The sequence below is a fragment of the Ramlibacter sp. 2FC genome (assembly GCF_005503345.1).
Taxonomy (GTDB): domain Bacteria; phylum Pseudomonadota; class Gammaproteobacteria; order Burkholderiales; family Burkholderiaceae_C; genus SCMQ01.
Window position 1 is genome coordinate 1 of record NZ_SCMM01000001.1, and the last position, 111,967, is coordinate 111,967.

At 63.3% G+C, this 111,967-nt stretch carries 106 protein-coding genes and 10 pseudogenes (1 of these 116 cut by a window edge); 64 read left to right on the forward strand and 52 right to left on the reverse strand.

Annotated features, from left to right (window positions below; translation table 11 throughout):
• Window positions 1-137: 137 nt before the first annotated feature.
• From FFS10_RS00005 to FFS10_RS00030, 6 genes are all read right to left on the reverse strand, one after another.
• Complete coding sequence (locus FFS10_RS00005; protein WP_137890225.1) at window positions 138-1,616, reverse strand: NAD-dependent succinate-semialdehyde dehydrogenase; 1,479 nt, start codon at window positions 1,614-1,616, stop codon at window positions 138-140.
• Window positions 1,617-1,956: 340 nt separating this feature from the next.
• Complete coding sequence (locus tag FFS10_RS00010; protein ID WP_137890227.1) at window positions 1,957-3,162, reverse strand: maltoporin; 1,206 nt, start codon at window positions 3,160-3,162, stop codon at window positions 1,957-1,959.
• Between the two features lie 319 nt (window positions 3,163-3,481).
• Window positions 3,482-4,453, reverse strand: a complete 972-nt coding sequence (locus FFS10_RS00015) for a sugar ABC transporter substrate-binding protein (RefSeq protein ID WP_137890229.1) — start codon at window positions 4,451-4,453, stop codon at window positions 3,482-3,484.
• Window positions 4,454-4,853: 400 nt separating this feature from the next.
• Complete coding sequence (locus tag FFS10_RS00020; RefSeq protein ID WP_171015955.1) at window positions 4,854-5,360, reverse strand: cyclophilin-like fold protein; 507 nt, start codon at window positions 5,358-5,360, stop codon at window positions 4,854-4,856.
• Window positions 5,361-5,490: 130 nt separating this feature from the next.
• Window positions 5,491-6,651: an MBL fold metallo-hydrolase gene (locus tag FFS10_RS00025; protein WP_249931094.1), complete on the reverse strand. Its 1,161-nt coding sequence runs from the start codon at window positions 6,649-6,651 to the stop codon at window positions 5,491-5,493.
• A gap of 36 nt (window positions 6,652-6,687) precedes the next feature.
• A complete protein-coding gene (locus FFS10_RS00030; RefSeq protein ID WP_249931095.1) occupies window positions 6,688-7,719 on the reverse strand; it encodes a zinc-dependent alcohol dehydrogenase family protein in 1,032 nt (343 codons plus the stop codon).
• Between the two features lie 411 nt (window positions 7,720-8,130).
• Here FFS10_RS00030 and FFS10_RS00035 point away from each other — a divergent pair, with 411 nt between their 5' ends.
• From FFS10_RS00035 to FFS10_RS00050, 4 genes are all read left to right on the forward strand, one after another.
• The gene (locus tag FFS10_RS00035) at window positions 8,131-9,039 is read left to right on the forward strand and encodes an AraC family transcriptional regulator (RefSeq protein WP_249931096.1); all 909 of its coding nucleotides are present in this window, start codon (window positions 8,131-8,133) and stop codon (window positions 9,037-9,039) included.
• Between the two features lie 128 nt (window positions 9,040-9,167).
• Window positions 9,168-9,626 (forward strand): (2Fe-2S)-binding protein, encoded by a 459-nt coding sequence (locus FFS10_RS00040; protein WP_137890606.1) that lies wholly within the window; start codon window positions 9,168-9,170, stop codon window positions 9,624-9,626.
• Between the two features lie 11 nt (window positions 9,627-9,637).
• Window positions 9,638-11,857: a xanthine dehydrogenase family protein molybdopterin-binding subunit gene (locus FFS10_RS00045; protein WP_137890238.1), complete on the forward strand. Its 2,220-nt coding sequence runs from the start codon at window positions 9,638-9,640 to the stop codon at window positions 11,855-11,857.
• Window positions 11,857-12,876, forward strand: a complete 1,020-nt coding sequence (locus FFS10_RS00050; protein ID WP_137890241.1) for an XdhC family protein — start codon at window positions 11,857-11,859, stop codon at window positions 12,874-12,876. The genes FFS10_RS00045 and FFS10_RS00050 overlap by 1 nt, the downstream gene beginning before the upstream one ends.
• Before the next feature lie 413 nt (window positions 12,877-13,289).
• Here FFS10_RS00050 and FFS10_RS23255 read toward each other — a convergent pair.
• Window positions 13,290-13,654, reverse strand: a pseudogene (locus FFS10_RS23255) (transposase).
• Here FFS10_RS23255 and FFS10_RS22880 point away from each other — a divergent pair.
• From FFS10_RS22880 to FFS10_RS23790, 5 genes and pseudogenes are all read left to right on the forward strand, one after another.
• A complete protein-coding gene (locus FFS10_RS22880; RefSeq protein ID WP_171015957.1) occupies window positions 13,606-14,082 on the forward strand; it encodes an SDR family oxidoreductase in 477 nt (158 codons plus the stop codon). The pseudogene FFS10_RS23255 and the gene FFS10_RS22880 sit on opposite strands and share 49 nt — an antisense overlap.
• A gap of 147 nt (window positions 14,083-14,229) precedes the next feature.
• A complete protein-coding gene (locus FFS10_RS00065) occupies window positions 14,230-15,717 on the forward strand; it encodes an aldehyde dehydrogenase (RefSeq protein WP_137890248.1) in 1,488 nt (495 codons plus the stop codon).
• A 30-nt stretch (window positions 15,718-15,747) separates the two neighbouring features.
• Complete coding sequence (locus FFS10_RS00070; RefSeq protein WP_137890251.1) at window positions 15,748-16,725, forward strand: Bug family tripartite tricarboxylate transporter substrate binding protein; 978 nt, start codon at window positions 15,748-15,750, stop codon at window positions 16,723-16,725.
• A 131-nt stretch (window positions 16,726-16,856) separates the two neighbouring features.
• On the forward strand, window positions 16,857-17,408 hold the full coding sequence (locus tag FFS10_RS23260) for an SDR family NAD(P)-dependent oxidoreductase (protein WP_283957565.1): 552 nt from the start codon (window positions 16,857-16,859) through the stop codon (window positions 17,406-17,408).
• A pseudogene (locus FFS10_RS23790) lies at window positions 17,290-17,610 on the forward strand (SDR family oxidoreductase); the annotation flags it as partial. The gene FFS10_RS23260 and the pseudogene FFS10_RS23790, both read left to right, overlap by 119 nt.
• A gap of 121 nt (window positions 17,611-17,731) precedes the next feature.
• Here FFS10_RS23790 and FFS10_RS23270 read toward each other — a convergent pair.
• From FFS10_RS23270 to FFS10_RS00100, 4 genes and pseudogenes are all read right to left on the reverse strand, one after another.
• A pseudogene (locus tag FFS10_RS23270) lies at window positions 17,732-17,905 on the reverse strand (transposase); the annotation flags it as partial.
• Window positions 17,906-17,974: 69 nt separating this feature from the next.
• On the reverse strand, window positions 17,975-18,490 hold the full coding sequence (locus FFS10_RS00090) for a peroxiredoxin (protein WP_137890253.1): 516 nt from the start codon (window positions 18,488-18,490) through the stop codon (window positions 17,975-17,977).
• Window positions 18,491-18,528: 38 nt separating this feature from the next.
• Window positions 18,529-19,302, reverse strand: coding sequence for an SDR family NAD(P)-dependent oxidoreductase (locus FFS10_RS00095; protein WP_137890255.1), 774 nt, complete (start codon window positions 19,300-19,302; stop codon window positions 18,529-18,531).
• Window positions 19,303-19,354: 52 nt separating this feature from the next.
• Window positions 19,355-20,113: an SDR family NAD(P)-dependent oxidoreductase gene (locus FFS10_RS00100; RefSeq protein WP_171015958.1), complete on the reverse strand. Its 759-nt coding sequence runs from the start codon at window positions 20,111-20,113 to the stop codon at window positions 19,355-19,357.
• A gap of 256 nt (window positions 20,114-20,369) precedes the next feature.
• Here FFS10_RS00100 and FFS10_RS00105 point away from each other — a divergent pair, with 256 nt between their 5' ends.
• The 5 genes from FFS10_RS00105 to FFS10_RS00125 all read left to right on the forward strand — a co-directional run bounded on the left by FFS10_RS00105 (window position 20,370) and on the right by FFS10_RS00125 (window position 24,841).
• On the forward strand, window positions 20,370-21,347 hold the full coding sequence (locus tag FFS10_RS00105) for a Bug family tripartite tricarboxylate transporter substrate binding protein (protein WP_137890259.1): 978 nt from the start codon (window positions 20,370-20,372) through the stop codon (window positions 21,345-21,347).
• Between the two features lie 165 nt (window positions 21,348-21,512).
• Window positions 21,513-21,719 (forward strand): aldehyde dehydrogenase family protein, encoded by a 207-nt coding sequence (locus tag FFS10_RS00110; RefSeq protein WP_502702535.1) that lies wholly within the window; start codon window positions 21,513-21,515, stop codon window positions 21,717-21,719.
• Between the two features lie 96 nt (window positions 21,720-21,815).
• Window positions 21,816-22,829 carry a tripartite tricarboxylate transporter substrate binding protein gene (locus FFS10_RS00115; protein ID WP_212744054.1) on the forward strand — a complete coding sequence of 338 codons (1,014 nt, stop codon included), beginning with the start codon at window positions 21,816-21,818 and terminating at the stop codon, window positions 22,827-22,829.
• Window positions 22,830-22,925: 96 nt separating this feature from the next.
• On the forward strand, window positions 22,926-23,690 hold the full coding sequence (locus tag FFS10_RS00120; protein ID WP_137890261.1) for an SDR family NAD(P)-dependent oxidoreductase: 765 nt from the start codon (window positions 22,926-22,928) through the stop codon (window positions 23,688-23,690).
• 218 nt (window positions 23,691-23,908) lie between these two features.
• Window positions 23,909-24,841 carry a LysR substrate-binding domain-containing protein gene (locus FFS10_RS00125; RefSeq protein ID WP_137890263.1) on the forward strand — a complete coding sequence of 311 codons (933 nt, stop codon included), beginning with the start codon at window positions 23,909-23,911 and terminating at the stop codon, window positions 24,839-24,841.
• 3 nt (window positions 24,842-24,844) lie between these two features.
• Here FFS10_RS00125 and FFS10_RS00130 read toward each other — a convergent pair whose 3' ends face one another.
• From FFS10_RS00130 to FFS10_RS00140, 3 genes are read right to left on the reverse strand one after another with little or no spacing between them, the layout of a single operon-like run.
• Complete coding sequence (locus FFS10_RS00130) at window positions 24,845-26,005, reverse strand: iron-containing alcohol dehydrogenase family protein (RefSeq protein ID WP_137890265.1); 1,161 nt, start codon at window positions 26,003-26,005, stop codon at window positions 24,845-24,847.
• Window positions 26,005-26,985, reverse strand: coding sequence for a Bug family tripartite tricarboxylate transporter substrate binding protein (locus FFS10_RS00135; protein ID WP_171015959.1), 981 nt, complete (start codon window positions 26,983-26,985; stop codon window positions 26,005-26,007). The genes FFS10_RS00130 and FFS10_RS00135 overlap by 1 nt, the downstream gene beginning before the upstream one ends.
• Window positions 26,986-27,026: 41 nt before the next feature.
• Window positions 27,027-28,250 (reverse strand): acyl-CoA dehydrogenase family protein, encoded by a 1,224-nt coding sequence (locus tag FFS10_RS00140; protein WP_212744055.1) that lies wholly within the window; start codon window positions 28,248-28,250, stop codon window positions 27,027-27,029.
• A 146-nt stretch (window positions 28,251-28,396) separates the two neighbouring features.
• Between FFS10_RS00140 and FFS10_RS00145 the strand changes: the two genes are divergently transcribed.
• The 3 genes from FFS10_RS00145 (at window position 28,397) to FFS10_RS00155 (ending at window position 31,245) form a co-directional block, all read left to right on the forward strand.
• Window positions 28,397-29,383, forward strand: a complete 987-nt coding sequence (locus FFS10_RS00145) for an NAD(P)-dependent oxidoreductase (protein WP_249931097.1) — start codon at window positions 28,397-28,399, stop codon at window positions 29,381-29,383.
• 1 nt (window position 29,384) lies between these two features.
• Window positions 29,385-30,275, forward strand: a complete 891-nt coding sequence (locus FFS10_RS00150; protein ID WP_137890271.1) for an NAD(P)-dependent oxidoreductase — start codon at window positions 29,385-29,387, stop codon at window positions 30,273-30,275.
• Between the two features lie 268 nt (window positions 30,276-30,543).
• Window positions 30,544-31,245 (forward strand): SDR family oxidoreductase, encoded by a 702-nt coding sequence (locus tag FFS10_RS00155; RefSeq protein ID WP_137890273.1) that lies wholly within the window; start codon window positions 30,544-30,546, stop codon window positions 31,243-31,245.
• Between the two features lie 112 nt (window positions 31,246-31,357).
• Here the strand turns inward: FFS10_RS00155 and FFS10_RS00160 are convergent, their stop codons facing one another.
• From FFS10_RS00160 to FFS10_RS23275, 5 genes and pseudogenes are all read right to left on the reverse strand, one after another.
• A complete protein-coding gene (locus FFS10_RS00160; protein WP_137890275.1) occupies window positions 31,358-32,752 on the reverse strand; it encodes an MmgE/PrpD family protein in 1,395 nt (464 codons plus the stop codon).
• 222 nt (window positions 32,753-32,974) lie between these two features.
• The gene (locus tag FFS10_RS00165) at window positions 32,975-34,465 is read right to left on the reverse strand and encodes an aldehyde dehydrogenase family protein (RefSeq protein ID WP_137890277.1); all 1,491 of its coding nucleotides are present in this window, start codon (window positions 34,463-34,465) and stop codon (window positions 32,975-32,977) included.
• 81 nt (window positions 34,466-34,546) lie between these two features.
• Complete coding sequence (locus FFS10_RS00170; protein ID WP_137890279.1) at window positions 34,547-35,617, reverse strand: zinc-dependent alcohol dehydrogenase family protein; 1,071 nt, start codon at window positions 35,615-35,617, stop codon at window positions 34,547-34,549.
• Window positions 35,618-35,641: 24 nt separating this feature from the next.
• Window positions 35,642-36,610 carry a Bug family tripartite tricarboxylate transporter substrate binding protein gene (locus FFS10_RS00175; RefSeq protein WP_137890281.1) on the reverse strand — a complete coding sequence of 323 codons (969 nt, stop codon included), beginning with the start codon at window positions 36,608-36,610 and terminating at the stop codon, window positions 35,642-35,644.
• Window positions 36,611-37,032: 422 nt separating this feature from the next.
• Window positions 37,033-37,829 (reverse strand): annotated as a pseudogene (locus FFS10_RS23275) (oxidoreductase).
• Between the two features lie 224 nt (window positions 37,830-38,053).
• On the opposite strand from FFS10_RS23275, the gene FFS10_RS00185 reads away from it, so the two are divergent.
• The 11 genes and pseudogenes from FFS10_RS00185 (at window position 38,054) to FFS10_RS00235 (ending at window position 50,581) form a co-directional block, all read left to right on the forward strand.
• Window positions 38,054-39,337, forward strand: coding sequence for a CaiB/BaiF CoA transferase family protein (locus FFS10_RS00185; protein ID WP_137890283.1), 1,284 nt, complete (start codon window positions 38,054-38,056; stop codon window positions 39,335-39,337).
• A gap of 24 nt (window positions 39,338-39,361) precedes the next feature.
• Window positions 39,362-40,204 (forward strand): sugar phosphate isomerase/epimerase family protein, encoded by an 843-nt coding sequence (locus tag FFS10_RS00190; protein ID WP_137890285.1) that lies wholly within the window; start codon window positions 39,362-39,364, stop codon window positions 40,202-40,204.
• A 10-nt stretch (window positions 40,205-40,214) separates the two neighbouring features.
• Window positions 40,215-41,648 (forward strand): aldehyde dehydrogenase family protein, encoded by a 1,434-nt coding sequence (locus FFS10_RS00195; protein ID WP_137890287.1) that lies wholly within the window; start codon window positions 40,215-40,217, stop codon window positions 41,646-41,648.
• Window positions 41,649-41,898: 250 nt separating this feature from the next.
• A complete protein-coding gene (locus FFS10_RS00200) occupies window positions 41,899-42,660 on the forward strand; it encodes an SDR family NAD(P)-dependent oxidoreductase (RefSeq protein WP_349654565.1) in 762 nt (253 codons plus the stop codon).
• A gap of 8 nt (window positions 42,661-42,668) precedes the next feature.
• Window positions 42,669-42,911 (forward strand): annotated as a pseudogene (locus FFS10_RS23795) (MmgE/PrpD family protein); the annotation flags it as partial.
• 46 nt (window positions 42,912-42,957) lie between these two features.
• Window positions 42,958-44,070 carry an MmgE/PrpD family protein gene (locus FFS10_RS00210; RefSeq protein WP_137890290.1) on the forward strand — a complete coding sequence of 371 codons (1,113 nt, stop codon included), beginning with the start codon at window positions 42,958-42,960 and terminating at the stop codon, window positions 44,068-44,070.
• Window positions 44,071-44,279: 209 nt separating this feature from the next.
• The gene (locus FFS10_RS00215; RefSeq protein ID WP_137890611.1) at window positions 44,280-45,023 is read left to right on the forward strand and encodes an SDR family oxidoreductase; all 744 of its coding nucleotides are present in this window, start codon (window positions 44,280-44,282) and stop codon (window positions 45,021-45,023) included.
• 80 nt (window positions 45,024-45,103) lie between these two features.
• On the forward strand, window positions 45,104-45,952 hold the full coding sequence (locus FFS10_RS00220; RefSeq protein ID WP_137890291.1) for an SMP-30/gluconolactonase/LRE family protein: 849 nt from the start codon (window positions 45,104-45,106) through the stop codon (window positions 45,950-45,952).
• 229 nt (window positions 45,953-46,181) lie between these two features.
• A complete protein-coding gene (locus FFS10_RS00225) occupies window positions 46,182-48,005 on the forward strand; it encodes an NAD(P)-dependent oxidoreductase (RefSeq protein ID WP_137890292.1) in 1,824 nt (607 codons plus the stop codon).
• 30 nt (window positions 48,006-48,035) lie between these two features.
• Window positions 48,036-49,010, forward strand: coding sequence for a Bug family tripartite tricarboxylate transporter substrate binding protein (locus tag FFS10_RS00230; protein ID WP_137890293.1), 975 nt, complete (start codon window positions 48,036-48,038; stop codon window positions 49,008-49,010).
• 62 nt (window positions 49,011-49,072) lie between these two features.
• Window positions 49,073-50,581 (forward strand): aldehyde dehydrogenase family protein, encoded by a 1,509-nt coding sequence (locus FFS10_RS00235; protein WP_137890294.1) that lies wholly within the window; start codon window positions 49,073-49,075, stop codon window positions 50,579-50,581.
• Window positions 50,582-51,119: 538 nt separating this feature from the next.
• Here FFS10_RS00235 and FFS10_RS00245 read toward each other — a convergent pair.
• A pseudogene (locus tag FFS10_RS00245) lies at window positions 51,120-51,932 on the reverse strand (reverse transcriptase domain-containing protein); the annotation flags it as partial.
• Between the two features lie 221 nt (window positions 51,933-52,153).
• Window positions 52,154-53,062 (reverse strand): SDR family NAD(P)-dependent oxidoreductase, encoded by a 909-nt coding sequence (locus FFS10_RS00250; RefSeq protein WP_249931098.1) that lies wholly within the window; start codon window positions 53,060-53,062, stop codon window positions 52,154-52,156.
• Between the two features lie 117 nt (window positions 53,063-53,179).
• Here FFS10_RS00250 and FFS10_RS00255 point away from each other — a divergent pair, with 117 nt between their 5' ends.
• Window positions 53,180-53,953, forward strand: coding sequence for an SDR family oxidoreductase (locus FFS10_RS00255; RefSeq protein ID WP_137890295.1), 774 nt, complete (start codon window positions 53,180-53,182; stop codon window positions 53,951-53,953).
• A gap of 8 nt (window positions 53,954-53,961) precedes the next feature.
• Here the strand turns inward: FFS10_RS00255 and FFS10_RS00260 are convergent, their stop codons facing one another.
• The 3 genes from FFS10_RS00260 to FFS10_RS00270 all read right to left on the reverse strand — a co-directional run bounded on the left by FFS10_RS00260 (window position 53,962) and on the right by FFS10_RS00270 (window position 56,153).
• Window positions 53,962-54,711: an IclR family transcriptional regulator gene (locus FFS10_RS00260; protein WP_137890296.1), complete on the reverse strand. Its 750-nt coding sequence runs from the start codon at window positions 54,709-54,711 to the stop codon at window positions 53,962-53,964.
• A gap of 112 nt (window positions 54,712-54,823) precedes the next feature.
• Window positions 54,824-55,384, reverse strand: coding sequence for a DUF2889 domain-containing protein (locus tag FFS10_RS00265; protein WP_137890297.1), 561 nt, complete (start codon window positions 55,382-55,384; stop codon window positions 54,824-54,826).
• A gap of 7 nt (window positions 55,385-55,391) precedes the next feature.
• A complete protein-coding gene (locus tag FFS10_RS00270; RefSeq protein ID WP_137890299.1) occupies window positions 55,392-56,153 on the reverse strand; it encodes an IclR family transcriptional regulator in 762 nt (253 codons plus the stop codon).
• A 153-nt stretch (window positions 56,154-56,306) separates the two neighbouring features.
• On the opposite strand from FFS10_RS00270, the pseudogene FFS10_RS00275 reads away from it, so the two are divergent.
• Window positions 56,307-56,657: pseudogene (locus FFS10_RS00275) on the forward strand (transposase); the annotation flags it as partial.
• On the opposite strand, the gene FFS10_RS00280 reads toward FFS10_RS00275, so the two are convergent.
• From FFS10_RS00280 to FFS10_RS00290, 3 genes and pseudogenes are all read right to left on the reverse strand, one after another.
• Entirely contained in the window at window positions 56,657-57,022 is a 366-nt protein-coding gene (locus tag FFS10_RS00280; RefSeq protein ID WP_137890302.1) for a hypothetical protein, read from the reverse strand. The pseudogene FFS10_RS00275 and the gene FFS10_RS00280 overlap by 1 nt on opposite strands.
• 566 nt (window positions 57,023-57,588) lie before the next feature.
• A complete protein-coding gene (gene istB, locus FFS10_RS00285) occupies window positions 57,589-58,323 on the reverse strand; it encodes an IS21-like element helper ATPase IstB (protein WP_137890304.1) in 735 nt (244 codons plus the stop codon).
• A 38-nt stretch (window positions 58,324-58,361) separates the two neighbouring features.
• A pseudogene (locus FFS10_RS00290) lies at window positions 58,362-59,144 on the reverse strand (Mu transposase domain-containing protein); the annotation flags it as partial.
• A gap of 65 nt (window positions 59,145-59,209) precedes the next feature.
• Between FFS10_RS00290 and FFS10_RS00295 the strand changes: the two are divergent.
• The 4 genes and pseudogenes from FFS10_RS00295 to FFS10_RS00310 all read left to right on the forward strand — a co-directional run.
• Window positions 59,210-59,464: pseudogene (locus FFS10_RS00295) on the forward strand (DUF5372 family protein); the annotation flags it as partial.
• Window positions 59,465-59,644: 180 nt separating this feature from the next.
• The gene (locus FFS10_RS00300; protein WP_137890308.1) at window positions 59,645-60,097 is read left to right on the forward strand and encodes a helix-turn-helix domain-containing protein; all 453 of its coding nucleotides are present in this window, start codon (window positions 59,645-59,647) and stop codon (window positions 60,095-60,097) included.
• Window positions 60,098-60,108: 11 nt separating this feature from the next.
• Window positions 60,109-60,384 (forward strand): hypothetical protein, encoded by a 276-nt coding sequence (locus FFS10_RS00305; protein ID WP_137890311.1) that lies wholly within the window; start codon window positions 60,109-60,111, stop codon window positions 60,382-60,384.
• Window positions 60,374-62,461, forward strand: a complete 2,088-nt coding sequence (locus FFS10_RS00310; RefSeq protein ID WP_137890313.1) for a recombinase family protein — start codon at window positions 60,374-60,376, stop codon at window positions 62,459-62,461. Before FFS10_RS00305 ends, FFS10_RS00310 begins: the two co-directional genes overlap by 11 nt.
• Here the strand turns inward: FFS10_RS00310 and istA are convergent.
• Window positions 62,456-63,223, reverse strand: coding sequence for an IS21 family transposase (gene istA / locus FFS10_RS00315; RefSeq protein ID WP_349654566.1), 768 nt, complete (start codon window positions 63,221-63,223; stop codon window positions 62,456-62,458). The genes FFS10_RS00310 and istA overlap by 6 nt on opposite strands.
• 356 nt (window positions 63,224-63,579) lie before the next feature.
• Here istA and FFS10_RS00320 point away from each other — a divergent pair, with 356 nt between their 5' ends.
• A complete protein-coding gene (locus tag FFS10_RS00320; RefSeq protein WP_137890315.1) occupies window positions 63,580-63,852 on the forward strand; it encodes a helix-turn-helix domain-containing protein in 273 nt (90 codons plus the stop codon).
• A 218-nt stretch (window positions 63,853-64,070) separates the two neighbouring features.
• Here FFS10_RS00320 and FFS10_RS00325 read toward each other — a convergent pair whose 3' ends face one another.
• Together FFS10_RS00325 and FFS10_RS00330 are read right to left on the reverse strand one after the other, a co-directional pair.
• Window positions 64,071-66,062, reverse strand: coding sequence for a 3'-5' exonuclease (locus FFS10_RS00325; protein WP_137890317.1), 1,992 nt, complete (start codon window positions 66,060-66,062; stop codon window positions 64,071-64,073).
• A 12-nt stretch (window positions 66,063-66,074) separates the two neighbouring features.
• Window positions 66,075-66,518: a hypothetical protein gene (locus tag FFS10_RS00330; RefSeq protein ID WP_137890318.1), complete on the reverse strand. Its 444-nt coding sequence runs from the start codon at window positions 66,516-66,518 to the stop codon at window positions 66,075-66,077.
• Between the two features lie 33 nt (window positions 66,519-66,551).
• Here FFS10_RS00330 and FFS10_RS00335 point away from each other — a divergent pair, with 33 nt between their 5' ends.
• Window positions 66,552-66,851 (forward strand): PDDEXK family nuclease, encoded by a 300-nt coding sequence (locus FFS10_RS00335; protein WP_137890320.1) that lies wholly within the window; start codon window positions 66,552-66,554, stop codon window positions 66,849-66,851.
• Here the strand turns inward: FFS10_RS00335 and FFS10_RS00340 are convergent.
• Genes FFS10_RS00340 through FFS10_RS00350 form a run of 3 tightly spaced genes read right to left on the reverse strand, consistent with a single transcriptional unit; the run spans window position 66,749 to window position 68,246 of the window.
• Window positions 66,749-67,306: a hypothetical protein gene (locus FFS10_RS00340; RefSeq protein ID WP_137890322.1), complete on the reverse strand. Its 558-nt coding sequence runs from the start codon at window positions 67,304-67,306 to the stop codon at window positions 66,749-66,751. The genes FFS10_RS00335 and FFS10_RS00340 overlap by 103 nt on opposite strands.
• Window positions 67,303-67,860, reverse strand: coding sequence for a hypothetical protein (locus tag FFS10_RS00345; protein WP_137890324.1), 558 nt, complete (start codon window positions 67,858-67,860; stop codon window positions 67,303-67,305). Before FFS10_RS00345 ends, FFS10_RS00340 begins: the two co-directional genes overlap by 4 nt.
• A complete protein-coding gene (locus tag FFS10_RS00350) occupies window positions 67,857-68,246 on the reverse strand; it encodes a hypothetical protein (RefSeq protein ID WP_137890326.1) in 390 nt (129 codons plus the stop codon). The genes FFS10_RS00345 and FFS10_RS00350 overlap by 4 nt, the downstream gene beginning before the upstream one ends.
• A gap of 2,537 nt (window positions 68,247-70,783) precedes the next feature.
• Between FFS10_RS00350 and FFS10_RS00355 the strand changes: the two genes are divergently transcribed.
• Window positions 70,784-71,743: a site-specific integrase gene (locus FFS10_RS00355; RefSeq protein WP_137890328.1), complete on the forward strand. Its 960-nt coding sequence runs from the start codon at window positions 70,784-70,786 to the stop codon at window positions 71,741-71,743.
• A 65-nt stretch (window positions 71,744-71,808) separates the two neighbouring features.
• Complete coding sequence (locus FFS10_RS00360; protein ID WP_137890330.1) at window positions 71,809-72,846, forward strand: IS5 family transposase; 1,038 nt, start codon at window positions 71,809-71,811, stop codon at window positions 72,844-72,846.
• A gap of 842 nt (window positions 72,847-73,688) precedes the next feature.
• Here the strand turns inward: FFS10_RS00360 and FFS10_RS00365 are convergent.
• Window positions 73,689-74,444 carry an antitoxin Xre/MbcA/ParS toxin-binding domain-containing protein gene (locus FFS10_RS00365; RefSeq protein WP_137890332.1) on the reverse strand — a complete coding sequence of 252 codons (756 nt, stop codon included), beginning with the start codon at window positions 74,442-74,444 and terminating at the stop codon, window positions 73,689-73,691.
• 531 nt (window positions 74,445-74,975) lie between these two features.
• On the opposite strand from FFS10_RS00365, the gene FFS10_RS00370 reads away from it, so the two are divergent.
• Window positions 74,976-75,167: a hypothetical protein gene (locus FFS10_RS00370; protein ID WP_137890334.1), complete on the forward strand. Its 192-nt coding sequence runs from the start codon at window positions 74,976-74,978 to the stop codon at window positions 75,165-75,167.
• Between the two features lie 366 nt (window positions 75,168-75,533).
• On the opposite strand, the gene FFS10_RS00375 is transcribed toward FFS10_RS00370, so the two are convergent.
• The 3 genes from FFS10_RS00375 to FFS10_RS00385 are packed head-to-tail and all read right to left on the reverse strand — an operon-like array spanning window position 75,534 to window position 78,661.
• Window positions 75,534-76,643: a DUF29 family protein gene (locus FFS10_RS00375; RefSeq protein WP_137890336.1), complete on the reverse strand. Its 1,110-nt coding sequence runs from the start codon at window positions 76,641-76,643 to the stop codon at window positions 75,534-75,536.
• On the reverse strand, window positions 76,640-77,800 hold the full coding sequence (locus FFS10_RS00380) for an ankyrin repeat domain-containing protein (protein WP_137890338.1): 1,161 nt from the start codon (window positions 77,798-77,800) through the stop codon (window positions 76,640-76,642). Before FFS10_RS00380 ends, FFS10_RS00375 begins: the two co-directional genes overlap by 4 nt.
• Window positions 77,801-77,836: 36 nt before the next feature.
• Window positions 77,837-78,661, reverse strand: coding sequence for an ankyrin repeat domain-containing protein (locus FFS10_RS00385; protein ID WP_137890339.1), 825 nt, complete (start codon window positions 78,659-78,661; stop codon window positions 77,837-77,839).
• Window positions 78,662-79,000: 339 nt separating this feature from the next.
• On the opposite strand from FFS10_RS00385, the gene FFS10_RS00390 reads away from it, so the two are divergent.
• The 7 genes from FFS10_RS00390 (at window position 79,001) to FFS10_RS00420 (ending at window position 83,610) form a co-directional block, all read left to right on the forward strand.
• A complete protein-coding gene (locus FFS10_RS00390; RefSeq protein WP_137890341.1) occupies window positions 79,001-79,366 on the forward strand; it encodes a toxin-antitoxin system TumE family protein in 366 nt (121 codons plus the stop codon).
• On the forward strand, window positions 79,363-79,713 hold the full coding sequence (locus FFS10_RS00395; RefSeq protein ID WP_137890342.1) for an HVO_A0114 family putative DNA-binding protein: 351 nt from the start codon (window positions 79,363-79,365) through the stop codon (window positions 79,711-79,713). The genes FFS10_RS00390 and FFS10_RS00395 overlap by 4 nt, the downstream gene beginning before the upstream one ends.
• Before the next feature lie 1,157 nt (window positions 79,714-80,870).
• Complete coding sequence (locus FFS10_RS00400) at window positions 80,871-81,923, forward strand: AAA family ATPase (RefSeq protein ID WP_171015963.1); 1,053 nt, start codon at window positions 80,871-80,873, stop codon at window positions 81,921-81,923.
• 425 nt (window positions 81,924-82,348) lie between these two features.
• Window positions 82,349-82,540, forward strand: coding sequence for a hypothetical protein (locus FFS10_RS00405; RefSeq protein WP_137890346.1), 192 nt, complete (start codon window positions 82,349-82,351; stop codon window positions 82,538-82,540).
• 6 nt (window positions 82,541-82,546) lie between these two features.
• Window positions 82,547-82,909, forward strand: a complete 363-nt coding sequence (locus FFS10_RS00410) for an ankyrin repeat domain-containing protein (protein WP_137890348.1) — start codon at window positions 82,547-82,549, stop codon at window positions 82,907-82,909.
• A 105-nt stretch (window positions 82,910-83,014) separates the two neighbouring features.
• Window positions 83,015-83,296, forward strand: a complete 282-nt coding sequence (locus tag FFS10_RS00415) for a YlcI/YnfO family protein (protein ID WP_137890349.1) — start codon at window positions 83,015-83,017, stop codon at window positions 83,294-83,296.
• Window positions 83,293-83,610: a type II toxin-antitoxin system RelE/ParE family toxin gene (locus tag FFS10_RS00420; RefSeq protein WP_137890352.1), complete on the forward strand. Its 318-nt coding sequence runs from the start codon at window positions 83,293-83,295 to the stop codon at window positions 83,608-83,610. The genes FFS10_RS00415 and FFS10_RS00420 overlap by 4 nt, the downstream gene beginning before the upstream one ends.
• 283 nt (window positions 83,611-83,893) lie before the next feature.
• On the opposite strand, the gene FFS10_RS00425 is transcribed toward FFS10_RS00420, so the two are convergent.
• The 3 genes from FFS10_RS00425 to FFS10_RS00435 all read right to left on the reverse strand — a co-directional run bounded on the left by FFS10_RS00425 (window position 83,894) and on the right by FFS10_RS00435 (window position 86,380).
• Window positions 83,894-85,243, reverse strand: a complete 1,350-nt coding sequence (locus tag FFS10_RS00425; protein ID WP_137890354.1) for a type II toxin-antitoxin system HipA family toxin — start codon at window positions 85,241-85,243, stop codon at window positions 83,894-83,896.
• The gene (locus FFS10_RS00430; RefSeq protein ID WP_137890615.1) at window positions 85,244-85,510 is read right to left on the reverse strand and encodes a helix-turn-helix domain-containing protein; all 267 of its coding nucleotides are present in this window, start codon (window positions 85,508-85,510) and stop codon (window positions 85,244-85,246) included. It abuts the gene before it with no gap.
• A 588-nt stretch (window positions 85,511-86,098) separates the two neighbouring features.
• Window positions 86,099-86,380: an HU family DNA-binding protein gene (locus FFS10_RS00435; protein WP_137890356.1), complete on the reverse strand. Its 282-nt coding sequence runs from the start codon at window positions 86,378-86,380 to the stop codon at window positions 86,099-86,101.
• Window positions 86,381-86,552: 172 nt separating this feature from the next.
• Here FFS10_RS00435 and FFS10_RS00440 point away from each other — a divergent pair, with 172 nt between their 5' ends.
• Entirely contained in the window at window positions 86,553-86,990 is a 438-nt protein-coding gene (locus tag FFS10_RS00440; RefSeq protein ID WP_137890358.1) for a helix-turn-helix domain-containing protein, read from the forward strand.
• A gap of 327 nt (window positions 86,991-87,317) precedes the next feature.
• Here FFS10_RS00440 and FFS10_RS00445 read toward each other — a convergent pair whose 3' ends face one another.
• Entirely contained in the window at window positions 87,318-88,220 is a 903-nt protein-coding gene (locus FFS10_RS00445) for a LysR family transcriptional regulator (protein ID WP_137890360.1), read from the reverse strand.
• A gap of 136 nt (window positions 88,221-88,356) precedes the next feature.
• Here FFS10_RS00445 and FFS10_RS00450 point away from each other — a divergent pair, with 136 nt between their 5' ends.
• The 3 genes from FFS10_RS00450 (at window position 88,357) to FFS10_RS00460 (ending at window position 92,157) form a co-directional block, all read left to right on the forward strand.
• Window positions 88,357-89,373, forward strand: a complete 1,017-nt coding sequence (locus FFS10_RS00450) for a tripartite tricarboxylate transporter substrate binding protein (RefSeq protein WP_137890362.1) — start codon at window positions 88,357-88,359, stop codon at window positions 89,371-89,373.
• A gap of 91 nt (window positions 89,374-89,464) precedes the next feature.
• Complete coding sequence (locus FFS10_RS00455; protein WP_137890364.1) at window positions 89,465-90,370, forward strand: isocitrate lyase/PEP mutase family protein; 906 nt, start codon at window positions 89,465-89,467, stop codon at window positions 90,368-90,370.
• Between the two features lie 71 nt (window positions 90,371-90,441).
• Window positions 90,442-92,157, forward strand: a complete 1,716-nt coding sequence (locus FFS10_RS00460; RefSeq protein WP_137890365.1) for an AMP-binding protein — start codon at window positions 90,442-90,444, stop codon at window positions 92,155-92,157.
• 345 nt (window positions 92,158-92,502) lie between these two features.
• Here the strand turns inward: FFS10_RS00460 and FFS10_RS00465 are convergent, their stop codons facing one another.
• The 3 genes and pseudogenes from FFS10_RS00465 to FFS10_RS00475 form a co-directional block, all read right to left on the reverse strand.
• On the reverse strand, window positions 92,503-92,808 hold the full coding sequence (locus FFS10_RS00465; protein WP_137890367.1) for a HigA family addiction module antitoxin: 306 nt from the start codon (window positions 92,806-92,808) through the stop codon (window positions 92,503-92,505).
• A gap of 12 nt (window positions 92,809-92,820) precedes the next feature.
• Window positions 92,821-93,102, reverse strand: a complete 282-nt coding sequence (locus FFS10_RS00470; RefSeq protein WP_283957562.1) for a type II toxin-antitoxin system RelE/ParE family toxin — start codon at window positions 93,100-93,102, stop codon at window positions 92,821-92,823.
• A 218-nt stretch (window positions 93,103-93,320) separates the two neighbouring features.
• Window positions 93,321-93,572 (reverse strand): annotated as a pseudogene (locus tag FFS10_RS00475) (nucleotidyl transferase AbiEii/AbiGii toxin family protein); the annotation flags it as partial.
• 3 nt (window positions 93,573-93,575) lie between these two features.
• Between FFS10_RS00475 and FFS10_RS00480 the strand changes: the two are divergent.
• The 7 genes from FFS10_RS00480 (at window position 93,576) to leuD (ending at window position 100,437) form a co-directional block, all read left to right on the forward strand.
• Entirely contained in the window at window positions 93,576-94,205 is a 630-nt protein-coding gene (locus tag FFS10_RS00480) for a transposase (RefSeq protein ID WP_249931100.1), read from the forward strand.
• A 14-nt stretch (window positions 94,206-94,219) separates the two neighbouring features.
• Complete coding sequence (locus FFS10_RS00485; protein WP_249931101.1) at window positions 94,220-94,729, forward strand: Crp/Fnr family transcriptional regulator; 510 nt, start codon at window positions 94,220-94,222, stop codon at window positions 94,727-94,729.
• 174 nt (window positions 94,730-94,903) lie between these two features.
• The gene (locus FFS10_RS00490) at window positions 94,904-95,653 is read left to right on the forward strand and encodes an IclR family transcriptional regulator (protein WP_137890371.1); all 750 of its coding nucleotides are present in this window, start codon (window positions 94,904-94,906) and stop codon (window positions 95,651-95,653) included.
• 345 nt (window positions 95,654-95,998) lie between these two features.
• Window positions 95,999-97,207 (forward strand): cytochrome P450, encoded by a 1,209-nt coding sequence (locus FFS10_RS00495; RefSeq protein WP_171015964.1) that lies wholly within the window; start codon window positions 95,999-96,001, stop codon window positions 97,205-97,207.
• Between the two features lie 10 nt (window positions 97,208-97,217).
• Complete coding sequence (locus tag FFS10_RS00500; RefSeq protein ID WP_137890375.1) at window positions 97,218-98,189, forward strand: PDR/VanB family oxidoreductase; 972 nt, start codon at window positions 97,218-97,220, stop codon at window positions 98,187-98,189.
• A gap of 173 nt (window positions 98,190-98,362) precedes the next feature.
• Window positions 98,363-99,802 (forward strand): 3-isopropylmalate dehydratase large subunit, encoded by a 1,440-nt coding sequence (gene leuC / locus FFS10_RS00505; RefSeq protein ID WP_137890377.1) that lies wholly within the window; start codon window positions 98,363-98,365, stop codon window positions 99,800-99,802.
• Window positions 99,802-100,437: a 3-isopropylmalate dehydratase small subunit gene (gene leuD, locus FFS10_RS00510; protein ID WP_137890379.1), complete on the forward strand. Its 636-nt coding sequence runs from the start codon at window positions 99,802-99,804 to the stop codon at window positions 100,435-100,437. Before leuC ends, leuD begins: the two co-directional genes overlap by 1 nt.
• Window positions 100,438-100,564: 127 nt before the next feature.
• On the opposite strand, the gene FFS10_RS22895 is transcribed toward leuD, so the two are convergent.
• The 4 genes from FFS10_RS22895 to pcaC form a co-directional block, all read right to left on the reverse strand.
• A complete protein-coding gene (locus FFS10_RS22895; protein ID WP_171015965.1) occupies window positions 100,565-100,732 on the reverse strand; it encodes a hypothetical protein in 168 nt (55 codons plus the stop codon).
• Window positions 100,733-100,835: 103 nt separating this feature from the next.
• Entirely contained in the window at window positions 100,836-101,834 is a 999-nt protein-coding gene (locus tag FFS10_RS00515; RefSeq protein ID WP_171015966.1) for a tripartite tricarboxylate transporter substrate-binding protein, read from the reverse strand.
• Window positions 101,831-102,754, reverse strand: a complete 924-nt coding sequence (locus FFS10_RS00520) for an NAD(P)-dependent oxidoreductase (protein ID WP_137890383.1) — start codon at window positions 102,752-102,754, stop codon at window positions 101,831-101,833. The genes FFS10_RS00515 and FFS10_RS00520 overlap by 4 nt, the downstream gene beginning before the upstream one ends.
• A gap of 2 nt (window positions 102,755-102,756) precedes the next feature.
• On the reverse strand, window positions 102,757-103,134 hold the full coding sequence (gene pcaC / locus FFS10_RS00525; RefSeq protein WP_137890385.1) for a 4-carboxymuconolactone decarboxylase: 378 nt from the start codon (window positions 103,132-103,134) through the stop codon (window positions 102,757-102,759).
• 163 nt (window positions 103,135-103,297) lie between these two features.
• Here pcaC and FFS10_RS00530 point away from each other — a divergent pair, with 163 nt between their 5' ends.
• From FFS10_RS00530 to FFS10_RS00550, 5 genes are read left to right on the forward strand one after another with little or no spacing between them, the layout of a single operon-like run.
• Entirely contained in the window at window positions 103,298-104,464 is a 1,167-nt protein-coding gene (locus FFS10_RS00530; RefSeq protein ID WP_137890387.1) for a serine hydrolase domain-containing protein, read from the forward strand.
• Window positions 104,461-105,228 carry an SDR family NAD(P)-dependent oxidoreductase gene (locus FFS10_RS00535; protein WP_137890389.1) on the forward strand — a complete coding sequence of 256 codons (768 nt, stop codon included), beginning with the start codon at window positions 104,461-104,463 and terminating at the stop codon, window positions 105,226-105,228. Before FFS10_RS00530 ends, FFS10_RS00535 begins: the two co-directional genes overlap by 4 nt.
• Window positions 105,229-105,256: 28 nt before the next feature.
• Entirely contained in the window at window positions 105,257-105,976 is a 720-nt protein-coding gene (locus tag FFS10_RS00540) for a GntR family transcriptional regulator (protein WP_137890391.1), read from the forward strand.
• A 34-nt stretch (window positions 105,977-106,010) separates the two neighbouring features.
• Window positions 106,011-106,784 (forward strand): SDR family NAD(P)-dependent oxidoreductase, encoded by a 774-nt coding sequence (locus FFS10_RS00545; RefSeq protein WP_171015967.1) that lies wholly within the window; start codon window positions 106,011-106,013, stop codon window positions 106,782-106,784.
• Window positions 106,784-107,572 carry an N-acyl homoserine lactonase family protein gene (locus FFS10_RS00550; RefSeq protein ID WP_137890395.1) on the forward strand — a complete coding sequence of 263 codons (789 nt, stop codon included), beginning with the start codon at window positions 106,784-106,786 and terminating at the stop codon, window positions 107,570-107,572. Before FFS10_RS00545 ends, FFS10_RS00550 begins: the two co-directional genes overlap by 1 nt.
• A 305-nt stretch (window positions 107,573-107,877) precedes the next feature.
• On the opposite strand, the gene FFS10_RS00555 is transcribed toward FFS10_RS00550, so the two are convergent.
• Together FFS10_RS00555 and FFS10_RS00560 are read right to left on the reverse strand one after the other, a co-directional pair.
• On the reverse strand, window positions 107,878-108,798 hold the full coding sequence (locus tag FFS10_RS00555; protein ID WP_137890397.1) for a hydroxymethylglutaryl-CoA lyase: 921 nt from the start codon (window positions 108,796-108,798) through the stop codon (window positions 107,878-107,880).
• Entirely contained in the window at window positions 108,795-110,021 is a 1,227-nt protein-coding gene (locus FFS10_RS00560) for a CaiB/BaiF CoA transferase family protein (protein WP_137890399.1), read from the reverse strand. The genes FFS10_RS00555 and FFS10_RS00560 overlap by 4 nt, the downstream gene beginning before the upstream one ends.
• Before the next feature lie 124 nt (window positions 110,022-110,145).
• On the opposite strand from FFS10_RS00560, the gene FFS10_RS00565 reads away from it, so the two are divergent.
• Window positions 110,146-110,469 (forward strand): 2Fe-2S iron-sulfur cluster-binding protein, encoded by a 324-nt coding sequence (locus FFS10_RS00565; protein ID WP_137890401.1) that lies wholly within the window; start codon window positions 110,146-110,148, stop codon window positions 110,467-110,469.
• 26 nt (window positions 110,470-110,495) lie between these two features.
• Complete coding sequence (locus tag FFS10_RS00570) at window positions 110,496-111,137, forward strand: VOC family protein (RefSeq protein WP_249931103.1); 642 nt, start codon at window positions 110,496-110,498, stop codon at window positions 111,135-111,137.
• Between the two features lie 33 nt (window positions 111,138-111,170).
• Here the strand turns inward: FFS10_RS00570 and FFS10_RS00575 are convergent, their stop codons facing one another.
• Both FFS10_RS00575 and FFS10_RS00580 read right to left on the reverse strand, forming a co-directional pair.
• Complete coding sequence (locus FFS10_RS00575; RefSeq protein ID WP_137890403.1) at window positions 111,171-111,365, reverse strand: DUF1330 domain-containing protein; 195 nt, start codon at window positions 111,363-111,365, stop codon at window positions 111,171-111,173.
• A gap of 53 nt (window positions 111,366-111,418) precedes the next feature.
• Window positions 111,419-111,967, reverse strand: the 3' portion of a protein-coding gene (locus tag FFS10_RS00580) for a 2-keto-4-pentenoate hydratase (RefSeq protein WP_249931104.1). Its footprint extends 129 nt past the window's final position; the window shows 549 of its 678 coding nt (coding positions 130-678); its start codon lies beyond the right edge, outside the window; it ends in the stop codon at window positions 111,419-111,421.

Genomic DNA, 111,967 nt, shown 5'->3' on the forward strand with positions numbered 1-111,967 from the left:
CCCACCGCCTCGCTCGCGGCGGGTGAGCGGGAGCGGGTGTGCCGGGTCGCGAATGTCATCATGGTCTCCTGAAAAAAAGTGTTGTTAGGCGCGGTGAAAAATCCGCCATCTGGGGGGTGGCCGCCTCAGTGCGCGGCCTAGACGCGCCAGGTCCGCTGTAGCACTGTCTTGGTCACCGTGTAGGCGTCGAGGCTGTTCGGTCCGCCCTCGCGCCCGATGCCGCTTTCCTTGACGCCACCGAAAGGTACGTCCGCATCGCCCGCGCCGAAATGGTTGATCGAAAGCACACCGCACTCCAGGCACCTGCCGATCCGTTCGGCTTCTTCGAGCGAGTTCGTGAATGCGTAGCCGGCCAGGCCGACCGACAGCGAGTTGGCCAGCGCGATGCCCTCTTCCAGGTCGGCCACTGGCACGCAGGCGCCCACGGGTCCGAACGGCTCCATCGTCATGGCATCCGCATTCAGCGGCACGTCGGCCAGCACGGTGGGTGCGAAGAAGTAGCCACGCTCACCAATCCGGTGGCCTCCGGCTGCCACGCGAGCTCCGCGGCGCTTGGCGTCATCCACCAGCGACTGCATGGCGGCCAGTCGCCGGGCGCTCGCGACCGGCCCCATCTGGACATCGGGCGCGAAGCCGTCGCCCACGCGTATGTTCTTTGCCGCGTCGGCGAACGCGGCGACGAACTCCTGGTAGACATCGCGATGGACGATGAACCGCGAGGGTGAGGCGCAGATCTGGCCGTTCACGCGCGTCTTGCCGCTTGCTGCCAGCCGGCCGACCGCGGATGCGTCCACGTCGGCGCAAACCAGCACGGGTGCGTGGCCACCAAGTTCCATCAGTACGGGCTTCATGGCCGCGGCCGCCAGTTGCGTCAGGTGCTTGCCGACGTTCACGGAGCCTGTGAGCGTCACCAAGCGCGTCACCGGCGAAGCGATGAGCGTGGACGAAATGTGGCCGGGGTTGCCGAACACCAGGTTGAGCACACCGTCGGGCAATCCGGCATCGGCAAAGCACTGGACCAGAGCGCATGCGGCGCCAGGAGTTTCCTCGGCCGCCTTCAGGATGATGGAGCAGCCGGCAGAGAGCGCGCCACTGAGCTTGCGGGACGGGGAGCTGAGCGGCACGTTCCAGGGGGTGAACGCGGCCACCGGTCCGATGGGCTGGCGCAGGATGAACTTCTGCATCTGCGGCTCCCCTGGCACGATCATCCCGTAGTTGCGCAGGGATTCCGCGGTATCCCAGTCGAAGAAGCTCGCTGACCGCTCCACCTCGGCGCGCGCGTCGGCGAGGGTCTTGCCGTTTTCCAACGTGATGATCTGGGCAACGGTTTCGGCGCGCTCTCGCAGCAGACCCACCGCCTTGCGGATGATGGCCACGCGCTCCTCAGGCGCCGTGTCACGCCAAGTCAGAAATCCGCGTGCCGCCGCATTCACTGCACGCTCGAGGTCGTCGGCGCTGGCCTGAGGGACAGTGGCGAGAACCTCCTCGTTGCTTGGGTTCCTCACTTCCTGGCGGGATTGGTGGTCGTAGATCCACGCACCGTCGATGAAGAGGCCGATGCGCGGGTACACGGATTGGCCGTGGGTTTCAACTGCATGCGGTTTGGATTGAGTCATCTCTGAAGTCCTGTCTATTGGGGCTGGAAAGACGCCAGCGCAACTGCTGCGAATGCTTCGCATCGTGACGGCGAAGGGATTTAGGGAATTATTCGCCTCGCCCTGGGGGCGATCCAGTCGACTTTTCTGGCTTCGACGGTAAGCAGGCCTGAATGCATCATGAAGTCGCACAGGGAGCGCAGGACGGGGTGCAGAGTCGCCAATCTTCCTTTGAGGCCATGCTGCTTGGGCGCGCAAAGAATCGGGGCACGAGGCCCCGATAAGATCGGTTTGGAGTAGCGTGCCAGAAAACCGATTGCCGCCTATGAAGGAGGCCCTCTATGGCGGATGTGGTTCGTGGTCAGAACCAGATTTCGGCCTGGAAGCCCGCCACAGTCCTGCTCTTGCGGGTCAGGCCAGCTTCAGCTGCCCGATAGGTATCGTTGAAGTTGAAGCGGGTCACGTAGAAACGCAGCTCCGGTCGGTCGTAGTAGTTCGGTCCCACAGTCAGCGTCGGTGCGATCGTCATCTTCGTCAGCCGTTGCGTCGGTGCCCCGTCCGGCTTGTTCGAGGCGACGCCGATCTCGCCCTGCAGCTTGAAGTTCTTGGTGAAGGCGTACGCCACCCGGCCGCCTACGGAGGTGAAGGACTGGCTCGTGAGGGCGGTCAGGTCTTCCTTGCCGACCATCAGCATCACCTGGCTGGTCAGCGGGCCGGTCTTCCACAGCAGGCTTTCCACCAGTCGCCACCGCTTCATGGATGAAGCGTCCGTCGGATTGCCATTGCCCATGTTCAGGCCGGTGGACCCCTGGGAATATTGCGCCCAGAGCGTGTTGTCGCCGCCGAGCACGCCGGTCTGGTCGTGCTGGAGACTGATGCCGGAACCCGTCGATCCGGCGACGCCCGTGCCCTTGGTGTAGGCTGCCGTGACCCTCAGCTCGCCGCCGGGGTTGGTCTTCAGCTTGGTCAGGTCGGCATTCACCCGGGTGAGCGGATTGATGTTCGGGGCGCTCGTGTTGCTGTTGTCGCCATCGCGGAAAACCGCCAAGCCAAGCCCGCCCGAGCCCACCTTGATTCCCTCCACGCCCGCGCCGGTGCCGGTCATGTTGACGACGAAGAAATCACCGAAGTGAACCGCTGCGCGGTTGTAGTAGCGCCGGCCCATCCAGAAGCTCTGTTCAGGCGCAAAATCGAAGCCCTTGGCCGAAAGGTACATCTGAGCAAGTCCGAGGCTCGTGCTGCCGATGTCCGAGCCGGGCCGATAGAAGCTCGGCATCAGCACGGCTTGGTATTCGACATCGCCGGCCTTGCCGCCTTGGCTGAAGGTGAACTCGCCGTAGGTGTCGCACTCGTTGCCCAGACGGAAGTGGCCACCCCCGCTCATTATGTGGCCGTCGAAGCAGCGTTTGTCGTCGCCCGCGGTGTTCTGTTTCTCGCCGGGCCCGATGCGTACGTAGCCGCCGAAGTCCAGGGCGTGGGCGCCAGCCGATCCTAGACTCAGGGCGGCTGCGGCAAACATCGGTACTGCGTACTTATTGAAATTGAGCTTCCGGTTGGTTTTCATCATTGACTCCTCAGTTTTTTTGGGCAAAGCTTACCGGCGGCACTCGTCGTGCCCATCGAACCGGCGATGGTTGGAATGACAAACGACAGCTGGAGACGACCATCCGCATTGCCCTGGCTCAGGGCAATCGGATCGACGCGAGGCTGTTGGCTATCCCCGGGGAGGGAGCCGGATCGCGGCTCCGGCGCAGCCTTCTAGCGGCAGCGCGTCGCGGATCCGGGCGTGGGTGCCGGCGGCCTCTGGTCCTGCAGGGGGCGCGATTGCGCTGTTCTGCATCACCAGAAAGGTCCGCTGAGTGCCGCTTCAGGCGGTCCTGTGAAAATCACCAGTTGGCCGAGCACTGATGCAGGTTGGCCTTCGTGATGGCAGGGATGTCGTAGGTGATGAACCGCGCCTTGGGCGTGTTCTTGTTCGTGATCGCGTCGTGCAGAGCCTTGGCCGCGAGCCGCCCGATGGTTTCGGGGTTGGTGCAGACGGAGCCATCGAGCTCCCCAGTCTTGATGGCCTCGTTGCCCAGTCGCGAGCCACCGCCCGTGGCGATCAGCTTCGCCTTGGACCCTGCCGAGCGGATTGCCCGAGAGCATCCGATGGCCATGTCGTCGGCTTGGCTGAAGAGCAGATCGAGATCTGGATGGGCCGTAAGGATGTTCTGGCAAACCGCCTGACCCTTCTCGGGCGTCCAGTCAGTGGGCTGCGCAGCGACGATCTCGTACTTGATCTTGGCCTTGTCAAGTGCTGCGCGGAACCCCTGGGTGCGCTGGCGCACGACGGCGAATCCCGGTGCGCCTTCGACGATGCCTATCTTGGCGGTGCGGCCCTTAGGCAGCAGTGTTGCGGCCAACTCGCCGGCCCTCTGGCCAGCAAGGACATCGTCTGTCGTGACCAGCGCGGAAAGCTTCGGGTAAACCTGGCGCAGCGGAACCTTGTCCGGATCGCCGACCTGAACAGCGGATGCGACGAACGGAATGCCGTGATCCGCGGCGCGGTCTACCCAGGTGCGCGCAACCACGGAGTCGGTCACGATGGCGGTGATGCCATCCACCTTCTGCGCGATCAGGTCGTCGATGGCGTTGCCCTGCTTCTCGACGCTGTGCCGCGGATCGAGCACGACGGCCTTCATGCCGAGCTCTTTGGCGGCGGCCTGGAAGCCCTTGGCCAGCGCCGCGTCGTAGGGGAACTGCATGCTGTTGGCCACATAGGCGATGGTGATGTCCTTCGCCGTGGCAGTGCCGAAAGTGAATGCTGCCACGCCGGCAGCCCCGGCAGCGCCAAGTGCCTTCAGAACCGATTTCATGTTTGTCTCCTGTAAAAGGTGTATTTGAGGCTGCTGGCATCGCTCTTTTCGCCCGCAGCCGCTTTTCTCTATTGAGCGGAATCATCCCCTCTCAGTGAATGTATTCGACCCTTTGGGCTTCATTCATGAAGAGGGCTCATAGGCCCTATGAGTCCCCCGCGGCAGAATAGTTGTCGTCCCTATAGAGCTTGAATCTTTTCAGTTCAAGTCTCATAGATGGTGGTGGGAGGCTGTGGAGCTTGTGGGCGAAGGGCGGCGCGGTGTGCAACGCGTAGCGTTGTCCACGGCAAGCCGGCCGGTGCGCGAAGCGCATCGTTCACAAATCCAAGACCAACTTCAATCAGACCGTTGAGCATGCGGTGCTCTCCAACGCGCCCTCGCAGGTCCGACGAATGGCGTATCAGTGCACGATCTCGATGGTGACAGGCCGGCCCTCGAGACGGTTGAGTTGCTCAAGCGTCGCCTTGTAGACACCGAGATGGATCGTCAGATCCGAGTACCCGATGCCGGCGGTGTTGTAGTAGAAGCCGATGTTGCCCCATGGCACGAAGTAAATGAGGTCACCGTCTTCGGGGTCGGAGCCGGGGGATCCGTTGAGCTTGAGCTTGCGCGGCAGGTAGCCGATCTTCTCCCGTCCGTTGTATTCCTCCAGCTTCAGGGTGAGCGGGAGCATCGAGAGGAGGTCACGCACCGCCGGATTGTCCTGGTCGATCGTGACCTCGACCGAGGTCGATCCGGCGGAAAACCGCACCACGGTACCGACGACCTGGCCCGCGCGGCCACGGGTGGGCTTTGCGGGCGTGGCAGCCGGCGAAGACGAAGGCTTGGCAGGCATGGCAGTTGGCTGGGATGAAGGAGCAGACGCGGCTGAGCCGGTGGCGCTCAAGGCCGCCGCGAGGAGGATCATAACGGTTTGGGCTTGAAGTCTGAGCATTTTTCTCTTTCGGGGGAAAGCATCGCTTCACGCGCGCGGTGGCCTTGGTCAGCCTCGCAGCAGGGCTGGCGGGAGGCATGCCTTCAAGCTGTGCTTCATGTTTTCACTCAGCCTCGGCTGATTGGCCCTCCGGGGCGGAGGCCGCAGCGGCGGCCTGCTGTGTCTCCTGCCACCAGGGCGGGAATCCCGGCTCATGCCCGTCGAGGGGCAGGGCCTCACCGATCCTCGGCGTCAGCAGCCGATAGGGCCGGCCGCGGCTGGCGGCGCGGATGCGTTCGAAGGGATCGTTCCAGGCATGGCGGGCCAGGCTGAAGCGACCCACATGCGCCGGCATCAGGGCCCGGGCATCCAGGTCCCGCGCGGCCTGCGCAGCCTCTTCCGGGGTCATGTGGATGTGGGGCCAGCGCGGGTCGTACTGCCCCATGTCGAGCGCTGCCAGATCGAAGCTGCCAAAGCGTTGGCCGATCTCCTTGAAGTGGGGGCCATAGCCGGTGTCGCCGCTGAACAGCAGGCGCCGTTGGCCGGACTCCAGCACGAAGCCGGTCCACAGGGTCTTGTTCCGGGTGAGTCCGCGGCCCGAGTAGTGGCGCGCGGGCACGAGATGGACCGCGAGGCCATCGCCCAACTCCAGCTTCTCGTACCAGTCGGCCTCGCGAACCTTGCCCGGCTCGAAACCCCAGCGATCGAAATGTGCACCGACCCCCAGCGCCACCAGCACCTGCCTGACCTTGCCTTGCAGCTTGGTCACCGTCGGGTAGTCCAGGTGGTCCCAATGGTCGTGCGTGATCAGCAGGAGGTCGATCTCGGGCAGGTCATCGACCGTATAGACATTGGTGCCGTCGAACGCCTGCACCGCGAACGACTGAGGCGCTGCAAAGGGGCTCAATACGGGGTCGATGAGAATGCGCCGACCGGCGATCTGGACGAAGAACGAGGAGTGTCCGAGCCAGACCAGCGTATCTTGCGCCTTGTCCAGTGCCTTGAGCTCGATCTTCACGGCCGGGACCGGCTGCGCGGGACGCAGGTGGTCCAGAGGGTGCATCAGGTTGCTGACGATGACGGACAGCGGACTGTGCCCCTCTGTCAGCACGGGCGTGGGGATGAGGTTTCGGAACTCACCGTCTGCGTAATGCGACGATCGCCGGACCCGCTGCAGCCCCTCGCCTTCGGGATGGCCACCGAACTCGGGCAGCTGGAGATAGGCGCAACCGCCCAGCAGCACGAGTGCAGCCAGCAGGGCCAAGCCGATCACGACGGTGTGCAAACGCTTCTTCACTGGGAACGCCCGTCAACAGCGGCTTCAGAACGTGACCATGACCTTGATCGCCTTGCGCTCGTCCATCGCGCGGTAACCGTCGGCGATGTCGTCGAGGCCGATGACCCGGTCGAAGACGAGGCCCGGCTGGATGCGGCCTTCCAGCACATCGGGCAGCAGCTCGTCGATGTAGGCCCGCACGGGCGCGGGCCCGCCGCCGACGAGGAGGTTCTTGAAGAAGGTCTGCTCGGGCGAAATGCTGCTGTAGTGGGGCACGCCCACGCGCCCGATGGCGCCGCCCGGGCGCGCGATGTCCAGCGCCGTCTGCATGGCATCGCCGGTGCCCACGCATTCGAGCACCGAATGCGCGCCGTAGCCGCCGCTCAGGGCCCGGATGCGCTCGACGCCCTCCTGGCCGCGTTCACGCACGATCTCGGTGGCGCCGAATTCCTGCGCCAGCGCGATACGGTCCGGATGGCGGCCCATCAGGATGATGCGCTCGGCGCCCAGGCGCTTGGCGGCCAGCACCCCGCACAGCCCCACCGCGCCGTCGCCGATCACGGCCACCGTCTTGCCAGGCCCGGCCTTGGCCACCTGCGCGGCGTGGTGGCCCGTGCCCATCACGTCCGACAGCGTCAGCAGCGAGGCCATCAGGGCCTCGTCCGCGCCGCCGGGCAGCACGTACAGCGTGCCATCGGCATGCGGGATGCGCAGCGCCTCGGCTTGGGCGCCGTTGAGGCCGGCCCAGCCGAAGAAGCCGCCGTGGCTGCAGGCCGTGTGCATGCCCTCGTGGCAGAGGTCGCAGGTGCCGTCCGAATAGGCGAAGGGCATGATCACCACATCACCGACCTTCACCTTCGCGACGGCGCGGCCCACCGCCTCGACCACGCCGATGGCTTCGTGGCCCATGCTCTGCCCGGTCTCGCTCGGTTCCATCGAGCGGTAAGGCCACAGGTCGCTGCCGCAGATGCAGGCGCGCGTGACGCGCACGATGGCATCGGTGGGCTCGACAAGGGTGGCGTCCGCCAGGTTCGCCACCCGAACGTGGCGGGCCCCATACATTACGGTTGCGCGCATGAAAAGATCTCCTTTCTGAAGTGGTGTGAATTGCCCTAGGCCTGTCCCAGCGGGCCTGCCTGCCGCTGAGGCCCGTGTCGGACGGGCCGCGAAGCGCCGATCAAAGCTGTTGCCCGGTATTGGTTCTTGATCGCGACCTTCTGGACCGCCAGCTTGTCGCTCTAGTAGAAATTGTCAGTACCGTTGGACATATCGGCTCCTGCTCGAATAGGTGCTATTTTTCGCGTATTGATCGATCGCGCGATAGACTGATCCGACGGTTTTCTTGCCTGATCGTCTGGATCCATGGATTTGCGAACGACATCCAGGCCTGCCGGAGCTATCCTGTCGACAGTGGAATTCAAGGAGATCTCTATGCCTACCCCAGAGGAGAGCGAGCGACACCCGGGCGGACAGGTCAGTGCACTGCACATGAGACTGGTCGATGTCATCGGGCGGTGGACTGTGGGTAAAGAGGACTGGCCGACACCGATCGAAAACCTTCTTCTCTTCCGGCGCGAATCACCCACTCAGCCTTGCTCCTGCAAGGTGGAGCCTAGCCTCGTGCTGGTCGTTCAAGGCGCGAAACAGCTGTTGGTCGGCGATAGCGCGTATGCCTACGACCCCGAGCGCTTCCTGATCAACTCGCTCGATATCCCCGCCAGCTCGCAGGCGCTCGAAGCGAGCCCAGAGAAACCTTGCCTCGGGCTGGGGCTCAAGCTCGACCTGCGGGTGGTCGCCGATCTGATCGCGCAAAGCGGGCTGCCGCCGCCGCGCCAGCGTGCCTGCGAGGGCAGCTCGGCGCTCGGCACCGTCACCTCGGCCTTGCTGGAGCCATTCACTCGCCTGCTGGCGCTGCTCGACGAGCCTGCCGCCATTCCCGTACTGGCACCTCTCATCGAGCGCGAGATCCATTACCGCCTGCTCATGAGCGACCAGGCGGCGCGCCTGTGGCAGATTGCCTCGGTGGGCAGCCAGAGCCAGCGGATCGCCAGGGCCATCGAGTGGCTGAGGGCGAATTACGCACAGCCGTTGCGCATCGACGAGCTCGCGGCCCACGTGCAGATGAGCCCGTCGAACCTGCATCACCACTTTCGCCAGCTCACCGCGATGAGCCCCTTGCAGTACCAGAAATGGCTGCGCTTGCACGAAGCGAGGCACTTGATGCTGAACGAGCGCCTGGACGCCGCGAGCGCGGCGTTTCAGGTCGGCTACGAGAGCCCCTCGCAGTTCAGCCGCGAATACAGCCGCCTCTTCGGCGCGCCGCCCAAGCGCGACATCGAAGGCTTGCGGCGGCGGACCGATGACGCAAACGCCCCGCTGGTCTGGGCCTCGGCCTGAACCGCCGCGCAAGGGCATCGGCCCTGCGACCCTGGAGAATTGGGCAAGAAAACAGCAGGATCGAGCTAGTGGGATGACGGCGCGGCCAGGAGAATGCACAAAGCGTTCTTTTGTCCAGGGAGACCCGAATGATCACGTTTAACATCAACGGCAAGACCGCCCGCGTCGATGCCGATCCCGACACCCCGTTGCTCTGGGTGCTGCGCGACAGCCTCCAGATGACCGGCACCAAGTTCGGTTGCGGCATGGCCCTTTGCGGCGCCTGCACCGTGCATATGGACGGCCAACCTGTCCGTTCCTGTACGACGCCGGCATCCACGGCGGTTGGCAAGAAGATCGTCACCATCGAAGGCGTGGACAGCTCGCGCGTCGCCAAGGCCGTGCAGGAAGCTTGGCAGCGCCTGGACGTTGTGCAATGCGGCTACTGCCAGTCCGGCCAGATCATGAGCGCCGTGGCGCTGCTGACCCAGAACCGCAAGCCCACCGATGCGGATATCGATGCGGCCATGGCCGGCAACATCTGCCGCTGCGCGACCTATGTCCGCATCCGCGCCGCCATCCATGAAGCGGCCAAGGCTCTGGCTTGAGGAGGCGTACCATGACGACAACGAATACGCCCCGGATCGAGAACGAAAGCCGTCGCCGCTTCCTGCAGGGTGCGGCGGGCCTGACCCTGGCGGTCTATCTGCCTGGTACCGGTGCGGCGACGGCAACCGGCCCGGGTCTGCCGCCCGTGGCGACGGGCTCGGCCGCGCAAGCCTTCGAACCGAATGCCTTTGTGCGCATCGGCACTGACAACGTGGTGACGGTGATCTCCAAGCACATCGAGATGGGCCAGGGAACTTTCACCGGTCTTGCGACCCTCGTCGCCGAAGAGTTGGACGCTGCCTGGTCGCAGGTGCGGGTGGAAGGCGCGCCCGCAGACGCCACGCGCTATGCCAACACCCAATGGGGGCCGGTGCAGGGCACGGGCGGCAGCAATGCCATGGCCAATTCCTGGGATCAGATGCGCCGGGCCGGCGCCACGGCGCGCGCCATGCTGGTGGCCGCCGCGGCACGGCAGTGGCAAGTCCAGCCCGGCGAGATCACGGTCAGCGAAGGCGTCATCCGCCATGCGGCCTCCGGCCGCTCGGGCCGTTTCGGCCGGTTCGTGCGGGCTGCCGCCGAGCAGGCCGTGCCGACCGAATTCAAGCTGAAGGACCCCAAGGATTTCAAGCTGATCGGCAAACGCGCGCCGCGCAAGGACAGCGCAGAAAAAACCACCGGCCGTGCGCGCTTCACGCAGGATGTGCACCTGCCGGGCATGCTCACGGCCGTGGTCGCGCATCCGCCGCGCTTCGGCGCCAAGGTGAAGTCCTTCGACGCATCGAAGGCCAAGGCCATCAAGGGCGTGGTGGACGTGGTGCAGATTCCGACCGGCATTGCCGTGCTGGCCAAGGACACCTGGACGGCCAAGAAGGGCCGGGATGCGCTCGCCATCGAGTGGGACGAGTCGCAGGCATTCAAGCTGGGCAGCGAGCAGATCTTCGAGCGCTTTCACGAACTGGCCAAGCAGCCGGGCGTGGTGGCGCACCAGAGCGGCAACGCCGATGCCGCTTTCGCCCGGCCGGCCAAGGTGCTGCGCGCCGCCTACGATTTTCCGTACCTCGCGCACGCCGCCATGGAGCCTATGAACTGCGTCGTGCGGCTGGGCAAGGATGAATGCGAGATCTGGAATGGCGAGCAGTTGCAGACGCCCGACCAGATGGCCGTGGCTGCCTTGCTCGGTCTCAAGGTCGAGCAGGTCAAGATCAACATGCTCTACGCCGGCGGCAGCTTCGGCCGCCGCGGAAGCAAGAATGCCGATTACCAGCTGGAGGCCGTGCACATCGCCAGAGCCATCGGCGGACGCGCACCGGTCAAGCTCGTCTGGCTGCGCGAGGACGACATGAAGGCCGGCTACTACCGGCCGGCTTTCCACCATGTGCTCGAAGCCGCGCTCGATGCCCAGGGGCGCCCGGTGGGCTGGCGACACCGCCTGGTCGGGCAGTCCATCCTGACCGACTCGCCGTTCTCGATGATCGTCAAGAACGGCATCGACCCGGTGTCGGTCGAAGGGGCGGCGAACCTGCCTTACGACATCCCTTCGATGCTCGTGGACCTGCACACGCCCACCGACATCCCGGTGCCGGTGCATTGGTGGCGTTCCGTGGGGTCGACGCACACCGCATACTCCACCGAGACCTTCATCGACGAACTGGCGACAGCAGCTGGCCAGGATCCGGTGGCTTTCCGCCTGGAGCTGCTGCGCAAGCACCCGCGCCATGCCCATGTGCTGAGACTCGCGGCCGAGAAGGCAGGGTGGGGACGGGCCCTGAGCCCGGGCGAGGCAGGCGACCGTCGGGCACGCGGCGTGGCCTTGCACGAATCCTTCGGCTCCTTCGTGGCGCAGGTCGCGGAAGTCACGATCAAGCCGGATGGCGGTCTGCGTGTCAATCGCGTGGTGTGCGCGGTGGACTGCGGCACCGTGATCAACCCGGACAACGTGCGCGCACAGGTCGAGGGGTCGGTCGGTTTCGCGCTGTCGGCGGCCCTGCATGGCGCCATCACCCTCAAGGACGGCATGGTCGAGCAGTCCAATTTCCACGACTATGCGCCGATCCGCATCAACGAGATGCCTAGGGTCGAAGTGCATATCGTGCCATCCGCCGAGCCACCGACCGGTATCGGCGAGCCTGGCGTGCCGCCCCTGGCGCCCGCCGTGGCGAATGCCATCGCCGCCGCAACCGGCAAGCGGATACGCGGCCTGCCGATCCGCGCCGAGGCACTGCGCGCCTGATGGAAAGCGTCGATCTGCAGGTGCTGGCGGCGGCACGCCGCTGGGCGGCCGAGAGGCGGCGCTTCGCCCTGGTGACCGTGGCGCGCACCTGGGGTTCGGCGCCACGCCCGCCCGGCTCCTGGCTCGCAGTGCGCGACGACGGGCTGGTCGAAGGGTCGGTCTCCGGCGGCTGCATCGAGGATGATCTCATCGCCCGCATGCGCGAAGGCCGCCTGGGCGAGGCGGCCCCGTTCAAGCTGGTGTACGGCGTCACCAAGGACGAGGCGACGCGCTTCGGCCTGCCCTGCGGCGGCACGCTGGAACTGGTGGTCGAGCCGGCGCCGGAAATGGCCTTGCTGGAGGACTTGGCGCAGCGGCTGGCGCAGCGCCGGCTGGCCCTGCGACAGGTCGATCTCGCCTGCGGAAGCGTCACCCTGTCCGATGCCCGCCGCGGCGACGCGCTGCATTGGGACGGCGAACGCCTCGCCACCGTGCATGGCCCCCAGTGGCGCCTGTTCATCGTCGGCGCCGGGCAGATTTCCCGCTATCTGGCACCGATGGCGCAGGCGCTGGGCTACGACATCACGGTCTGCGATCCGCGCGAGGAATATGGCCCGGGCTGGGATGTGCCGGGCACGCGGCTGGTGACCGCCATGCCCGACGATGCGCTCGCTGCCATGGAGCCGGACGAGCGCTGCGCCGTCGTGGCGCTCACCCACGACCCCAAGCTCGACGACATGGTGCTGCTGGAAGCGCTCAGGTCGCCGGCCTTCTACGTGGGCGCGGTCGGCTCGCGTCTGAACAACGCCAGACGGCGCGAGCGGCTCGCGCAGTATTTCGACTTCACCTCCGAAGATCTGGCGCGTCTGCACGGGCCCGTCGGTTTGCCCATCGGCAGTCACACCCCGCCTGAGATTGCTGTGGCCATCGTGGCCGAAATGACTGCGGTAAGAAACGGTGTGGACTTCGCGCGCTGGAAAGAGGCGGTGGCTTCACACTTCGGTGCATGTGACACCCTGACCGGCGAGGCGGTGATGTGAGCGCCATCGCCGGATGGCTGATGGCCGCAGGGCGCGGACATTGCTTCGGCGGTGACAAGCTTATGCACCGTTTGCCTGATGGAGTTACTGTCGCGGTCGCCAGCGCTGGGCGCCTACCGGCAGCCACAGACCGCGCAGTTGCGCTGGTGCGTCCGCAACACGTGGCGCTGCATGAGGCGCTGTCTGAGCTTGGTATCTAGCTTGTCGAAGTTGCCAATGCCGATGCTGGCATCGGCAACACGCTGGCGATCGGCATTCGTGCGACGCCCCAGGCCGCTTGGGTCGTGGCTTTGGGTGGCGGCGTACCGGGCATCCGGCCAGAAGGCAAGCGAGTGGGAGCGGCGAGTGGCGTGACGGTGCGGCAGCTGGCCAGCTGGTGCGCCCATGCTGCGCGCTGGCAGTCTCGACACAGACTACGCCAGTGCCTTGACGCTTACCGGCTCGCTCTTGGCGGTGCGCCGTGACATCACCGGTGGACGGCACATGCCGCTGTAGGGCTGGAGCGGCAGGGGCTCCACTCCCGGTGACCAGATCACCACGGCCGAGGTGATGCCGACCACGTAGGGCAAGCCCAGACCGGTCAGCCCCTGACGAAACGCATAGTCGAACCGTAGCCGGCGTCGGTCAGCACGCAGTGCCTGGGTGCACCTTCCGAGAGCAGGCCCCGTAGCTGTTGCAGGGCAATTTGAGGCTTGGCCGCAAACTCGATGCCCTCGGAAATCCCCTGCCTTGAGCCTGCGCAAGGCTGTTCGCCAACTCGCGATAGAACCGCGCACACTGGCCTTCGCTGCAAGCCAGCCGCTCTCCTGTGAGGTTAGATTGGCTTACGCTCAAAGAAGAAAATGCGACTGGACACTTTCGGCTTCGCACACGCACACTGCCCATACCTACTCAGGCATTCGCCGATTCGAAGGAGACAATGTGTGCGGAAACATCGCGGAATCGGCTGGTCCGATGGGAGCGGAATTCGGTCCCATCGGTATCCGCGTCAATGCCATTGCTCCTGGGACGATCCGGACGCCTTTCAGCGCCTGCATGTTCGACGCCCCCGAGAACGCCAAGCGCATTCGGGGAGCCCACGCGATTGGGGCAGCCCGAGGAGAACGAGGCGGTGGCCGCCTTCCTGCTTACGGACGTGCCAGCTTCATGACAGGCGCTGTGATGCCCGTCGACGGCAGCCAGTTGGCCTGCATCCCGTGCGTTTGAGTCTCGTGCAGCCGCAAGGGGGACTCGATGAAAACATTCCGCCGCGTGAAGATGCATTCGCAGTAGCAGCCGGAGGATGGCGGCGCTCGCAGGCAGCTCGCAGTCCAATTTCACATCAATCAAATCGCCATATCGGGAGACACTCAAATGAAGACTTACCAGCACTGGATCAACGGAGCGCACTCAGCACCTGCGAGCGGCGAATGGCTCGACACCGAAGATCCGTATCGCGGCGAGGCCTGGGCCAGGATCCCGCGGGGCAACAAGGAGGACGCGGACCTCGCCGTGGCCGCCGCGCACCATGCCATGCATCACGGGCCTTGGAGCAAGATGACCGCTTCTGAGCGTGGCAGGATCCTGCGCAAGATCGGCGATCTGCTCGCCGACCCCAAGAACGCTCAGCGACTGGCCGAGGTCGAGTCGCGCGACAACGGCAAGATCCTCGCGGAGATGCACGGCCAGCTCAAGTACCTTCCTGAGCATTGGTACTACTTCGCGGGCTTGGCTGACAAGGTCGAAGGCGCTGTCCTGCCGGTGGACAAGCCCGACATGCTTGCCATGACGTATCGGGAGCCCATTGGCGTGGTTGCTGCGCTGACTGCCTGGAATTCGCCCTTGATGTTCTTCACGATCAAGTGCGCTCCGGCCCTGGCTGCAGGCTGCTCGGTCGTGCTGAAGCCCTCGGAGTTCGCCTCCGTCAGTTCGCTGGAGTTTGCGGAACTGACCAAGGAGGCAGGTCTTCCGGACGGTGTGATCAACGTCGTGACGGGACTGGGAACGGAAGTCGGCTCGCCGCTGGTCGAGCATCCTGATGTCGCCAAGATCACCTTCACCGGCTCGGACAAGACGGGCGCCAAGGTCTACGAGGCGGCGGCGCGCACGATGAAGCGCGTGGCGATGGAGCTCGGCGGCAAGTCGCCCAACATCGTCTTCGAAGATGCCGACCTCGACCAGGCCTGCGTCGGAGCCGTTGCCGGGATCTTCGGTGCCGCCGGGCAGATGTGCACCGCAGGATCGCGCCTGCTCGTCCAGAACTCGATCAAGGAGAAGTTCACCGAGAGGCTTCTGGGCATGGCCCGCGATCTCAAGCTGGGCGATCCGATGAAGCCCGATACGCAGATCGGCCCGATCGCCACACCGCCGCAGTACGAGAAGGTCCTGCACTACATCGGCGTCGCCAAGGCCGAGGGTGCGCGCTGCATCCTCGGCGGCGAGCCAGCGACCGGTCCCGGCTTGGACGGGAGCCAGTTCGTGCAGCCGACGGTGTTCACCGACGTCACGAACAGGATGCAGATCGCGCAGGAGGAAGTGTTCGGCCCCGTCCTTTCCATCATCGGCTTCGATGACGAAGAGGAAGCCGTGCAGATTGGCAACGACGTGATCTACGGCCTCGCGGCCGGCGTGTGGACCCGAGACATCGGAAGGGCGATCCGGATGTCGAAAGCGCTCAAGGCGGGCATGGTCTGGGTCAACACCTACCGGGCCTACAGCTTCCTGGTGCCTATCGGGGGCATGAAGCAATCCGGCCTGGGGCGCGAGAGCGGCATCGAGGCGATCAACGAGTATCTCGAAACCAAGAGTGTGATGATCTCGACGGAGTCCGGCGCGCCGTCCAACCCGTTCCTGCAGCGCTGAATCAGTATTTCGACAATTGAGGAGACAAACATGATTTCCCGAAGGAAGATTCTCGAGGCAGTGCCCGCGCTCGCGGCAACTGCCTTTGCGGGCGGTGCCGTCGCGCAATCCGCCTATCCGACTCGGCTGGTGAAGATCGTCGTCGGCAACGCTGCCGGCGGCACGGACGACGCCATCAGCCGCTTCGTCGCCGACAGGCTCGCCAAGGAGTTCGGGCAGCCCGTGATCGTGGAGAACCGCGGGGGCGGCTCGACCACGATTGCAGGCACGTACGTCGCCTCCGCGCCTGCCGACGGGTATACGCTCATGTGCCTGATCAACACCGGCATCAACCAGACCGTGCTGCGAGACAAGCTGCCCTACAAGCTCAGCAGCTTCACGCCGGTGGCGGGTGTCGGCGGATTCCCGGTCGCTCTCGCTGTCTCGGCGACGGCCAAGCCGAAGATCACGAACATGCAAGAGCTGGTTGCGGCCGCACGGTCCGGCGACGGCATCACCTTCGGGTCCGGCGGTGTCGGGACCATGGGACACCTGACCTGCACGCGGCTGCTCAATGCCATCAAGGGCAAGGGTGTTCACGTGAGCTACAGGAACAATCCCGAGGGCTTGCAGGCATTGATCGGCGGCCACACACAGATGTTCTTTGCCTCGGCCTCCGAGGTGTCCGGCCTCAGGGGTGAGGACAAGCTGCGCGTGCTGGCGGTCGCCACGCCGCAAAGGGCGGTGAACCTGCCCGACGTGCCGACCATGAAGGAGCTGGGTTTCCCGGACTTCGACGTCGCGCTCTGGCACGGGTTCGTCGCCCCCGCGGGAACGCCACCCGACATCGTGGCCAAGCTGGCAGACGGCATCACGCGCGCGGTTCGGGACCCCGAGTTCCTGAACCGCTACGCGCCCCTTGCGTACCAGGAGAACATCAAGACGGGTGAAGCCCTGTCGGCCTTCATCAACGCGGAGGCGGCGCGTTGGAAGGAAGTGATTGTCGCCAACAACATCCGGCTCGAGTGACACACGGGCCGCGGAGAGACGGATGAGCGAACCATCCGCTGACGGGGTGCCGGCCGTCGGCCGGCTGCGAGGCCGGCGCGTGGGCGAGACAAACCGGTGCCGACTCGGGCATCGGCAGGGCCACAGCCCTGCTGTTCGCGAAGGAGGGCGCCTCGCTCGCGCTTCTGGACCTCGACCAGCAGGGCGTGGCCGAGACCGCGCGGCTGGTGGACGGCTATGGCTTGCAGGCCGACGTGTCGAGCGAAGGGTCCACTTCGGTGGCGGTCGAAGCGGCTGCCAAGGCGCTCAGCGGCATCGACGGCCTGGTCAATGCAGCCGGGATCATGCGCAGCAGTCCCATGGTCGAGACCTCGGCATCGGCTTGGCGCCGGGCCGTGGAAGTCAACCTGACCGGACCGCACATCGTGGCCCGATGCTGCCTGCCTTGGTTGCTCAAGGAACCGCACGCCACGATCGTCAACGTTGCTTCGGCTGCCGGGCTGCTGCTCAACGCACCGGGATTGACCGCGTATAGCGCCTCCAAGGGAGGCCTTCGTCAACCTGACGCGTGCGATGGCCGCGGAACTGGCACCCGCCGTTCGCGTGAACAGCGTCTGCCCTGGCATGGTGGACACGCCGATGGCGGATGGCTTCCGGGTCAATGTCGGAAATTACGCGCTCAAGCGGCTGGCCAAGCCCGATGAGATCGCGAGCGTGATCCTGTTCCTGACAAGCGCCGACGCGTCCTACGTGACCGGTGCGGCGCTGGCGGCGCACCCGGGCGTGGACAAGGCCTCCTTCACCGGATCGACCGAAACCGGACACAAAATCGTTCAGGTCTCGGCGGGCAACCTCAAGCGCCTGCAGCTCGAGCGGGGGGGCACATCGCCCGGCATCGTCTTCGCCGGCGCGGACATGGACATCGCCGTGCCCGGCGCTGCGATGGGCGTCTTCTCCAACAATGGCCCCGTGATTCCCCTTCGCATTTCGGCGCCAACCGTATCAATCCGCATGAAAGATACGATTACCTCAGCATGGTCTCCACCGGCATCGGCGGGCGCCCTGTCTTCGCACGCGGGCAGTGCGGTTCGACGATCCGCACCAGCGCGGCCCAAGGCACCACGCGTTCCATCTCCTCGAGGAACTCGCGCTTGCGTGTCTTCTTCGTCGACAGGGTCAGGCCAAGTCCAAGTTGCTTCATGGCTTCAGGTCACGCAAGGCGCGGGCCTGTTTTGCAGATGTTCCCTAACGGCACAGCCCGCCCCGGCATTCAGGCCAGTATCTCCATAGCCTGCTTGAGCATCGTTTCGGCGTCGCTGACCCCGAACTTGCCCGACGCCTCGACATTCAAGCTCTTGACGACTCCATCGACAACCAGCATCGAGTAGCGACTGCTGCGCAGGCCCATACCGCGCTCGGTCAAGTCCAGCGTCAGTCCGACCGCCCTGGTGAAGTCGGCGCTACCGTCTGCCATCATTCGCACCTTGCCAGCGGTATTCAGGTCGCGGCCCCAAGCGCCCATGACGAAAGCGTCGTTGACGGAGACGCACCAGATCTCGTCGATACCGACAGCCTTTAGCGCCTCGGACTTTTCGACGTAGCCGGGAACGTGATTGACCGAGCAGGTCGGCGTATATGCCCCGGGTAGCGCGAAGAGTGCGATCTTCTTGCCGGCAGTCATCTCGGCCAGGTCAAAAGTGCTCGGCCCAAGCGAGCAGCCGTTGCCCTCGACCTCGATGAACTCCTGCAGCTTCGCTGCAGGCAACTTGTTGCCGACTTGGATCATGTTCGCCTCCAGGGTTGAGAAATGAATTGGCCCAGCGATTAGCGCAGCAAGCCATCCTTGACGCCGCCATCGCTGACGATGACCTGTCCCGTGATGAAGGACGAGTCGTCCGAAGCGAGGAACAGCACTGCGTTGGCGATGTCCCTCGCTTCTCCCACACGATGCAGGGCCGTCTGCTGCCTGTAGAGATCCAGGTAGGCCGCGTACTCTTGCGGCGTTCTGCGCGCCAGGCCCATCTCGGTCTGGATCACCCCGGGGGCGACGACGTTGACGTTGATGCCGTGCTCGCCCAGTGCCAGGGCCATGACCCGCGACAGGTTGTTGACCCCGGCCTTGCTGGCCGCGTAGTTGGCCATCGTGGGATTGCGCGCACCCAGCCCGGATAGCGAAGAGACGTTGATGATCTTCCCGTACTTGCGCGGGACCATGTGCTTCGCCACGGCCTGGCCGCACAGGAAAGTTCCCTTCAAGTCGACGGCGATGACGGCGTCCCAGTCCTCTTCCGTCATTTCCAGGAAGGGGGCAAAGCGGGTGATGCCGGCGTTGCAGACGAGGATGTCGATCTTGTCGAACGCGCCGATGGCGGCGTCCACCATGCGATCGACATCGGCCTTTCTCGATATGTCTGCGGTGACCGCCTTTGCCCGCCTGCCCAATCCTTCGATCTCCGCGACCAGGGATTCGAGGTTCGGCATGTGCAGGGCATTCGCGACGATGTCGGCACCTTCTCGAGCCAAGGTCAGCGCGATCTCCCTGCCGATGCCGCGCGCCGCGCCGGTGACCAAGGCCACCTTGTTGTCCAACTTGCCCATCCAACGCTCCAATTTTTGTCAACACCTGACGGCCGCTGAGGTCCGCACCCCTTCAGGGCATGAATCGGCCGCCCGTGACGTCCAGGATCGCCCCGGTGATGAATGACGCTTCATCAGAGGCCAAGAATGCGATTGCGTTGGCGACTTCCGACGGCTCGCCGTATCGCCTCATCGGGATCGTGGCAGTGAACGCGGCGATTGCCTCTGGCGACGACGCGCCAGACATGGCCGTGTGCACGGGCCCAGGCGCAACGCAGTTGGCCGTGATGCCGTGCGGCGCGGCCTCCAGTGCCAGGGTTCTCGTGAATCCGATCAATCCCGCCTTGCTCGCGGCGTAATGAGCGCTGACGACCGGCGAAGTGGTTCGACCGCCGGCGGAAGCCACATTGATGATGCGTCCCCATCCACGTCGCCGCATGCCAGGCAATACAGCTCTGGACAGCTGGAACGGCGCCGTGAGGTTGACCGCGAGCACGTGGTTCCACTGTGCTGTCTCGATCTCCTCGATCGGAAACTTGCCGCCTGCGCGCTTCGGATGAACGCCCGCGTTGTTGACCAATACATCGATGCGGCCCAGACGCTCTTCGACCGTCCGCACGAGCGTGATGATCTGCTGCTCATCCACCAGGTCGACGACATAGGGGTATGTCGCGCTGTCCGTGCTGCCCGCGATCTCGGCAGCGACACGCTTGACGTCGTCCGATCGATCCACCATGACGCAAGCAAATCCTGCCTGCGCCAAACGACGTGCCGTAGCAGCGCCGATCCCGACGGCAGCACCAGTCACGACCGCAACTTTAAGATTAATCAAGTCAGGGATCTCCTTCCAATGGAGCAGCTTACCCCTGCCACAGGAACAGCGTCCAGTTGGATATTCTTTCGCGAGGGTAAGGCGGGCTAACACCGCGCAAGGTTAGCGGCGCTGACGCAAGCGCAAGAATTCGCGACTGGACTTTCCGCTGCTGCTCCTCGCACACTCTCCTTGGCCTCGCATAGAGGAGCTGCCGAGCGGCGCATAAGGCAATGCGCCTCGGCCGCGAGAGCGACACCGAGGCAGGAGACGACGTATGACTTCCAGGCGACAGGTTCTGTTTGCTGTTCCTTCCCTTGCGACGATCGGCTTTGCGGGTGGCGTTGCCGCGCAGGCGGACTATCCGCAGCGCGTGGTGAAGATCGTGGTGGGCAACGCACCCGGCGGCAATGACGACACGATCACCCGATTCATTGCGGACAGGCTGACGAAGGAGTTCGGGCAGCCCGTGATCGTCGAGAACCGTGTTGGCGGATCGACCTCGATCGCAGGCGTGGCTGTTGCCACAGCGCCGCCGGACGGCTACACGCTCATGTGCCTGATCGGCACCGGCATCGTTCAGACGGTGCTGCGGGAAAAGCTGCCGTACAAGCTCAGCAGCTTCGTGCCGATCGTGGGCATTGGCGGATTCCCCTTGGGCCTTGCGGTTTCGGCGACTGCCACGCCGAAGATCACCAACCTCCAAGAGTTGACGGCGGTGGCTCGTTCAGCGGACGGCATCACCTATGCCTCGGGCGGTGTCGGCACCATGGCGCACCTTAACACCGTGCGATTCCTCAAGGCGATTCAGGGCAAGGGCGTGCATGTCTCCTACAGAAACAATCCCGAGGGCCTGAATGCGTTGGTAGGGGGCTTCACCCAGATGATGTTCGGATCGGCCCAGGAAGTGGCTGCTCTGAGGGGCGAAGACAAGCTTCGCGTTCTTGCGGTGACCTCGGAGCAACGGTTGCCGAATCTTCCCGATGTGCCGACCATGCGGGAGTTGGGCTTCCCGGCCATCAATCCGACGCTTTGGTACGGGTACGTTGCTCCGGCTGGCACGCCCCCCGCAATCGTGTCGAAGCTCGCAGATGCCATTACGCGCGCCGTCCGTGACCCAAGCTTCCAGAACCGGTACAAGCCCTTATCGTTCGTGGAGGACATCAAGACGGGCGAGGCCCTGACCTCCTTCATCAACGCAGAGGCGGCACGATGGAAGGAAGTGATCATCGAGAACAAGATCCGAGTCGAGTGACACTCGCTCTGTGAGCGGCCATCCCTGATGCATTCGTTGCCAAGCCTGTGCTGACCATCCGCCGGTCACAGCTGCGTGGTGAGCGCCGCTGCGGCTTCGCGGGGCGGCCGGTTCACTTGGCCAGAGACTTGACGATCTCCAGCATGCGGTCCAGCGGGCCGTGCGATCCGGATGTCGAAAGCGCTCAAGGCGGGCATGGTCTGGGTCAACACCTACCGGGCCTACAGCTTCCTGGTGCCTATCGGGGGCATGAAGCAATCCGGTCTGGGGCGCGAGAGCGGCATCGAGGCCATCAATGAATACCTCGAGACGAAGAGCGTGATGATTTCGACCGCAGCGAGCGCGCCGGTCGACGCCTTCCTGCAACGCTGACAACCTGCCTGGACAGAGTGACGCATTCTGTTTTGTCTCCGATGAGGTTCGCGTCGGAGATGGAGGCGCTCGCAATGAGCTTGGTAAGTAAGTCGTTTGGACTTCGATGAAGATCCGTTCATAAAAGGAGATGACATGATTTCGAGAAGAGATATTCTGCGTGCCGCACCGGCTCTGGTGGCGGCGGGCGCCACGGGGACCGCTTTCGCACAGACGTCCTATCCGACACGCCCGATACGCATCATCGTCTGCAACCCTCCGGGCGGGACTGATGATGTCATAAGCCGTATCTTGGCCAAGAAAATGATGGCTGAATTTGGCCAGCCTGTGGTTGTGGAAAACCGTGGCGGCGCTTCAACCACGATTGGTGCAGCCGCAGCCGCTGCATCGGCGCCCGACGGTTATACGATTCTCTGTCTTATCAGCGCAGGCATTAACCAAACCGCACTTCGGGAAAAGCTTCCGTATAGCCTCAACAGTTTGGTGCCCATCGCCGGTGTAGGCGGCTTCCCTCTGGCCCTGGCTGTTTCGACGGAGTCGAAAATTGCGACCATTGATGAGCTGAAAGCCGTTGCAAGGTCGCCTGGTGGCATCAAATACACTACCGCAGGCGTTGGAACCATGGCTCACCTTACTTCAGTCAGGTTCCTCAAGGCAATCCAAGGCACTGGGCTGAACGTGGCATACAAGAACAATCCCGAAGGACTGAACGCGCTCATGGCAGGGTTCACCCAGATGATGTTCGCTTCGGAATCCGAGGTGGCGGCCCTTCGAGCGGGCGGCAAGCTGCGCGCACTGGCGGTTACATCGCCTCAGCGCGGCACCAGCCTTCCTGACGTGCCTACGATGCGGGAATTGGGTTTTCCATCCATCGATCCAACGCTTTGGCACGGTTTCGTGGCTCCGGCGGGCACGCCCGCCGACATCGTTGCGAAGCTGGCGGGGGCGATCACCAAGGGCGTCAAGGACCCGGAGTTCCAAAACCTCCTCAAGCCTATGGGGTTCCAGGAAGACCTCAAGACAGGAGAGGCGCTCAAACAATTCATCGCAGGAGAGGCGGCTCGCTCGCGCGAAGTCATCGTGGAAAACAAGATCCAGGTGAGCGACTAAGGCCGGGGAACGGCCTGATCGCATGGTTGCCGGAGCCCGGGTTTCGGGCTGCCCGGCAACTGTTGAACAAAACGTGATTTATCTGGGTTGTTGGAAATGACTGAAAAAGCTTTAGGAGCGACCGACGGCGCGCTCTCGACATCGGGCGAGCGGCTCCAGGGGCGTCGGATCGTGATCACGGGGGCTGCGTCTGGCATTGGACGCACGACGGCGCAGCTCTTTGCGCGCGAGGGCGCATCGCTTGCGCTGCTGGACCGTGATGAATGCGGGCTTGCCGAGACCGCTCGCGAGACGGGCGGTCACGCTTTTCCGGTGGATGTGACTAACGAAGAGGCGGTGTCTGCCATCATCGACAAAGCCGGTGCCGCGTTGGGCGGCATTGATGGTGTTGTCAATGCAGCGGGTATCATGTGTTCGAGTCGGGTGCCTGAGACGCCCGCTGCGACATGGCGGCGTGTTCTGGAGGTCAATCTGACCGGCCCGTACCTCGTGATTGCCAGCTGTTTGCGGTGGATGGAAAAGGAGTCCGAGGCTACGATTGTCAACATCGCTTCGGCGGCGGGCTTGCTGCCTAACGCACCGGGCTTGACCGCGTATGCGGCATCCAAGGGCGGTGTGGTCAACCTGACGCGTGCATTGGCCGCCGAGTTGGCGCCCAAAATTCGAGTCAACAGCGTTTGCCCCGGCATGGTGGACACCCCGATGGCGGACGGCTTCCGAGGTAACGTAGGAAACTATGCGCTCAAGAGGCTGGCCGACCCAGTCGAAATTGCCCGCGCCATTCTCTTCCTGACAAGCGCTGAGTCATCCTACGTCACCGGCGCGGCTCTGGCCGCGGATGGGGGGCGGTCGTTCCATTGAGCGTCCGCCCGCTCACCGTCTGTTCTCCAGGTGCCACCTCAAGGGGGCAAATGGTGCGCATTTCGTCCTCGTTGGCAATCTGTCGACGGCCCCGGCCCCGGCCCCGGCGCTGGGCAGCGGTCGGTTCGTCGAGCTGACGAGCCGGTGCAAATCGCGAGCGGACGGCCGCCGACGTCTGCAGCTCGCCTGCGTCAACGTAAGAGTACACTAGGCGCCCGATGGAACTTCGACATCTGCGCTACTTTATCGCTGCCGCCGAAGAGGAACACTTCGGGCGCGCTTCCGACCGGCTTCATGTCACGCGTCCTGCGGTATCTCAGATCATCGCGGACCTTGAAGGGGAGCTCGGGACGCCTTTGTTCGAGCGTCTGGCACACCGCGTCAAGTTGACCGCTGCCGGGCGGGCTCTCCTGCCAAACGTCCAGGCCGTGATGAAAGACCTCGACGAGGCGCTCGTGATGGCCAAGCGCGTGGGCCAGGGCAAGAGCGGAACGCTCAATATCGGTTATGGATCGCTGACCCTGATGCATTCGCTCTTTCGCGCAGCGATCAAGCAGTTTCACGAGACATACCCCGATGTCACCCTGTCGTTGTCCGAAATGTCGACAACCGACCAGCCCAAGGCCCTTGCCGAAAGGAAGATTCACGCTGGGTTCATGCACTTTGGTCCCGGACGAGCGCTGCTTGGAAGGAGGCGAGGTACGGGAGTCGCCGCGCAGGACGAAACGGTGCTCGACTGGATCCGCATTCAAACGGGTGGCCTGGGCGTGGCAGTGCCGAATGATCACCGGCTGGCACGGAAGAAGTCGGTGACGCTTGCAGATTTGGCTGCAGAACGGTTCGTCGTCGTTCCGCGATCCAGCAGCAGCCCCGGGTACGGGCCGCTGTACGCGCTGTGCCAAAAAGCCGGGTTCGAGCCGCAAATCGTTCAGGAGTGCGGAACGATTTCAACGCAGCTTAACCTTATCTCTGTGGGGATGGGCATCGGATTGGCCGTGACCGGCCGCAACTTCACCTATCCCACCAGCCTTTCCGTCGTCCCGCTCGAGGATGTCAACTACCCGACCACCTTCGTCTTCGGATGGGTCAAGGGCGAGAAAGACCCCGCCCTCGACCGGATGATTGAAATCATCAAAGTGCTGGCAAAGTAAGCCCTACCAGGAGGGCTCAAGGATCCCAAGCAGCGCGCCGACGTCAGGCACCGGCCGCGGACTGCGACTGATGAACCAATCCAACATGGCGGCTTCGGCAATTTCGATTAGACCCTCTTGAGGCAAGCCGATTTCGCGCAAGGACTTGGGCGTATCCAGCGTCTTCAGGAAGGCCGCCAGCACATCGCTGGGCTCAGACGGGGCGTCTGGCGCGCCTAGCGCCTCGAGCAGCGTCGAACGGCGGCTTCCGGTCACGGGTGCGTTGTAGCGCATCGTGTGCGGCAGCACGATGGCGTTCACGACGCCATTGGCCACGTGAGTTCGATGACCGATGGCGTGTGCCAGCACGGACGCAAGCCCGGCACCGCCTTGTTCCGTGCCGCGGCCGCACAGGATCGCCGCGACCACGAGGCGCTCGCGTTCGCGCGTCGCACCGTCCGCGAGAGTGGGAAGATTCTGACGGATCAGGCGAAGGGCCTGCAGCAGGAATGCCTCCGAAATCGGGTCGCACTTCGGGGATTCCAGCGCTTCCACCGCATTGGCCAGGGCATTGAGTCCCGCATCGCGTGCCAGTCGGGTCGGCGCCGTGCCCACGAATGCCGGATGCACGAAGATGGCCTTGGCCCGGGTCCTGGGATCGAACATCGCGAGACGCTGGCCGCTGTCATCGTGGACGGCGGTTCCCGCCTTCACGAAGGCCGTGCTCGGTGTCGTCGGCACCACGAATTGAGGCAGCTTCGGCACGTTCAGACGTGGGCTTTCGAATTTTCCATCGGGGAGGCGACGGGTACAGAGTTCGGAAAGAGGTTTTCCTTCTCCGACGAGAACCGCCGCCGCGCGCGCTGTCACCGCAGCAGAACCGCCACCAACGGCGATCACGGCATCGGCTTGCACATCCTTGAGGAATTGGGCGGTCTCTTCAACGCCCGAAACGGGGCTGTGCTCCCGAGCAGTTGGCGTGACGCCGGCCAACAGCGGTCCGAGGGCCTCGCGCAACAAGCCGAGCTCTTCGCTGCGGCTGATCGTTCTTCCGCAGACAACCACTGCGCGGCGGCAGCCGTTGCGCTCCAGTTCGCGTTTCAGTGACACGAGACTGTCGATCCCGTGGAAGACCCGCAGCTCCGCGGAAATGTGCTGATAGGAGAGAGAATCGGTCTTGGTCATCAGTCGGCCTTGATATTCGCTGCGCGGATCACCTTGCTCCACCTTTCCTGTTCGGCACGCTGGAACTGGGCCAGCCTTGCCGGCGTGCCGCCACCTGGGCCGGCACCAAGCTCCGCGAGCCGCTTGACAACAGCGGGATTCTTGAGCGCTGAATCGACTTCCGCCGAAAGACGATTCACGATCTCCGTCGGAGTTCCGGCAGGGGCATACAGCGCCTGCCATGCCCCGACATCGAAGTCGCTCATGTTCAGGGACTCAGCGACGGTAGGAACGTCGGGATAGTCAGACAAGCGCTGGCGCGACGTGACGGCAAGCATGCGAATCCTGCCGCTCTTGACGTGAGGCGTCGCGTTCAGGAGGGTGGTGAACATGATTTGCACCTGGCCGCTCACCAGATCAGCCATGGCGGCCGATTCACCCTTGTAGGGAATGTGCGTCATGAACGTGCCCGTGCGGGACTTGAAATACTCGGGGACCACATGCCCGCTGTTGCCTGCGCCTGCCGATGCAAAATTGACCTTGCCAGGATTGGCCTTCAGGTACCTCACAAGCTCCCGCATGTCCTTCACGGGAAGGGCGCTGGGGTTCACCACGACGACTATCGGCGTCAACGTCACCAAGGAGACCGGTGCGAAATCCTTGTTGGGATCGTAGGGAATTTTTTCGTGGAGGCTCGGATTGATCGCCATCGTGCCGATGCTGCCCATGAGGATCGTGTGACCGTCAGCCGGTGCGCGCATGACTTCGGAGATTCCGACCACCCCGTGTGCCCCTGGCTTGTTTTCTATCACGACCGCAGTCCTGAGTGACTCGCTGATCACTTGGCCAACAAGACGTGCAGCGATGTCGGTCGCACCTCCGGCGGAAAAGGGGACAATCATCCGGATCGGCCTTCCAGCCGGCCACGGCGATTGCGCGGCTAGATGGCCCGTTGCCGCAGCCAGCCCTGCTCCGAGCATCGCCCGGCGTGTGATCTGCATTCTTGTTTTCCTTTGATTCATAGTGGAACGAATGATGCTGTCTAAGCCGCGTCGGCCGCAACCTGGTCCTTGCGCACATCGCGCAGCCCCGTCTTGCCGTGGTGACGATCGGCGAGCTTGTAGCCGAGTGCGTCCTCCGCGATGATGATCTTCTGGATGTTCGCTGAGCCTTCGCCGTTGTAGAGCATGTCTGCATAGACGCGCATCCAGGAAATGCGGTACTCGCGGGCGAAGCCGTAGCCGCCGAAGATCTGCTGGGTCTTGTCCGCGCACATCTTGGCCGTCTGCGAGGCGTGGTATTTCGCGATGGAGGCAATCCGGTTGGACGGCTGGCCGTTGTCCATGCAGTAGGCGGTGCGGTAGACTAGGCCGCGGCTCGCCTCGATCGCGGTGGCCATCTCGGCGATGAAGTCCTGGATCATCTGGAACTTGCCGATCGGCTGGCCTTTCACCGTGCGCTCGTTGGCGTAGCGCACTGCCTCCTCGAAGCAGGCCTGCGCCAGGCCGACGCACTTGGCTGCGATGTTCAGGCGGCCCGGCTGCAGCGCGCGCATGATGATCTTGAAGCCCTCGCCTTCCTCGCCGAGGCGGTTTTCCACCGGCACGACGAAGTCGTCGAGATGCACGATGTTGGTGCGGAACGCCTTGGACATGCCCAGCAGGTCGACGGGCTTGGCGGTGAAGCCGGGGTACTTCTTCGGCTCGACGATGAAGGCGGTGACGCCCTTGGCCCCCGCGTCCCGGTCGGTCCTCGCGAAGAGGATGCCGACATCCGTCTCGTTGGCGATCGAAGCCCACATCTTCTCGCCGCTGATGCGGTAGACGTCGCCGTCGCGCTTGGCGAAGGTCTTCATCGCCCAGGCGGCGTCGGAGCCGCTGCCCGATTCGGACAGCGACATCATCCCGATCGTCTTGCCGGCGATCATGTCGGGCACGTACTTCTCGACCTGTTCCGGCGTGCCGCCGAGGTAGATGCAGGTCGGGCAGGTGCCGCCCTGCTGGTTGTTGCACGAGGTGAAGCGGACCTCCTGGCGCGCCATTTCCTCGATGATCACGGCGGCCGCCATGTAGCCCATGTCGCTGCCCCCCACCGACTCGGGGAACACGGCGCCGTACAGCCCGGCTTCGCCGGCCTTGCGGACCAGCTCGCGCGGGAATTCCTGGCGCTTCTCGTACTCCTCCATGACCGGCACCACTTCGTTTTTCATGAAGCGGCTGACCATGTCGCGGACGGCTTCGATTTCGGGGGACAGCGTGAAATTCATGGAGTTCTTCGTCATGGCGTACGCAGCCGCGATAAAGGTGGCTGTTAACGGACCTACTTTAAGAGTCGGATCTTCTAAGTGTCCAGACGCTTTTTCTTCGTGCTCGGGTAATCTGGGCTAACCAACGATGGTCAGAATTTCTTACCTTGAACATCAGAAAAAGCGGCTCGACGCAAGCTCGCGGCGCCCTCAAAATAATTACCCGGAGGACAGAAATGCGAGTTGGATATATCGGTTTGGGTGCGATGGGTGGCGCGCTTGCTCGGCACCTCGTCGGCAAGCACGACGTCACGGTGTTTGATCTCAACAGCGCAGCCGTAAAGGCGTTTGAAGAACTTGGCGCGAAAGCCGCTCCTTCCTGCGCGGAGTTGGCTCGCAACTCCGACATCGTGCTGCTGTGCCTGCCGCGCAGTTCCGATGTTGGGAAGGTGATCTTCGGCCCGAATGGCCTTGCCGAGGGCCTTTCCGCCGGGGCTATCGTGGTCGATCAGACCAGCGGCGTGCCGGGAGAAACGCGGGATTTCGCACAGCGACTGGAGCAGCAAGGCGTGGCCATGCTGGACGCGCCCGTGTCGGGCGCCATGGCCACGGCGATTGCCGGGACCATCTCGATCATCGCATCGGGATCTCGCGCTGTGTTCGAGAAAGTGTGCCCGGTCTTGAAGGACATCAGTCCCAACGTATTCCACTGCGGCGAGCGTGTGGGCAACGGCCAGACCATGAAGTCCGTCAACAACATGATGAACGCAAGCGTCCGCCTCGCCACCCTGGAGGTTGTTGCCATGGGGCGCAAGCTTGGCCTGCCTCTCGAGGCGATGACCGAGGCCATCAATCACACGACGGCGCGTAGCTACACGTCCCAGGGCATGCTGCCGAACATTGCAGCCGGCCGGCAATCGACCAAGTTCGGGCTGGCGCTGCAGGTCAAGGACCTGAATCAGGCAATGACCATGGGCACTGATACGGGTGTGCCAACGCCAATCGCCGGTATTGCGCGTGGCTTGTTGCAGATCGGCCTGAACACGCTCGGAGAGGGATCCCAGCTGGAGGACATGATCCGCGTCATCGAATCGTTGGCTGGCACGCGCTACGTTGCGCAGGTCGGCAGCCTGGAAAGCAAGGGGGGGCATTGACATGAACGTCGGATATCTGGGGTCTGGCCCGCTCACGAAGGCGGTCGTCCGCCGGCTGTCGAAGGCCCATCAGGTCTACGTCCTTGGCAGTGAAGGGTATGGGGCGGATGCCATTCCGGCAGCAAGCTTCGCGCATCTGTCCAGCATGTCGGACGTGGTCATCATCGGTGCGGGGGCGCCGAATGACGTCCGGCAAGCCGTGATCTCGGCGGGTGCGTTGGCCGAAGGCCTGTCTGCAGGAAAGATCGTGATCGACCAAACCTGCGGTGACCCGGAGCAAACGCGCGCTCTCGCTGCAGAGTTGCAGGGCCACGGCGTCACGCTGGTGGATGCACCCATCCACTGCGAACTGGTGGAAATGTTGCCCGACACCTCGGCAATCATGTGTGGTGGCCCCACCGAGGCGGTCGAGGCCGTGCGCCCCGTTCTGGAGGCCATTTGCCCTAAGGTCATCCATTTCGGTGAGTCGGGCACTGGCCATGCCGCCCGCTTGGTGATCGCAGCCATCGCCGCCTGCAATCGAATGATCACCTACGAGTGTGCCGCGGTGGGCTGGAAAAACGGGCTTTCCATTGCGGACATGGCCACCGTGCTCAACAGGAGTTCCGGGCAAAACAGTGCTTCCGAGCGAGTCCTGCCCCTCCTCAGCAAGGGTGGTCGGAGCTCGGACCTTGCGCTCGCCGACGTCTTGCGAGAACTGAGAATGGCGTCGAAGCTTGGGGCGCGAGTCGGTGCGCCGATGCTGATCGCGAATCTCGTCACGGACATCTGCGACTCGTTGGCGACGCAGCTGGGCCCAATCGCCACTTTGGACGACACCGTGCGTGTCGTCGAGTCCGCGGCAGGCATCCGGTTCGCTGACGGAGATGTCTGCCCCAACGCCACGGCATAACATCGGAGCTTACCGGCTGAAGGTACTGCCGACCGGCGCCGGCATGTGGTTGTGCGCCCGCAGCGTGCAGGCGGGCAGCTTCTACTGGCCGTGCGAGCGCAGCGGCAGCATCTCCGAATTGCCGACCGTCGTGTGCAATGGCTTCTCGAACGCTGGTACTATTGGCTTGGTGTTCCTTGTCATCACGTCTCGTGCCAGCGATCACGAGGACACCTTGTGAGCATCGCGGCAGGCGGGGCCTCTTTCACGGAACACAAGGATTGATGACATGGATAGAAAGCTCGCGCTCGTCTTCGGTGGCTCCCGCGGCATCGGGGCTGCCAGCGTCGCAGCCCTGACACGCGACGGCTTTGACGTGGCCTTCACATATGTCTCGGAGGCGCCTTCCGGCTCGTCTGCCGCGTACCGCGTCAATGTCGAAGACGCAGAAGCTGTGGCGAAGTTCTTCGTGAACGTCAAGCGAGATTTCGGCCAGGCACCGCACGTAGTCGTCGCGAATGCCGGCATCAACGTCCCGCCGAATCCGCTCGCCAGCTTTCCGCCGGAGGATTTCCGGCGCCTTGTCGAGGTCAACCTGGTCGGCGCCTTCAACGTGCTGGCAGAGGCCGCGCGTCAGGTGCAGGATGGCGGCTCGATCATCGCAGTGAGTACTTCGCTCGTACGGCATGCCGCACCCAACTTCGGCCCTTATGTGGCCACCAAGGCTGGGGTGGAGAGCCTGGTGCGCGCCTTGGCCCGCGAACTTGCGGGACGCAACGTCCGAGTGAACGCCATTGCGCCCGGACCCATAGACACCGATCTGTTCCGCAGTGGTAAGTCATCGGCTGCGATTCAGCGTTCGGCCGAGATGAGCCCCTTCAATCGGGTTGGCACCCCAGAGGAAATCGCTGAAGTCGTGGCATTCCTCGCCTCTGAAAAAGCTTCGTGGATTCATGGCCAGATCGTGCAGCCTAACGGCGGTCTAGTCTGACGCAACGTGGTTGATCGGCATGCGCACGATCAGACGCAACAACCAGGCCACCAGCGCTCGCCAGACAGGAATTCTCGTCGCCTGATTGGTCACTCCTTCGCTTGGCCTCGCTTCAGGACAGCGCCCGCAACACCTCCGTCGCGTCTTTCACCTGCTCGAGCGTTCGCACCATCTGATGGACGGCGCTGAGCTGCTCGGCAGATCGCCGAGCGGGCGCAAAGGACGCGCAATTGCTGAACTTGCGAACGATGTCGTCCCAATCCATCGGCGCCTCGACGCTGCCTGGAACGTCGGTGCCGACTCGCTCAAACCTGCGGCCGTCGCGCATCACGATCTCGACCCGGCCAGGCGGGAGCTCGAGCTTCCAGTCCAGCGTGGCATCATCGACAGGCAGGACCTTGCGGGCGACCGCCAGAACCTCCGGATCCTTCAAGGCCGCTTGCGTAAAGTCATCGAGGCTCATGTCGCGGCGGACAGCGGCGACGGCGACGAGAAAGGGAAGGCTGAACTTGGCGTCGACCAGGGTCGTGGGCGAGCGGCGCGCCTCCAGCGGCTCGCTCATGAGTCGATGGTAGTCGCCGACGAACACCCTGATTTCGTCGATGTCGGCTGCATCGAGACCGCGCTCGTTCATGAGGCTGATCGTGGCGTGGATGTGGCTGTGCGCGGTTCCCACTGCCGGCCATCGCTTGTACAGCGTCAAGCCGCCTGTGTAGTCCGTGCCGAGGCCGTCCAGAATGCTTTTGCGGTCGTACTTGTTGCCGAAGTACATGTCGAAGACGCCGAACTTGCCCTCGAAGATCGTCGGCACACCCGTGATTCCTTTTTGCGCGAGCAGGGCCGCCGTCACCGCACCCCGCGCCGGGAATCCCGCATACATGGCTCGCAGGTCGCTTCCGACGGCGTTGAGCACAGCGGCCGTGCCGCAGGACTGCATGCTTGCGATGCCCAGGGCGTGTGTGACCTGCTCACGCGACAGGCCCAAAAGCAGGCCCGATGCGGCCGTCGCGCAGTACACCCCCATGACCGTGGAGAAGTTCCAGTCCTTGCGCCAATCCACGAAACGCCGGAACCGGTTGAACAGGTCTTGCCCTGCGGCCACGGCGGCGATCATGTCCTTGCCGGAAACAGCACCGTTCTCTGCGGCAACTCTCTCGGCCACTGCGAAGACGGCGGGGATCAGCGAACTGGCGGAATGCTGCCCCCAGGGCGTCTGGTCGTCGTAATCGAGGCAATGGGCCATCGCGCCGTTAACGAAGGCCGCCATGACAGCCGGCACTCGCCCGCCGAATCCCAGCACCGAACTTTCCGGGCGGCCACCGCTTTCCTTCGCGAATTCGACGATGCCGCGCACGGCCGGCTCCATGCCGCCGGCCGCCAGGATCACTCCAAGCGTATCAAGAATGCTCTTCTTCGCACCCTCCACGGCGTCCTGCGGGAGCTTGTCGTAGCGCGTGTTGACGATGAAGTCGGCGATATGGTGGCACAGGTCGGTGGAGGTAGGCATTTCCGGAATAAAGGGATGTTGGGGCAGTGTGATCGTGCGAGCGCGCCGTGTCGCGTCGTGTTTTCTAAACGCAGGGTAACTTCATCTCACCCTCTCTAGCCGTTGACCGAGCGGATGCCCTTCCACACCCCGCGGAGATCAGCTCACGGACCACCTGCTCCAGCTCCGTAGCCACCGGCGAGGCGCCTGCGGAGACCTTCTGGACCGGAAGCGAACTCCAGCTTAGCCGACGTTGATGTACACCGCCTTCTGGTACAGATAGCCGTCGATCTGCGCCTGGCCGCCCTTCCAGCCGTAGCCGCTTTCCTTGTAGCCGCCGAATCCCACCGCGGGATCGACGAGGCCGTAGCAATTCACCCAGACGGTGCCGGCCTCGATGCCGTGCGCCAGCTTCAGCGCGGTGTCGATATTGGTCGTCCACACGCCGCTGGCCAGCCCGTATTCAGTGGCGTTCGCCAAGGCCAACGCATCTTCCACGGTGTCGAAGGGAATCACCGAGGCCACGGGCCCGAAGATCTCCTCGCGCGCGATGGTCATCGTGTTGGACACGTTGCTGAAGATGGTCGGCTCGAGGTAGTAGCCGCCGGCCAGATCGCCACCCAGGCGCCTGCCGCCCGCAACGAGCTCGCCACCCTCCTGCCTGCCGATGTCCAGGTAACTCAGCACACGATCAAGTTGTCGACGCGAAATGAGCGGCCCGAGGTTCGTGTCGGGAGCGAGCGGGTCTCCCACCTTCAACGTCCTGCTGTAGGCACCCAGGCGCTCCACGAACTCTGCCTGTATTTTGCGCTCGACAAAGATGCGTGTCCCGGCAAAGCAGATTTGACCGCTGTTGCTGAACACGCCCATGGCAACGCCCGGAACGGCCTTGTCCAGGTCAGCGTCCGCGAAGACGATGTCGGGCGACTTGCCCCCGAGCTCGAGCTGCAGGCGCTTCATGTTGCCCGCTGACGCCTTGATGATCTCGCGGCCGGTTCCCGTGGAGCCGGTGAAAGCGACTCGATTTACGTCCGGATGCGCCGCGAGCGCGGCCCCGGCTTCGGAGCCAAACCCGGTGACCACGTTCACGACCCCAGGCGGAAGACCTGCCTCCACGAGCAATTCGGCCGTGCGCAAGATTGCCAGAGACGCTTCCTCGGAAGGCTTGATCACGGCGGTGCACCCGGTGGCGAGCACCGGACCGAGAATGTGCATCTGGCTGAACAGGGGGCCATTCCAGGGGATGATCCCGCCGACCACGCCCACGGGGGCCTTCAGGGTCATCGATGTCACTTTCCCCGGCAGCGAATTGCTGACGGTCTCGCCCCCGATGTTGCGAGCCTGCGCCGCGTAGTACAGGATCGTCTGCAAGGCTGTGTTCTTGGCCGGACGCAAGCGAGTCATCAAAGGCGCGCCCATGTCCAGCGACTCAAGAAGCGTCAGCTCTTCGAAGTTCTTCTCGAAGAGCTCGGCAAACTGCATGATCAGCTGTTGGCGCTGCGCCGGCGTGAAGCTGCTCCAATGGCCCTGGAAGGCCCGACGCGACGACGCCACTGCTGCATCGACATCGGCCTTCTGGCCGCGCGCCAGCGTGGCCAGCAGCTGGCCTGTCGATGGGTTGAATGTCTCGATGCGCTCCCCGGTCGCCGACGGAACCCATTTCCCGTCGATGAAGAGCTGCTTGTTCGGGTCCGCCAGGAAGTTCGCAGCGGTAGTGGCCCAGGGCGAATTCAACTTGTGTCTCCTCAACTGCGCGACGGATTCCGCCGCTTGCCGCCAGCCTGATCGGCCGCACCTTGTTGCAGGTGCTACCGGTCAGAACTCGAATACGGCCTTTCCCGCCGTCTGCTTGTCGAATTTCTGATATGCGATCTCGGCGTCGTCGAGCGACCAGCGGTCGCTGAACTGCTTGTCGATATCGACGCCATGGTCCGCAACGAACCGCACGCACCTCGCCATTCCAACATTAGAAAAAGTCCAATGGCCAAAGACCGTCCTTTGCTTGGCCATCAGGTCCGACCAGGCGTCGAGGGTCACGTTGCCGCCGACACCGACAAAGGCGATCCGGCCCCAATTCGAGGTGCAGCGGACCGCCGCCTGGCGGGCCACGGCGATCCCCGCGCAATCGAGGGCAACCGATGCGCCCTTTCCCCCTGTCCAGGCCATGATGAACTCGACCGGGTCGGCGGTGCTCGAGTTCACCGCGTCCGCCGCGCCGAACTCGCGAGCTTGCTGGACCCGCTCCTGGGAAATGTCGACCGCGAAGCACCGCACGCCCATCGCGGCGGCGAGCTGCACGGCCGACAGGCCGACCGGTCCGAGCCCGAAGACGGCCAGCGTGTCCCGCGCGCTCAGTTCGAGCCGCTCGAGTGCCGCGAACGCCGTGCCCGTGCCGCAGGAGATCGCGGCGCCGGCCGTGAAGCTGACATCCAGCGGCAGGTGAATGAGGGCACGGGCAGGAACCATCATGTAACGCGCATGGCTCCCATGCGCGCTCTGGCCATAAACGGTCGAGCCGCGCTCGCACATCTGGACCCAGCCGGTGCGGCAGGAATCACAGTAGCGGCAGCCGTCATAGTGGTACACCATGACGCGATCGCCCTTGCGGAACGATTGTGGGTCCACCGCTTTTCCGACCTCCGCGACGACCCCGCAGGGCTCATGCCCCGCGACGACCGGATCCCCGATCTTCAGCCCGCGTTCGGCGAGATAGGCCGCGCTCTTGCCGATGAGGGCGGCGCCGCGCTCTGCGCGGTAGTGATGCAGGTCGCTGCCGCAGAAGCCCGAGGCCTTCATCTCGATCACCACGCCGTCGTCGTCGGGCGCGGGATCGGCGAATTCCATCAACTCGAGCTGGCGCTGCCCCGTGAAGACGACACCCCGCATGCTGTATTCCCTCGAGCGCCCGGATCAATCGAGCGTGATGTTCATTTCCTTGATAAGGGTCCCGAACTTCATCGAGTCCGCACTCATCATCTTCTGGAACTCTTCGGGCGTCTGGGCCAGACCCTCGAAACCGACAGCGGCCAGCCGGGCGCGGATCTCCGGCTCCCGGATGACGCGCGTGACGTCCGCATTGAGACGATCGACGATGGCCTTTGGCGTACCCCGCGGGACATAGAGGCCCACCCAGGTCTGCAGCTCGTAGTTCGCCGGCCCCTGCGATTCGGCCATCGTGGGAATTTCCGGCAAGATGGACGTGCGCTGCGGACCCGTGACGGCGAGATACTTGAGCTTCCCGGCCTTGAGCAGGGGCTGGGTGGTGGACGCCGTTCCCACTGCCCACTGGATGTCGCCGCTGGCGATTGCCATGTAGATCTGCGTCGTCTCCTTGTAGGGCACGTGGTGCATCTTCGTGCCCGTCGCCTTCTCCATCATGGCGCCGCCGAGGTGGATGTTGCCACCCATGCCGGACGATCCGTAAGTCACCGCCCCGGGCTTCGCCTTCGCTTCGGCGATGAGGTCGCCGACGGTTTTCCACTTCGAGTCCGCGGCCACCGTGACGTAGTAGTGGGTGCGGTACATGGGCGCCACGGGATCGAAGTCCTTGACGGGATCGATGGGCATCTTCTTGAACAGATGCGGATGCGCCGACATCTGGCTCGCATCGACCTGCAGCAGGGTGTATCCGTCCGCCGGAGCGCGCTTGGCGGCGTCCATCGCGATCCAGCCGTTGCCACCCGGCTTGTTCTCGACAACGACCTGCTGACCCCAAATACGCGTCAATCGTTCTCCAACGAGTCGCATCACGGTGTCCGGCCCCGTGCCGGTCGGGAAAGGCAAAATGAACTTGACCGGCCTGTCTGGAAAGGTTTGCCCGTGAACCCCCGTTGCGACCGCAGCGATGAGCGCTGCCGACAGAATTAGTGCTTTGTTCATTCGGGTCTCCTTGGATTGGTTAGACGTAGCACTGTTGTGCAACTAGGCAAATTCTTGTGTAACGTAGGTGTGGAGTCCAGTTGAATTTTCTAGGGCAGACGGTAAGTTGTCCTGACCTTGCTTGGGACTTTGGACTGTCATCAGAAAAACCCAAAGTCTCCACCCCCATGGCGATTGCGGCAGGTTGACAGCCATGCTCAGGCGACATGCACTGCTTGACGACCAGCGGACGCGCATCAAGGTTTTCTGTCGGGACCCCCAGCCCTCTGTTCTGACTGCTGCCCTGGGGGACGGTTAGTGGAAGTTACGGCGCAGCCTACCGAGAGCGTCTGAACGATTGGCTGCGTCAGCTCGATGCTTTGCAGCGCGAGCGCGAACGTCAGCAGCATCACTTCCAGGTTCGTTCGCGAGGCGCCGCGCGGTCAGCGCTGACCGAACTGCGTGTTCCCGAACATTGCCGGCAGGTCACACGGCTGGGAGTGCCAGTACTGCGGCGGGACCTCCACCTGCGCCCCCAGCTTCGCGGCGGCATGCCAAGGTCAGCGCGGGTTGAACAGGAACGCGCGCGCCATGGTGACGAGGTCGGCACGGCTGCTGGCGGTGATCTCGTCCGCCTGCTCCGGCTCGGTGATCAGGCCCACGGCCAGGGTCCGCAGCCCGGTCGCGTGGCGGACCTGTTCGACCAGGCCGACCTTGTGGTCTGGGCGCAGCGGGATCTGCTACGCCCAACGTGCGGCGCCCACGAAGGACTGCCGCAATCGAAGGATGCCGGCGCGGTCGAGTGCTGCGGGTGCAGGATCGGCCGCAGATGCGGGATGGCCGAAGGCTCGACCGGCCGCCAGCCGCCTCCTTCGGGCGGGACCAACTTCCCGCCCTCCCAGGGCACGCAGCTGGAGGCCTTGCGGCCGGCGTGGGAGAGCTGGATGGCGAACAGCATCGACGAATGCCTGCCCCCGCTGTCCAGGACCTGCTGCAGCGCCCGCGCGTTCTCGTCGGACTACAGCCCAAGGTCGGCCGGCCTGATGCGGCCCTGTGGTTCCACCGCCGTCGCCTCGAGGATCATGAGGCCGGCGTCGGACAAAACCTGGTGGCCGAGGTGGATCCGGTGCCAGCCGCCGGCGTTGCTGTGCTCGGTCGAGTATTGGCACATCGGCGCGATCACGACGCGGTTCTTCAGCGGCAGACCGCCCAGGTCGAAGGGTGAGAACAGTTGGCTCACTTGGCGTCGCCACGCATTCGCGGACAGTTTGCGAGCGCGAGTCCGCGAGTGTCTAGTCGCTTTTCCCAACGACAGAGTAAGCGTAGCCCTAACCCTGCTCGGAGGCATCAGCCTCAGATTTTCCATGGTCAGCATAGCTTACCGTGCACCCCAAAAAATGCGACTCGACGTCTTGCACGCCCTTCGGGAGAATCGTCCATATCCTCCCTTTACGAAGTTGAGAAATGCAAAGCAGAAGCCAAAGGCAGATGCCCCTGTCGGGCGTAAAAGTCGTTGAACTCTCGCACCTGATTGCCGGCCCCTACTGCTGCCAGATGCTCGCGGACGAGGGCGCCACGGTAATCAAGATTGAGCCGCCCGGCGGAGAATTGACCCGTCATCGACTGCCAGCCCGGCACACCGACTCGGGCGAGGTCACGGCCTACTACGCCTCGTTGAACCGCGACAAACAAAGCGTCGTGCTCGACCTCAAGAATCCCGAGGGCGCAGCCACCATGACCAAGCTCCTCGAGACGGCCGATGTGTTCGTGACGAACATGCGCGCCTCCGCATTGGAGCGGCTGGGGCTTAACCCCAAGGACCTGCACAAACGTTATCCCCGCCTGGTGATCGCCAGCATCTCCGGTTTTGGGATGGAGAACGCCGGCGAATCGGCCGGACGGGCCGGCTTGGCCATCGTCGCTGAGGCGATGTCGGGTGCGACGGGCCTCACGCGCGATCACTCGGGCAACCCCGTGTGGTGCGGCTTCGCGCTCGGCGACATCACGGCTGCGGTCTCCGCGCATGCAGCCATCCTTTTGGCCCTGCGCAACCAGGAGCGGCATGGCATCGGCAAGCTGATCGATCTCGGCTTGGTCGAATGCATGCTGCCCATGGTATCGGTGGCCATGGGTCGAGCACAGGTCGAAGATGAGGCGGTGTCCGAATTTTCAGGGTCGAACAACTTCCACGGGATTCCCTACGGCGCTTTCCCGGCTTCGGACGGAGCGGTCAACATCGGCGTCAACCGGGATGACTTCTGGCGCCGGTTCTGCGTGGCAATGGGTCAACCCGAACTCGGCACGGATCCGCGCTATGCCACGTACGTGGAGCGGGCGAAACGGCAGCAAGAAGTGCATGCCATGACCGAGGCCTTCACGCGCGCGCACACGCGAGAAGAGATCACCCGGAAGCTGGTGGAGGTGGATGTTCCCGTGGCCGCCATTCTCGGAATGAAGGAAGTGATCAAGGACAGCTACCTCCGAGAGCGTGGTGCTCTGTGGGAGGTTGACGACGGCATCGGGGGAAGATTCACCCTTCCGGCCAATACGGCCTGGTTCGAGAAGCCGGAGCACACGCCGCGCATCCCGAGGCTGGGCGAACATCGCGACAGCGTGCTTTCCGAGCACCTGGGCTTCACGCCGAGCGACATCGCCCGCTTGGAACGGTCGGGAGCCTTCGGTCCCACTCATCCGCAAGCGGCCGCGGAAGACAAGGCGCAGAATGGCGCAGCTGCCACCCTCGACTAATCCCCATTGCTGCCGCGCGGTCACATGACATCCAACTTATCCGAATCTCACTTCGCAGCGAATACCTATTCGTATACCCTTCAGTACCCGGTACGGGACTGCGTAGAGCGTCTTGCACAACGCGGATTCCGCGAGTTCGAGCTGATGATGTACCCGGGACATCTGTGGCCGGCGCATACGGACAAGCGCGCACGGCGCGAGCTCAAAGACTACCTGGTCGGCAATGGGTTGAGCGTGACAACGCTCAACATGCCGAACATCGACCTGAACATCGCGGCGGCCACGACCGAGATGCGCGAAATGACCATGGGCATCCTGCGCCAGGTCGTCGAGCTCGCCGGGGACATCGGGGCCGAGGGCGTGGTGATCGGGCCCGGGAAGGCGAACCCCTTGTTCCCCATGCCTAAGGCGCCGCTCGTGGAATACTTCCACCAGGCCCTCAGCCAGCTGGTTCCGCTGGCCGACGACGTCGGCACGGCCATCTTTGTCGAGAACATGCCCTTCGCCTTCCTGCCTGGTATCGTGGAGCTGCTGGTGGCCATCGAGCAGTACGGGGACGAGCGGATCGGGGTTGTTTACGACGTGGCCAACGGACACTTTGTCAAGGAAGACGTCTGCGCGTCTCTGAAGCTGTGCGCGCCGCGTCTTCGCGTCGTCCACGTTTCGGACACGAACCAGACGCTGTACCGCCATGACGCGGTCGGGCTGGGCACGGTTGACTTCGCGCCCATCCCGGCCACCCTACGGGAAATCGGGTTCAAGCGCAGGCCCATCCTGGAGATCATTGCGAATGACCCAGATGAGGCCCTGGAGCTCAGTGCGCGCAGGCTCGAAGAGCTCGGGTGGGCCATCGTTTCACAAGTTTAAGGAGATAGGCATGAAGAATTACGGGAAGTGCTACATCGACGGCCAATGGGTAGAGCCCATCACGTCCAGGCCGTTCGAGCTGATCAATCCTGCGACAGAGAAGGTGTTCGCCACTGTCGCCCTCGCGGGCACTGAGGATGTGGACCGCGCGGCGAAGGCGGCGCGAAGGGCGTTCAATTCCTTCAGCCGAACGACGAAGGAAGAGCGGATCGACTTGCTGCAAGCGATCGTGGCGGCCTTTTCGGCGCGTGAAGCCGATGTCGCCGACGCCATCACAGCCGAGCTGGGCGCGCCGAGGAGCAATCGCGGCATGACCGGGGCGGCGATGGACTCGTTCAAGCAGGCCATCGCAACCCTGAAGGACTACGAATTCGAGACCCGCGAGGGTGTCAACATCATTCGTCGCGAACCGATCGGCGTTTGCGGCCTGATCACCGCCTGGAACTGGCCTGCCCAGCTGATTGCGACCAAGCTGTCCATGGCGATCGCCGCGGGCTGCACCTCGATCGTCAAGCCCAGCGAGTTCACGCCGATCACCGCGATCGTGATGGCCGAGATCCTGCACGAGGCGGGCGTTCCGGCTGGCGTTTTCAACCTGGTTGTCGGGGATGGTCCGACCGTCGGCAATGCGATCTGCAAGCACCCCGACATCGACCTCGTTACCTTTACGGGCTCGACGCGTGCTGGCATCCTGGTGGCGGAGGCTGCCGCGCCCTCTGTCAAGCGTGTTGCCCAGGAGCTGGGTGGGAAGTCCGCCAACATCGTTCTGCCCGATGCCGACCTGGAAGCCGCTGCACGATGGAATGTCGTGCGGGCGTTCACGAACACCGGTCAGTCATGCCACGCCCCGACGCGTATTCTGGTGCACAAGGAGCAGCGGGACGAGCTGCTTCGCCTCCTGCAGCAGGAAGTGGCGAAGGTCCGAGTGGGTGACCCGCAGGATCCCTCGACCACGATGGGCCCCGTGGTGAACAAGGCTCAATTCGAAAGGGTTCAGAAGTACGTCCAGATCGGCATCGACGAAGGCGCCAAACTGGTCTGCGGGGGTGTGGGGCGTCCGAACGGGCTCGAGCAAGGCTACTACGTCAAGCCAACGGTCTTTTCGGACGTGAGTCCGGCCATGACGATCGCGCAGGAGGAAATCTTCGGCCCCGTCCTCGCTGTCATGACGTATGCCACCGAAGCCGAGGCGATCGAGATCGCGAACGGGACGGTCTACGGCCTGGGCGGGTACGTGTTCACGCGTGACCCGCAGCGGGGCTACGCCGTCGCCGCCCAGCTCCGGGCCGGGCGCGTGTTCCTGAACGGCGCGCCCAGCAACACCGCGGCCCCGATGGGCGGCTACAAGCAGTCGGGCAACGGCCGCGAAATGGGTGTTTTCGGCCTCGAGGAGTACCTCGAGGTCAAGGCGATGATGGGCTTCAGCGAATCGGCGGCTACCTGATCGAACGGGTGTAAGCCACTCGCACCGTCCTGCCCGGCAGCGCATGACAACGCCGGGCGGACCCTTTCGATCCAGACCTCGGATGACCTGTATGCCGGGGAGACCGTATATGGCGCGGACAGCCAAAGCTGGAATTCTCGAGTGCCTTGCACGAAATCTGCGGCAGTCACCCAGCAGCGCTCCGGCGCACTCATATTTCAGATAAACCGCCAGGAACGCAAGACGCGTGGATCTCCAACTACGAGGAACCGTGGTCCTCATCACGGGCGGTAGCAAGGGAATTGGCTTCGAATGCGCGCGCGCCTTCGCGCGCGAGGGAGCACGCGTCGCGATCGCCGCACGAAATCCGGTGACTCTGGCAGCGGCCGTTGACTCGCTCCAGTCCGAAGGCATCCAGGCTCACGCCGAGTGCGTGGATTTGCGCGACGCCACCTCGCTGAATGCGGCCGTGGGACGCATCGAGGCCGCAGTGGGGCCGATCGGCGTCTTGATCAACTCGGCGGGAGCCGCGCGGCATCACACCCCCGACAGCACCGACTCTGAGCGCTGGCTCGCGGCGATGCAGGACAAATACCTGCCGTATGTCCACGCCATGGACGCCGTCGTGCCGCGCATGGCGGCCCGCGGCACAGGCGCGGTGGTGAACATCGTCGGGACGGGCGGAAAAGTGGCAAGCGTGACGCACATGGCTGGCGGAGCCGCGAATGCCGCGCTCATGCTGGTCTCCGCAGCGTTTGCCAAGGCCTGGGGCCCCAAGGGCGTCCGCGTGAACGTCATCAATCCCGGCGCCACCGAAACGCAGCGGCTTTCAGCGCAGCTGGAAGTCAAGGCGGCTGCATCCGGTAAGTCTGTCGGGGAAATCCGCGCCGAGGCCGCGTCGAGCATCCCGCTGGGACGCTACGGGGCTCCGCGGGATGTCGCAGCCACGGCGGTGTTCCTGGCTTCCGCGCCGGCCTCTTATATCAATGGCGCAAGCGTCGCCGTCGACGGCGGCACGACATCGTTACCCTGAGGCGGGAAATGGAAAGCATCAGTCGCCGGCTGTCGAACTGGGTCGCAGGCCTCTCGTACGAGCAACTGCCTGACGAGGTCCTGGACCGGGCCCGAGGCGTGCTTCTCCAGGGTCTTTCGTCCGCACTCATGGGACACGACCAGCCGGAGACCCGACTGGCCATCCGGCTGGTGGAGGAGGAGGAGTCCGGGGGGCGTTGCACAGCCCTGGTGGACGGCCGGCGATTTACGCGAGCGGGTGCAGCTTTCGTGAACGCCGAAATGATGCTCAGCGGGGGGCAAGTGGGACACCTTTCGCATGGTCACGCATCCGGGGTGTGCAGTCTTGCCGGCGGCGCTGGCGGCCGCCGAAACGACGAGCTGCTCGGGCCGAACGTTCCTGACGGGCGTCGTGGCGGGCTACGAAGTTATGCTTCGCATGGCGTCGGACTTCGTTCCGACGGTGATGGCGCGCGGCTTCCACGCCGGTCCGGTCTTCGGCATCTTCGGCGCCGCCGTGGCGGCGGCCAAGATCATGGGGCTGTCGGCAGACGAGGTCCACGGCGCGATCGCACAGTGTGTGAATCTTGCCTCGGGGAACCTGGAATGCGCCCGCGGCGGCGGGCGCGCCATGCGCGAGGGCGCGGCGGTGCGCAATGCGCTGCTGGCCGTTGCCCTGGCGCGGCAGGGACTTCCCTCGGCCGAGTCGGTTCTGGAAGGACCTGCAGGCTTCTACCACTCGTACGCTGGATCGAGGGAAGGGCGGCTCACCTACAGCTTTACCGGCGAGCTGCTCGCCGACCTCGGCCGAATCACCGATGGCCTGGGCGCTCAGTGGCGGCTGCTTGAGACATTGTTTCGCGTCTACTCCACCCCCGGTTACAACGTCGCGCACGTAGATGTCACCGCGGCGCTCTGTGAGCGCGACGACATCCGACCGGAAGACGTCGCCCGAATCGAATGCGTGGTGAACTGGCTGGAGACCCAGTACCCTAGCCCAGCGTTCCCATCACGCCGCACGGACCTGGCTCCGGGCCGCGAGCGGCCTCATTACTATGCTGCGCATGCCGTTCTCACCCGCGGCTTTCCTGTCACCAAGGATGTCGTGCGCCGGATCGGCGAGCCAGACCCCGCGGGCCTGTCCGAAATGATGGCAAGAGTGCGCGTGGTGCCGTCCCATACTCAGCCGCTGTTCGCGCCTCGCGTGACGATCTTCACCAAGGATGGCATAGCCCATTGCCTCGAGGGAACGGGCCAGGAATTCATGCTGGACTACGACACGCTGGCATCGAGGCTCGCACCGCTGGGCGACGTGGCTCCGATCGGCAAAGCGCAGTACGACCGCCTCGCACGTGAGTGCCGCCTCATCGATGGCGCGGCAGACATTTCCGGACTGATCGCGCTCACCTGCCCGCTTCGCTCCGCCCGGTAACGCGCAACGTCCTCTCAAGCGGCTCAAAGCGCGGATCACTCGATAGATTTTCCGTGCCGGCGCGCCCCAAAATGGTTTCGGTGAGTGAAACCTATGACATCTGGTGGAACCTGCGTATAATTTCCGATGGGGATACGAGAGACTATCCAGATGTATTTGGCGTCGTCGACGTCGGGACAAGGCAACAGAGATCGAAGGAAAGGTCAACAATGGCTCAGCTATCAGGAAAGAAGGTTCTTATCACGGGTGCTTTGGGCACAATCGGGCGCGCGATGGTGTCACGATTTGCCGAAGAAGGCGCCGCAGTCATCGCACTCGACCGCCCGGGCATCCCGGGCGCTCAGGCCACGCTGGACCAGCTAGCCAAGGATGTGCGGTATTTCGGCTGCGATCTGAACAAATTGGCGGCTACCGAAGCATCGGTGTCCGACTTGGCGGACGAAGTGGGCGGGATCGACATCCTTGTCAACAACGCGGCCCTCGTCATCATGAAGCCTTTCGAGCAGTTTTCGATCGAGGAATATGAGGATCAGGTCCGGATCAATTCGTCTGCAGCCTTCGTGTTGGCACGCGCCTGCAGCCGGGCTATGAAGGAACGCAAGTACGGAAAGATTGTCAATGTGACTTCGCTGACGCTCACCGGCCGTTGGGATGGTTACGTGCCCTACATCGCCTCGAAGGGCGCTATGTTCGGTCTGATCAAGGGCCTGGCGCGCGAACTTGGTGCTCACGGCGTCAACGTGAACGGCATTTCTCCCGGTGCGGTGATTTCGGAGGCGGAGTTCCGCGACCGCGCTGATACCCGCGAGCAATATCACAACTGGATCCTCGAGAACCAAAGCCTCAAACGGCGGATCGAGGCAGTCGATATTGCCAACCTCGCCGTCTTCTTGTCCTCCCCGCAGTCCGACCTGATTACGGGCCAGAACATCCAGATAGATGGCGGCTGGTAAGACCGACTCACGGCCGCTCGGACAGCCGGCCGGAACGCGCCGCCATGATGCCTTGGCCTGAAAACGATCTGGAGGAGCACATGACGAAACACCATCCTTCGCTTTTCGCCGAGGATTTCATCTTCCTCGAGGCGCCGCGTTGGCACGCGAATCGGCTTTGGGTTTCGGATGTCTTCGACCACACCGTCTACGCTCTTGACCCGGACGGCAGTCGGCAGAAGATCTGCGAAGTCCCGCATCGGCCGTCGGGCCTTGGCTTTTTGCCGGATGGCACCCTGATCGTCGTATCCTCCAAGGACCGCAAGCTGATGAGGATCGTTGGCAATTCCATTGCGGAATACGCCGATCTCTCCGGGATGGCTTCGGGCGACGTCAACGACTTTGCCGTCGACCGGCACGGCCGGATCTATGTCGGCAACTTCGGCTATGACTACGACGCTGGCGAGCCAAGGGCGCTGACGGACCTTCATCGGGTCGATCGCGACGGGTCGATCAGCGTTGCGGCGACGGGTTTGGACTTCCCGAACGGATCGGTGATCATCAATGAGGGAAAGACCCTGGTCGTGGCGGAGACCTGGCTTGGGCGGCTGACAGCCTTTGATATCGACGAAGAAGGAAAACTCGGCAATCGTCGCATCTTTGCCGATCTGGGAACGCGTGAGCCCGACGGGATCTGCGCCGACGCCGCTGGTGCGATTTGGGTCGGCTGTTTCAATACGGGCGAGTTCCTTCGTGTTCTGGACGGCGGGACCATCACGGACATCATTGCGTTCGACGGTCGAGCCGTTTCCTGCACGTTGGGGGGAGCGGACGGGCGTCAGCTGTTTTGCACTGTCTATCGCGGCACGCTCGACGAGCTGATCGCACGCAAGAGGAACGGCGCTGTGTTCAATGTCCAGGTTGACGTGCCGGGCCCGGCTTCTTCATGAGCCTGAAGGCGTTCGGCGCCAGGTTGCGGCCTTGCTCCTCCGCACTTGAGCCTCAACCTGCGAAATTGCTGTGCGATTTAGACCTGCCATGGAAGTGACGCGGTGACTGGAGCGGCAGTTTCCGAGACCCGGCATACCAAGTGGAGAAAAGCAAGAGCATAGGAATGCATTCCCAGCTTGAGTCCTTGAGGCCAGGCTTTTTGAGCGAAGTATTGGAGGCGATTCGGAAATGAAGATCGGATACATTGGACTGGGCGCTCTGGGTAGTGAGCTCGCGCGGCGTTTTCTGCGAGAGCACGAACTCTGCGTCTGGGACATCAACGCGGTAGCCGTTGAGGAGTTCAGGAAGCTCGGCGCGAGGGTTGCGCCGACGGCGAAGGAATTGGCTAGGCAGAGCGAGGTGGTCTTGCTGTGCCTGCCGCGCAGTTCCGATGTACGCCAAGCCATCTTTGGACCCGGTGGATTGGCTGAAGGGCTTTCAGCGGGCCAGCTCGTGGTCGACCAGACCAGTGGCGTGCCGAGTGAGACTCGGGCGATGGCCGTGCAGCTTGCCGAGCGCGGCGTGGCGATGCTGGACGCAGCTGTGTCCGCCAGCCCCCATGTTGTTGCACAAGGCAGTGCCATCCTCATGGTCGCGGGTCCGGACGACGTGTATGAGAGAGCGCTTCCCGTCCTGCAGGCCATTACGCAGACGGTCTACCGTTGCGGCACGCGGGTGGGCGATGGCCAAGCCATGAAGATGGTCAATAACGCTATGAACGCAGGTTGCCGGCTGGGCACACTGGAGCTCGTCGCAATGGGCAGGAAGGCAGGGCTATCACTGGAGTGCATGACCGACGTGCTCAATAAGGGAGGAGCACGCAACCAGACGACGGAAAAGATGCTGCCGGCGATTGCTCAAGGCAAGTCGTCAACCAACTTCGCGCTGTCGCTGATGCTCAAGGATGTGGATCAGGCAGTCATGCTGGGGATGGATGTGGGTGCGCCCATGCCCGTTACCAGCATCGTGCGCGGCCTGCTGCAGATCGGCACCAACACACTGGGCGACAAGGCTCGTCTGGAGGACATGATCGGGCTGATCGAATCGATGGCAGCGACGCGCCTGGCGTCGCCTGTCGAGACGGTCGATGCCTCGAGCGTGCAGCCGGTCTCGCGAGACCTCGACAGTTTACGGGTAGGTTACGTCGGACTGGGCGCCATGGGCGGTGCGCTGGCGCGGCGGCTGATGCAATCCCGCAAGCTGCACGTCTACGATGCCAGTCCTGACGTCGCCAAGCAGTTCGAGGCCGAGGGCGCGGTGGTCGCTCCGAGCCTGCCGGCGCTGGCCCGGGCCTGTGACGTGATCATGATGTGCCTGCCGACGTCGGCGCATGTTCGCGAAGCGCTGTTCGGGCAGGATGGTCTGTCGGCAGGCTTGTCCGAGGGCAGTATCGTCGTGGACCAGACCAGTGGTGCGCCCGACGAGACACGGCGCCTCGCCGTTGAATTGCAGGCGATGGGTGTCGCCATGGTCGATGCACCGGTCACCGGTGTTCCGCAGAGCGCCGCTTCGGGAACGATTGCGATCATGCCCGGGGGCGATCCACACGCCTATGCCCAGGTGAAAGGCATCCTCCGGTCCATCAGCCCGAACGTTGTTTATTGCGGCCAGGTTGGCAACGGACACGTGGTCAAACTTGTCAACAATGCTGTCGCCGCAGCCTGCCGGGCTGTGACCTACGAGTGCGTCGCGGCCGGATTCAAGTACGGCCTGGAGTTGAAGGTCATGTCCGAGGTGCTCAACAAGGGCTCAGGCTGGAGTGCTGCGCTGCAAAAAATCTCGTCGGTGCTCGTGTCGGGGGCGGCTCTGTCAAATTTCCAGATTCAGTTGATGGTCAAGGACTTGAAGCTGGCGGCTGGGCTGGGCATTGCTTCTGGGGCGCCGATGATGATTTCGAACGCGGCGCGCAGCCTCTTCGAGGCGGGTGCCAACGAGCTCGGAGGGGGCACAAGCATAGAAGAAATGACACGGCTTTACGAGGCCATGTCGGGTATCAAGTTCAAGTCGGCTTAGCTTTCATCAGCAAATCAGGAGACTGCCTCTATGAAAAAATCGATATTACGCCACTTGGGCGCCGCCATGCTGGCGCTGGTCGGTGCCCATTCCACCTTCGCGGCGGATCCGTTTCCGACGCGGCCGGTGCGCATCATCGTGAACACGGCGCCCGGAGGTTTGACGGACGTCGTCACGCGTCTGGTCGCCCAGCACATGGGCGACTACCTGAAGCAATCGGTCGTTGTCGAGAACCGCGCCGGTGGCGACGGGTTGATCGGCATCCGCGCTGTCAAGACGGCACCCGCAGATGGCTATACCCTGCTGGCCGCGGCAGGTACGATTGCGCAGCAGATGGCGGTGCGCCAGGATCCTGGGTACGACCTCCTGAAGGACTTCACCGGCATTGGGATCATGGGCCGGTCCCCGTTTCTCATGGTGGTCGCGCCCACGCAGCCTGACAAGACGATGGCGGACTTCGTTGCGCGCGCAAAGGCCAATCCCGGCAAGCTGTCTTATGCGTCGGCCGGGGTGGGCACGGTGCCGCATTTCGCGGCAGAGCGCTTATTGCGGCAGGTCGACGTGAAGGTCATGCACGTACCGTACAAGGGAAATGCCGCCGCGATGCCTGACGTGATGAGCGGGCGCGTAGACATGATCCTGGAGGCTTATGGCAGCAGCAGTGCCAAGATCAAGGCGGGGCAGTTGAGGGTACTGGGCGTGACATCGGCTGCACGGGTTGCGGCGCTGCCCGATGTCCCGACGATCGCGGAGCAGGGCGTATCCAACTACAGCTACTACACCTGGCTGTGTCTCGTCGCGCCAGCGGGAACGCCGAGCGACGTTGTGCAGCGCCTATCGGCTGCTCTGCGCAGCGCCGTCTCCAGCAAGGAGATGAAGGAGCGCTTCCGCAATGACGGTATGGAAGCGATGGACTTGACTGGAGAACAGTTCAACCAGTTCCTGGCGCGTGAAGTGGCGCACAACCACAAGCTCGTGACTGAGCTTGGTGTGGAAAAGCAGTAGACCTGGGTCGTCGTGATGCAGGCACTCACAAATCAGTTCATCAACCAATCTAGGATCAACACATGTCAATTTCTCAAAGCGCACCCGGCAGCGAGGCTGCGATGACACCTGGCCATCGCCAGGCACTGGAATGGTTGCGGCGCGGCCCAAAGCGCCTGCTGATTGGCGGCGAGTGGGTTGATGCCGTTTCGGGCAAGACATTCAAGACCATCGACCCCGCGACCGAGCAAACGCTGACGGAGGTTGCCGAGGCCGATCGTGCCGACATCGACGCCGCTGTAGCGGCTGCCCGACGCGCCTTCGAGGCACCGTCATGGGCAGGCATTTCGCCTCATGCGCGCACGCGCTACCTGCTGAAGATTGCCGATGCCATCGAGCAGCATGCTGAAGAATTGGCCGTGCTCGAGTCACTGGACATGGGTGCGCCCGTGGCCTCCACCATTGGGCGGGTCGCCTCGGCAGCGGAGCTCTTTCGCTATTACGCTGGCTGGGCGACGAAGATCCAGGGCACCACCAATCCCTCCGACGCCTCCCGCTTCATCTACATGTTGCGCGAGCCGATGGGTGTGTGCGCACTCATCAATGCCTGGAATGTCCCGATCGTGATGGCCGCCACCAAGCTTGCCCCGGCACTGGCGTGTGGCAATACGGCTGTTCTGAAGCCGGCCGAGCAGTCTCCACTGACAACGTTGCGACTGGGGGAATTGATACAGGAGGCAGGACTGCCTCCGGGGGTCGTGAATATTGTTCCGGGATTCGGCGCCACGGCGGGCGCAGCCATGGCGGAGCATCCGGACGTGGACAAGATCGCGTTCACAGGTTCTACCGGGGTGGGCCGGCAGATCATGCAGGCGGCCGCCGGCAACATGAAGAAGGTGACGCTGGAGCTTGGCGGCAAGTCACCTAACATCATTTTCCCCGACGCAGACCTGGATAAGGCGATCGAGACCGCCGTGGTGGCGTTCTGCAGGAACTCCGGGCAGATCTGCTCCGCAGGTACGCGGCTCTTCGTCCACGAAAGCCTGCACGACGAGGTCACTGCGCGGGTGGCAAAGATCGCGTCTGGTTACAAAATGGGATCGCCGCTGGTGCAGGACACTCAGCTTGGCCCCTTGATTTCCGAAAGGCAGATGGAGCGGGTGCTGTCCTATGTCGAGGCGGGCCGACGCGATGGGGCAGAACTGGTGCTGGGAGGCACGCGCTTTGGCGACGTGGGCTATTTTGTCCAGCCTACCGTCTTCTGCCGTGTGTCGAACGGCATGAGGATTGCCCAGGAGGAGATTTTCGGACCGGTGCTGTCGATCATCCCGTTCAAGGACGAGGATGACGCTATCTTGAAGGGCAACGACACGGAGTACGGCCTGGCCGCGGCCGTCTGGACGCGGGATGTCAGTCGGGCGCACAGGGTGGCGCGCGCCCTGAAATCGGGCCGCGTCTGGATCAACACCTATGCGGAAACCGATCCCGTAATGTCGATCGGAGGCTACAAACAGTCCGGTTTTGGCCGTGAAATGGGGCCGGAGACGATCGAGGCATACACCCAGACGAAATCTGTTCTTATGCGGTTGTGAGAGTGGTCCGACGGGTCCCGTTGCCTCTGGGCCTGCTGCCCTGGACTCAGGGCAATGGACAACCTCGCCGACCTTTGGGGCAGAGCGCTTCGGCGCCACGGTCAGCGCGATCGCCCGAAGATTGGCCGTCTGGCTGACGAATGGCTGTTTCGGGCCCGCATTCTTCATCTTCGCCAGACGCGCGCTTCGATGCTGCCCACCCAAGGCAGGAGCATCATGCGTGGATCGCGCGCCGGGATCTGTGCGGAGGGACGCCTGGTAACAGGCGTCCCTACCGCGATGTGCGCCCAGCATGGGCGCGAACCTGCGGGTGCAAGTCCCGCCACGAGCTGGTCACAGTGAGTGAAGTGAAGCGCAACTGCATGAGGGTGACCGAGTGTGGGGAGGAAGCGTGGAGCGTAAATCGTGAGCCGATGGACAAAAACTGCATAGAAGGCGACGCCGAGCAGGGCGAGCGGGCATCGATCCGCAAAGCTCTTGTGACCAAAGCGAAGCGGCGTAGATGCGGCGGCTGTGCGATGAAGGTTCCGACCGGGCACCAGCGGCGGCCATACAGCGCCACCCGTTTGGCAACATCATCATCCGCACCAAGCGCTTTGAGTTCCCGGTAGATCGTCCGTGGCCGCTTCCAATGTTTGAGCTGAATCGCTCGTAGACGGTGGCGCAACCATTTGTCCAGCCTGCGCCAGACTTGTGGTGTTTGCGCCAGTCCGAAGTACGCCTTCCAACCCAGCAGGTAAGGCCTGAGCTGTTCCACCACTTGCTCCATGCTGCGCCCGCCCGAGCGCCCCGTGAGTTGCCGGACCCGGGCTTTGAAGTTCGCCAGTGCCTTGTCGGCCACCTTGCATTTCACCTCGCGGCCCTGGGCTACCCACAGCGCGTACCCCAGGAACTTGCGCCCGAAGGCGCTACCCACAGCACTCTTGGCTTCATTGATCTGAAGCTTCAGCTTGCCGTACAGCGTCCTGAGCCACGCCATCACCCGCTCGCCTGCCTTCATGCTGCTGACGTAGACATTGCAGTCATCGGCATACCTCGCGAAGCTGTAGCCCCGCGCCTCCAACGCTTTGTCCACTTCGTCCAACAGCACGTTAGCCATCAACGGGCTCAGCGGACCGCCTTGCGGCGTGCCCTGTTGGCGTTCCACCTTCACCCCGTCCATGATCCCGGCGTTCAGATACGCTCGGATGAGCCGTAGGACGGCCTCGTCCGGAATGCGCCGCCTGAGCCGGTCGACAAGAATGTCGTGATTGACCCGGTCAAAGAATTTGGCCAGGTCCACGTCTACAACCACGCGCTTGCCCGCCTGGACGTACGCACGCGCGGCTTTCACCGCGTCGTGCGCACTCCTGGCGCAACAGCGCCATGTTGCTCAACAGTGTGCTGACCGTTGCCTACTTCGACCGGATGGGGATACCCCGGCTCTCATGACCTCAAACTCTCGAACCGCCGGGTGCGGGCCCGCATGCCCGGTGGTGTGGCAGGGGCGCCTCCTATTGCTGGGGGGCCCCTATGCCGATTGAGCCATGGCTATGAAGGCAACCCCGGAGCGGGGGGGCTTCATAGCGGAGCTCAGATGCGATTCAAGACGCGGCCGCCGTCCACCAGGATGCACTCGCCGGTGATGAAGCTCGACTCCTCGGAGGCGAGGAACAGCGCCAGGTTCGCAACGTCCCAGCCCGTACCCTGGCGTCCCAGGGGCACCTTGGCGCTGCGCTCGGCGTTGAGATCTTCACGCGACTTGTTGAACTGGCGCGAGCGGGTCTCGACCGCCATGGGGGTGCCGATCAGGCCGGGCATGATGCAGTTGACGCGGATGTTGAACTTCGCGTTCTGCAGGGCAAGCTGCTCGGTCATCGCGTTCACGCCGGCCTTCGTCGCCTTGTAGGCGACGTACGGATACAGGCCGACCGCGGCGGCGGAGCCGACGTTGATGATCGAGCCCGAGCGCTGCTCGCGCATGATGGCGAGCGCGTGCTTGCAGGTGAAGGCGGTGCCGCGCAGGTTGGTGCGGTAGATGTTGTCGAACCGCTCCTCGGTGATCTCCATCAGGTCGGCGTCGCCACCGCCGAGACTCACGCCCACGTTGTTGTGCAGGACATCCAGCGATCCCCAGCGACGCTTGGCTTCCGTGATCGCGGCGATGATGTCCGCTTCGCGCTGGATGTCCGCCTTGAAGGCAATCGCCTCGCCGCCTTCCTTGCGGATCATCTCGGCCGTCTCTTCGGCCGAGTCGATGGAGCGGTTGACGGCCAGCACGCGGGCGCCCTCGCGCGCGAATCGAATGGCGGCGGCCCGGCCGTTGCCCAATCCTTCGCCGGGGCTTTGCCCTGCGCCAATGACGACCGCGACTTTGCCGTCCAGTCTCTTCGAAGCGGTCCAGCCAGGACCGCGATCAGTTGAATTATCCATGTTCGTGTCTCGCTCATGTAAAAGGGATGAAATGCGCTCGCTTCCGTCAGAACAACGCAGCGCGAGCACGCTTACGGGCCTTATCCGTCGGTTGTCGGTGGCACAGAAGCAATGGTATCATTGGTTTCGTCTCTCGCTACAAGTTTCATTGGTTGGAACCATTGGAAGGACTTAAGAGGAAAGCGTATGGATCTAGGAATCAAAGGAAAGCTGGCGCTCGTGACAGCCTCCAGTGGAGGCATGGGCAGGAACATCGCCCATGCCCTGGCCGCGGAGGGTGCAAACGTCGTGCTGTTCGCTCGCACCGAGGAGAAGCTGCGCGCCGTGGCCCAGGAAATCGAGCAAAGGCACGGCGTCAGGGCGATCACGGTGGCGGGCAGCATGACCGATCGAGCGGACGTGGAGCGCCTTGCGGAGAAGCTGAGGGAGCACGGAGGCGCCGACATCGTTGTCCTGGTCAGCGGTCGGCCTCCCAACCCGCTGCGTGACACGCTCGAAGAAACGGAGCAGGCGCGATGGGACGAGGCCTACCGCAGCCAGCTTTGGGGCGTCATCGAGGTCGTCAATGGCGTGGTGCCGCAGATGCTGGATCGAGGGTGGGGGCGCATCATCGCCGTCACCTCGGCCTCCGCCAAGCAGCCTATGGCGGTCCACGCTCTGTCCACCGTGTTCCGCGCGGGTGTCACCGCCTACATGAAGGGGCTGGCCAATGAACTCGGTCCCAAAGGCATCACGGTCAACTGCGTGGCGCCTGCCCTCATAGACACGTCGCATCGCACCGGGGCGTCGGCGTACACCGAGGCCCAGGCCGCCTATCGCAAGAAACTCACGCCGCTGGGCCGAATGGGCAGCCAGGAGGAGCTGTGCGGTGTCATTGCCTTCCTGGCCTCCATGCAGGCCGGCTTCGTCACCGGGTCGACCGTGGCGGTCGAGGGGGGAATGATCGGCGCTCTGTTCTGAATGGGCCCTCAGCCGGCGGCGAGTTCGCCCTTGCCGCCGAATTGAAGTGAGATCTCGGCCGCCGCCTGTTTCGCCAACTTGATGAACTCCTTCTCGTGCATCTGGATGCGCACGGACGGCCCGTTCACGGTGATGCAGTAGCGCACCTGTTCATTGATGTCCCAGATGGGGGCGGAGATCGCTGAAAGGCCCAGCAACCGCTCGCCGTGGGAAATCGCATAACCGCACTGGCGAATGGTCGCAAGTTCCGCAAGCAAGTCGGACTGCGTACGCTTGGTGACGCGAGCAACCGAAGGCAGGATCGGAGAGAGCTCGCTCTTGGTCATGAACGCCATCAAGGTCTTCGACGCAGAACCTCCCTGGAGTGGCATCTGCTCACCCGGTTGAATGACGCTGCGCAAGGGGGATGCCGAAGTCGCGACCGCGTCTATGCAAACCCGGTTGCGGCCGACGACGGTGTGAATTGCGACCGTCTCCTTGGTCTTCTCGGCCAGATCCGTCATGACGGGACGCGCGATCTCTCGAATGTCGAGAGTGCTCTTGACAAGGCCCGCGAGTCGGGTGAAGCGGAAAGATAGGCAATAGCGCTGGTCCGCGAGGCGAACAAGATAGCCGGATTGCTCAAGACTGCGGACGATGCGGAAAGCGGTCGACTTCGGTAGTTCGATCCTGTCTGCGATCTCCTGCAGGGTCAAACTCGTCTTCGTGGCAGTAAAACTCTCGAATACCGCGAGGATCCGTTGAACCGAACGCATCATATGGGGGGCCGTGTGTTGAACATCTGCATTAAACGTGCAGATGATACCTGTACGGCCGGCCCGGGGGGCGCTGGCTGGAATCGACGACCGGTCCGAGAGTCGCCGACCTTGTTCAGGAGCCCTCGGGCGGCCGGTGGTGTTCCGGCCACAGCAGCTTCACCACTTCCCTTTGCCGGCCGTAGGCGAAGCAGCTGTCGATCTTCGTCGGGGTGCCGTCGGCGCCGATAGTGCGGACCCGCTCCGGATTCAAGCCCCGGATGCCCTGCAGCGCTGTCGTGCCCATGGGGATCAGCATTTCCATCAGGTGGGTGCAGCTCGCGGCGCCGCGAAGCCGCTCTTTGACCTTGGCCGACCAGCCGCGCGCGATCCGCTCCCCGACCAGGACAGACAGTGTGTCCTCGGCTTGCTTGCACAGGCTCCATGGCGTCACGTCCGATGCCGCAGCGATCTCCTGCACGACGTAGTCCTTGTCCACGGTCATGCGGATCCAGAGGTCGTGCAATGCCTGGCCGGCGGGAATCGGGTCTGGAGAACTGGGGCGCTGGAACGGGAAGGGTTTGCGGTCAATCAGGTGCGCCTCGACGTCATAAAGTCCGTCGTCACGCAAGTAGGCGCGCATGTCTATGACGCGATGGTGAATCTCGCGCCGAGAGCTCGGTTCGTATAGCGGCATCGTGACTTCAGGAGGAATGGCTTGGGATTGCAGGCCCTGTCGGGGCGCCGAACTGCAGCGAAATGTCGGCCGCCGCGCGTCGCACCAGCGTGATGAACTCCGTCTCGCGCACCTGAAGGCGCACCGAAGGACCGTTCAAGGTCAAGCAATACCGTACCTGCTCGTTGATGTCGAGGATGGGGGCGGAAATCGCCGACAGGCCGAGCAGGCGCTCACCATGAGATACGGCATAGCCCTGTCGTCGGATCTTTTCAAGCTCCGCAAGCAAGTCACTCTGGCTGCGCTTGCTCGCCCGTGCCGCGGCGGCCAGGATCGGGCCAAGCTCTTGCTGCGCCATGTAGGCCATGAGCGTCTTGGATCCGGAGCCCCCCACGAGAGGAAATTGCTCGCCGGGCTGTATGACGGTGCGCAGCTGCGTCGTAGCAGTCGCCAACGAGTCGATACATACGCGGTTACGCCCCACGACGGTGTGAATTCCCACCATCTCCTGCGTCTTGTCCGCCAGCTCCATCATGATCGGGCGCGCGATCTCCCGAATGTCCAACGTGCTCTTGACCAGGCCTGCAAGGCGGGTGAAGCGGAAAGAGAGGCAGTAGCGCTGGTCCTCCAGCCGAACCAGGTATCCGGCTCGCTCGAGGCTTCCGACGATGCGAAAAGCCGTCGACTTCGGCAACTCGATCCGGTCGGCGATTTCCTGCAGTGTCAGCGTCGTCTTGGTCGGCGCGAAGCTCTCGAAGACCGAAAGGATCCGTTGAACGGAACGCATCATAGGGCGGCTAAAAGAAATCTCATGTCAGTGCAAGATCGGCAACTCGCTCCTTCTTGTGCATTATAAGATAGGTTCCGTTCATCGGAACGGTGACTAATAAATGAAATCATGAGCTTCGGCGGAGTGCTCTGCAAGTTTCTACGTCGCCCCACAATCAGCGACAGCCATGAGGGCATCAAGATGGCATCTGCCAAGGTCTTGAAGGCCACTTGGCCGCGCTGCCGGGTGCACTTCATGTGCAACCGCCCTGGCGCATGCGGGTAAGATCCAGCGGCGCATGGTGTCGGCCGAGGCCGCCCGGGATCAATGGCTCCCGTGGCCGACCAACTGCGAGCCAGGCTCCCCAAGCTCAGCGCCTTCATGGACAGTGCCGAATACGATGTGCTGGCCTTCATGACCTTCCCCAGAGCGCACTGGGCCCAGATCTACAGCTCCAATCCGCTGGAACGCCTCAACGCCGAGATCAAGCGCAGGACCAACGTGGTGGGCATCTTCCCCAACGACTAGTCGGGCAAATCAGTGATGCCGTCATCTCCCGACGTGGCGTCGCCTGAAAGATTCCACCCTTGTTCGACCCATTCGAGTAGCTCGAGGAGGATTTGCTCGCCGCTCACGCATATGTCCGCGGTATCCGACCAGCAGTTGTCGGCAATGTCCCAGCCGAGCGATCGTTTGTATTCGCGACCGTTCATGAGGGCAAAACGCGTCACCCACTGCTCCAGGCTTTCCAGGCCAAACGGATGCTGAGTTGCTGCGAGTGCTCGCTGCACCGCAAACGCCGGACTGCGCACACTTGGCGATGGCGCGGACAGAGCTTGAGTGACTGCGACAAGAAGCTTGGTAGCTATGTCCTCGGTGTGTTGACCCAATGTGATTCTCCCGTTCGCCGTTGAGCAGAAAGACCATCTTTCGCACTGGCTAACCTGGAATTCGTACGTTTTCGCGAGTTTTTAAGCCGTGGTCGAAAAAATCCTCAAAGCTCAGCAGAAGAACCAGCTGCTTTCGGCTTTCGCCCCACCAGCGATTTCGTGATCAGGGACTACGAGGCTCGGCATCAGCAGCTCGTTTTGTGCGTTTTCGCGAGGCCATTCGGCCCCCTTGTAGCTCTCACTCTGCGTATTTCAGCGATCGCGGACGGTCGTTTCAAGCTGATCATGGACGGCATTTCAGCATGATCGTGGACGGTCGCGGGGGTGCGTGAGCAACGGGGTGGATGGTATCTCAATCGTCCACGATCAGCCTGAAACGTGGGGCGTTATCCACGCTGGCGCGCCAGCGCCGGGGTGGGTAACGCTGCGCCGAAGGCGATTGATTTGTGGGCCGGCTTTGAGGCAGGCTTGTCCACGGCGGCGGGCGTCGCTTGCGACGAACGACCGCCGCGGTGGGCAAGCCGTGTGCAAGGCCAGGCCGGTGGCATTCAGACTGCGCGAAGCGCTCATGACGCGGCCCTCCTTCTCATCGACTCGCCCTTGAGCGCGATCTTGTGCGCACCGTGCACGATGCGGTCCAGGATCGCATCGGCCAGCGTCGGATCGCCCAGCCACTCGTGCCACGCCGACACCGGCAGCTGGCTGGTGATCAGCGTCGAGCGCGCGCCCACGCGGTCGTCCAGCAGCTCCAGCAGGTCGTTGCGCTCCCCCGGCTCCAGGGGGGCGATGGCGAAGTCGTCAAGGCAGATCAAATCGATGCGCGCCAGCTGCGCCAGCCGCTTGGACAGGCTGCCGTCGCCGTGGGCCACGCGCAGCTCCTGCAGCAGCCTGGGGGCGCGCGTATAGAGCACGGAGAAGCCCGAGCGCGCGGCCTGCTGCGCCAGCGCACAGGCCAGCCAGGTCTTGCCCACGCCGGTGGCGCCGGTGATCAGCACGTTGTGGCCGTGGCGCAGCCACTCGCCCGAGGCCAGCGCGGTGATCAGCGAGCGGTCCAGGCCGCGCGAAGCGCGCCAATCGATGTCCTCGATGCAGGCGCCCGAGACCTTCAGTCGGGCGGCCTTGAGCAGGCGCTCGAGCCGCTTGCCATCGCGCCAATCGACCTCGTGCTGCACCAGCAGGGCCAGGCGCTCCTCGAAGGCCAGCGCCGCCGCCGCGCTGCTGATGGCCTGCTCTCGCAGCGCATGGACCATGCCGTCCAGGCGCAGGCTGCGCAGCTGGTTCAGGGTGTGTTCATTGAGCAAAGTGTTCTCCTTGGGACAGGTTGGAGGGTTGAGGGGATTCAGTGGTAGTAGTCCGGGCCACGCACGTTCTCATGCCGCGGCATCTCGGCCTGGGCGGGCGCAGCCAGCGGCTGCTGGCGATCCAGACCGCTGGCGAGGATCGACTTGACGCTGCGGTAGCTGGGTGAGCGAATCGACTGCGCCCGCGCGCAAGCCGCCTCCAGGCGCTCGGCGCCGTACTCGCGCGCCAGGCGCATCAGGCCCAGGCAGGCGCGGTAGCCCTGCTCGGGGTGCGGGCGGTGCTCCATTTGCCAGCGCACCACGGCTGCGCAGGCCGCGCCGATGCGCTCGCCCCAGGCGATCAGGCGCTGCGGCGTCCACTCGCTGTGGGCACGGTGCGAAGCGGGCATGTGCGAGGGATCGGTGGTGTGTGCCCCGCGCCGCGCGCTATAGGGATGGCAGGCCACGCGCCGGTTGGCGCTGAAGGCCTCCACCGTGGTGGCGGTGATGCGCAGCTCCACCTCGGTGCGTACCAGCCGATGCGGCACGCTGTAGTAATGCCCGTCGACCTCCACGTGGTAGTCAATGTTCACGCGCGCCCGCTTGAAGCGCGCGATGACCAGGCGGGTGGCCGGCAGCGGGCGCAGCGCCGGGCGGTCCAGCGTCTCAAAGGCGCTGGAGCGGCAGCCGGGGAGCTTCTTGAAGGGGCGGTTGTTGAGGTCTTGCAGCAGCTCGGCGATCGCCGTGTTCAGCTCGCCCAGGCTGAAGAAGCGCCGGTTGCGCAGGCGCGCCAGGATCCAGCGCTCCACCAGCAGCACCCCGGCCTCGACCTTGGGCTTCTCGTAGGACGAGAACTGCACGCCATGCAGGCAATCGAGCATCCGTAGAGTTCGAGGTCACGCACCCGTTCCACCCTTGGCGTGGCCGACGCTTCGTCCTGGCCACGCGTAAGAAGAACTGGGGCGAGGACCGGGTGATGTTCTTCGACGATCAGGGGCGACTGCGCTCGCTGCTCGCGTCCTGGACCAACGTTGATGAACCTGACGCGTTCACTCAATGCTCTGCCGGCCGCTCATGGCTGCGCGCGGACGATCTCCTGCATCTGCGAGCGCTGGTCGAAGAGATCGCCAAGGGTCAGCGGACACGGCGGCGCACGCGTTAAGCAAATTACGCCGCATGTGTAAAGCCAGATACGCCGCATGTCAGGTTGGCTTGCCTCCTTGTCTTCCGATTCTTCTCCGTATAACTCAAGTAACGGCACTCGTCATCGTTCGGAAAATGGCGCTTGACATGAATGGGTATGCGGCATATTATAGTTTACACGTTAACTGCCTTCCCACCCATGGCCAAACGCCCGACCAAGATCGATCGACTGCGCGAGATGGGCATGCTCAATCCGCAGCCCGAACGCGTGCGCGCACCGTGGTTCGAAGTGGCAGGCTTCTTCGACGCCAACGACCTGCTGCAGGTGAAGTACGAGATGCTGCGTCATGCCCGTCAGGACGGCGTCACCAAGGCCGAGGCTGCCGAGCTGTTCGGCGTGTCGCGGCCGACCTTCTACCAAGCCGAAGCCGCCTTCGAGCAAGCCGGCCTGGCGGGTCTGCTGCCTCGGCCGCGTGGACCCAAGTCGGCACACAAGCTCACACCCGAGGTGATGAGCCTGATCCACGATCTTCACCGCGAAGGCGCGCCGATTCAGGCGCGTGCGCTGGCGCAAGTGGTGCAACAGCGACTGGGTGTCATGGTGCACCCTCGCAGCATCGAACGCGCGCTTGCGCGCAAAAAAAAACGCTGACACACCGGCACGTGGCGCCACCGCTGCCGGCGCACGCCACCGAAGCCTACGAAGGGCTGCGCGAGCAAGTCGTGCGCGGACAGGCGCGGCCCGACGGACTGGGTGCCGTCGTGTTCCATGGCATGTGGTGCGGCCTGAGCGTGCTGCTGCAGACGCCGCCAACGACACCGTTGCCCTCGGCGAGCGCTTCGCACTCGCCATCCCCGGTGACGCACGACCCCCAACTCGTGCGCCTGCTTGCCAACATGGTGCTGCTGACGCAGTCGAAGGAGGAATATGCCTACTGATCACGCCCTGAAGATCGGCGCAGACCACCTGCGCCGGGACGCATTCCTGTACGTGCGCCAGTCGTCGCTGCGCCAGGTGTTCGAGAACACCGAGAGCACCAAGCGCCAATACGCGCTGCGCGACCGCGCTGTGGCCCTCGGTTGGCCGATTGAGCGCATCCACGTCATCGACAGCGACCAAGGTGTGTCCGGCGCGCAGGCCGCGGGCCGCGACGGCTTCCAGCACCTGGTGACCGAAGTCGCCATGGGACACGCCGGCATCGTGCTCGGCCTGGAAGTCTCGCGACTGGCGCGCAACAACGCCGACTGGCATCGGTTGCTGGAGCTGGCGGCGCTGTCGCGCACCCTGATCTGTGATGAAGACGGTGTGTACGACCCGGCGCACTTCAACGACCGGCTGTTGCTTGGCCTGAAGGGCACGATGAGCGAGGCCGAGTTGCATGTGCTGAAGTCGCGGCTGCAAGGCGGCATCCTCAACAAGGCCCGTCGCGGTGAGCTCGAGATTGCTCTGCCAGTGGGGCTGGTGTATGGGCCCGACGGACGCGTGTGCCTCGATCCCGATCGGCAGATCCAGGACACCGTTCGGCTGCTGTTTGACACGTTCCGCGAGACCGGCTCAGCCTGCGCCGTGCTGCGCCGCATGCGCGCGCAGCACATCCTGTTCCCGCGGCGCATCACCCGCGGCATCGGCAAGGGTGAGGTCCTGTGGGGCGAGCTGGACCATTCTCGGGTGCTGGAGGTCCTGCACAACCCACGCTACGCCGGTGCCTTCGTCTATGGACGCAGGCGCACCTCCTACAACGCCGACCTGAAGCAGGTGCAATTGCAGCTCAAGCGCGAGGACTGGCAGGTGCTGATACGCGATGCCCACCCGGGCTACATCTCGTGGGACGAGTTCGAACGCAACGAGCTCACGTTGCAGCGCAACGCGGTGGGCTTCTCGACGAACCTTCGCGGTGGTGCACCCCGCGAAGGCATCGCCTTGCTGCAAGGCCGCGTGCTGTGCGGGCGATGTGGTTCGCGAATGCGTGTGCGATACGATGCTCGGGAAGGGAAACAGCGGCCTTACTACTGCTGCAACGAAGACACCGTGCGGCGCGCCGCGAGCAGGAACTGCCAGTGGGTGCAGGGCGCCGAGATCGACGCGGCGATCAGCGCATTGCTGCTGCAGACGGTGGCGCCGGCGGCCATCGACGTGGCCTTGGCCGTACAGGACGAGATCGCACAGCGCGTGGAGCAGGCCGCCTCAATGCGAGCGGCACAGCTGCAGCGCTGTCGCTACGAAGCCGAACTCGCACGGCGCCGCTACGTGAAGGTCGATCCCGACAACCGGCTGGTGGCCGATGCGCTGGAGGCCGAGTGGAACGAGCGGCTGCGTCAGCTCGACACCCTTCAGCGCGAACACGAACGTCAGCAGCAGGCTGACCAGACGCTGTCGGACGAGCCAGCGCGCCGGCGAGTCGTCGAGCTCGCACAGGACTTCCCTCGGGTGTGGAACGATCCCAGAACCAGCGCCTTGCAGCGCAAGAAGATGCTCGCGTTGATGATCGAGGACGTCACGCTGATCAGCGGCGGGCAGATCGCCGTGCACATCCGCTGGCGCGGCGGCAAGACGCAGTCGATTACCGTCGACAAGCCCAGGCCGATCGCGCTGGTACGCAAGACCCGGCCCGAGGTCGTGCAACTGATCGACGAGCTGCTGCAGACCTACACCGATCGCGAGGTCGCCCGGCGGCTGAACGACCTTGGCCATCACAACTGGCGCGGCGACTCCTTTACGGCCAAGAAGGTCCGGCTGGTGCGCATCACCTACGGATTGAAGAGCCGGTTCCAGCGGCTGCGCGAACGCGGCATGCTCACCAGCAGTGAGCTCGCCCGCCGCTTCGGCGTGTGCCCGACGACGGTGAACCACCTCGGCCGGCAAGGCATCCTGAAGCGGCACATGTACGATAGCGACCATCGCTACCTGTACGAGCCGCCCGGCGACGTGACCCTCGTCAAGGGCGCCGGCAGCCGCTACGGCGGGCGGGCGCCCCAGCTAATTCCTGTTCCATCAACCGCACAAGGTGCACTATGAAGTCAACGCCTTGTCGCGCGGGTGCGCCGGGCGCGCGGGCAGCACGGCCACGCCGTAGTGGCTGCACAGCTCCTCGACCAAGCGGTTGACCTCGGGTTCGTAGCGGTCGGGCCGCGCGATCAGGGCGCGCGGCTGGTCCGGCACCAGCAGCCTGACCACGCCGCCGATGAACTCGAAGGCGCCGATGATCGAGGCGACCCAGTCGGCCGCGGTCTGGGTGCGGGTGGCGCAGGCCCAGGTGTAGTTGGATGCCCCCAGCACCGCCACGAAGATCTGGGCCTGGGTGATCTCGCCCGTGGCGGCGTTGACGAGCGGCATGGTCGGGCCGGCGTAGTCGACGAACAGCCGCTCGCCGGCGGGATGGGTCTGGCGCATCGAGCGCTTCAGGCTCGCCGCCCAGTCGCGGTACTTGATGCAAAAGCTCGTGTACTTGTACGCGGGCAGACCCCGCTCGCCGTGGCCGCGCTGGTACTCCTCCCACAGCAGCTGCAGGGTCACGCCGGGGCGCTTGAGCTCCTGGTGGATGAGAGCGTAGTCGGGTTCGAGATGGGTGCTCGCGCGGGCGACCGCCGGGCGGTAAAGGCGAGCTTCGAGTCGGGCGTCGTCAAGCGTTTCGGCCAAGGCCCAGTCCACGCCGGCGGCGCGGGCGAGCAGCACGATCTTGCCGACCGTGCTCTTGGCGCTGCCCGTGGCGCGGGCAACCTGGGCGTAGCTCAGGCCTGACTGAAGGTGCAGGCGAAGGGTTTGTCGTATGTGGCGCATGGTGATCCTGGGAGTGGGCATGGCGGGCCGAAAAATCGGCCAGCATGCCCGAGGTCAGGTCACTCACGCGCCCCCGCGAATCGTCCACGTTCAGAATGAAACGCCGTCCACGATCAGCGTGAAACACCGTCTACGATCGTTTGAAATGCCGTCCATGATCGGCTGAAATGGGCGTCCGTGATGGGCTGAAATACGCACTCACTCTCACGGCTGGGCTGCGAAATGTATTTGGAACAGGTTGACGTCCAGCGGACACCACGGCAAGAACGCAATGGGATTTCCATACCCATACGCCAGAAAGTTGGCGATAGCCAACATTTCATGGAAAATCCGACAAAAGGTTATCTATCAATAACATGCACCCGTCCTTATCGATTCGATGTCTCGCAGATCTCGGTGCTGCGTTCCGTCGCGAGCGGAAAGCGCTGAAGCTTACCCAGGCCGAGGTGGCCCGCCGTGGCGGCATGCGGCGCGAGACCGTGATCAAGCTCGAGTCGGGGAGCAACGTGGATGCCCTAACTTTGCTGAAGGCCATCTCCGCGCTCGGCAAGGCGTTGCGCATCGCGGAAGTCGAGCGACTGGAGTACGAGGAGCTGCAGAAGTTTTTCGACGCGGATGACGATAAGTGAGCCACCCTGATCGATGCCGGAGCGGGTACTGCGCGTGATCCGTCCGACCTGCGCGCAGCTCACGGCAAGCTCCCCGAGGAAAGCTGAATTCGAATCGCTCGCGAAGACCGTGAGCGCGGCTGTGGCTCGCGCTCGTTCCGGCGGGCGGCAGGGAACAGGCCTGGGAGGATCTCGTGAAGTGAAGTGGTATACGTGAAGTCAGTCAAGCGAAGCAGCCGCTACGTCGACGACGGCTTATATCCCATCTTGTCAATGAAGCTACTGGGGTTTTCTGCGCTCGCAAACATGGTGAGGAACCGCCTCGCACGCGTCATTCCGACGTAGAACAGGTTTTTCTCTTCCGTGCCAGAAGCAGTAGGCGCAGGGAACTCGCCCTGTGCGAGGTTGGGCAGCACGACGTGGTCGAACTCTAAACCTTTCACGCTGGCAACGCTGGCAATTACAAGACTGGCTGACTTCTTCCGCTGACGCTGTTTCTGCTCGGCGTCATTGAGGCTCTGAAAGTAGTCTAGAGCCGTCTCAAAGCTCCTTGCTGCCAGTTTGAGTCCCTCGATGTTGCCAAGCGCGTCGTGGCGCCGCTGCTTGGAAACGTAGATGTCTCTAATGATGGACTCGATGTTCAGTGCCTTTAGCAGATCGCCAAGGAGGGTCGGGCCGCTTTGCTCACGGGCGAGCTTCACGGCAGCTTCCAGTCGCCTTTGCATAGAGGGCTCCGCAGTTCGTACGACTTGGTTCTCAAAGAAGTGTGTGAGGAAACCCGGAGCCTCCGTGACGCTTCGGATGGCATCGGCTAGGAGCGCCTCCTGGCTCTCATGCTCGCGTCCTTTGACATTGATCTTGCTGCCGCTGAAAAAGAAGAGCGCTTCCATCACTTTTTCGCGGGTCTGGTCATCCGCGACGCTGTCAATGCGGTCGGTCGCCACGGCAAGCAGTCCTCGAACGAAAAGCACTTCTGGACGCAGCAAGTAGCTGTCGAAACCCCTCGTGGTATAGGAGAAGCCATTCTCCAGCAGCGCGTTCTCAATGAGCACCGACTGGTACGAATGTCGCAACAAGATCGCGAGCTCATTCATCTTTGCCCTTGGCTGGGTTTGCCAGACCTTTGCCGCCTCCACAACCAGGCTTGCACATCCCTCCGACATGTTATAGCCGACAAGCGAGAGCTTCGTGTTATGGGGCGCCATTGAACTATATGGCTTCGCCGCGATGCGCCCGGCCTTGGTCGCGAGTGATCGGCCGAACCGGTAGCTATGCGTCAATGGATAGCGCCGAACCGTCCGGCGCGTATAGCTCTCTATGACATTGCCCATGAAGCTCGCATCGGCCCCCGTGGTTTCGTGAAGGACCTGATCGAAGTCGCCCACACCACAGAAGAAGCTGGGTGTGGTATTGAGAATCTCCTGCAGCACCATGAACATCGCTTTATTCAGATCGTGCATCTCGTCCACAAGCACGACTCTTGCCGTGAACGGCCAGGTCCGTAGCCCTTGGACCGGCTCACCTTCGTACAGGCGTCGTGCCAAGTCATACGTGGCGTCCAGGGGGCCCCGGAACAGCGGACGGTCTGCGTACTCCCTGCGACGAATCCGCTCATAGGCGTGGAAAATCCTGAGTTGCGTGTACTCGACGCCGATGGCGGCCGCATAGTCCGGAGAGATGGCACTGTCGCCACGTTCGTAGACGTCGCGCATGGTTCCCTTCAGCCGAGTGCTCAGCTTGAGGAACTCCTCCACCATCGCGCTGTCGCCAAGAGTGGGCATGATGAGTTCGGAGCGCCATCGCTCGCTTTCATCTGCCTCCACACGTCTGACAGCTTGCCAGACGAAGGGGCGAAGTTGCTCATCCTGCTCGTAGACCGGGACGGATGTTCCCACGATCTCATCGAGGACTTCAGCGCAGAACTCCTCAAAGGTCTGAATTCGGAATCGGCTGGCTACGTTGTACGGCACGCCGATCTTGGCGAGAGCCTCCCTCAGGGCATCGCATGCGGGCTCGGTGTAGGTGAGCGCCAGGAAGCAATCCGGACTCATGCCGCGTCGCCAGCTCTCCGCCATGCGCAGGGCCAAGGTGGTCGTCTTCGCAGCCCCCGCGTTAGCTTCGACGATGATGGTGAGATCCGTGGCCGATTGGATGGCCAGCTGCTCATCAGTAGGCTGGATAGCTTTTGGCTTGAAATGTATGTTCCGGGAGGAACCGTCGTTAGTTGTCATTTGCTCGCCCTCTCAGAAGTGCGGGATGTCACCAGCGACCACAATGCCTTCCTCGTTCCAGTCGAACTGGAAGGCCTCGCCCAAGTCGATGCACAGAGGAAGGAAGACGCGCACGGCCTTCTTCCCGGCATTCTCGCGCCAGGCCCGAGGGAAGCGGCCCACGGCGCTGTCGCCGCCACGGGGACCCTGAGCCAGGATCTGCATGAACGGCGCCTTGGCCGTGCGTCGGTGTTCGCGCGGTCGGTGGCTGTCGGCATTCAGCGCTGACACTAGGGTGTCCTCGCCCGGTGCGAGCTTGCACACCTGCTTGCTGCGGTGGCACTGCGTCTGCAGGGGCGGCGCAGTCCGTAGCCACTTCTTGAGGGCGTATCCCGGTGGGCCGGTCCTTGTGGAAATCTTTCTCATGCTCAGCGAGTCGCATAGCCTCACACGCCGCGCTCTGAAAATCGTTTTCATGCTAATTTCCTTTGATTTGGTTCTGCTGAATAATTGGTCACAACCGTTCTACACCCTGGCCAGTCTTCGTCCGGGGTTACTCCATGCTTCTTCCGGAACGGTCATCAGTTCCGTCTTCATGCCTGCGGACTGCCAGGCAGTCCGGGCATCGTGCTGCCCAGGTTCAGGACGATCGTCTTTGTGCAAGGGTGCGTTGCGAGCCGCGCCGCATCGGTCTGGCGCTTACGGCTTCAATCCTGGTCTGACAGACCATCATCTTCCAGCGCGATCCCATGCATCATGATCGCAGCGATGAGCCCCGCGTCGCCGATGGGTCCGTCCATGCGAAAATAATTCTTTTCACGCGCGCCGTCCGGCCAGGCCTTGATGACCACTTCGCCTTCGGCTAACTTCGATGCCGTCATCTCGAAGCGGTAGCCGCCGGACTTGCGCAGCGCTGGGCCTGTTCTGTCGATATGCGCGGCACATGCGTCACAGCGAATCGTCATCCAGCCCCCGGGCCGCAGCCGGCCGAAACGGCCGCAGCTTTCGCAGGTCAATTCCGACCGGATTTCAGCGCGCCAGACCAGATCGTGGACCTCGACGGGCGCCTGTACATAGCAGCGAAGGGCCGCGAACTTTTCCTTGATCTGCAGGTATTTGATGTCCGACGTGGAATGGCCTTGCTGGATCACCCGCCCGCGTATCGCGGTCAACAGGTCGTCCAGGAGCGGGTACCAGCCCGGGGCGACCTCGAGCCCTACCGCGGAGAGCTCGGGATATTTCGCGCGCAGTTCGTCTTGTGTCATGCGCCATCTCCCTTCAAAGGTCGCAGCATCGCGTCATACAACAGCGCGCCGACGGCAAGGCCGATGTCGTCGCGATGCGCGCGCATCGCATAGCACGCCTCTTCGCCGCCATCGACGGCGTGGCGCAGCGTCACCGAGACGAAATCGTCGTCGTTTGGGACAGCTTCCGTCTCCACCCGGAAGCTTGGAATGAGCGTGAGGGGGTAGGGCTGACCGCGACGCTCGTCGCATGTGTCGCACAGGGTCTTGACCCACGGCCCCGGCCGCCGACGGCCAAAGCGGCCGCATGTTTCGCACGTCAGCAGGGATCGCAACCGCGCGCGCTCGACGATTCCGGCGACATCGATCGGCGCCCTGACAAAGCAGGTCAATGCCCCGAACTTCTCCTTCACCTGAACGTACGTCGCAGAGTCCGCGGGCAGGCCGTGTGCGAGAAGCTTCGCCTTGACCTCCGTGGCGAGACCGTCGAGCACCGGGACCCAGCCGGGGTCGATGCTGTCGACCTTGAGGTTGGGGTGCTTGAGCAGGAGTTCATCGCTGGTCATGCCCGTCATTGCCCATTTCCTTCCTGGTGCTGGCTCATCGCGCGTAGAAACGAGGCGAAGTCGTGGTCGTACGACACATCGGAGAACGGCATCGCGGCGGAGTACTGCCAGCGGCGGAACGCTTGCTCGAGCCCTGGGGGCAGATCCTCGAATCGCACGAATTTCCCGCGGTAGGTCCCTGGGGGCGGATTAACCACTTGCCACACGGGGATCGTCCCGATCTCGTTGACTTGTTCAATGACGTAGCTGAGTCCGTCGCATGTCCAATCGCGGATCGGCCGAGCAGCTGGATCGGGGCCGACGTCGCCGTCGGAAGACGGTCGTGCGAACAACATCGGTTCGGTCAATTTATCGCGACTTGGCACACGTAACTCCTCTCGAGAAGAATGATTCATGAGGTCCGATTGGGTAAGGAAATCAAGTGACGGTGGCGAATATATGCGCAGCCCAGATTTTTTTCAACTCTTTCACCGCTCGATGTCAAGTGTCGGAGGTCATTAATCGCGCGAGAAATATGCTGCACGCGATTAATGTCTCGCTGGGGGTGAATACCATTTTTGAGAGTGGAGAAAATGCTCGTAATAATCCCGGCTGATCAGGGGAATAATTTGGCCGAAAAAGCTGATGTTGCGACGCTGTGCTAATGGGGTGGTGAAGTCGGCAGAAGAGTGTGCTGAAGTTGCCGATTGGCAGGGCGTGTCGTGGAATCTATGGCCTGCTTCAACCACTGTCATCCGTAGAACAAGTCTCTAAAAATCCTATTTGGTGATATGGAGGAGACATAAATAAGGTGTCATGGTTTCTAAAACGCCCTCCATGGCAGGAGCCAAGGCGTTGATGGAGGATCGATCTCGTTAGATCCTCGTGATGTCGCTGACAGCGCGATTGCGAAGTTATTGGCTGGCCAAAGGGGTGGGGTAGATTCAATTTTTGATTGCCCGAGGTGTGTTGTGTCGAAAATAGTTCGCCCATCGAAGACTGTTATGTCAACTCTCGGTCGGTGGGTAATTTTCGTGAGTCGTATTCACGATTCTGACTTTCTAGATGGATGTTGATTGGGATGTTATCTATATCTTGGTGGGTGTGAGGAAATGGAATTGATGCGAGAGTCTGGTTTCGAAGAGTTAATCAGCAATCTGTTCTTCAGGCCCAGAACGTAAGCTGCATTTTCTAGCCACTGTGTCGGCACATTGGGCGTGCGTGGTGGGGCTTTTTCGTCGGCGGCGCTTGCGCACGTCTGCTTGGCGTAGCAAACCCACTGCTGCTCCGAGTTAGGGATGCTGGCCCGATGGGTTATCGATGAGTGGGCGCGTCCTCTTGGTCATCTGGAGTTGGGGGGCTACTGAACAGTAGTTACGGCTCACTGGGCCGGGCAAAATTTTCTCTGAAGAAAAATTGTGCTCTTGTGGGCCGCCGGCCAAAAAATTTCCATATGGAAATTCTGACTGTTTGCCAAGACTTGCGTGGACTGCAGTTGGACCCTTCTCGCTGGCTAATGATCTTGTGCCGGGGCGGTAGTCCGAAGACCTTTGGATATGCGCTTTGTCAAGCGGACGGGCTGAGTTTTAACTGCAACGGAATCAGTCTGTGCGTCATCGGACTGAGAGGCCCAGCGGGTGCCCCGGTACACCCTGCGGTATGGATGGCCGAACGTTTGCATTTTCCATATGGAAAATGGCCAGACCAGCGCCCAAACGTGATTGGTGCCGCTGAAGCCTGAGCCTTCTTGGGGCTCCACGACCTCCAGCGCGTTGCTATGCATGCCAGCCGAAACATGGTCAGTTCTCTCTTGAAGAGCAGCCATGCTCAAAGTACGCCAAGTTGTGGCATTTTCCATATGGAAAACGCCTTACGAGTTTGGCGGCCTCGGGGTCTGTGCAGGTTCTGTCAGAGTACTTGGTGGAGGAGGAGCGGCCCCAAGAATCCTGTGTACCCGGGCGTTTTCCATATGGAAAACGGCCAGACCAGCGGTCAAGCCAGATTGGCGCTGCCGATGGCTGAACCTTCTTGGTGGCTCCACGACCCTCTGCGCGTTGCTACGCATACCAGCCGGAACATGGTCAGTTCTCTCTTGGAGAGCAGCTATGCCCAACGCGCGAAAAGAAATGACGTTTTCCATATGGAAAACGCCTGGCGCGACCGGCGAGGCCCCTGTCGGCACCCATACGGACGGACTTTCTGGTCGGAGAGGAGGCCTGACCGGCAGACGGCAGAGCAAGGGAATTTTCCATATGGAAAACTTCCTTTGCGGTCGACGAATCCAGTAGCTGCATCAGTGCGGACGGAGATCTGGCTAGCTCGCCCCTTCGAAGCACTCCCTCCATTCCTGGCAGTGCTCCCCGATTCGCTTCTCGAGGTCGTTCAAAGGCCGCACGTGTGCCGTTGGCTTCCACGGCGTAACGCCCAGCTAACCCCATCGACATTTTCAGTTAAATCGTGCATGGATGAGGCGCCCAGACTTTACTTCAGAGAAAGACAACTTTCTCCGTGAGTAGGTAAATATATTTACGTATTATTTTTATTGGCCGATGAAATCTTTGATGCTAGTAATTTTTAGCACCCGGTTAAATTGGGTTGAAAACAAGTATTTTTGGCCTCCCTTTAAAAAATACGGATTCGTCCGATTACACCAATGTGAGGGCATTGCCAGCATCGGTGCGGACCGTGATAGCTGGATTGGCCTGCCGAACTTGAGTCGCTCGGATTCTCGCTTTGGCTCGTAGTTTGGGCGTCCATGAGCGAATCCTTCCGGGTTGCATCTGTACTCGGATAAATGAATCCTCTGGATGTCTGAAGGCCTCTTCTTCCGTCGATTCGGATGCCCTCTAGGACATTACGTGTCATGTCACGGCAATGAGGCTCGGGCGACACGTAATGAGCCCGCTGCCTGCGCGGCGGGCGATTCGGGCATCGGAAATGTTGGGGAGACCAAATGGAGACGAAGGACATCGATCGTGGAATTCAGATCGCCAATAGAATTCTGGAATCCTTGCCGAAGAGATCGCTGAATGCGACAACGGAACGCCTGTACAGGAAGACCGGCGAAAGGTTTTGGAAGGCGCCGGAAGACATCTTGATAACCACATCGAAGAGGACCTACTATCTCCGGAAAGCCGCAATGACGTTCTATGCAACGGAGCAATTGAAAGTGGCGGTCGAGAGGCGTGACGATGCCTTGATCTCGCATGCGGCCAAAGTCCTACTCCGATTTCTTCGATCCGAAGATCCTCAAGATGGTGCCCCACCGGGTAAATGCCCCATCGCTTCTTCGAAGAAGCGCCAGAGCAAACGGCAGAGCCTTTCCGGTCTTCCTGAAAACTGGCGCGAAAGATTGGTGCAGGCCAGCAGTGGGGAGCTGAAGGAGTGGATCCTTGTGCTCGCAGTTGCCGGTGTCCGCCCAAAGGAAATCGAGAACGGCGTGGACATTTCACCGGTCGACGGTGGCGCTCGATTGACGGTTCTTGGTGCCAAGACGAATAACGGGTACGGTCAGCCGCTGCGCGTGATCGAAGTAATGAGTGACTTGGCCCTTCAGCTTGCCAAAGCGGGCGCGCGGAGAATTTCGGCACCGAGTGCAAACAGGGTTTCCGTGGCCATCGGGAGGCTAGGTCGACGGGTTTTCAAGAGGAGGGCGGCAGGTAATGTGAGTGCGTATTCGTTCCGCCATCAACTTGCGTCCGACCTCAAAGCTTCGGGGCTATCTTCTGTTGACGCCTCAGCCTTTCTCGGTCATGCGGTCGAAGACACTAAACGTCAGTACGGATCCCATAGTCAGAGTCGGGGTTCAGGTCGATTCAAGCTGGTATATGCATCCCGCATCGTCAAGCGATGTGTCATGCGGTATAACAGTCCATCGCGGGGCCTCGGTGTGAAATCGGAAAAATCAGTATGAAGTGGTCGTCGTCAGCAAGGGAAACGCTGATCAATTAGGCCCGAATCCTGCATGCATAGAACACCATGAAGCACCGCCCGCCACCGTCCCAGCAGCTGAGCTTTGCCAGCTACGAATTTGCGCAGAAGAAGCGCGTGACGCGACGCGAGAAGTTTCTCGCGGAGATGGAGCAGGTGGTGCCATGGGCGCGGCTGGAGGCGTTGATCGAGCCGAAGTACCCCAGTGGCGGGCGCGTGGGTCGCCAGCCCATCGGCGTGCCGCGCATGCTGCGCATGTACTTCCTGCAGCAGTGGTTCGGCTTGGCCGACGAAGCGCTGGAAGACGCCATCTACGACAGCCAGTCGATGCGCCAGTTCGTGGGCATCGACTTGGCGCGCGAGGCGGTGCCCGACGCCACCACGCTGCTGAAGTTTCGCCGCCTGCTCGAGGAGCACGGTCTCACGGCCAAGCTGTTCGAGGGCATCAACGCGCACCTGGCCGAGCGCGGGTTGCTGCTGCGCGAGGGCACGATGGTGGACGCGACCATCATCGCGGCCCCTCCCTCCACGAAGAACAAGGACAAGGCGCGCGACCCCGAAATGCACCAGGCCAAGAAAGGCAACGAATGGCACTTCGGCATGAAGGCGCACATTGGCGCCGACGCTGACTCGGGTCTGGTGCACAGCCTTCACACCACCGCCGCCAACGAGAGCGACGTCGCCCACACGCACGAGGTGCTGCATGGCCAAGAGAGCATGGCCTTCGTAGATGCGGGCTACACCGGAGTCGACAAGCGAGCGGAGATTGTGCAGGCGCAGGCCGAAGGCAGGATTCGCAGCGACATCGAATGGAGCGTGGCCGTGCGGCGCAGTCAGATCGCCAAGATGGCCGAGGGCACGGTGAAGACGCTCACCAAGGCGCTCGAGCGCGTGAAGGCGCAGATTCGTGCGCGGGTGGAGCACCCCTTCCATGTCGTCAAGAACCTGTTCCATTACAAGAAGGTCCGCTACAAGGGACTGGCCAAGAACGAGGCGCAGCTGTACAGCCTCTTCGGCCTGGCCAACCTCGTGATGGCCAAGAAGCGTCTGCTGGATTTGGCGCCCCAAGGCATTGGTGCGCCCTGAGCGCGGACAGCGGCCCCGAAAGGGCCGAAAACAAGGCCTTCGGGCTTGGAATCGAAATGAATTCGAGCTGATCTTGCCGCATCATGAAAAACAAACGGCCGCAGCGACGTGGCATCACTGAATGCGGCTTTGATCAGCGTTTCCCAAGGTGCAGAGATTATAAAATGGCACCGCGTGTGTCCGATGTTAGCCCGTAGAAATGGGTCGCCGACGCTGTCGCGGTGATAAGCCGGCCTTCACGTTGCAGCGGTTTCGCTAATTGATGGGCCATGTGTGGCGACCCGGATCGAGCGATCTGATCGAAGGGTTGACGCTGGAATTTTACCGTTTAGTTAATTTTCATCGAGCGATCAAAATGTTAATAAAATTCTGCCGCGTCCAGCGCTGCTTAGACTGAATTTTTCTGAATGAGTCTCAGCAGCTGACGAACCGTCGGCTGTTCGTGTCGCCCACCAAGAGGCTTTTGTCCGCCAAGGCGTAAAGTCGGGGTTGTTCCAACGTGAAATGATGGGATGATTCTTGATCTATTTGGTCCATCTGTCGAGCGCTCACTCCAGATCGGGGATCGTACTCGAATTTCCGGCTTATATAAGCCCGATGGTGTCGCAGTGCAGCAATTGATTTTAATCGCTGCTCAGGATAGTGGCTGGATTTGTGGCAAGTAATAATTATTGCTTCCCTCGTTTTTTTCTGCTTAGGTAAGTACCAAAGATTCGAATCCTCACGCATGAAGCAAGGTTCTGAAAAGATTGCTGACAATGGTGCTGAAGAGTTGCGTCCAAACCTGACTGCGCCGAAGCGGTATTGAGTCGCAGGTCCGGCATTTTATTGTTCCGGCGGATTCATTTCTTGGCATAAACTTCGTCCGCCAATTTATTCAGAAGGGCGATCACCGATTGGTATCCGCCCACAGTGGTCATTAGATCAATCGGTTTTCTGTACCCGAGCCCGACTTTTACGGTGGTTAGCCATTCGATGGGGTTTCTTGAAAGAACTGCTTGGGAAAGTTCGAGAACGGCTTCGATGGCTTGACGCAGCTGCGGTGAAATTGGTTCGGCCTGTGTTGGGTTGCCAGTTCTGTCTTTTGATTTTTTATTTTCTGTCTGAAAATAAATATCAGCCACGTGTCTTGGCAAAGAATTAGGTAGAGCATCGAGGTGCTCCTCTAATGAGATGCGCCCTAGACAATCTTTTCTGCGGACGGCTGAGCACTTCCAAAATTCTCCGTTTCGATCAACGCGCTTCAGCATGTGGGCACCACACCGGGGGCAGAATGGATCTGGCGTTCGGTGGAGTGTTCGATCCGGCTTGGGGAGAAGGTTGAAAAATTCTGAAGGTGCTTCGCCCCAGACAAACCACTCATCAGATATGTCGTCGTGTTTGGCGCCGTGTAACTGTGCATATCGCACCATTTCTTCGGGAACTTCGAGTGCAGTCTTGACTGCGGTGGTGCTCGTCTGCGGTGTATTATCCCGCCTTCCAAGCGTCGGTACTCTTGCAGCTTGACAATCGGCCGCTTGTTGTTCGTCGAACTCAATGATTTCCTTATGGAAATTTCCATGCTGGTTTTCGGAGTTGGGCGGCATGGATTTCTTCATTTAGCCAAGGATCCAAAAAAAACGGGAAAATGACAACTTCAATGTCAGTGGTATCGTGTCCTTGTAATATTGCACACGATTAATAGTGCATGATTGTTGTTTAAATAAGACACTGCACGTGTCGGGACGACAGGTGGGTGCTTAGACCGGCTTTCTGGCCGACCGGCGGGTCCACCCGGCAAGCTGCCGGTCGGCCAACGCTGCGCGGATTCGATGTTCGTAAGCGGTCGCTCGTAAGGGCTTGGCGTCGGCCAGGAGCGGACCAAAGTCGAACATCAGCTTTCGAGGTTCGGATCTGGCGCTCGCGACGCCGACGCAGTCGTTTCCTGTCAAGAAGACCGGATATTGTTGGCGGCGGTGTAAATCCGGCAGTATTCGGTTGTGAGAGCGCGGTTCTGATGGGTGGGGTTTTTGGCGCGGTACACATGCAGCAAGCAGCAAGGGCCTGCAACGGGTCCTTGCTGCGTGAGGGTGGCAGGAGATATCCGTTCAGAATGGCTCGTCGGGATCGAACGACGGCGGCGGCTGGTGATGTACGAGCTGATCGCGCCAGGCCGGCTGCGCGGCGGGCCCGTACATGGCCCACAGCTGCTGCAGCGGCACGGCCTGATCGCCAGCACGAGCCGCAAGGGCACCCACGCCAGGTTCGCCTTCTCGGGCGTGAACTGCCGATCCAGTACGTTCGTGGTCACCGGCAGATCGTCCCGACTGCCGGTTGTGTGAATGAACTTGCGCAGCCATTACGGCCGCAAGCCGTTGACCTTCATCAATGCCCTGCAACGATGGCGGTCGATGTCCAGACCTAGCGTGGGCAGCGCAACACTCAGGCGCTTGCTGCCGTAAATCCGGCCACTGGCTTCGAACGCCGCCATGGCATGCATACTGTCGCTGCACGCCGCAGGCGGCTGGCGGGCCCGTTGCCGGGCAGCGTAGTAGCCCGAGCGGCTTGACTCCCAGCACTCGGCACCGCTGCTTGACCGGGGCCTTCTGGTCCACTGCGTGACCATCTGATGAATCACTTCAGTTCCCGGGCGAAGAAGCCCGGTGTTTCTCAAACGCTTCAGAAGGCCGGAGGGCACTTTGGTGGGCTTACAGCGTGCTTTTTGAGTGCGCCCCAGCCCAGACGCTGCCTGAGACTTTCCCGCAGGCTTGGAAGGCTCCTGATCCAGCCCGGCGCACGGCTTCCCCGGCCTCGAGGCGCTCGTCCGGGTGCTGCTCGAAGTAGGCCTCGGCCACGGCCGTCAGGCGATTAACCTGTTCCCGCTGGGCCGGCGTGAGCGTGCGCGAGCGCAGCGCGTGGCCGGCCAGCAGGAGCACCTCGGCTTCGCGCTGGTCTTGTGGCTCCGCCTCGCCACGGGCGGCCGCCGTGCAGCGATCCAGCGCCGCCTGCTCATTCTCGACGGCTTGCAGGATGGTGGCGTTGCGCTGCTGGAACTCCTCGAGAAGCGGCCAAGGGCACTTCTCAGGGGTCACGACGCCGGCGGCGGCGGAATTGGCCACGGCGCGATTCCACACCATGTCGATCCACTTCGCGTCCTGCAGCTTGGCGAGCATGCTTGGGGCGCCGGCGAGGATCTCGTCGGCCTCGAGCTGCCGCACCCGGATCACAGCCTCGGGGTTGTTGGTAAGGCGCGCCGTGAGCAAAGCCGCGACCGCATCAGCGAAGGCCCGCTGCTCCGCACGTGCGAGGCACAGCAGCTCCTCGACGATCTGGTCGATGTCGAGAGCGTCCAACCTGCCGTAGGTGAGCAGCTGCGCTTGCCGGCGGCACCACACGACGAAGTCCTCGTCGTATGCAACCATGGGATGTGGGTCGGCGGGGCGAGGGGCGGTCTTGGTGGGGACGGCAAAGCGGTAGAGGCCGCTGATCGACTCGCGGGTCTTGAAATCGAGGAAGCCGTAGGCGAGCGCCTCGAGCACGCGAAACGCGTTGTCGTGGGTCATCTTCCCATCGAAGTCGGGGATGCCGACATAAAGGGTCAGTTCGTCGGCGCTCTTGTAGTTCGTCTCGCCGGCGAGCACGTGCACCATGCGGTCGTAGACGCCCGGCCCGATCAGCGCGATGCGCACATCGGCCACGTCGTAGATCTCGCTCTCGCGGCCCGTCCAGAGCACACCTTCGGGCTCCTGCCCCCTGCGCAGCACCGTTGGTTGGGGGATGTCGAAGCGGGCGGGAATGTCAAGCTGAATCGGGGTCATTCCAGTGATCCCTTGCGCTGTTTTTTGCACCAGCGCAGCCAGCGCTGGTACACAGGTCGCGAGAAGTTCTCATCGTCGGCAGGGTCGCTTCGCGCTTTGGCGATGCTTTCGATCTTTCCCAGCAGCTCGGGGTCGGCGATCGCATCTCGGCACAGGATGCGCCAGTCCGGAAACCGTGTGCCGCGTTCCATGATGCTGTCCACCGCAGGAAGGGTGTACTCACGCGTGTCGAGATGGCGGTGTTCCATGGGGTGCTGACGGCGAGGAATGGCTTGCATGTCGGGAGTTGCCCCGCCAAGGGCAGCAAGCCGTTTGCGGGCTTCGGCTTCCTTCTGCCATCGAATGCCCTTTTCTTTATCCAGCACTCCGCCGCCATACTCGCGGGTCAGGGTCTCGATCAGCTCTCGCTCCGCCGGCGTCAGCTTGTCCTCCTCGACCCACTTCCAGTTTCGCTCATAGAGAGCGAACGCCTCCCAGCCATCCATCAAGGCAGATTCGCCATCGGTGTGGCGGTTCCAGCACAGGAACTTCAGCTGCGGATAGTCTTCGATCCTGATCTTCATGAGACAGGCAGAGCGTGCGGCTTCAATGTTGTCCCAGATCTCGGTGGTCACGGGGCGAGCCGTGGCCCCGTCGAGCTTATGGGCCTTCAGCCAGCCCTCGAACACGTAGAACGCGTCTTCGTCGTATCCGGGCTCCCCCTTCAGCTGATAGACACGTCCTGAGCGAGTTGTGGCCGTCACGTGCGCCCAATCCCAGTTGACCACCGGGGAAGTGACGCGGCCCTCACCATCCAGCGTGCGGCCGATCACATGCCGCGATGGTGCAGAGGCGAGTGGCAGCGTCAGCTCGAAGACCTGCCATGCGCGGAGCAGCGTCTTGGACTCCTGCTCGATCGGGATCGGTCGGATGCGCGCTTTCCCGAGGGCGGTGCGCCCGTGATGGTCCTTGATGTCGGTTCGAGCGCCGGCGGTCAGTAGTAGCTCGATGACGGTCTCGCGGCCGGCGACATCGCTCGGGGCGAAGACGGCGTGGTGCAGCGCAGTGCGGCCCGATTCGTCCTGCAGGTTGATGTCCACCCGGGCGGCGATCAGAGCCTTGACGGCCTCGACATCGCCTTTGACGACAGCGGCGTGCAAAGTCAGTTTAGAAGGCATGGTGGTGGACTGTGACCCATTCGGTCCTGCGCATTGTCATTCCTCGTCCTCGTCTTCGGCAAAGGCGGACGCGATGTGCTGTGTCAGCCGCGCGCTGGCTACTTCGCGGGCTTCGTGGAAGATGCTCTGGATGTACTTGCCTCGGATGAAGAGGCTGGCCCGCATCTCGTCTGCGGCGGTGCTACCGTTCTGGTCCGGTATGTCAGGTCGGGCGCCGGCCACAAGAAGCTCAAAGAGCATGTCGTAGCTGCGGCAGACGCATTCGTGCAGTGCCGTGCGCCCTTTCTCGTCCTGCGCGTCGATCTCTACGCCGGCGGCAATCAGCGCCTGCACGCAAGGAACCGAAAAAGCCACATGTAGCGGCGTGCGGCCGTGCGGGTCTCGTGCGTTCGCGTTCGCGCCGGCTGCGAGCAGGACGTGCACCAGTCGGCCTTTGCCGAAGAAGCACGCGTTGTGCAGCGGCGTCCAGCCATTGCTGTCGACCGCATGCACGTCGACGTCGGCGCCGGCGTCGATCAGGACCTGCGCGGTTTCCGGGCTGCCAGCACAGTGCAGGGGAGTGCCTCCGTTGCTGTCCCTCGCATGCACGTCGGCACCGGCGGCGATGAGGGCCTGCGCCTTCTTCGCGGTGCCGCCGTAGTGCAGTGGTGTGGCACCATTCTTGTCACGAGCGCTCACGTCCGCGCCGGCCTCTAACAGGACGTTGACCGCCTCTCCTGTTGCACGGTGCAGCGGTGTGTGCCTGTGGTCGTTCCGCAAGTCGACGGGCACGCCTGCTCCAAGCAGCGTTCTGACGGCCTCGACGTCCCCTTTCATTGCTGCGCGGTGCAGAGAGGGTGATGGCGATCCGGAGGGCTTCATGGCCCTAAGTTTCGTCGGTTCTGATTCGCCTGTCACGAAATACCAATTTTGCCGCTCGTTGATCGGACCAGGGGCGCCGGCACGTTCGTGTCACCTCCAAATTCATTACGCTGACCGTATCAAACCTACACCATTACGGATTACGTAATGAACTAGGAGATGCCACGGAAAGAGGATCCGAGCGCGCTGCTGGGGCCCCCGAGGAGTCGGCTTGTGTCGAACACTTTCGACGTCGAAACTGCGGGATGCCCGACGCGTAGGGAGACGTGCCCATCAACAGCAGCAACCTTCCTGAACGATAAGGCTGACGTACAATATCAGCAGGTGATATAGTTAGGCATGAAACGAGACGCCGCCATTGACACCCTACTCGATCTGAACGGGTCGATCCTCGAGCAGGGGAGAGGCTACTGGATCAAGCTGGAGGCGTGGCGCGTCGAGGTGTCCGACCAGATCCCGCACGGCATCCGGTACTCGCTAACGCTGCACGAACCGTATGGCAACCGCATCTTAGGCTACGACAACGCACACGCCGTCAAGCCGCCCAAGAAATTCAGGTACGCCGGGCGCATCTTGGCGTTCGACCACAAGCACCGACACGCCTCGGACAAGGGCGTACCCTACGAGTTCAAAGATGCACAGCAGTTGTTGGAAGATTTTTTCGCGGACGTGGATCGCGTCCTGCTGGAGGTAAGCAAGCCATGAAATCCATCGTCATCGGAATCATGCCACAAGACCAGATTCGCAAGCGCGTGCTGGCCATCGCGCGCGGCGACTACAAGCCAAAGCCAAGCGAGCCGAAGATCTGGTTTACTTCGATGAAGTCCTTGGCTGAAGTGCTGAGCGACGACAACCGCGCGTTGCTGCACGTCATCGCAGAGACAGAGCCCGAATCCATCTCAGCGCTGGCCCACGCCACTGGGCGCAAGCCCAGCAACCTGTCGCGCACGCTGAAGACCATGTCCAACTACGGCATCGTCGACCTCAAACGCGAGCACAACCATGTGCGCCCCATCGCCAAGGCCACCGCGTTCCGAATCGTCGCCGCGTAGTGATTCAGCACGCATGAACCACATGCACGCTCTACCAACAGAAAAGGGCCAGAATTGTCCCAGAAGAACGCGTCCGAATCACTCTCGCAGCGGGACATTCGACGCGCGACTCAGCCTGTGCCATAAAAGGGTCGGAAGCCGCAGCCAGCCAGCCGATATACCAAGTTTCGACGTCGAAACTCTGAACGCGCCGCGTAGGGCGCCTGCGAGGGTGCTCTCGAAGTTTCGACGTCGAAACTACGCGACACCACGGAAGCCGCAGCCAGCAACGGCTGCGCCGAGTTTCGACGTCGAAACTCTGAACGCGCCGCGCAGGGCGCCTGCGACGGTGCTCTCGAAGTTTCGACGTCGAAACTACGCGACACCACGGAAGCCGCAGCCAGCAACGGCTGCGACGAGTTTCGACGTAGAAGATCTGAACGTGCCGCGCAGGGCGCCTGCGAGGAGGCTCTCGAAGTTTCGACGTCGAAACTACGCGACGCTACGGAAGCCGCAGCCAGCAACGGCTGCGCCAAGTTTCGACGTCGAAACTCTGGCCGTGCCGCGCAGGGTGCCTTCCGAGGGTGCTCTCGAAGTTTCGACGTCGAAACTACGTGACGCCACGGAAGCCGAATCCAGCAACGGCTACGCCGAGTTTCGACGTCAAAGCTCAGAACGCGCCGCGCAGGACGCCTGCGACGGTGCTCTCAAACTTTCGACGTCGAAACTTTCGCGACGTCACGGTGCCTGTGGGGCCCTTTCGCGGTGATCTACAGGGCGGAATCTATAGGGGCGTAAGTTTGATACGGTTTACTTATTGAACTTGTAGGCTCCGCTCACCGCCTACTCCAGACCGATGTCGGCGACTCTCAATTCACGAGCAACGGCAAAATTGGTATCTCGTGACAGATGCATGGGATTCGAGGAAACTTCCGGCATATGTCGTCTCTCACTAACGTCTTCTTCTCTGGCGCTGAACTTCGTGGTTCGAAACCGTGCCGTCGACGCAATTCAAGCGCTGCCCAAAGCAGGCATGTAGGCGGAATCACGCGGCAGCCGCCGCAACAAGCCGATGCACCGTGCAACGCGACCGGTGGTCAAGGTTCTGTGGGGCACTGGCGCGGCCGGGAATGCTCGTGGCAAACGCACATCCACACCACTGCACTGCAGCAAGTTCCATGACCGACGAAGAGCGAATCGTCAGCCCTCACCCTCGCGGCGAATCAGAGGACCATGAAACTGGCTCGGATCATGGTGAACTGCCGGAGGAGGCCAACGACGAGTGTGAGCATGTCGGGCCGAAGCACAGGCTGTTCGATATGAGCGCACTGGTACGTGCTCGGAGTAGCGCGTCGGACGACACCAGAGCAGTCATCGATCAGATCCGCTCTCGCGGCTCAATGCGCGCTTTGGCTCAGGTGCCTGAAGGCTACGCAGAAGCCTGTGCGGACCTTGCCAGCGCGTTTCCGAACTTCCTCGAGTTCATCAACGATCACCTTGTTCCGCAACTGGCTCTGTCGCGGTTGTCCGCGCAGCGTCAGTTCGGACTGACGCCACTTTTGCTCTTGGGTCCCCCGGGCATAGGTAAGACGTCATTCTGCCAAGCGCTCGGCGTCGCGCTTTCGCTGCCGTTCCACCGCATCAACTTAGAGTCCGCGCAAGCCGGCTTTGAAATCACGGGGGTCGCGCGGGGGTGGAATTCCGCAGGCCCGGGGCGTCTGATGCGTTGGCTGGCCGCAGACATTTCTGTGAACGGGCTCTTCGTGATGGAAGAACTTGACAAGGCTGGCGGTGACCCACGTTACGACCCGAAGGCCCCGCTCCTGCAATTGCTTGAAGAAATAACTGTCAGAACCTTCTGTGATTTGTCGATGCCGGAGGTCGAGTTCGATGTGAGTCCAGTCAGCTTCGTCTTCACAGCGAATACGCTCGAGGGCTTATCCGCGCCACTGTTAGATCGGCTGACTGTTTTTGAGATCCCCGCGATGACCTCCGATCAGGCGCGCGAGGTCGCGCGACGCCAGTATGCGAGCCTGCTCGAAAACTTCACCCTGCCGGGCGAGCCGCCGACGCTCACCGAGGAAGCTCTGGACAGTCTGTGCGTCGAGTCGCCGAGGCGGCAGCGAAAGCTCTTGCAGTTGGCGCTGGCACGTGCAATTGCACGCAGCTCCTCGTCGCTGTCGATTCGCTCGACGCAGACCATGAGCCGACGCCGGCTAGGGTTCATCTGACCGGTCATCGCATTAACTGCCGTGCGCGGCCAAATTTTTTTGGAATAGCAAGCTATCGGCGTTATACGAAAAGGAGAGGCTATTCAGGCTACCGGTCTGCGAGTGGCCATCCGCCGAGAGACCCGCGAGCTGGCCAGCGAGCGCCTGACAAAGCTCATTGCATCCGTGTTCAGCAGCGGCATAAATGAACCATAGTTACATGAGTAAATGCCGTGCGCAGCTCGGTGGCCGGAACGCCGCAACGTGGCGTGATCTCGCCGTTGCTGGCCAACACCTACCCAGAGCGATTCATCCCGGGAAGGAGGACCGCGTAATGCTGCGAGCCGACCGGCCACTGGTAAGCCGTGTGCGGGAAATCCACACGCACGGTTTGGAAGGGGGCGTTGGCTTCTGGATGACTTCACTTTAGGAACCAACGTCTACCAATGACAGTCGGCAACCAGCTCCCGCCTGCTCGCGGCAGCGACCCGAGCGACGAGCAGCTGCACGCGCTGATGCGCGCAGCCCTCGCGGATGCGCGCGCGAGAGCCGAGGTCGCGGATCGTGCCCTGCAGGCGGCAGTGAACGAAGAAGTCGAGAAAGTTCGCCAACGCTACCTTGCCAAACGTACTCCCTGACCACCGATGAAGTTGCCGCCCCTGCACCTTGCCGCCGCCGAAGGCGATCTCGAGGCTGTCAAGACGTTGATCGCCGCCGGCGCGGAGATCGACCTGCAGGACCACTTGGGCCGCACGGCGCTGTACCACGCTGTCTGCGGCAGCCGCGCGCTCGTCATCCAGCTGCTGGCGGCTGGCGCAAACGGGAAAATCAAAGACCACGACGGGCGCACCACCACCGGAGAGATGCGCGGAGCCTTCTTCAAAGACGAACTCGATTCCATCCTTTTGGAGCCCCGCGAGCTGGCTAGCCAGCGCCTGGCGCAGCGCGTCGCATCTGCACTCGACGGTGCCACCGCGCCCCCGGAAAGGCCGCCAGCAGCCCTCTGAGGCCATTCTCGCCCTACTGGAGCCCATATCTCGCCACCACCAGCGACAGCGTCATCCGGCGACAGCGACTGGCTTTTTGCGTCGCAAATGCACTACATTGCAGGCATGAAGACCGCGACCCTTCCAGCCATTCGTGTCGAGCCCGAGCTGCGGGACAAGCTCGAATCGGTGCTCCACGAGGGTGAAACGCTATCGAGTTTCATCGAGACCACGCTGCGCAGCGCGATTGAATACCGCGCCGTCCAGAACCACTTCCATGCGCGTGGCCAGCGCTCGAAGGAGCTCTACGAGGCCACGGGCGTCTCCTACACGACTGATGAAGTCATCGATCGGCTGCTGGCCAAGACGCAGCGGCGGAGGGAGAAAATACTCGGCAAGGGCAAATGACCTTTGCCGTCGAATGGAGCGAAACGGCGGAGGAAGACCTCGATCGCCTGCACGAGTACCGGCTGGAGCGTGCTCGCATCGCAGAGGATTTCGATCTAGCCAGCCGGGCGCTCGAGGCCATACGAGTGACCGCCCAAGGCGTTCTTGCGCGCACCCCCTACAGCTGCCGCAAGGCCGGCCGCGATCCGCTGTGGCGCGAGGTGGTGATGCCTTTCGGCAGCACCGGCTACATTGCCCTGTTCGAGATCCTGCTTGCCAAGGAGGTCGTGATGGTGCACGCCGTGCGGCACCAGCTCGAAGAGGACTACCGCTGAGCAAAGGCATGACGGTCGACTACTTCCTCATCGACGCGCCCGGTAAGGTGCCGGCGGAATTCTCCGCGTGGGAAACCGCTCGCCAGCGGCACCACGAGATCTTCCTGAAGGCGGTCGACGCGTGGACGCCTGAGCTGGAAGCCCAACGGGACCCGGCCGAGTACCTGACCCTGTACTACGGCGCACAGAGCACCCTGCGGGCGATGTCTAAGGTGCATACCGAGGCGATCCGCAATAAGTTTCTCGATGGGCTCGCCGGCTGGTACACGAGTGAGGAGCGTCGTCATTCCGTCGGCATGCCTTCGAGCGTCCGGGCGGCGCTCAGCAGCCCTTTCAGCAGCTTGTCGGCGACCTTCTGCGAAAATCCCTGCGGCAGCTCTGCTTGCGCCTGCGCCACGACCTCTGGCGTCCGCGAGATGATCTCTTGCAGCAACGGCTCGGCGTCTTCTCCGTAGCCGACCTTCTTGGCCGTGCTATTGAAGTGCCGACGCTGGATGTTGTGCACGTGATAGTGCCGATTCTTTCCCAGCAGCGCCATGGCGAGCTTGAGGTCCTGCAAAGCCCACTGATTCGGCCCGTCGCCGATGACGGGGTAGGCAGACATCACGTCATACATCGGCGTGAGGCGGAACCGCCCGGACGCGCCGGGCTGCAGCTGGATGCTGAAGTTCTTGGCGTGGCCGTCCGGCGCCCGCAGCATCCAGAACAGGATTTGCGAAGCCATGAGGGTTCGCAGGTCGCGCTCGACCTCCATCGATTGCTGCGTCAGCGTGAACAGCCGCTCAAGACCCGGGCCGCCTTGATTCTCGTACTTCACGAGCGGCGATGTGCCGGTGGCTTGGCAGAAGTCTTCCTGTATGAGTCGAAGCAAGCGGGTGCCGTCGCGGGAGACCGTGCGGTCGAAGCGTTCGACGACGAGCACTCGCTGCTTGCCAAACGTGGCGATCTGGGCTTCTGCCGTCGGCAGGCCGTATGCCTTGAGCAGGCGAAGGCACAACCACTCGTTGTCCACCGAAGTGCTGAAGTCCGCCTTTTTGCCGCCGACCAAGCCGATCGGCAGCTTGAAGATGTGCGTGGTGGGCGTCGCGCCGCGCGGCTTCATCCACTTGCCGTCCCACCACAGGAAGGCGTCCTTCTCCTGTGCGCCGGCCAGCGAGATCCGGAAGTCGTCGTCAGGGTCCTTTGTACCGGCAAAGCGCTCCGGGGCTACGACTTCGAGCAGGTGGCGCTCGATGGCTTCTTCGTCCACGAGGACACCGTCGATGCTGTCGACGCCGGTAGGCTCCTGTCCTTCCGGCAGCAGTTGCAGTGCGCCCACGCAGTCGCGTCCAATCGCCGCCAGCAGGTCGAAGGCTTCGATGGACCCCGTCTTGAAGCGAGCTGCAACGCGCTTGCGGATGGCGTCGCTGTCAGGAAGCAGGCCTTCAAAGTAGTGGGCGACGTGGTCGCCTTTCAACGGTTCGTTGGCCAGGTTGATGGGCAGCGACAGTGAGATTGGCCGCCCTCGTGCAGAGGCGACCCACCCCGGGTCGTATTGCAGCTGCATGTCGCCACGGGTCGGAACGGTCCAGCGTCCCACGTGATCGCCATTGGCCCAGAGTTCGAGTGTCTGACTGTGCGATCGGCGCCCCATCTACCACTCCGCCTTATCCGTCGAGTCGGGGCTCTCGCGCTCGGCCAGTCGCAGCTCGAGACCGATGGCCGCGCACCAGCCCAACAGCTGCTTGAAACTCAGCTCGTCCGGGTGCTGCTCCAAATGGGAGACACGGTTTTGGCTCAGGCCCAGCCTGCCCGCTACCTGCGCCTGCGTGATCTTGCGGCGCTTGCGTGCGGCCTTCAGCAGCTGACCGAGCTGCAGTGCGGTGACCAGACTTTGAGAGGAGGGCGGAGAGGGCGTCATGAATTCATCCGAAAAACGGATATTGGCAATATATCCGAAATTCGGATATATTTCAAGTAGCTGAATTTCAGATGTTCGGCGAATATCCGAAACACGGATGAGAACGCCCAGCCGAGCATTCCGCCGCCGGAGAAAACCGTCGGCGCGAGCAGTTGCTCGTCGCAATCGTTAGCTCGCCTCGACACCCGCCGGACTCTTCATCCGGGGGCGCAGGCTGCAGATCGCAACGGGACCGTGCTTATCGTGCAGGTCCCGTGAGCGCTTGCCGCTCAGCCGACTCTCACGTCACCGTCGGTGTGCGAGGCATCAACGTCGCCGCGAAGACAAAGGCACGATACCCACCGGCCGGGTACGATCTGGCCCCATGATCCTGAACTCCGAAGTCCCTGCTGCCTGTCAAGCTGCGTGACCAGGTGGTCATCCTCAGTCGCTCCACGTGGGCACCCGCCGGGGCAGCGCGGCACGCAAGAACACCTCGCGAGAGGCCCGCAGCTCCTTGTCAATGCCGCCCCAGCAGCGGCAGGGCCGCTTTGTCCGCGAGGTTCGTCGCACGAAGGTGTCAAACCTCGGACAGGGAGATGCTTGCTCTTACTTCTTCTTGCCCACTGCTGCCTTGAACGTCGCGCCCGGGGTGAACTTGGGCACGGTGGTCGCCGCGATCTTGAGGGCTTCGCCGGTGCGGGGGTTCTTGCCCTTGCGCGCCGCGCGCTTGAGCGCCTTGAACGTGCCGAAGCCCACCAGGGTCACGTCCTGCTTCTTGGCCACCGTGGTGGTGATGGTCTCCAGCAGCGCGTCCAGCGCGCGGCCGGCGGCGGCCTTGGACATATCGGTCTTGGCGACCAGGGCTTCGATCAGTTCGGACTTGTTCATGGCTTTCAGTATGGGCCTGCAAAATTGCAGCCGCAGATTTTGCTACATCCGGATCGCCCTTCGCTTGATCGAACCGCGCCAGGGCCATGGGGCGCATCGCCGCTGCAGTCGAAGACGCGCTTGCATGGGCCGGAATTGCCGCCTGTCAGCATCTGATAGTAGGATGCGCCGAATGAGTTCATTTGCCAACGCCCTCAAACAAGAAATCGCCCGCGTCGCGCGCAAAGAGATGAAGGATGAGATCCTTGCACTCAGGAAAGCGACCACCGCGCATCGCTCCGAGATCGCGTCGCTCAAGCGCGAGCTGCAATCGCTCGCCTCGCTGCTCAGGCAGGCGCAGCGCGCCGTGAAGACGGCCGCGGCGTCGGCCGAGCCTCGGGAGGCCGCGCCATCCTCGCGCCCCATGAGGTTCAGCGCCGACAAACTCGCCACGCACCGCGCCCATCTGGGCGTCTCGCAGGCGCAGATGGCCAAGCTGCTCGGCGCCTCCGCGCTCTCCGTCTACAAGTGGGAATCGGGCAAGGTCCAGCCGCGCGCCGCGCAGTTGGAGAAAATCGCCACGGTCCTCAAGATGGGCAAGCGGCAGGCTGCAGCGCAACTCGAGGGGTGAATTGACGCAACTGGCACCACGGATGTGATCGATCATGACGTTCCGCGACCAAGCGTTTCCACCCGGTGCCGCCGTTCTCTGTCAAGAAGACCGGCTGTTCGTCTATACGCGGGAACGGCCGTCACCGGCCCTTCGAGTGAGCCAGCCCAGCGGCAGTTCAAGGCTGTTTGCAGTCACTCAACGCGCGACATCCAGTCGACAACTTTCGGCCTTTGTATGGGCGCGTACCACGCACGACACCTTGTTGCCCGTCCCGATCGACGCTCCATGTCCACCCGCTTGGCCACTGCTCCTCTCCGCTGCGCATTGACCACGACAATGGCCGATTCAGGGTGCAGAGGCGCGACTTCTCAAATGCTCAACCAACTGCCGAATCGCGGTGGATTGTCCGAGGTCCATTCGGGTGATGATGACGTACTGCCTATGGGCCCATTCGTCAGACAACGGCACAAACACTAGGGAGCCTGCCTTGGCGTGCCCCACAACTCCCTCCAGGGGCAGCACTGCCGCACCCAGTCGGGCGGATACAAAACGGATCGCTGCGTCAAGGCTGGAAACCTCAATGCGGTAGGACAACGTTCGCGAGAGTCTGGCCGCTTCACGCCTGAGCATTGTGTCCAGCGTTCCCCCGGGGGCGACGACGATACTTATTTGGTCTATCACTTCTTCGAATCGAACCGAGCCCCTTGTTGCCAATGTGTGCTCAGGAGGCACGGCGAGGCACAGGTGATCACGTCGGTATGGCTCTACCAAGAAGTCACTCAAGTCAGTGGAACCCCACAGGATGCCGACTTCGGCGGCGCCTTCGCGTACTACCCGCACCACTTGCGGACTGCTCCTTTCATCCACCGACAAACCAAACCCTGGGGATGCGTCAAGAAAAGTGCCCAGGTCTTCTGCAAGGTTCCCAGCAAGTACAGCAGGAGCAGCGACCACACGAACATGACTGTGCACCCCGCTGCCAAAGTCGCTCAAATCGGAGCGCAAACGGTCCATGGCCCGAAGCACTTCGCGCGCCTGCCTCAGCATGGTCTGGCCTGCAGCAGTCGGCTTGATGCCTCGGCGACCTCTAACCAAGAGAGGCGTCCCAATGTCGTCTTCGACCGCAGCAATGCGTCGACTTACAGCTGACGCGACGATGGCCTCACGATCGGCCGCGCGAGCGATATTGCCCTCCTCGCAGACCGCGATAAAGAGCCGCAAAGTAACGATGTCAATGTCGTGTGCCATGCCGATGGAGCACGTTACAGGTGCCGAAATAGTGCTTTATAACAAATTAAAGCACGCCTAAAGTCGGTTCTGGCAATACGAGGGGCGTCAAGGTGGCGTCAGCTCACTTCCGCCAACCAACCATTCGGAGACAAAGATGACAGAAAAAGGAAAAGCCTCGTTCTTGACGATCCAGACGACGCGACGCAAAGCCTTGGCCACCGTGGCTTCGGTGATCGCAATTGGGTCGGTTACGAGCGGGTTGGCCTTGGCGCAAACGCCGGCCAACAAATTTCCAACCAAGACGGTCACACTCGTCGTACCCTACTCTGCCGGCGGTGGCACTGACGTCGTCGGCCGATTGATAGCGCAACGATTGTCCGATCTTTGGGGTCAATCGGTGGTGGTGGACAACCGCACAGGGGCCAACGGCGCGATCGGCTCCAACTTTGTCGCGCGTTCGCCCGCGGATGGCCATACGCTGCTTCTTGTCGTCGGATCGCATGCGGTCAACCCGGTGCTGATGAAGAACCTGCCCTACGACACGGACAAGGCTTTCACGCCCATCACCAACATCGCGAGTTCGCCGTCGGTGCTGGTCGTACAGGCCAACGGACCGTACAAGACATTGCCGGACGTGCTCGCGGCTGCCCGCAAGGAGCAATTGGGCGTCGGCTACTCGGAAGGCCAGACGCGCCTGACGGGCGAGATGATCAAGCAGGCAGGCAAGCTGCAGACCGTGGGCGTGCCATACAAGGGCGGCGCGCCGATGATCGTCGACATCATCGGCGGCCATCTGCCAATGGGCGTGACGAGCGTGGTCAGCGCACTGCCCCATGTGCGTTCGGGTGCTTTGCGCGTCCTAGGCGTGGCAGACACCAAGCGCATGGCTTTGTTCCCCGATGCGATGACGTTCAAGGAAGCCGGGCTCGACGGCGTCGAATCGCTCAATTGGTACGGACTCTTCGGCCCTGCCGGCGTGTCGGCGGCAATCGTCGAGCAGATCAACCAGGACCTGAAAAAGGTCGCGGCAGACCCGGCCGTGATGAAGCAGATCGAGAGCCAGGGCGCAAACATGATCGTGACGCCGCCCAACGAGTTCCGTGGCTTCCTGGCTTCGGAACTCAAGAAGTGGATGCTGGTAGCGAAACGCAGCGGCATCACCGCCGAATAACAGGTGCGCCGGAGCGGCGAAGATCACCGGATTTCAATTGCACGGGCCTTGGACAGGTCCCCCTCTCGTTCGCTTCGCATTAGGAGAATCGATGTCCATATTTCAACAGAAGAGAGCGCGGCTAGCCGATCGCCTGCGCCAGAACGACCTGCTGTTAGCACCTGGCATATTCGAGATGATCTCGGCAAGGATTGCCGATCGGCTCGGCTTCGACTGCCTGTACATGACGGGATACGGCGTCGTCGCCTCCTACCTTGGGCTCCCCGACGCCGGATTGGCGACATACAGCGACATGGTGAACCGCGTCGCACAGTTTGCGCAGGTGACGGAGACACCGTTCATCGCGGACGGGGATACGGGATACGGCGGGCTCCTCAATGTGCAGCATGCGGTGCGCGGCTACGAGGCCGCTGGCGCATGCGGCATCCAGATCGAAGACCAGGAGTTCCCCAAGAAGTGCGGGCACATGCTGGGCCGGCGCGTCATTTCAAGCGAAGACATGGTTGCGAAGCTTCGTGTCGCCGCCGATAGCCGCACTGATCCGAACTTCCTCATCGTCGCGCGCACCGACGCGCGTACGACGAACGGCCTGGATGACGCACTGCGCCGGGGCGAGGCTTACCTGAAGGCTGGGGCCGATGTGCTGTTCATCGAATCACCGGAAACCGTCGAAGAGATGGAACGGATCGGCGCTGCTTTCCGCGGCGTGCCGCTCCTGGCCAACATGGTCGAGGGCGGACGAACGCCGCTTCTCGATCGCCCCACGCTGCAGGCGATCGGTTACCGCATCGCGATCTATCCTGCATTGGGGTTTCTTGCCGCTGCGGCTGCCTGCGAGCAGGCCTTCGCCGGATTGAAGGCGAACGGCTCAAGCGCTGCACTGACCGTTCCCCTGTACGACTTCAAGAAGATGAGCGCGCTGATGGGGTTCGACTGGGTCGGGGAGTTCGATCGCAAGTACCGCGGAATGGACGACACGGCAAGCGGCGTCCAGTAAGCAACGCGAAGCCCCCTGGCCCTTCGGGGCAAGGAGTGCTTGAGTCGTAAACCCCTCTTCGGAGAAAAGCAATGGCACAGGAAAATTCACTCCCCCTGGGCATCGCGCCGCAAGGCGGTATGTCGCATGTGCAGGGCGTCAACGACGTGCCGCTCTCGAACGCTACCATACCCGCGCTTCTTAGCGATGCAGTGTCGCGCTTTGCGAGCCGGCCAGCCGTGGTCTTCCTGGAACAGGGTGTGCGATGGACTTGGCTGCAGTTCAGTGATGAAGTAGATCGGTTCGCCGCCGGCCTTGCCGCGCTCGGCCTGCAGCGAGGTGACCGCCTGGGCATTTGGTCCCCCAATCGCGTTGAGTGGCTTGTCACGCAGTTCGCGACCGCACGCATCGGTGTGATCCTGGTCAACATCAATCCGGCATACCGGGTTCACGAGTTGGAGTACGCGCTCAATGCGTCGAGCTGCGTCGCCCTTGTTTCCGCCGAGCAGCTGCGCACGTCAAAGTATCTGGAGATGTTGCAGTCACTGGCTCCGGAGCTCGCGACGTGTGAACCAGGGCACCTGAATGCGAAGCGGCTACCTACGCTGAAGTTAGTGATCCGCATGGGTGAAGAGCGCACGCAGGGCATGTTCGGCTACGACGAGGTATTGGCTCACGGCGTGGCAGCCCTTGATCGAATGGGGCTGGATGCCATCAGTTCCTCGCTAGGCTGCCACGACGCCATCAACATCCAGTTCACGAGCGGTACGACGGGGAACCCGAAGGGCGCAACGCTGACCCACCATAACGTCGTCAACAACGCGCGGTTCGTCGCGCAGGCGATGCGATTCTCCGAATACGACTCCCTGGCGATCCCAGTGCCGCTCTACCATTGCTTCGGCATGGTCCTATCGGTGCTCGCCTGCGTGTCGGTCGGCGCGACGATGGTGTTCCCAGGGGAGGTATTCGACCCTGCGGCTACGCTGGCAGCGGTGTCCGAGGAAAAGTGCACGGCGCTTCATGGGGTGCCGACGATGTTTATCGCCGAACTCGACCATCCAAGATTTGGAGAGTTCGACTTGTCGACGCTACGTACTGGCATCATGGCCGGAGCCCCCTGTCCTATCGAAACCATGAAACGCGTTGTCTCGCAAATGAACATGCGCGAGGTCACGATCGCATATGGCATGACCGAGACTAGCCCTGTCTCCTTTCAAAGCTCGACGAGCGATCCACTGGACCGTCGCGTCTCGACGGTCGGACGCATCCAGCCGCATCTGGACGCAAAAGTCGTCGATGCCCAGAACAACATAGTGGCGGTCGGCCAGACCGGCGAACTGTGGGTGCGCGGTTACTCGGTCATGAAGGGTTACTGGGGAGACGAGGTGCGCACGCGCGAAGCGATTGTCGATGGCTGGATGCGCACTGGCGATCTTGCGACGATCGACGCCGAGGGCTACTGCAACATTGTCGGTCGCGTGAAAGACATGCTGATCCGCGGGGGAGAGAACATTTATCCACGCGAAATAGAGGAGTTTCTTTTCCGTCACTCGAAGGTGCAGTCTGTACAAGTATTTGGGGTACCTGATAAGAAGTACGGTGAGGAAATCTGCGCGTGGATCGTACTTAAACCCGGTGAACAAGCGACCGAGGAAGACATCCGTGCCTTCTGCCGTAACCAGATCGCTCACTACAAGATACCCCGCTATGTCCGGTTCGTCACCGAAATGCCGATGACGATCACTGGTAAAGTGCAGAAGTTCGTCATGCGTGAACTCATGGTCAAAGAGCTGAATCTCCTAGGCTGACGCGCATACTATCCCTACGTCAAGACCTCTGCACGTGAGTTTGGATCGAAGTCCTGTGGACTTGAACGTGTGGATACACGAGGCCTACGGCTGCTTTCGGCTCGGAACCTGCCGTATGCGGTGAACCGCTGAAGGTCTGCTCCCGCTTGCTAACCTGCCGCTCGCACGCCTATGTCCAAGGGCTGCAACGGGCACATCTCGCCCTTCGACGGTCCGTTCTTCGCCGCAGCGTCGTCCGTTGCTTCCTGGCCGGTCGGACCTGTCCAAGGCACGCACCAGTTGTGCGCCAACACCGGTCATTCGGCGCCCAGCCCGCTGAGCCGAGCGCCCGGGGGACCAGAGAAGTCAGGCGGGCTGAGGCTCGAATCGATGGATGCGTCGGAGCTCGGCAGCCATCGCGTCGCGCGCGACCTCGATGTCATGCCGGGTTTGCAGCGCGAGCCACCAGCCGTCGCTCAGGCCGAAGAAACGGCACAGACGCAGGTCGGTGTCGGCCGTGATCGCCCGCTTGCCGGCCACGATGTCGCCGATGCGCTGCGGCGGCACACCGATCTCCTTGGCCAGCCGGTACTTCGTCAGACCCAGCGGCTTGAGAAACTCCTCTTCCAGCATTTCGCCCGGCGTCACCGGAGCGACTTGACGCTTGCCCATGGCGAACTCCTTTCAGTGATAGTCGACGATTTCGACGTCGTGCGCAGCGCCATCGCGCCACACGAAGCACACGCGCCACTGATCGTTGATGCGGATGCTGTGCTGCCCTGCACGGTCGCCAGCCAGCGCCTCCAGCCGATTGCCGGGCGGCACGCGCAGGTCATCGAGCCGGCTGGAGATCTCCAGCTGTTCCAGCTTGCGCAGCGCGGCACGCTCAATGTTGATCCACCGTTTGACGCGACGGCCTTCGAACAGCGCCTTCGTGTCCATGGTGCGAAAGCTTTTGATCGTCACACCGTTAATATTAACGCACTGCATTATTAACGTCAAGCGTTAGTAGTACGCAAGCGCCAGGCTGTGATCACCCCTCCACTCCACTCCCATGAGGAGCTGATCATGGACGCTTCTACCCGTTCAACGCACGAGCCGTGGGACAAGGGCAAGCTCGTCGGCCAGAAGGCCGCCGTTCAAGCTTGAGCACCATGGCGGCCTCGGCTGGCTGGCATTCGCGGTCAGCGAGGCCGCCGTTTTGATCGTTCGGGGTAAGCGGATGGCCGGACCTGTCGCAGCCGGACACGCGCCTCCAGCAGCGTCTGCAGCGAGCAGTCCACCTCGGTCATTCCGACGAACGCGCGTTCGTACTCTGCGGTGATGTCCTTGTCGTTCCCGAAGAGCACTTCATGCGGTGGCCGGTAATGTCCGGCCAGGTAGAGCACGAAGCACTCGACCATCCCTGCGCTGAGGCCGCCCGATTCGTAGATCTGGTCGTGCTGCGCCGGCGCATCAAGCACGATTTCGTGCTGACGGCCGACAAGGGCAAGCCGCACGACGATCAGCTCGTGCTGGCGCTGCCGTACGACGAAGTGCAGGACAAGGCGCAGGTCTGGGAATACACGGTGCTGGTGACCAACGCCCCCTACGAGCTCACGGCCATCGGCCAGCTCTACCGAGACCGCTGCGATTGCGAGAACGGCTTCGACGAGCTCAAGAACCAATGGGGCTGGGGCGGCTTCACGACCCAGGACATGCACCGCAGCCAGATCACCGCGCGGGCGGTGGCGCTGGTCTACAACTGGTGGAGCTGGTACGTGCGCGCGGCCAACCCGCAGGCGCGGCGCGAGGCGCTGACGAGCCGGCCGCTGCTGCTGGCGGCTGTCGGCCGCACCGCCAGTCATGGCGGGCAGACCACGCTGTACCTCACGCCAATGCATGCCGAGGTGGGCCTGATCAAGTCGATGATCGCCAACGTCCATGCGGCCATCCAGCACGTCAAAACAGCTGCGGAGCAGTTGCCCAAGCTCGACCGCTGGCAAGCGCTGCTGGCCTACATCTGCCAGCGCATCGTCGGCCATTTCCCCCTCCCAGCACCGCCACCCGCCCTTGCGGCGCAGGGGTAACTGCGGTTTTTAGGTTGAAAGTCGACACCATCTCTGCGGATGGCCGTGGCACGACGTTCGCGGGCGTGCCCAGCGAGGCCTGGTTCGGCGAAGGTGCCGCGCTGAAGGGCGAGCCGCGCCCGTATGCGGTGGTCGCCATCCGCGACAGCCAGGTCGCGTTCATGCCGCGCGACACCTTCCTCTGGCTGATCGACGAAAGCCGCGCCTTCAGCCGCTGGGTAATCGATCAGCTCAATGCTCGCCTGGGCCACTACGTTGCGCTGGTCGAGAGCTTCCGGCTCCACGACGTGACGGCGCGGGTGGCGTACTGCCTGTCGGAGCTGTTCAACCCGCAGCTCTATCCGGCAACAGACCGGCAGCTCGTGATCTCACAGGAAGAGATCGCTCGCCTATGCGGCCTGTCGAGGCAGAACGTGAACCGGGAACTGCACAAGCTGGAGAAGTCCGGGTTCCTGCGCATCCGGTACGGCGCGATCGATATTGTGGACCTTGAAGGATTGCAGCAGTTTTCCCGGGGCCAATGACCGTCATGTCGCTCGAGGACGCTGGTGCTCCCTCCGCGCAATTCAGGGACTATCATCTGCACGTTGACTGCGGCCGGCGTGCACGCCTCCGCGGCTTCGAGATACGGACCTGACACCTTGAGTTCCAATCCAGTCGTAGCAGCCGGGCGCCGGCAGAAAGTTCAGTCCGCTGAGATGGGCCTCGCCGTGCTGCGCAAGCTGGCCACCATGGGCGGCGCGGCCTCCATCACGGCGCTGGCCGCGCAGTTACAGGAGAATCCCGCGAAGGTTCACCGCTACCTGGCGAGTCTGGTGGAAACCGGGTTCGTCTATCAGGACGCCGATTCATCGCGGTATGTGCTCGGGCCTGAAAGCATCTTCATCGGCCTTGTCGCACAGCGCCAGGCCGAACCCGTGCGGGCCGCGGCGGCAGAGCTGCCGGCGCTGCTGGAAGCGCTTAACGTCACCTGCTTTGTCGCGCTCTTGGGAGAGAACGGTCCGCTGATCGTGCGCTGGGACGACCCTGGCCAGCCCGTCACGGTCAACGTCCGGGTGGGCTCTGTTCTGCCTGTCCTGTGGTCCGCGACAGGGCGGATCTTCGCGGCGTTTGCACCGTCAAAGCGACTGGATGCGCTGATCGAGGAGGAACTGAGATCGCCATCGCCGGAGCAGCGCAAGCAAGTCCGCTCTGCCGCCGCCGCACGGAAGCTCATCGAGGATGTGCGCGATCGCGGCATTGCCGCTGTTGACGGAACCCTGTTGGCCGGGATCAGCGGCTTCGCAGTGCCGGTGCTGGACGTTGCAGGCCGCGCTGTCGCCGTCATCGGGGCGCTTGGGGTTTCGGGCTCCTTTGATGTTTCAGTCGATGGACCCAACGCCCGTGCCCTGAAGGCGGCGGGCGCACGCGCCAGCCAACGCCTGGGATACGGCGCAGGCGCCTCCTGATCCCCGCTTGCGTCCGGCAAGCTGGCGGTCGCATTTCCACTCTTCTCCTTCGCTACCTCCTGCTGGAGCTGACTGCAGCGCTTCGGGGCGGGGGTTCGTTCGTCTTCGGGTTTTCCCTGTGCTTACGCTTTGCGTAATCGACTTACGATAATCGAACCAGCGCAGACCCGATGTTGGGTCGTTTCGGAAACACGCCATGGCGACTTCGCTCAGGTGGCGCGCACTGGTCCAGCAACTGGGCCTGAAGCTCATGTGTCGGCAACATATTTAGGAGTCATCAAGATGCGTCCCCTGTCCCAAGAAGCTTCCGCGCACAGATCGGGCCCTATCAGCCGCGCGAGTGGCTTGTTCGATCCTTTCTCCACCACCTACCAGGCCAATCCGCACCAGGTGTTGGCAGACATCCGAGGCACCGAGCCGATCTTCTTCGCGCCGGAGCTGGGCAGCTGGGTCGTCACCCGCCACGACACCATCAAGGCGATCCTCAGGGACACAGTCCACTTTTCCTCGCGCATCGTGTCGGACCCGCTGGTCCCGCTGTGCCCGCATGCCAAGTCCATCATCAGCGATTCGAACTTCGATGTGCCGCCGATGCTGGTCAACAATGACCCGCCATCCCATGCGCGGTACCGGAAGTTCTTCTCCGAACCCCTGCAGCGTGCCCGCATGCTGAAGCTTGAGCCCTTCGTGCGGCAGACAGTCAACGGCAAAATCGATGCCATGCTGGCCGCTGAACGGCCGGTGGACCTCGTAGCCGCATTGACTTTCGAAACCCCGATGCTGGTGCTGTTCCGTGCGCTCGGCGTTCCGCAGGAAGACGTGCCCACCGTCAAGCGTTGGGCCGACAGCCGGGTGGTGCTGCAGTGGGGAAAGCCCAGTGAGGAGGACCAGGTCAGGATGGCGAAGGACAGCGTCGACTTCTATGCCTACGCGGAACAGCTGGTCCGCCGCAAGCAGGGCAGCCCAGAAGAAGACATCATCAGCGACCTTCTGGCGCAGCGTGCCGGGGATGACGCGAACATGACCTTGAAGGAGATCACAGGCACGGTCTTCAACCTGCTGTTCGCGGGGCATGAAACCACGTCGACGGCCGCAGTCGGCATGTTCAACAACTTGCTGCGCAATCGCCCCATGTGGGAGTCGATCGTTGCCGGCGCGCAGAAACTCGACGCCGTCGTCGAGGAGTCGCTGCGTTACTCGCCCCCGATCATCGGGTGGCGGCGTTTGGTCAAGGAGCCCGTGGAGGTGCTCGGCCAGCAGCTGGCTGCCGGCGACCGCGTGCTGATGATGCTGGGCGCCGCCAACCGCGACCCGGAGGTGTTCGAGCAACCCGACGAATTCAGGCCGGGCCGCCAGAACGTCGCCCAGCACTTGAGCTTCGGGATGGGCATCCACCACTGCGCAGGTGCGCCCCTGGCCCGGCTGGAGTTGACGGTGATGCTGGAGCTCGTCGCGGGCAGGTTGCCGGGGATGCGCGTCGTGGAGGGTCAGCAACTGGATTACGTTCCCAACACCGTCGCGCATGCGCTGACAAAGCTGCTCGTGACCTGGTGAGGAGACGGCGATGGGACAGCCACAGAATGCATGGTTTCAGGCCAGGGTGATCTCCCGCCACGTGGAAGGCGCGGACGTGACCTGCCTGGACCTGGTGCGGGCCGATGGAGGCGCTCTGCCGCCGTTCACGGCCGGGGCACACATCGAGCTGCGGGTCGGCGACAAGATTCGGCAGTACTCGCTGTACAACGCCCCGGCCAACGCAGGCATGTACCGGATCGCGGTGCAAAGAGTCGAGGCGGGACGAGGCGGTTCACGGGAAATCTGCGATGGGATCGCGGCTGGCGCGGCGGTGATGACGCGCGGTCCGAGGAACCTCTTCGGCCTGTCCGACAGGCCGCATTCCGCCGTCTTGATGGCGGGCGGCATCGGCGTCACGCCGCTGATGGCAATGGCTGAGGAGCTGCACCGGCGCGGCTGGACCTTCGACTTCCACATCTGTTCGCGTGCGGTGAGCCCCAGGCCGTTCGAGCGGATGCTGCGGGAGCGCCCCTGGTCCGCGTCCGTGACTTGGCACGACGCCGGCCGGCCGCGCGAGGAGCGCGTGCCCCTGCGCGACATGCTTGGGAGTGCCAGGGACGATCGCATTGCCTATGTCTGCGGCTCCGGCAAGTTCGTTTCCGACGTGGAAGCCGCGGCCTCCGAGGCAAAATGGAGCCGCGTCAACCTGGTCGCAGAGCGATTCTCGGCGCAGCCGGTGGCGCACGGGGAGGACCGCTCGTTCCTGGTCGAGGTCAGGAGCACGGGTCAGCTGCTGGAAGTTCCCCCAGGCGTGTCTGCGCTCGATGTGCTCGAAAGCCATGGCATCGACATCCCCCGGTCCTGCAGCGACGGCTTCTGCGGCACTTGCCTGACCAAGGTGCTCGGGGGCATTCCGGAACACAGGGACGCCATCCTCACGGACGAGGAGCATGCAGGCAACCAGGTGTTCACGCCGTGCTGCTCCAGATCCAAGAGCGATGTCCTCATCCTTGACATCTAGGCATTTGGCGTCGTAGCCATCGCCCACGAGCGGCCAGAGTGCAGCGCCGGTCCCCGCAAAAGGGGACTCTCAACCGCTGGTTCGGCGAGAACAATGCGAGTGCAGGCTTCGGCGCAGCCTTGCACTTGCGGGCGCGCCATTGTGGAGTGGCCGCACTGCGGTCTTATTCAATCATGCGAACTGTTTCATCCCCACCGCTCACCCTCTTCGAAAAACTATGGAACCGGCACCTGGTTGATCAGACGCCCGACGGCGAGGCGCTGCTGTATGTCGACCGCCATCTCGTGTACGAAGTGACAAGCCCGCAGGCGTTCGAAGGCTTGCGCCTGGCGGGCCGCAAACCGTGGCGCGCGGCCAGTGTGATCGCCGCGGCCGATCACAACGTGCCCACGATCCGTGCCGAGCGCGCGAGCATCGACAGCATTCCCGACTCGCTGTCGCGCATGCAAGTGCGCCAACTGAGCATCAACTGCCGGGACTTCCGAATCACCGAGTTTGGCCTCAACGACCAACGCCACGGCATCATCCATGTGGTGGGGCCGGAACAGGGCGCCACGCTCCCGGGGATGACCGTGGTGGCCGGAGATTCGCACACCAGCACCCACGGCGCCTTCGCCGCACTCGCCTTCGGCGTCGGCACCTCTGATGTGGAGCACGTCCTGGCGACGCAATGTCTGGCAATGCGGCCGATGAAGCGCATGCTCGTTCAAGTGAACGGCGTCCTGCCGAGCGGCGTCACGGCCAAGGACCTCGTCCTGCACTTCATCGGGCTGGTCGGCACCGGCGGCGCGACGGGCCATGCCATCGAGTTTGCCGGTAGCACCATCGAGGCCCTCTCCATGGAGGGAAGGATGACACTGTGCAACATGGCCATCGAAGCCGGGGCCCGGGTGGGACTTGTCGCCGTTGACGACAAGACCATCGACTACGTCCGGGGCCGGCCGTATGCCCCCGTCGGTGACCTTTGGGACGCCGCAGTGGCGGACTGGCGGACGCTCGTCACCGACACGGGCGCCACCTTCGATCAGACGGTGGCCATCGATGCCACACAACTCGTGCCGATGGCCACATGGGGCACCTCACCGGAGATGGTCGTGCCCCTCGGGGGATGCGTGCCCGATCCTGCACGGGAAGCCGACGCGGTCCGGCGAAACGGCATGGAACGCGCCTTGGCCTACATGGGCTTGGAGCCTGGCCAGCCGCTCAGCGAGTTGCAGATCGACAAGGTGTTCATCGGGTCCTGCACGAACGCACGCATCGAGGATCTGCGGGCCGCCGCGTCGGTGCTGCGCGGCAGGTCCGTCGCGGCGAGCGTAAAGCAGGCGCTGGTGGTTCCCGGGTCGGGCCTGGTGAAGGACCAGGCGGAAGCCGAGGGTCTGGACCGCCTCTTCATCGAGGCCGGCTTCGAATGGCGTGAGCCGGGATGCTCGATGTGCCTGGGCATGAACGAGGACCGGCTCGCGCCCGGCGAGCGCTGCGCATCCACATCGAACCGCAACTTCGAGGGCCGGCAAGGCGCGGGCGGCAGAACGCACTTGGTCAGTCCCGCCAGCGCTGCAGAGGCGGCGATCGCCGGACGCTTGAGTGCGCCGAACAACAGGGAAGTGCGGTAATGGAAGCTTTCACAACCCTGCGCTCGCTGCTGGTTCCGGTCGACCGCCCCAACGTGGACACCGACGCCATACTGCCCAAGCAATTCATGAAATCCATCCGGCGCACGGGATTCGGCGCGAACCTGTTCGACGAGTGGCGCTACTTCGACCGGGGCGAACCCGGCAAGGAAGCCTCCCTGCGCGAGCCCAACCCCGACTTTCCGCTGAATCAACCTCGGTACGCGGGCGCGCAAATTTTGCTGGCGCGCGAGAATTTCGGTTGCGGGTCAAGCCGGGAGCATGCGGTCTGGGCGCTACGCGACTTCGGCATCCGGGCGCTGATCGCGCCGAGTTTCGCGGACATCTTCCACGGCAATTGCCTGAAGAATGGCCTTCTACCCATCGTGCTGCCTGCGCAAGACGTCGATGCGCTCTTTGCCGACGTTTCTCGCGGGCCAGGGTTCGGGGCCACGGTGGACCTGCAGCGTCAGGTCGTACTGCCGGATGGCCGCGATGAGATGGTCTTCAGTATCGATCCAGCCCGGAAAAAGCGACTGATGGAAGGGCTGGACGACATAGCCATCACTTTGCAGCGCGCCGACCGTATCCGCGACTTCGAGAGCCGGCGCAGGCAGACGGAACCCTGGCTTTTCTAGTCCCGTGGGGGATGCTCTTGTCAGGGGTTCTCCGTCCGGCGTTCTGCCGCGCACCAGCTGCAGCAGGACGTCGCTCAGGCGCTGCCCGGGGGCCGCGCGCCCAGGGCGCGGGCTCCTTCATTCATGTTCACACCACGCCATGGTCCCAGGTGTCCTGCGCATCGCCGATGCGGGCGCCGGTGTGCGACACCGTGCCGCCGGCCACGCCGCGCTCCTGCAGCATGGCCAGCGCGGCGATGCCGGCGTCGTTGAAGCTGCTCGATTGCGAGCAGCGTGGGCGCCATTTCCCGCACAAGATGGCGCAGGGGCTTCGTGAGGCGACCTATCGTGCTCAGGCGGCGGCCGCCGAGAAGAGAGTGCGCGGCTGCCTCGCGCCAGCAAAGCGCCAGCCGTGCCGTTCACTCCATGGCCGTGAAGCCAGTGGACTTCACGACCCCCGCCCAGCGGGTGCGCTCGCGCGTCAGGCGAGCCGAGAACTCGGCGGGCGCCTCGCCGGAAACGTCGAAGCCCCAATCGCGGATGGGCCCCTGCAGGTCCTTGGTCTTGAGCGCGGCCTGCATCCCCGCGTCCAATTTCGCCACCGTCTCGGCGGGAGTCTTCGAAGGCACATAGACGCCGAGCCCGTCTTCGACAACGATGTCGCGGTACCCCAGTTCCTGGAATGTCGGCACGTCGGGCAGCATGGCCGTGCGCCTGGCGGCGGAGACCGCCAGGGCGCGCGCCTTGCCGGCCTGCACCATGGCCAGTCCGTCGGACGTGGAGCCGAACACCACCGGTACCTGGCCGGCGACGAGGTCCTGGATGGCCGGGGCGCCGCCCTTGTAGTGCACCGGCTGCATGTCCAGGCCCGCTGCGCGCGCGAACATCGCGCCCGTGAAGTGGGGGGTCGCGCCCGCAGCCGGGGTGCCGTACACGAGGTTCTTCGGGTTCGTCTTCACCCACTCGATGTAATCTTTCACCGTCTTGACGCTGGAAGGAACGGCGGGACCGACGAACATCACCAGCGACATGCTGATCAGTCGCGTCACCGGCGTGAAGTCGCGGGCCGGGTCGTAGCTCAGCGACTTGTACACGTGCGGGTAGAGGAACATGGTCGCGTCGGGCACCAGCGTCATGGTGGTGCCGTCGGGAGCGGCGTTGCGGACGTACTCGATGGCGATGCGCGCGGCGGCGCCGACCCTGTTTTCGACGATCACGTTGGGTGCGGCGATGCCGCGCAGCTTGTCGGCCGTCAAGCGTGCCAGACCGTCGGCGGCGCCGCCCGGGGCGAAGCCCACCACGATGCGTCCCACCCCGGCCTGCGCCCGCGCGGCTCCGGCCAGCGGCAGCAACGCGCCGGCCGCCAGCAGTTCACGACGGCTGATGCACGAAGGCGTTTGACGTTGCTCACTCTTCATTGCTTGTCTCCTTGGTTGATTCTGGATTCCATGCCTGACTCGACCCAGCGCGCCATCTCCGTATGGTCGCGGCCCTGTCCCAGTTCGCGTTGCGCAGCCTGCCACATCTCCAGACATCGATCAGCGAACAAGGTCTGGACGCCGGCTTCGTGCGCCACGCCCGCAGCAATCCCGAGGTCCTTGACCATCAGGTCGAGCGAGAAGCCCGACGCGAAGCTGCCGGACAGAATGAACTGGCGAAGCTTGTGCTCGGTGGTGTTGTTCTTGCCGGTGGAGCCGTTCAGCACTTCCGCGATCACCTGCGGGTCCAGGCCGAACTTGCGTCCGATGACCACCGCCTCGCAGGTGGCCACCAGACCTACCGCGGAGACGAAGTTGTTCAGCGACTTCATGGCCTGCCCGCTGCCCAGAGGACCGGCGGCATAGATGCGGTTGCCCATCGCCGACAGCAGGGGCCGGCATCGCTCGACCGCTTCGGGGCTGCCGCCGGCCATGATCGTGAGTTCGCCCGTGCGAGCGCGCGGCACACCGCCCGAGACCGGCGCGTCGACCATGGCGATGCCGGCCGCGGCAAGCTGCTTACCCACCCGCGCGGTGCCGCCGGGTTCGCACGACCCCATGTCGAGCACCACGCTGCCGCGCGGCAGCCGCTGGGCCAGCCCGTCATCGATCAGCACGCGCCGCACGGTCTTGCCATCCGGCAGCATCAGCACCACCGAATCGAGGCCAGGGCCGAGCTCCGCTGCCGTTTCGAGCGCAATGCCGCCGCATTCGGCGGCCACTTCCCGGGCCACGGCCGGCCGCGCGTCGACCAGGCGCAGCGCGTAGCCGGCGGTGGCGAGGCGCAGGGCCATGGGGCGGCCCATGTTGCCCAGGCCGATGAAGCCGATGTTGGCGCCCGGCAGCAACTGGCTTGCCATGCTCAGACGCCCTCTTCCTTCAGCACCGCCGTGGCGACGCGGAAGGCATCGATGGCGGCCGGCACGCCGCAGTAGATCGCCACCTGGAGCAGCACGGCCCGGATTTCCTCCTTGCTGCAGCCGTTGCGCAGCGCGCCGCGCACGTGCAGTTGGAGCTCGTGGGGCCGGTTCAGCGCGCTAATCATCGCGAGATTGATGAGGCTGCGCGTGCGGCGCGGCAGCTCCGGCTGAGTCCAGATCTCGCCCCAGCAGTATTCCGTCACGAGCTCCTGCAGCGGCCGCGTGAAGTCATCCGCCGCTGCCAGCGAGCGGTCGACGTATTCCGAACCCAGCACCTCGCGGCGGACCGCCAGCCCTTTTTCGAACCGTTCCTTGTTCATTGGCACATCTCTCGTGTTGTGGACGGAGCGAATATATTACAAGAATCCCGAATGTCAAGCATCCCGGAGTACCGTAATACAATATGCTTGGCGTATTGACTGGCTGGAGCATTGCTGGAAGAATCGCCGCTCATCGCAGGCAACGACAAGGCAGAACGGACTTATGGAAAGCAAAGTACGCAAGGGCGCGCAGGAATTCCCCATCCACGGGGATTGCGCTCCGGGCTTCGAGGCAGTGCGCGACGCGTTCGCGACGAACTTCGCCGCCGAGGACGAAGTGGGCGCCAGCGTGAGCGTGGTGCTCGACGGCCGCAAGGTCGTCGACCTCTGGGGCGGCTGGCGCGACCGCACGATGACGCGGCCGTGGGAGCGCGACACGATCGTGTGCATGATGTCGGTGGCCAAGGCCGTGTCGGCCACCTGTCTGCACATGCTGGTGGACCGTGGTCAGGTGGATCTCGATGCGCCGGTGGCGCGCTACTGGCCCGAATTCGCGCAGAACGGCAAGGACAAGGTGCTGGTGCGGCACGTTCTCGACCACACGGCCGGCTTGCCAATCCTCACGGAGAAGCTGCACCCCGAGGCCATGTTCGACCACGCGCTGATGGTCAAGGCACTGGAGCGCCAGGCGCCGCTGTGGGAGCCGGGCACCCAGGCGGGCTACCATGTCCACAACCAGGGCTTCTTGATCGACGAGATCGTGCGCCGGGTGGATGGGCGCACGCTGCCGAAGTTCCTGCGCGAGGAAGTCACCGGTCCGCTGGGGCTGGATTACCAGTTCGGGCTGTCCGCCGCGGACCAGGCGCGCTGCGCCGAGTTCATCCAGGCAATGGAAGGCACCATCTTCGCGGCGCGCAACGGCGACCCGTCCAAGATCGTGTCCCGGGCCTGGGACCAGCTGCCCGACCCGCTGGACCTGAATTCGAGCCAATGGCGCGAGGCGACCATCACCAGCGCCAGCGGCCATGGCAACGCCCGCGCGGTGGCGCGCCTCTACGGTGCGCTTGCTCGCGGCGGCGAGCTCGACGGCGTGCGGCTGATGTCCCCGGCAACGCTCGAGCGCGCCATCACCGAGCAGCACAACATGGTGGAAGTCATGATGGAACGCCCCTACCACCAGGCGCTGGGCTACCTGCTGACGTCCGAACCGATCGTGTGGATGGGGCCGGGCCGGCGTTCCTTCGGCCACCACGGCGTCGGCGGTTCCATCGGACTGGGTGACCCGGACGCGAAGCTCGGCTTCGCCTATGCCATGAACAAGATGCACATGCGGCCCGACAACGGCCCGCGCGCGCGCCGTCTCATCGAAGCCGTCTACCGGTGCCTATGAACCCGTCCGACCTTGTGGTGATCACCGGCGGTGGCGGCGGCATCGGCGCCGCCTGTGCGCGCCGCCTGGCGGCCGCCGGTTGGAAGGTCGCCCTGTGCGACATCGATGGCGATCGCGCGCGCGAGGTCGCACAGCAGGTCGACGGCGTCGGCTTCCAGCTGGACATCGCGGACCGCAATGCGGTCGAGGCGACTGCGGCGCGCATCGAGGCCGAGGTCGGACCTTGTGCCGCCCTGGTCGCCTGCGCGGCGCACTTGGAAAATCCACACCGCCCCGAACAGCAGGATCCGGAGGAGTGGCAGCGCATCTTGGACGTGAACATCGGAGGCAGCTTCCATACCTGCCGCGCCTTCGGCGCGCGCATGGCGGCGCGCGGTCGCGGCGCGATCGTGACGATCGCCTCCATCACCGCCCTGGGCAGCTCCCCCCTGGTGGCCTACGGTCCGGCCAAGGCGGCGGTGGTCGCGATGACCCGCAATCTGGCGGTGGCATGGGGGCGGCGCGGCGTGCGGGTGAACTGCGTCGCACCAGGCCCCACGCTGACCCCGGCGGTGGTGGCCAGCCACGAGCGCGGCGAACGCAACCCGGAAACGATGATCCGCGCCACCGCGCTCGGCCGGCTGGTACAGCCCGACGAGATCGCAGCGCCCGTGGAATTCCTCCTCTCTCCGGCCGCCGGCGCGATCACCGGGGTTATCCTCCCGGTGGACGCCGGTGTGATGGTGACCGGACTGTGGCAGATGTATGGCGGGGTGCCGGATTGAGCCGTCCCCGGGTGTTGGAGGCTGACTGATGGAACAATCGACGATGCGGGTGGTGCGCGTGGCGGCTCCCCTGCGCCAGCAGGTGCTGGAGAAGATCCGCGCTGCGATCGCGGTGGGACAGCTGGCGCCGGGCAAGCGCCTGGTCGAGCGGGAGCTGTGCGAGATCACGGGGGTGAGCCGCACGCTGATCCGCGAGGCGCTGCGCCAGCTCGAGTCCGAGGGCCTCGTGGAGGTCATCCCGAACAAGGGGCCGATCGTCGCCACCATCAGCGCGCGCCAGGCGCGCGAGGTGTTCCAGCTGCGCGCCGAACTCGAAGGGCTCGCGAGCCAGCTGTTCGCTGAACTCGCCACCGACGCCCAGATGAAGGCGCTGCAGGACGCCTTCGCGCAGCTGCGCGAGGCCTATGGCAGCGGTGACTCGGTCACGATGCTGGCGGCCAAGACCCGCTTCTACGACTGCCTGGTCGAAGGCTCAGGCAACGAGACTCTGGGCAATGTGCTGCGCCAGCTGCATGCGCGGGCGATGGTGCTGCGCGCCACGTCACTGTCGCAGCCCGGTCGCACCGCCGAGAGCGAGCGCGAGCTCGTCGAGATCATGAAGGCCATTCGCAAGCGCGATGGCGCGGCGGCGCGCCAGGCTTCGGTGGCCCACATCACCAAGGCGGCGCAAGCCGCGCTGAACGTGTTGCAGGCGCGTAATGGCGAAGAAGCGGCCGCCGCCCGGCCGCCAGCCAGGAAACGCGCCTGAGCGTGGTGCCCGCCCGCGGGCAGGAACATCTTCAATGAATGAGGGAAGTGCAGTGAAGGAACTGGAAGGACAAGTGGTGCTCGTCATGGGCGCCGGGCGGGGCATCGGGCAGGCCACCGCGCAACTGCTGGCGCGCCGGGGCGCCGTTGTCGGCGTGGCCGATCTCGACGCGGAGAGCGTCGCCCAGACCACCGCGGCGATCCAGCAAGAAGGTGGCTCCGCGCACGGCTTCACGCTCGATGTCGGCCAGCGCGACGCGGTGCTCGCGGCCGCCAGGCAGCTGCGCCAGCGCGGTGGCAGGCTGGACGCCCTCGCGGCCTGCGCGATGTGGATCCGCTATGAACCGGTCGCCGACGTGCGCGACGAAACCATCGATCGCATGATGGGCGTTGGCCTGAAGTCGGTGTTCTGGGCGGCCCAGGCCGCCGAGGAATGCATGGACCCCGAGCGTGGCGGCGCCATCGTCACGTTTGCCTCGCCGGTGGCCGACCGCGGGCATCGCGGCACCGCCGTCTACACGGCCGTCAAGGGCGGCGTTGCCGCCCTCACGCGGCAACTCGCGATCGAGCTGGCGCCGCTCCGCATCCGCGTGAACGCCGTCACCCCCGGTGCCACACCGACCCCGGGTGCGCACCGGATCGTGGACGAGGCTGGCTGGGAAGTGCGCCGCAAGGCCACCCCGCTCGGCCGGCTCGGCCGGCCGGAGGATGTCGCCGAGGCCGTGGCCTTCCTGGTGTCGGAAAGATCCTCCTACATCACGGGCGAAATCCTGCACGTGGATGGCGGCCTCACGGCCGGTGCCTTCTGATGGAGCTGCCGCGCTACGAGGTGTACGCGCTGCGCTACGCCACGGTGGCTCGCAAACCGCAGGAGAACTTCATCGCGGCGGACCCGCACGAGGGGCCCGCGACCATGGATTACTTCGTCTGGGCCATCCTCGGACAGGGCGAAACGATCGTCGTCGATACTGGCTTCACGGCCGCCGCTGCCGAGCGGCGCGGCCGACAATTCCTGCGCTGCCCGGTGCAAGCCCTGGGTACCCTGGGCGTGGACGCGCAGGCGGTGCGCGATGTGATCATCACCCATCTGCACTACGACCACGCGGGCAATCTGGACAAGTTCCCGGCCGCGCGCTTTCACCTGCAGGAAGCGGAGGTCGCCTTTGCCACCGGCCCCTGCATGTGCGAGCCCTTCCTGCGCCACGCGTACGATGTGGAAGATGTGGTGCAGATGGTGCGCCATGTCTACGCCGGCCGCGTGGCGTTCCATCGAGGCGACGTCGAACTGCGCCCCGGAATCTCGCTGCACCGCATCGGCGGCCACACCGACGGCCTGCAGGTGGTGCGGGTGCACACCGAGCGGGGCTGGGTGGTGCTCGCCTCCGACGCCACGCATTACGCGGAAAACTTCAAGCGGCGCTCGCCGTTCCCCATCGTCTACCACGTCGGCGACATGCTGCGCGGCTACGACCGGCTGCGGATGCTGGCGGATTCCGACGCGCATATCGTGCCCGGGCATGACCCCATGGTCTTGCGCAACTACCCGGCATGGCGGCCCGGAAACGCGGAGATCGTTGCCCTGCACGCTCCGGGCTGAGCGGAATTCAGCCATTGCAATTCCATGCCCCCCAGGAGCATCCCGCTCGCACTGAGAAGGGCACCACAGACGAGGCGACGGCGGAGTGGTTCCGGCAAGCGCGCGCACGACAAGCGGGACCGATTACCAGACCCCCGCAGGACGCTGGAGCGCGCCTTGGGAGGCGAAGTGTAGGGCGAGGTCGCGCGACAGGAACCCGACCGAGTCGGTGAACTGCAGGACGCCCACGTTCGTGAGCGTCGACATCGATTCCAAGCGGCGGCGCGGGATGCCGTTGCTGCCTGGCATCACGACAGTCGTCCCGATCAGGCAGCCTGGCAGACGACAGGGTGCAACTGCCACAACGGCCCGGCCTTGCTCACCTGCGCCGGCACCTCGTGACCGACGATCTCGGGCAACTTCCGCGCGACGGCGAGCAGCCGCTCCAGATCGACGCCGGTTTCGTATCCCATCGCCTGCAACATATGAATCGCATCCTCGCTGGCGATGTTGCCGCTCGCGCCGGGTGCATAGGGACATCCGCCCAGACCTCCGAGTGAACCGTCGAAGTGGACGATGCCGCTTTGAACCGCAGCCAGGACGTTGGCGAGCCCCATGCCCCGAGTGTTGTGGAAGTGAAGGGTGAGTTGCAACGAGGCGGGCAGCCGCTGCTGAAGCTGTTCGCACATCGCTGCAACCTGGGCTGGATGTGCCATCCCGGTTGTGTCGCATGCCGTAATTCCGCGCACGCCGAGGTCGGCGAATCGTTCCGAAAGACCGATGACTTCCTCGGCCGGCACGTTGCCCTCCATCGGACACCCAAAGGCCGTGGAAATGGAGACATTGACGGCGGCGCGCCCGCCCACGACCTTGATCACCTCCGACAGCGCCGCAAAACTCTGCGCCCGGCTCATGCGCAGGTTGGCCTGGTTGTGCGACTCGGATGCCGACATCACCAGGTTCAGTTCGTCCGCCCGCGACTCGAGAGCGCGTTCGGCGCCTCGAAGGTTGGGAACGAGCACGGCGTACTCGACGCCGGGAACGCGATGGATGCGGCCCATCACCTCTTCGGCGTCGCGGAGCATCGGGATCGCCTTGGCCGAGGTGAAGGAGGTCGCCTCGATCTTCGCGTAGCCGCAGGCTGAGAGCTCGTCGATCAGCGCCACCTTCGCATCGGTAGGCACGAAGTCCGGCTCCATCTGGAAGCCGTCACGCGTGACGACCTCGTTGAAGAAGATGCGCTTCAAGGCTTGCCTCCCGCGACCACGCCCCGGCGCTTCAGCTCGGCGATCTGCTGCGTCGTGAGACCGATCTCCGCCAGCACCGCGTCGGTGTCCTGGCCGATGCCGGGCGCGGCGCGGCGGTGCTTGCCGGGCGTGCGCGAGAGCTTCGGGACGATGCCCGGCACCGCCAGTTCGCTGCCGTCGTCCATGTCCAGGCTCTCCAGCATGCCGCGCGCCTGGTAGTGCGGATCGGCCGCGATGTCCGCCACCGTGTAGATCTTGCCGGCAGGCACCGAGGCCGCGTCCAACGCGCTGAGGACTTCGGCCACGCTTCGCTTCGCGGTCCACGCGCCAATGGCAGCGTCGAGTTCCGCGACGCGAGCGACGCGCCCCGCGTTGTCGGCCAACTGCGGGTCGGCGGACAGGTCGGGCCTGTCGATCAACGCCATCAGGCGCTTGAAGATGCTGTCGCCGTTGCCGGCGATGAGCGCGTAGCCGCCATCCTCGCAAAGATACGCATTGGTCGGCGCGATCCCTGGCAGGGCGCTTCCAGCCGCGCCGCGGATTGCGCCGAACGCGCTGTATTCGGGCAGCAGGCTTTCCATGCAGTTGAAGACGGCCTCGTACAACGCGACGTCGATCACCTGGCCCCGGCCGGAACGTTGGCGCTCCTGCAACGCGATGAGGATGCCGATCACGCCATGCAGTGCGGCCAGCGTGTCCCCGAGCGAGATGCCCACGCGAACGGGAACGCGTCCCGGTTCGCCCGTCAAGTGGCGCAGGCCACCCATGGCCTCGGCGACGACACCGAAGCCGGGCCGGTCACGGTAGGGGCCGGTCTGGCCATAACCGCTGACACGCAGCATGATGAGGCGCGGATTCAGCTCGAGCAGCACGTCGGGGCCGAGTCCCCAGCCCTCTAGTGCGCCGGGCCGGAAGTTCTCGATCAGCACGTCGGCCTCGCCGGCGAGCTTGCGCACGATCTCCTGTGCGTCAGGGGCCTTCAGGTCGAGAGCGACGGATCGCTTGTTGCGCGATTGGACTTGCCACCATACCGAGGTGCCGTCTTTCAGCAGGCGCCACTTGCGAAGGGGGTCGCCGGCGCCGGGAGGCTCGACCTTGATCACCTCGGCGCCGAAATCGGCCAGGGTCTTGGCTGCGAAGGGGCCGGCAATCAGCTGGCCCATCTCGAGAACCTTGAGGCCCGCGAGCGGAAGGGTGGAGGCAGATGTAGACAAGGTAGTCAGTGGATTGCAGGTACAGCGTCCAGTCTAGGATCCGCACTGGGCGGTGTCTGTCCCCTCGCGGGGGGAAGACAGCGTCCCCGGCGAGGGGACTGACACCGTCGCTCACGTAGATGACATTGATCGCATGCCACGCGTCACCTATATCCATTCCAGCGGCGAGCGCAATGAGGTCGAAGTGCCCATTGGGCAGAACCTCATGATGGCCGCAACCGGCCACGGTATCGAAGGCATCGCCGGCGACTGCGGCGGTGCGATGAGCTGCGCCACCTGCCACGTGGTCGTGGAGGAGCCGTTCGCCGCGCTGCTGCCTGCGCCGGACGACACCGAAGACCAGATGCTGGACTACACGGCCGCGCCGCGCCAGGCGAACAGCCGCCTGTGCTGCCAGATCGTGATGAGCGACATGCTCGACGGCATCGCGGTGCGCATCGCTGACCCGCAAGTTTGAACCGCCTTCAACCGGAGAACGATCCCATGCAAACCACCGCCCCCGAAGTCACTGCGGCAAAGCCGAAGGCGGCTTTGACGCCCAATCCCGGCCTGACGCCGATGATGCTGAACCACGCCGCATGGGTGACGCCCGATGCCGCGGCGACCACGGACTTCTACACGCGCATCATGGGGATGGAACTGGCGAGCACGGTGATGGACGACAGCATCCCGTCCACCGGCGACGCGATCCCGTACTTCCACATCTTCTTCCGCATGGGCGACGGCTCCACGCTGGCGTTTTTCGAGGCGCCGGGCGTGCCGCCCCCGGCGAAGTCCAGCCATCCCGCCTACGACCTCTTCAACCATATCGCGCTGCAGGCCAAGGACCGCGCCGAGGTGCTGCGCTGGTACGAGTGGCTGAAGTCGCAGGGCGTGGATGTCATCGGGCCGACCGACCACAAGGGCCTGATCCTGTCGATCTACTTCCACGACCCGGCCGGCGTGCGCCTGGAGATCACGACCCCGCTCGACAAGGAGTGGAACCGCCACACCGAGACGGGCTACGCCGACCTCAAGCTGTGGGAGGACTGCAAGGTCAAGGCCAAGGCGGAGGGAAGGGACGTGCCCCAGGCGCTGATCGAGATGATCAGGGACGTCCGCAAGCGCTACGAGAAGAAGGCTTGAGGGGCGCGTAGGGGGGCGCACCGCGCGCCCACCCTAAGACCCGGAACCCTCGAAGATGTAGAGGTGCGGCCGGGCCGAGTCGAAGCGAAAGCCAATGATGGCCTGGTAGCGCTCCGACTGGTAGAACTCCTCCGCAGGTTGCAGCGACTCGAACTCCAGCAGCACCACCCGCTTCACGTTCCTGTCGCCTTCCTTGACCAGCGGAGCGTCGCTGCCGGCCAGAAACACAGCGCCGTAAACCCTTTCTTGTGGCCATCGAACGTTCCTTGTGTTTCAGATTTCTATTCCCTGAAGCTCACCGACACCGCGCCGAGCGCACCGAAGTCGGCGATGACCTGGTCTCCGGCTTCCACTTCCAGGGGAACGGTGCAGGCACCGGTGGCGACCACCTGGTCGCGCTGCAAGGTGATGCCCAGTGAGGACAGCTCGTTGACGAGCCACACCAGCTCGACGAGCGGGCTCCCGAGGACGGCAGCTCCACTGCCGTCGCGCGCATAGCTGCGTGCCGTTCCCGACACACGTCCCTGAACCCGGTGTGTCGAGAGGTCGACGTTGCGCCAAGCCTGCGGGGCGGCATCGCCCAGGACGAATTCATGCGCGCATGCGTTGTCGGCGATGATCTGCGCCTCGCCGGCCGACGTGAACAAGGCGTAGCGCGAGTCGGGGACTTCGATGGACGGATGGAGATGGGCGATGGCCGTCATCACCTCGTCGACGGTATAGGCCTGCTGCCTCGGGGGGATGTCGCGGCCCATGCGGAAGGCGAACTCAGGTTCGGCCACCGCCATGCGATTGCCCGCGAGCGACAGCCGAGATCCTGAGGGATGCGC

What these genes read in the sequence shown, in the direction of transcription:
- FFS10_RS00005 (WP_137890225.1), bottom strand. Translation starts at nt 1,616, where the DNA reads ATGACTCAATCCAAACCGCATGCAGTTGAAACCCACGGCCAATCCGTG.
- FFS10_RS00010 (WP_137890227.1), bottom strand. Translation starts at nt 3,162, where the DNA reads ATGATGAAAACCAACCGGAAGCTCAATTTCAATAAGTACGCAGTACCG.
- FFS10_RS00015 (WP_137890229.1), bottom strand. Translation starts at nt 4,453, where the DNA reads ATGAAATCGGTTCTGAAGGCACTTGGCGCTGCCGGGGCTGCCGGCGTG.
- FFS10_RS00020 (WP_171015955.1), bottom strand. Translation starts at nt 5,360, where the DNA reads ATGATCCTCCTCGCGGCGGCCTTGAGCGCCACCGGCTCAGCCGCGTCT.
- FFS10_RS00030 (WP_249931095.1), bottom strand. Translation starts at nt 7,719, where the DNA reads ATGCGCGCAACCGTAATGTATGGGGCCCGCCACGTTCGGGTGGCGAAC.
- FFS10_RS00035 (WP_249931096.1), top strand. Translation starts at nt 8,131, where the DNA reads ATGAGACTGGTCGATGTCATCGGGCGGTGGACTGTGGGTAAAGAGGAC.
- FFS10_RS00040 (WP_137890606.1), top strand. Translation starts at nt 9,168, where the DNA reads ATGATCACGTTTAACATCAACGGCAAGACCGCCCGCGTCGATGCCGAT.
- FFS10_RS00045 (WP_137890238.1), top strand. Translation starts at nt 9,638, where the DNA reads ATGACGACAACGAATACGCCCCGGATCGAGAACGAAAGCCGTCGCCGC.
- FFS10_RS00050 (WP_137890241.1), top strand. Translation starts at nt 11,857, where the DNA reads ATGGAAAGCGTCGATCTGCAGGTGCTGGCGGCGGCACGCCGCTGGGCG.
- FFS10_RS00065 (WP_137890248.1), top strand. Translation starts at nt 14,230, where the DNA reads ATGAAGACTTACCAGCACTGGATCAACGGAGCGCACTCAGCACCTGCG.
- FFS10_RS00070 (WP_137890251.1), top strand. Translation starts at nt 15,748, where the DNA reads ATGATTTCCCGAAGGAAGATTCTCGAGGCAGTGCCCGCGCTCGCGGCA.
- FFS10_RS00090 (WP_137890253.1), bottom strand. Translation starts at nt 18,490, where the DNA reads ATGATCCAAGTCGGCAACAAGTTGCCTGCAGCGAAGCTGCAGGAGTTC.
- FFS10_RS00095 (WP_137890255.1), bottom strand. Translation starts at nt 19,302, where the DNA reads ATGGGCAAGTTGGACAACAAGGTGGCCTTGGTCACCGGCGCGGCGCGC.
- FFS10_RS00105 (WP_137890259.1), top strand. Translation starts at nt 20,370, where the DNA reads ATGACTTCCAGGCGACAGGTTCTGTTTGCTGTTCCTTCCCTTGCGACG.
- FFS10_RS00120 (WP_137890261.1), top strand. Translation starts at nt 22,926, where the DNA reads ATGACTGAAAAAGCTTTAGGAGCGACCGACGGCGCGCTCTCGACATCG.
- FFS10_RS00125 (WP_137890263.1), top strand. Translation starts at nt 23,909, where the DNA reads ATGGAACTTCGACATCTGCGCTACTTTATCGCTGCCGCCGAAGAGGAA.
- FFS10_RS00130 (WP_137890265.1), bottom strand. Translation starts at nt 26,005, where the DNA reads ATGACCAAGACCGATTCTCTCTCCTATCAGCACATTTCCGCGGAGCTG.
- FFS10_RS00135 (WP_171015959.1), bottom strand. Translation starts at nt 26,985, where the DNA reads ATGCAGATCACACGCCGGGCGATGCTCGGAGCAGGGCTGGCTGCGGCA.
- FFS10_RS00140 (WP_212744055.1), bottom strand. Translation starts at nt 28,250, where the DNA reads ATGAATTTCACGCTGTCCCCCGAAATCGAAGCCGTCCGCGACATGGTC.
- FFS10_RS00150 (WP_137890271.1), top strand. Translation starts at nt 29,385, where the DNA reads ATGAACGTCGGATATCTGGGGTCTGGCCCGCTCACGAAGGCGGTCGTC.
- FFS10_RS00155 (WP_137890273.1), top strand. Translation starts at nt 30,544, where the DNA reads ATGGATAGAAAGCTCGCGCTCGTCTTCGGTGGCTCCCGCGGCATCGGG.
- FFS10_RS00160 (WP_137890275.1), bottom strand. Translation starts at nt 32,752, where the DNA reads ATGCCTACCTCCACCGACCTGTGCCACCATATCGCCGACTTCATCGTC.
- FFS10_RS00170 (WP_137890279.1), bottom strand. Translation starts at nt 35,617, where the DNA reads ATGCGGGGTGTCGTCTTCACGGGGCAGCGCCAGCTCGAGTTGATGGAA.
- FFS10_RS00175 (WP_137890281.1), bottom strand. Translation starts at nt 36,610, where the DNA reads ATGAACAAAGCACTAATTCTGTCGGCAGCGCTCATCGCTGCGGTCGCA.
- FFS10_RS00185 (WP_137890283.1), top strand. Translation starts at nt 38,054, where the DNA reads ATGCAAAGCAGAAGCCAAAGGCAGATGCCCCTGTCGGGCGTAAAAGTC.
- FFS10_RS00190 (WP_137890285.1), top strand. Translation starts at nt 39,362, where the DNA reads ATGACATCCAACTTATCCGAATCTCACTTCGCAGCGAATACCTATTCG.
- FFS10_RS00195 (WP_137890287.1), top strand. Translation starts at nt 40,215, where the DNA reads ATGAAGAATTACGGGAAGTGCTACATCGACGGCCAATGGGTAGAGCCC.
- FFS10_RS00210 (WP_137890290.1), top strand. Translation starts at nt 42,958, where the DNA reads ATGGTCACGCATCCGGGGTGTGCAGTCTTGCCGGCGGCGCTGGCGGCC.
- FFS10_RS00215 (WP_137890611.1), top strand. Translation starts at nt 44,280, where the DNA reads ATGGCTCAGCTATCAGGAAAGAAGGTTCTTATCACGGGTGCTTTGGGC.
- FFS10_RS00220 (WP_137890291.1), top strand. Translation starts at nt 45,104, where the DNA reads ATGACGAAACACCATCCTTCGCTTTTCGCCGAGGATTTCATCTTCCTC.
- FFS10_RS00225 (WP_137890292.1), top strand. Translation starts at nt 46,182, where the DNA reads ATGAAGATCGGATACATTGGACTGGGCGCTCTGGGTAGTGAGCTCGCG.
- FFS10_RS00230 (WP_137890293.1), top strand. Translation starts at nt 48,036, where the DNA reads ATGAAAAAATCGATATTACGCCACTTGGGCGCCGCCATGCTGGCGCTG.
- FFS10_RS00235 (WP_137890294.1), top strand. Translation starts at nt 49,073, where the DNA reads ATGTCAATTTCTCAAAGCGCACCCGGCAGCGAGGCTGCGATGACACCT.
- FFS10_RS00255 (WP_137890295.1), top strand. Translation starts at nt 53,180, where the DNA reads ATGGATCTAGGAATCAAAGGAAAGCTGGCGCTCGTGACAGCCTCCAGT.
- FFS10_RS00260 (WP_137890296.1), bottom strand. Translation starts at nt 54,711, where the DNA reads ATGATGCGTTCGGTTCAACGGATCCTCGCGGTATTCGAGAGTTTTACT.
- FFS10_RS00265 (WP_137890297.1), bottom strand. Translation starts at nt 55,384, where the DNA reads ATGCCGCTATACGAACCGAGCTCTCGGCGCGAGATTCACCATCGCGTC.
- FFS10_RS00270 (WP_137890299.1), bottom strand. Translation starts at nt 56,153, where the DNA reads ATGATGCGTTCCGTTCAACGGATCCTTTCGGTCTTCGAGAGCTTCGCG.
- FFS10_RS00300 (WP_137890308.1), top strand. Translation starts at nt 59,645, where the DNA reads ATGGCCAAACGCCCGACCAAGATCGATCGACTGCGCGAGATGGGCATG.
- FFS10_RS00310 (WP_137890313.1), top strand. Translation starts at nt 60,374, where the DNA reads ATGCCTACTGATCACGCCCTGAAGATCGGCGCAGACCACCTGCGCCGG.
- istA (WP_349654566.1), bottom strand. Translation starts at nt 63,223, where the DNA reads ATGCGCCACATACGACAAACCCTTCGCCTGCACCTTCAGTCAGGCCTG.
- FFS10_RS00320 (WP_137890315.1), top strand. Translation starts at nt 63,580, where the DNA reads ATGCACCCGTCCTTATCGATTCGATGTCTCGCAGATCTCGGTGCTGCG.
- FFS10_RS00325 (WP_137890317.1), bottom strand. Translation starts at nt 66,062, where the DNA reads ATGACAACTAACGACGGTTCCTCCCGGAACATACATTTCAAGCCAAAA.
- FFS10_RS00330 (WP_137890318.1), bottom strand. Translation starts at nt 66,518, where the DNA reads ATGAAAACGATTTTCAGAGCGCGGCGTGTGAGGCTATGCGACTCGCTG.
- FFS10_RS00340 (WP_137890322.1), bottom strand. Translation starts at nt 67,306, where the DNA reads ATGACACAAGACGAACTGCGCGCGAAATATCCCGAGCTCTCCGCGGTA.
- FFS10_RS00345 (WP_137890324.1), bottom strand. Translation starts at nt 67,860, where the DNA reads ATGACGGGCATGACCAGCGATGAACTCCTGCTCAAGCACCCCAACCTC.
- FFS10_RS00350 (WP_137890326.1), bottom strand. Translation starts at nt 68,246, where the DNA reads ATGAATCATTCTTCTCGAGAGGAGTTACGTGTGCCAAGTCGCGATAAA.
- FFS10_RS00355 (WP_137890328.1), top strand. Translation starts at nt 70,784, where the DNA reads ATGGAGACGAAGGACATCGATCGTGGAATTCAGATCGCCAATAGAATT.
- FFS10_RS00360 (WP_137890330.1), top strand. Translation starts at nt 71,809, where the DNA reads ATGAAGCACCGCCCGCCACCGTCCCAGCAGCTGAGCTTTGCCAGCTAC.
- FFS10_RS00365 (WP_137890332.1), bottom strand. Translation starts at nt 74,444, where the DNA reads ATGAAGAAATCCATGCCGCCCAACTCCGAAAACCAGCATGGAAATTTC.
- FFS10_RS00370 (WP_137890334.1), top strand. Translation starts at nt 74,976, where the DNA reads ATGTACGAGCTGATCGCGCCAGGCCGGCTGCGCGGCGGGCCCGTACAT.
- FFS10_RS00375 (WP_137890336.1), bottom strand. Translation starts at nt 76,643, where the DNA reads ATGACCCCGATTCAGCTTGACATTCCCGCCCGCTTCGACATCCCCCAA.
- FFS10_RS00380 (WP_137890338.1), bottom strand. Translation starts at nt 77,800, where the DNA reads ATGCCTTCTAAACTGACTTTGCACGCCGCTGTCGTCAAAGGCGATGTC.
- FFS10_RS00385 (WP_137890339.1), bottom strand. Translation starts at nt 78,661, where the DNA reads ATGAAGCCCTCCGGATCGCCATCACCCTCTCTGCACCGCGCAGCAATG.
- FFS10_RS00390 (WP_137890341.1), top strand. Translation starts at nt 79,001, where the DNA reads ATGAAACGAGACGCCGCCATTGACACCCTACTCGATCTGAACGGGTCG.
- FFS10_RS00395 (WP_137890342.1), top strand. Translation starts at nt 79,363, where the DNA reads ATGAAATCCATCGTCATCGGAATCATGCCACAAGACCAGATTCGCAAG.
- FFS10_RS00400 (WP_171015963.1), top strand. Translation starts at nt 80,871, where the DNA reads ATGACCGACGAAGAGCGAATCGTCAGCCCTCACCCTCGCGGCGAATCA.
- FFS10_RS00405 (WP_137890346.1), top strand. Translation starts at nt 82,349, where the DNA reads ATGACAGTCGGCAACCAGCTCCCGCCTGCTCGCGGCAGCGACCCGAGC.
- FFS10_RS00410 (WP_137890348.1), top strand. Translation starts at nt 82,547, where the DNA reads ATGAAGTTGCCGCCCCTGCACCTTGCCGCCGCCGAAGGCGATCTCGAG.
- FFS10_RS00415 (WP_137890349.1), top strand. Translation starts at nt 83,015, where the DNA reads ATGAAGACCGCGACCCTTCCAGCCATTCGTGTCGAGCCCGAGCTGCGG.
- FFS10_RS00420 (WP_137890352.1), top strand. Translation starts at nt 83,293, where the DNA reads ATGACCTTTGCCGTCGAATGGAGCGAAACGGCGGAGGAAGACCTCGAT.
- FFS10_RS00425 (WP_137890354.1), bottom strand. Translation starts at nt 85,243, where the DNA reads ATGGGGCGCCGATCGCACAGTCAGACACTCGAACTCTGGGCCAATGGC.
- FFS10_RS00430 (WP_137890615.1), bottom strand. Translation starts at nt 85,510, where the DNA reads ATGACGCCCTCTCCGCCCTCCTCTCAAAGTCTGGTCACCGCACTGCAG.
- FFS10_RS00435 (WP_137890356.1), bottom strand. Translation starts at nt 86,380, where the DNA reads ATGAACAAGTCCGAACTGATCGAAGCCCTGGTCGCCAAGACCGATATG.
- FFS10_RS00440 (WP_137890358.1), top strand. Translation starts at nt 86,553, where the DNA reads ATGAGTTCATTTGCCAACGCCCTCAAACAAGAAATCGCCCGCGTCGCG.
- FFS10_RS00445 (WP_137890360.1), bottom strand. Translation starts at nt 88,220, where the DNA reads ATGGCACACGACATTGACATCGTTACTTTGCGGCTCTTTATCGCGGTC.
- FFS10_RS00450 (WP_137890362.1), top strand. Translation starts at nt 88,357, where the DNA reads ATGACAGAAAAAGGAAAAGCCTCGTTCTTGACGATCCAGACGACGCGA.
- FFS10_RS00455 (WP_137890364.1), top strand. Translation starts at nt 89,465, where the DNA reads ATGTCCATATTTCAACAGAAGAGAGCGCGGCTAGCCGATCGCCTGCGC.
- FFS10_RS00460 (WP_137890365.1), top strand. Translation starts at nt 90,442, where the DNA reads ATGGCACAGGAAAATTCACTCCCCCTGGGCATCGCGCCGCAAGGCGGT.
- FFS10_RS00465 (WP_137890367.1), bottom strand. Translation starts at nt 92,808, where the DNA reads ATGGGCAAGCGTCAAGTCGCTCCGGTGACGCCGGGCGAAATGCTGGAA.
- FFS10_RS00490 (WP_137890371.1), top strand. Translation starts at nt 94,904, where the DNA reads ATGGGCCTCGCCGTGCTGCGCAAGCTGGCCACCATGGGCGGCGCGGCC.
- FFS10_RS00500 (WP_137890375.1), top strand. Translation starts at nt 97,218, where the DNA reads ATGGGACAGCCACAGAATGCATGGTTTCAGGCCAGGGTGATCTCCCGC.
- leuC (WP_137890377.1), top strand. Translation starts at nt 98,363, where the DNA reads ATGCGAACTGTTTCATCCCCACCGCTCACCCTCTTCGAAAAACTATGG.
- leuD (WP_137890379.1), top strand. Translation starts at nt 99,802, where the DNA reads ATGGAAGCTTTCACAACCCTGCGCTCGCTGCTGGTTCCGGTCGACCGC.
- FFS10_RS00515 (WP_171015966.1), bottom strand. Translation starts at nt 101,834, where the DNA reads ATGAAGAGTGAGCAACGTCAAACGCCTTCGTGCATCAGCCGTCGTGAA.
- FFS10_RS00520 (WP_137890383.1), bottom strand. Translation starts at nt 102,754, where the DNA reads ATGGCAAGCCAGTTGCTGCCGGGCGCCAACATCGGCTTCATCGGCCTG.
- pcaC (WP_137890385.1), bottom strand. Translation starts at nt 103,134, where the DNA reads ATGAACAAGGAACGGTTCGAAAAAGGGCTGGCGGTCCGCCGCGAGGTG.
- FFS10_RS00530 (WP_137890387.1), top strand. Translation starts at nt 103,298, where the DNA reads ATGGAAAGCAAAGTACGCAAGGGCGCGCAGGAATTCCCCATCCACGGG.
- FFS10_RS00535 (WP_137890389.1), top strand. Translation starts at nt 104,461, where the DNA reads ATGAACCCGTCCGACCTTGTGGTGATCACCGGCGGTGGCGGCGGCATC.
- FFS10_RS00540 (WP_137890391.1), top strand. Translation starts at nt 105,257, where the DNA reads ATGGAACAATCGACGATGCGGGTGGTGCGCGTGGCGGCTCCCCTGCGC.
- FFS10_RS00545 (WP_171015967.1), top strand. Translation starts at nt 106,011, where the DNA reads ATGAATGAGGGAAGTGCAGTGAAGGAACTGGAAGGACAAGTGGTGCTC.
- FFS10_RS00550 (WP_137890395.1), top strand. Translation starts at nt 106,784, where the DNA reads ATGGAGCTGCCGCGCTACGAGGTGTACGCGCTGCGCTACGCCACGGTG.
- FFS10_RS00565 (WP_137890401.1), top strand. Translation starts at nt 110,146, where the DNA reads ATGCCACGCGTCACCTATATCCATTCCAGCGGCGAGCGCAATGAGGTC.
- FFS10_RS00570 (WP_249931103.1), top strand. Translation starts at nt 110,496, where the DNA reads ATGCAAACCACCGCCCCCGAAGTCACTGCGGCAAAGCCGAAGGCGGCT.